Annotated in this window: 90 protein-coding genes, 1 tRNA gene and 1 other RNA gene; 52 read left to right on the forward strand and 40 right to left on the reverse strand. The window is 39.2% G+C overall.

Annotation, left to right across the window (positions count from 1 at the left end):
• Window positions 1-137: 137 nt before the first annotated feature.
• The gene (locus OQ267_RS20620) at window positions 138-1,436 is read right to left on the reverse strand and encodes a DEAD/DEAH box helicase (protein WP_265837842.1); all 1,299 of its coding nucleotides are present in this window, start codon (window positions 1,434-1,436) and stop codon (window positions 138-140) included.
• 337 nt (window positions 1,437-1,773) lie between these two features.
• Between OQ267_RS20620 and OQ267_RS20625 the strand changes: the two genes are divergently transcribed.
• From OQ267_RS20625 to OQ267_RS22605, 4 genes are all read left to right on the forward strand, one after another.
• Window positions 1,774-1,935, forward strand: coding sequence for a hypothetical protein (locus tag OQ267_RS20625; RefSeq protein ID WP_265837843.1), 162 nt, complete (start codon window positions 1,774-1,776; stop codon window positions 1,933-1,935).
• A gap of 7 nt (window positions 1,936-1,942) precedes the next feature.
• Window positions 1,943-2,014 (forward strand) — tRNA-Met (locus OQ267_RS20630).
• Between the two features lie 421 nt (window positions 2,015-2,435).
• A complete protein-coding gene (locus OQ267_RS20635) occupies window positions 2,436-3,458 on the forward strand; it encodes a S66 peptidase family protein (RefSeq protein ID WP_265837844.1) in 1,023 nt (340 codons plus the stop codon).
• Between the two features lie 36 nt (window positions 3,459-3,494).
• The gene (locus tag OQ267_RS22605) at window positions 3,495-3,650 is read left to right on the forward strand and encodes a DUF2683 family protein (RefSeq protein ID WP_416348675.1); all 156 of its coding nucleotides are present in this window, start codon (window positions 3,495-3,497) and stop codon (window positions 3,648-3,650) included.
• 143 nt (window positions 3,651-3,793) lie between these two features.
• On the opposite strand, the gene OQ267_RS20640 is transcribed toward OQ267_RS22605, so the two are convergent.
• Window positions 3,794-5,110, reverse strand: a complete 1,317-nt coding sequence (locus OQ267_RS20640) for a nicotinamide mononucleotide adenylyltransferase (protein ID WP_265837845.1) — start codon at window positions 5,108-5,110, stop codon at window positions 3,794-3,796.
• A gap of 176 nt (window positions 5,111-5,286) precedes the next feature.
• A complete protein-coding gene (locus OQ267_RS20645) occupies window positions 5,287-5,721 on the reverse strand; it encodes an Hsp20/alpha crystallin family protein (RefSeq protein WP_265837847.1) in 435 nt (144 codons plus the stop codon).
• Between the two features lie 67 nt (window positions 5,722-5,788).
• Here OQ267_RS20645 and OQ267_RS20650 point away from each other — a divergent pair, with 67 nt between their 5' ends.
• Window positions 5,789-6,274, forward strand: a complete 486-nt coding sequence (locus OQ267_RS20650; RefSeq protein ID WP_265837848.1) for an acyl-CoA thioesterase — start codon at window positions 5,789-5,791, stop codon at window positions 6,272-6,274.
• Between the two features lie 91 nt (window positions 6,275-6,365).
• Here OQ267_RS20650 and OQ267_RS20655 read toward each other — a convergent pair whose 3' ends face one another.
• On the reverse strand, window positions 6,366-7,769 hold the full coding sequence (locus OQ267_RS20655; protein ID WP_265837850.1) for an FAD-binding oxidoreductase: 1,404 nt from the start codon (window positions 7,767-7,769) through the stop codon (window positions 6,366-6,368).
• Window position 7,770: 1 nt separating this feature from the next.
• Entirely contained in the window at window positions 7,771-8,139 is a 369-nt protein-coding gene (folB, locus tag OQ267_RS20660) for a dihydroneopterin aldolase (protein ID WP_088302617.1), read from the reverse strand.
• Between the two features lie 112 nt (window positions 8,140-8,251).
• Here folB and OQ267_RS20665 point away from each other — a divergent pair, with 112 nt between their 5' ends.
• From OQ267_RS20665 to OQ267_RS20680, 4 genes are all read left to right on the forward strand, one after another.
• Window positions 8,252-9,442, forward strand: a complete 1,191-nt coding sequence (locus OQ267_RS20665) for an acyl-CoA dehydrogenase family protein (RefSeq protein ID WP_088302620.1) — start codon at window positions 8,252-8,254, stop codon at window positions 9,440-9,442.
• A 23-nt stretch (window positions 9,443-9,465) separates the two neighbouring features.
• Window positions 9,466-9,846 (forward strand): SRPBCC domain-containing protein, encoded by a 381-nt coding sequence (locus OQ267_RS20670; protein WP_088302622.1) that lies wholly within the window; start codon window positions 9,466-9,468, stop codon window positions 9,844-9,846.
• Between the two features lie 48 nt (window positions 9,847-9,894).
• The gene (locus OQ267_RS20675; protein ID WP_265817883.1) at window positions 9,895-10,110 is read left to right on the forward strand and encodes a hypothetical protein; all 216 of its coding nucleotides are present in this window, start codon (window positions 9,895-9,897) and stop codon (window positions 10,108-10,110) included.
• 226 nt (window positions 10,111-10,336) lie between these two features.
• Window positions 10,337-10,528: a pinensin family lanthipeptide gene (locus OQ267_RS20680; RefSeq protein WP_088302624.1), complete on the forward strand. Its 192-nt coding sequence runs from the start codon at window positions 10,337-10,339 to the stop codon at window positions 10,526-10,528.
• A 40-nt stretch (window positions 10,529-10,568) separates the two neighbouring features.
• Here the strand turns inward: OQ267_RS20680 and OQ267_RS20685 are convergent, their stop codons facing one another.
• The 4 genes from OQ267_RS20685 to OQ267_RS20700 are packed head-to-tail and all read right to left on the reverse strand — an operon-like array spanning window position 10,569 to window position 18,243.
• Window positions 10,569-12,464: a lanthionine synthetase LanC family protein gene (locus OQ267_RS20685; RefSeq protein WP_265837853.1), complete on the reverse strand. Its 1,896-nt coding sequence runs from the start codon at window positions 12,462-12,464 to the stop codon at window positions 10,569-10,571.
• 5 nt (window positions 12,465-12,469) lie between these two features.
• A complete protein-coding gene (locus OQ267_RS20690; protein WP_265837855.1) occupies window positions 12,470-13,351 on the reverse strand; it encodes a thiopeptide-type bacteriocin biosynthesis protein in 882 nt (293 codons plus the stop codon).
• Window positions 13,344-16,016 carry a lantibiotic dehydratase gene (locus OQ267_RS20695; protein WP_265837857.1) on the reverse strand — a complete coding sequence of 891 codons (2,673 nt, stop codon included), beginning with the start codon at window positions 16,014-16,016 and terminating at the stop codon, window positions 13,344-13,346. Before OQ267_RS20695 ends, OQ267_RS20690 begins: the two co-directional genes overlap by 8 nt.
• 25 nt (window positions 16,017-16,041) lie before the next feature.
• Entirely contained in the window at window positions 16,042-18,243 is a 2,202-nt protein-coding gene (locus OQ267_RS20700) for a peptidase domain-containing ABC transporter (RefSeq protein WP_265837859.1), read from the reverse strand.
• Between the two features lie 87 nt (window positions 18,244-18,330).
• Between OQ267_RS20700 and OQ267_RS20705 the strand changes: the two genes are divergently transcribed.
• The 3 genes from OQ267_RS20705 to OQ267_RS20715 are packed head-to-tail and all read left to right on the forward strand — an operon-like array spanning window position 18,331 to window position 23,472.
• Entirely contained in the window at window positions 18,331-19,776 is a 1,446-nt protein-coding gene (locus OQ267_RS20705; RefSeq protein ID WP_265837860.1) for an ABC transporter permease subunit, read from the forward strand.
• Entirely contained in the window at window positions 19,763-21,187 is a 1,425-nt protein-coding gene (locus OQ267_RS20710) for an ABC transporter permease (RefSeq protein WP_265837862.1), read from the forward strand. The genes OQ267_RS20705 and OQ267_RS20710 overlap by 14 nt, the downstream gene beginning before the upstream one ends.
• 32 nt (window positions 21,188-21,219) lie before the next feature.
• Window positions 21,220-23,472 carry a TonB-dependent siderophore receptor gene (locus OQ267_RS20715; protein ID WP_265837864.1) on the forward strand — a complete coding sequence of 751 codons (2,253 nt, stop codon included), beginning with the start codon at window positions 21,220-21,222 and terminating at the stop codon, window positions 23,470-23,472.
• A 70-nt stretch (window positions 23,473-23,542) separates the two neighbouring features.
• Here the strand turns inward: OQ267_RS20715 and lysA are convergent, their stop codons facing one another.
• Window positions 23,543-24,712 (reverse strand): diaminopimelate decarboxylase, encoded by a 1,170-nt coding sequence (lysA, locus tag OQ267_RS20720; protein ID WP_265817875.1) that lies wholly within the window; start codon window positions 24,710-24,712, stop codon window positions 23,543-23,545.
• A gap of 318 nt (window positions 24,713-25,030) precedes the next feature.
• Window positions 25,031-26,344: an aspartate kinase gene (locus OQ267_RS20725; RefSeq protein ID WP_265837866.1), complete on the reverse strand. Its 1,314-nt coding sequence runs from the start codon at window positions 26,342-26,344 to the stop codon at window positions 25,031-25,033.
• A 261-nt stretch (window positions 26,345-26,605) separates the two neighbouring features.
• On the opposite strand from OQ267_RS20725, the gene OQ267_RS20730 reads away from it, so the two are divergent.
• The 12 genes from OQ267_RS20730 to OQ267_RS20785 all read left to right on the forward strand — a co-directional run bounded on the left by OQ267_RS20730 (window position 26,606) and on the right by OQ267_RS20785 (window position 36,416).
• The gene (locus OQ267_RS20730) at window positions 26,606-28,342 is read left to right on the forward strand and encodes a phospho-sugar mutase (RefSeq protein WP_265837867.1); all 1,737 of its coding nucleotides are present in this window, start codon (window positions 26,606-26,608) and stop codon (window positions 28,340-28,342) included.
• A gap of 166 nt (window positions 28,343-28,508) precedes the next feature.
• Window positions 28,509-28,718 (forward strand): hypothetical protein, encoded by a 210-nt coding sequence (locus OQ267_RS20735; protein WP_088302638.1) that lies wholly within the window; start codon window positions 28,509-28,511, stop codon window positions 28,716-28,718.
• Window positions 28,718-29,092, forward strand: a complete 375-nt coding sequence (locus OQ267_RS20740) for a type II toxin-antitoxin system VapC family toxin (protein ID WP_265837868.1) — start codon at window positions 28,718-28,720, stop codon at window positions 29,090-29,092. Before OQ267_RS20735 ends, OQ267_RS20740 begins: the two co-directional genes overlap by 1 nt.
• A gap of 145 nt (window positions 29,093-29,237) precedes the next feature.
• Window positions 29,238-29,552 carry a hypothetical protein gene (locus OQ267_RS20745; RefSeq protein ID WP_265837870.1) on the forward strand — a complete coding sequence of 105 codons (315 nt, stop codon included), beginning with the start codon at window positions 29,238-29,240 and terminating at the stop codon, window positions 29,550-29,552.
• A gap of 152 nt (window positions 29,553-29,704) precedes the next feature.
• Window positions 29,705-30,475, forward strand: coding sequence for an MbnP family protein (locus tag OQ267_RS20750; RefSeq protein ID WP_265817870.1), 771 nt, complete (start codon window positions 29,705-29,707; stop codon window positions 30,473-30,475).
• Entirely contained in the window at window positions 30,475-31,512 is a 1,038-nt protein-coding gene (locus OQ267_RS20755; protein ID WP_265837872.1) for a cytochrome-c peroxidase, read from the forward strand. The genes OQ267_RS20750 and OQ267_RS20755 overlap by 1 nt, the downstream gene beginning before the upstream one ends.
• The gene (locus tag OQ267_RS20760) at window positions 31,475-32,452 is read left to right on the forward strand and encodes a transporter (RefSeq protein WP_265837874.1); all 978 of its coding nucleotides are present in this window, start codon (window positions 31,475-31,477) and stop codon (window positions 32,450-32,452) included. Before OQ267_RS20755 ends, OQ267_RS20760 begins: the two co-directional genes overlap by 38 nt.
• An 11-nt stretch (window positions 32,453-32,463) precedes the next feature.
• On the forward strand, window positions 32,464-32,919 hold the full coding sequence (locus tag OQ267_RS20765; RefSeq protein WP_088302647.1) for a hypothetical protein: 456 nt from the start codon (window positions 32,464-32,466) through the stop codon (window positions 32,917-32,919).
• Window positions 32,920-33,189: 270 nt separating this feature from the next.
• The gene (locus OQ267_RS20770) at window positions 33,190-33,840 is read left to right on the forward strand and encodes an SCO family protein (protein ID WP_265817866.1); all 651 of its coding nucleotides are present in this window, start codon (window positions 33,190-33,192) and stop codon (window positions 33,838-33,840) included.
• Between the two features lie 32 nt (window positions 33,841-33,872).
• Window positions 33,873-34,352, forward strand: coding sequence for a c-type cytochrome (locus OQ267_RS20775; protein ID WP_265837876.1), 480 nt, complete (start codon window positions 33,873-33,875; stop codon window positions 34,350-34,352).
• A gap of 48 nt (window positions 34,353-34,400) precedes the next feature.
• Window positions 34,401-34,779: RNase P RNA component class A (gene rnpB, locus OQ267_RS20780), an RNA gene on the forward strand.
• A gap of 224 nt (window positions 34,780-35,003) precedes the next feature.
• Window positions 35,004-36,416 carry a sigma-54-dependent transcriptional regulator gene (locus OQ267_RS20785; protein ID WP_088302651.1) on the forward strand — a complete coding sequence of 471 codons (1,413 nt, stop codon included), beginning with the start codon at window positions 35,004-35,006 and terminating at the stop codon, window positions 36,414-36,416.
• A gap of 91 nt (window positions 36,417-36,507) precedes the next feature.
• Here the strand turns inward: OQ267_RS20785 and OQ267_RS20790 are convergent, their stop codons facing one another.
• On the reverse strand, window positions 36,508-37,737 hold the full coding sequence (locus OQ267_RS20790) for an MFS transporter (RefSeq protein WP_088302653.1): 1,230 nt from the start codon (window positions 37,735-37,737) through the stop codon (window positions 36,508-36,510).
• A gap of 171 nt (window positions 37,738-37,908) precedes the next feature.
• Between OQ267_RS20790 and OQ267_RS20795 the strand changes: the two genes are divergently transcribed.
• The 11 genes from OQ267_RS20795 (at window position 37,909) to OQ267_RS20845 (ending at window position 57,854) form a co-directional block, all read left to right on the forward strand.
• Window positions 37,909-38,352, forward strand: a complete 444-nt coding sequence (locus OQ267_RS20795) for a MarR family winged helix-turn-helix transcriptional regulator (protein ID WP_088302655.1) — start codon at window positions 37,909-37,911, stop codon at window positions 38,350-38,352.
• Between the two features lie 44 nt (window positions 38,353-38,396).
• The gene (locus tag OQ267_RS20800; RefSeq protein ID WP_265837877.1) at window positions 38,397-39,227 is read left to right on the forward strand and encodes an MBL fold metallo-hydrolase; all 831 of its coding nucleotides are present in this window, start codon (window positions 38,397-38,399) and stop codon (window positions 39,225-39,227) included.
• Between the two features lie 845 nt (window positions 39,228-40,072).
• Complete coding sequence (locus tag OQ267_RS20805; protein ID WP_265837879.1) at window positions 40,073-47,104, forward strand: type I polyketide synthase; 7,032 nt, start codon at window positions 40,073-40,075, stop codon at window positions 47,102-47,104.
• 13 nt (window positions 47,105-47,117) lie between these two features.
• Complete coding sequence (locus OQ267_RS20810) at window positions 47,118-51,353, forward strand: beta-ketoacyl synthase N-terminal-like domain-containing protein (protein ID WP_265837880.1); 4,236 nt, start codon at window positions 47,118-47,120, stop codon at window positions 51,351-51,353.
• A gap of 38 nt (window positions 51,354-51,391) precedes the next feature.
• Window positions 51,392-51,640, forward strand: a complete 249-nt coding sequence (locus OQ267_RS20815) for a phosphopantetheine-binding protein (RefSeq protein WP_229676745.1) — start codon at window positions 51,392-51,394, stop codon at window positions 51,638-51,640.
• Window positions 51,628-52,392, forward strand: coding sequence for an alpha/beta fold hydrolase (locus OQ267_RS20820; protein ID WP_265837883.1), 765 nt, complete (start codon window positions 51,628-51,630; stop codon window positions 52,390-52,392). The genes OQ267_RS20815 and OQ267_RS20820 overlap by 13 nt, the downstream gene beginning before the upstream one ends.
• Window positions 52,393-52,408: 16 nt before the next feature.
• Window positions 52,409-53,614, forward strand: coding sequence for a glycosyltransferase (locus OQ267_RS20825; protein ID WP_265837885.1), 1,206 nt, complete (start codon window positions 52,409-52,411; stop codon window positions 53,612-53,614).
• A 6-nt stretch (window positions 53,615-53,620) separates the two neighbouring features.
• Complete coding sequence (locus tag OQ267_RS20830; RefSeq protein WP_265837886.1) at window positions 53,621-54,823, forward strand: glycosyltransferase; 1,203 nt, start codon at window positions 53,621-53,623, stop codon at window positions 54,821-54,823.
• Between the two features lie 8 nt (window positions 54,824-54,831).
• The gene (locus OQ267_RS20835) at window positions 54,832-56,094 is read left to right on the forward strand and encodes a condensation domain-containing protein (RefSeq protein WP_265837888.1); all 1,263 of its coding nucleotides are present in this window, start codon (window positions 54,832-54,834) and stop codon (window positions 56,092-56,094) included.
• Between the two features lie 10 nt (window positions 56,095-56,104).
• Complete coding sequence (locus OQ267_RS20840; protein ID WP_265837890.1) at window positions 56,105-57,367, forward strand: phthiocerol/phthiodiolone dimycocerosyl transferase family protein; 1,263 nt, start codon at window positions 56,105-56,107, stop codon at window positions 57,365-57,367.
• 37 nt (window positions 57,368-57,404) lie between these two features.
• Window positions 57,405-57,854 (forward strand): hypothetical protein, encoded by a 450-nt coding sequence (locus tag OQ267_RS20845; RefSeq protein WP_265837892.1) that lies wholly within the window; start codon window positions 57,405-57,407, stop codon window positions 57,852-57,854.
• Window positions 57,855-57,997: 143 nt separating this feature from the next.
• Here OQ267_RS20845 and OQ267_RS20850 read toward each other — a convergent pair whose 3' ends face one another.
• Window positions 57,998-58,513, reverse strand: coding sequence for a glutathione peroxidase (locus OQ267_RS20850; RefSeq protein ID WP_088302678.1), 516 nt, complete (start codon window positions 58,511-58,513; stop codon window positions 57,998-58,000).
• Between the two features lie 240 nt (window positions 58,514-58,753).
• Between OQ267_RS20850 and topA the strand changes: the two genes are divergently transcribed.
• The gene (gene topA / locus OQ267_RS20855) at window positions 58,754-61,318 is read left to right on the forward strand and encodes a type I DNA topoisomerase (RefSeq protein ID WP_265837895.1); all 2,565 of its coding nucleotides are present in this window, start codon (window positions 58,754-58,756) and stop codon (window positions 61,316-61,318) included.
• A gap of 80 nt (window positions 61,319-61,398) precedes the next feature.
• The gene (locus OQ267_RS20860; RefSeq protein ID WP_088302682.1) at window positions 61,399-61,803 is read left to right on the forward strand and encodes a hypothetical protein; all 405 of its coding nucleotides are present in this window, start codon (window positions 61,399-61,401) and stop codon (window positions 61,801-61,803) included.
• A gap of 190 nt (window positions 61,804-61,993) precedes the next feature.
• Here the strand turns inward: OQ267_RS20860 and OQ267_RS20865 are convergent, their stop codons facing one another.
• Window positions 61,994-62,428 (reverse strand): nuclear transport factor 2 family protein, encoded by a 435-nt coding sequence (locus tag OQ267_RS20865; protein ID WP_265837896.1) that lies wholly within the window; start codon window positions 62,426-62,428, stop codon window positions 61,994-61,996.
• 251 nt (window positions 62,429-62,679) lie between these two features.
• Here OQ267_RS20865 and OQ267_RS20870 point away from each other — a divergent pair, with 251 nt between their 5' ends.
• A complete protein-coding gene (locus OQ267_RS20870; RefSeq protein ID WP_265837897.1) occupies window positions 62,680-68,271 on the forward strand; it encodes an alpha-2-macroglobulin family protein in 5,592 nt (1,863 codons plus the stop codon).
• A 75-nt stretch (window positions 68,272-68,346) separates the two neighbouring features.
• A complete protein-coding gene (gene pbpC / locus OQ267_RS20875) occupies window positions 68,347-70,722 on the forward strand; it encodes a penicillin-binding protein 1C (RefSeq protein WP_265837899.1) in 2,376 nt (791 codons plus the stop codon).
• 234 nt (window positions 70,723-70,956) lie between these two features.
• Here pbpC and OQ267_RS20880 read toward each other — a convergent pair whose 3' ends face one another.
• The 4 genes from OQ267_RS20880 to OQ267_RS20895 form a co-directional block, all read right to left on the reverse strand.
• Window positions 70,957-71,649 (reverse strand): lysoplasmalogenase, encoded by a 693-nt coding sequence (locus OQ267_RS20880; RefSeq protein WP_265837901.1) that lies wholly within the window; start codon window positions 71,647-71,649, stop codon window positions 70,957-70,959.
• Between the two features lie 73 nt (window positions 71,650-71,722).
• Window positions 71,723-71,920: a hypothetical protein gene (locus tag OQ267_RS20885; RefSeq protein ID WP_088302692.1), complete on the reverse strand. Its 198-nt coding sequence runs from the start codon at window positions 71,918-71,920 to the stop codon at window positions 71,723-71,725.
• 299 nt (window positions 71,921-72,219) lie between these two features.
• On the reverse strand, window positions 72,220-73,644 hold the full coding sequence (locus OQ267_RS20890; protein ID WP_265837903.1) for a glycoside hydrolase family 125 protein: 1,425 nt from the start codon (window positions 73,642-73,644) through the stop codon (window positions 72,220-72,222).
• Window positions 73,645-73,655: 11 nt separating this feature from the next.
• Entirely contained in the window at window positions 73,656-74,732 is a 1,077-nt protein-coding gene (locus tag OQ267_RS20895; protein WP_265837904.1) for a glycoside hydrolase family 76 protein, read from the reverse strand.
• A gap of 377 nt (window positions 74,733-75,109) precedes the next feature.
• On the opposite strand from OQ267_RS20895, the gene OQ267_RS20900 reads away from it, so the two are divergent.
• Window positions 75,110-76,297, forward strand: a complete 1,188-nt coding sequence (locus OQ267_RS20900; protein WP_265837906.1) for a DUF1624 domain-containing protein — start codon at window positions 75,110-75,112, stop codon at window positions 76,295-76,297.
• A gap of 94 nt (window positions 76,298-76,391) precedes the next feature.
• Here OQ267_RS20900 and OQ267_RS20905 read toward each other — a convergent pair whose 3' ends face one another.
• Complete coding sequence (locus OQ267_RS20905; RefSeq protein ID WP_265837908.1) at window positions 76,392-78,677, reverse strand: GH92 family glycosyl hydrolase; 2,286 nt, start codon at window positions 78,675-78,677, stop codon at window positions 76,392-76,394.
• A gap of 270 nt (window positions 78,678-78,947) precedes the next feature.
• Between OQ267_RS20905 and mnmA the strand changes: the two genes are divergently transcribed.
• The gene (gene mnmA / locus OQ267_RS20910; RefSeq protein ID WP_088302700.1) at window positions 78,948-80,039 is read left to right on the forward strand and encodes a tRNA 2-thiouridine(34) synthase MnmA; all 1,092 of its coding nucleotides are present in this window, start codon (window positions 78,948-78,950) and stop codon (window positions 80,037-80,039) included.
• A gap of 144 nt (window positions 80,040-80,183) precedes the next feature.
• A complete protein-coding gene (locus OQ267_RS20915) occupies window positions 80,184-82,001 on the forward strand; it encodes a glycoside hydrolase family 15 protein (RefSeq protein ID WP_265837909.1) in 1,818 nt (605 codons plus the stop codon).
• An 11-nt stretch (window positions 82,002-82,012) separates the two neighbouring features.
• On the opposite strand, the gene OQ267_RS20920 is transcribed toward OQ267_RS20915, so the two are convergent.
• From OQ267_RS20920 to OQ267_RS20945, 6 genes are all read right to left on the reverse strand, one after another.
• Window positions 82,013-82,783, reverse strand: coding sequence for an SDR family NAD(P)-dependent oxidoreductase (locus tag OQ267_RS20920; RefSeq protein WP_265837912.1), 771 nt, complete (start codon window positions 82,781-82,783; stop codon window positions 82,013-82,015).
• A gap of 28 nt (window positions 82,784-82,811) precedes the next feature.
• Window positions 82,812-83,900, reverse strand: coding sequence for an AI-2E family transporter (locus tag OQ267_RS20925; protein WP_265817846.1), 1,089 nt, complete (start codon window positions 83,898-83,900; stop codon window positions 82,812-82,814).
• Window positions 83,901-83,956: 56 nt separating this feature from the next.
• On the reverse strand, window positions 83,957-84,172 hold the full coding sequence (locus tag OQ267_RS20930; protein WP_088302708.1) for a hypothetical protein: 216 nt from the start codon (window positions 84,170-84,172) through the stop codon (window positions 83,957-83,959).
• Window positions 84,173-84,310: 138 nt separating this feature from the next.
• Entirely contained in the window at window positions 84,311-84,961 is a 651-nt protein-coding gene (locus OQ267_RS20935) for a response regulator transcription factor (RefSeq protein ID WP_088302710.1), read from the reverse strand.
• A gap of 56 nt (window positions 84,962-85,017) precedes the next feature.
• Window positions 85,018-86,115 carry a PAS domain-containing sensor histidine kinase gene (locus OQ267_RS20940; protein ID WP_265837913.1) on the reverse strand — a complete coding sequence of 366 codons (1,098 nt, stop codon included), beginning with the start codon at window positions 86,113-86,115 and terminating at the stop codon, window positions 85,018-85,020.
• A gap of 67 nt (window positions 86,116-86,182) precedes the next feature.
• On the reverse strand, window positions 86,183-86,560 hold the full coding sequence (locus tag OQ267_RS20945) for a response regulator transcription factor (RefSeq protein WP_088302712.1): 378 nt from the start codon (window positions 86,558-86,560) through the stop codon (window positions 86,183-86,185).
• Window positions 86,561-86,902: 342 nt separating this feature from the next.
• On the opposite strand from OQ267_RS20945, the gene OQ267_RS20950 reads away from it, so the two are divergent.
• Together OQ267_RS20950 and OQ267_RS20955 are read left to right on the forward strand one after the other, a co-directional pair.
• A complete protein-coding gene (locus OQ267_RS20950; RefSeq protein ID WP_265837914.1) occupies window positions 86,903-87,250 on the forward strand; it encodes a hypothetical protein in 348 nt (115 codons plus the stop codon).
• Between the two features lie 166 nt (window positions 87,251-87,416).
• Complete coding sequence (locus OQ267_RS20955; protein ID WP_265817843.1) at window positions 87,417-87,587, forward strand: hypothetical protein; 171 nt, start codon at window positions 87,417-87,419, stop codon at window positions 87,585-87,587.
• Window positions 87,588-87,606: 19 nt separating this feature from the next.
• On the opposite strand, the gene OQ267_RS20960 is transcribed toward OQ267_RS20955, so the two are convergent.
• Window positions 87,607-88,122: a DinB family protein gene (locus OQ267_RS20960; RefSeq protein ID WP_265837916.1), complete on the reverse strand. Its 516-nt coding sequence runs from the start codon at window positions 88,120-88,122 to the stop codon at window positions 87,607-87,609.
• Between the two features lie 213 nt (window positions 88,123-88,335).
• Between OQ267_RS20960 and OQ267_RS20965 the strand changes: the two genes are divergently transcribed.
• Complete coding sequence (locus OQ267_RS20965) at window positions 88,336-89,154, forward strand: hypothetical protein (protein ID WP_265837918.1); 819 nt, start codon at window positions 88,336-88,338, stop codon at window positions 89,152-89,154.
• 66 nt (window positions 89,155-89,220) lie between these two features.
• Here the strand turns inward: OQ267_RS20965 and OQ267_RS20970 are convergent, their stop codons facing one another.
• The 3 genes from OQ267_RS20970 to OQ267_RS20980 form a co-directional block, all read right to left on the reverse strand.
• Entirely contained in the window at window positions 89,221-90,297 is a 1,077-nt protein-coding gene (locus OQ267_RS20970; protein WP_088302720.1) for a calcium:proton antiporter, read from the reverse strand.
• Between the two features lie 349 nt (window positions 90,298-90,646).
• Complete coding sequence (locus OQ267_RS20975; RefSeq protein WP_172406569.1) at window positions 90,647-91,348, reverse strand: DUF421 domain-containing protein; 702 nt, start codon at window positions 91,346-91,348, stop codon at window positions 90,647-90,649.
• 60 nt (window positions 91,349-91,408) lie between these two features.
• On the reverse strand, window positions 91,409-91,903 hold the full coding sequence (locus OQ267_RS20980; RefSeq protein WP_265837920.1) for a hypothetical protein: 495 nt from the start codon (window positions 91,901-91,903) through the stop codon (window positions 91,409-91,411).
• A 245-nt stretch (window positions 91,904-92,148) separates the two neighbouring features.
• On the opposite strand from OQ267_RS20980, the gene OQ267_RS20985 reads away from it, so the two are divergent.
• A complete protein-coding gene (locus OQ267_RS20985) occupies window positions 92,149-92,643 on the forward strand; it encodes a hypothetical protein (RefSeq protein WP_265837921.1) in 495 nt (164 codons plus the stop codon).
• Between the two features lie 164 nt (window positions 92,644-92,807).
• Here the strand turns inward: OQ267_RS20985 and OQ267_RS20990 are convergent, their stop codons facing one another.
• Together OQ267_RS20990 and OQ267_RS20995 are read right to left on the reverse strand one after the other, a co-directional pair.
• A complete protein-coding gene (locus OQ267_RS20990; RefSeq protein WP_036677030.1) occupies window positions 92,808-93,200 on the reverse strand; it encodes a response regulator transcription factor in 393 nt (130 codons plus the stop codon).
• 39 nt (window positions 93,201-93,239) lie between these two features.
• Window positions 93,240-94,004, reverse strand: coding sequence for a DeoR/GlpR family DNA-binding transcription regulator (locus tag OQ267_RS20995; protein WP_088302726.1), 765 nt, complete (start codon window positions 94,002-94,004; stop codon window positions 93,240-93,242).
• A 159-nt stretch (window positions 94,005-94,163) separates the two neighbouring features.
• Between OQ267_RS20995 and OQ267_RS21000 the strand changes: the two genes are divergently transcribed.
• The 5 genes from OQ267_RS21000 (at window position 94,164) to OQ267_RS21020 (ending at window position 100,281) form a co-directional block, all read left to right on the forward strand.
• Window positions 94,164-95,750 carry a glycerol-3-phosphate dehydrogenase/oxidase gene (locus OQ267_RS21000; RefSeq protein ID WP_265837922.1) on the forward strand — a complete coding sequence of 529 codons (1,587 nt, stop codon included), beginning with the start codon at window positions 94,164-94,166 and terminating at the stop codon, window positions 95,748-95,750.
• A gap of 25 nt (window positions 95,751-95,775) precedes the next feature.
• Entirely contained in the window at window positions 95,776-97,266 is a 1,491-nt protein-coding gene (glpK, locus tag OQ267_RS21005; protein ID WP_265837924.1) for a glycerol kinase GlpK, read from the forward strand.
• Window positions 97,267-97,300: 34 nt separating this feature from the next.
• The gene (locus tag OQ267_RS21010) at window positions 97,301-98,032 is read left to right on the forward strand and encodes an MIP/aquaporin family protein (protein ID WP_265817837.1); all 732 of its coding nucleotides are present in this window, start codon (window positions 97,301-97,303) and stop codon (window positions 98,030-98,032) included.
• A gap of 129 nt (window positions 98,033-98,161) precedes the next feature.
• A complete protein-coding gene (locus OQ267_RS21015) occupies window positions 98,162-98,845 on the forward strand; it encodes a 3'-5' exonuclease (RefSeq protein ID WP_265817836.1) in 684 nt (227 codons plus the stop codon).
• The gene (locus tag OQ267_RS21020; RefSeq protein ID WP_265837926.1) at window positions 98,830-100,281 is read left to right on the forward strand and encodes a DUF294 nucleotidyltransferase-like domain-containing protein; all 1,452 of its coding nucleotides are present in this window, start codon (window positions 98,830-98,832) and stop codon (window positions 100,279-100,281) included. Before OQ267_RS21015 ends, OQ267_RS21020 begins: the two co-directional genes overlap by 16 nt.
• Window positions 100,282-100,563: 282 nt before the next feature.
• Here OQ267_RS21020 and rplT read toward each other — a convergent pair whose 3' ends face one another.
• The 8 genes from rplT to OQ267_RS21060 all read right to left on the reverse strand — a co-directional run bounded on the left by rplT (window position 100,564) and on the right by OQ267_RS21060 (window position 109,428).
• The gene (gene rplT, locus OQ267_RS21025; RefSeq protein ID WP_029285460.1) at window positions 100,564-100,908 is read right to left on the reverse strand and encodes a 50S ribosomal protein L20; all 345 of its coding nucleotides are present in this window, start codon (window positions 100,906-100,908) and stop codon (window positions 100,564-100,566) included.
• Window positions 100,909-100,983: 75 nt separating this feature from the next.
• Window positions 100,984-101,184, reverse strand: a complete 201-nt coding sequence (gene rpmI / locus OQ267_RS21030) for a 50S ribosomal protein L35 (RefSeq protein WP_010600880.1) — start codon at window positions 101,182-101,184, stop codon at window positions 100,984-100,986.
• A 29-nt stretch (window positions 101,185-101,213) separates the two neighbouring features.
• Complete coding sequence (gene infC, locus OQ267_RS21035; protein WP_088302733.1) at window positions 101,214-101,783, reverse strand: translation initiation factor IF-3; 570 nt, start codon at window positions 101,781-101,783, stop codon at window positions 101,214-101,216.
• A gap of 18 nt (window positions 101,784-101,801) precedes the next feature.
• The gene (gene thrS, locus OQ267_RS21040) at window positions 101,802-103,727 is read right to left on the reverse strand and encodes a threonine--tRNA ligase (protein ID WP_088302734.1); all 1,926 of its coding nucleotides are present in this window, start codon (window positions 103,725-103,727) and stop codon (window positions 101,802-101,804) included.
• A gap of 451 nt (window positions 103,728-104,178) precedes the next feature.
• On the reverse strand, window positions 104,179-105,069 hold the full coding sequence (locus tag OQ267_RS21045; RefSeq protein ID WP_265817834.1) for a hypothetical protein: 891 nt from the start codon (window positions 105,067-105,069) through the stop codon (window positions 104,179-104,181).
• A gap of 255 nt (window positions 105,070-105,324) precedes the next feature.
• Window positions 105,325-106,062, reverse strand: coding sequence for a (Fe-S)-binding protein (locus OQ267_RS21050; protein WP_088302736.1), 738 nt, complete (start codon window positions 106,060-106,062; stop codon window positions 105,325-105,327).
• A gap of 17 nt (window positions 106,063-106,079) precedes the next feature.
• Window positions 106,080-107,387, reverse strand: a complete 1,308-nt coding sequence (locus tag OQ267_RS21055; protein ID WP_265837928.1) for an MFS transporter — start codon at window positions 107,385-107,387, stop codon at window positions 106,080-106,082.
• Window positions 107,388-107,529: 142 nt separating this feature from the next.
• On the reverse strand, window positions 107,530-109,428 hold the full coding sequence (locus tag OQ267_RS21060) for a RecQ family ATP-dependent DNA helicase (RefSeq protein WP_265837930.1): 1,899 nt from the start codon (window positions 109,426-109,428) through the stop codon (window positions 107,530-107,532).
• A gap of 169 nt (window positions 109,429-109,597) precedes the next feature.
• On the opposite strand from OQ267_RS21060, the gene OQ267_RS21065 reads away from it, so the two are divergent.
• Entirely contained in the window at window positions 109,598-112,825 is a 3,228-nt protein-coding gene (locus OQ267_RS21065; protein WP_265837931.1) for an amidohydrolase family protein, read from the forward strand.
• Window positions 112,826-112,892: 67 nt separating this feature from the next.
• Here OQ267_RS21065 and OQ267_RS21070 read toward each other — a convergent pair whose 3' ends face one another.
• Entirely contained in the window at window positions 112,893-115,088 is a 2,196-nt protein-coding gene (locus tag OQ267_RS21070; RefSeq protein ID WP_265837933.1) for a B12-binding domain-containing radical SAM protein, read from the reverse strand.
• Between the last annotated feature and the right edge of the window lie 255 nt (window positions 115,089-115,343).

Raw genomic sequence — 115,343 nt, forward strand, 5'->3', positions numbered from 1 at the left:
TGCGACTGGTCGTCAGGAAAACCGTCGTGTAGAATTTACATTATACTAGTCAACAGTAAAATGAAATAGAAAAGCCCCGATGAAAATCGGGGCTTTTTGTGTTTTAAACTTTTCGCCATCTCACTGGCCATGGCCAATTAAGATAATCCCTTTTTATTTTTGTAGGTCATTTTAGCTTTAGTACCTGCGCTATAGTTGTAGTTTTTTAGGTTACTCGCTTTCTTTTCGTGAAATGCAGCGCCTCGTTCAGACTGCTCTTCTTCATCATCCCCCTTCTTTTTCTTCGGTTTGGTGGTGGGATCAACTATTTTCAAATCTTCCGGTAATTCCATGACATCCATCCGCTGGCCAATGGCCTGCTCAATCTTTTTTACTTCACTCAGTTCAATATCTGTTGAGAAAGTAATGGCAACCACTTCTTCATCTTCATGCTTAATGATCCGCTGGATTAAGGTTTCCTTTTGCTCCGGTAATTCAAAATGAATAATAAAAGGAATACCTTGAATATCAATACTATCCAGATTTTCGTTAGCTACGATGAGTACTCTTGAATTTGGGTTGGACTTAAAATCTTCAATATCATCATAACCCTTATCATCAAAAAACAGTGACCGGTAAATCGCATATTCCTCATCATTGGCATGATTGAAGTTTTTGTAAACGGTTTGTGCTGTTAATCGCGTATTAACAAATACCACTACTTTATCAAAAAACTCAGTATCGTTCATTAACAGGGTTAACAAATTCAGTTTCGTTCTAAAATTAGGAACCTGATATAACATTTGCTGATACACCTCTGCCTGCTTTTCGCCGATCTCATCCACTTCAATCGTAGTGGTTGAATCTTTCATGAAAGGTGATATCATATGATTTAATTTTTCATGCATTACCTCTGTAAACACAACATGTTGAGATTTATAAGCACTGTTTGCCAATTCAACAACAGGTAATTGCAAGCCCTTTTTAACAATTAATTCGGCGTTATCAACGATAAATAACTGAATTTTGTTGGTATTAAGTGCAAGTTTGAGGTATAAGGCGCGTGCCCTGTCTGGAACAGCCACGATGATATCACAACCATCAGTGATCTCATTCATTTGTGCATCAACTGCTCCACGGCTATCGATGCCTAAAATTCTGAAAGTTTTATTTCTGTTTAATAAATTAAATTGTTCCAGCACATGATCTACATGTTCAGCATCAGGAACGAGGATTAAAGCTCTTGGTGCTTCTTCAAAAGCATATTTCAACTTCATTAAAGTAGCTAAAACATAAGTTGTTGTTTTCCCCGAACCCTCTGGTCCTACTGCAATAACATCCTGACCACCTAAAATTCTGGACATGGTTTTGACCTGGATTTCTTTTGGCGTTAAAAATCCTGCATCAGTCATGGCAGCAACCAGTGGTTTGCTAAGTTTTAATTTATCTAATGACACGCTTATTATTTTAATGTTTGAAATTGCAAATATCCTTAAAATAATTAGCTTTTCAGAAACTGAATTTAAAGACCCCGAAAGGTATACACTCAAATTATACGAAACTTTAATACTTAATCGCCTTCATTTCAAAGGCATATTGGAATGGCTATCATTAACTTGCCTATTAAATCTATCGAATATTGAAATAATTAAAATTTTATTTATCTGTAAATCAGTAAGTTAATTAAACACAACTACAAAAGACTATAAAATCTATAGATATTATATACTAATTTTTATATTTGCATATATAATCATTAACTAAACAAGTGTTAAACCATTAAAAACTCAAGTGATGTCTGTTTATTTTCAATATCCTGCCATAGCTGAATATCCAAACTTGATTGAGGTCATAACTTCTCAAGTGAAAGATCAGAAAAAAATAAAAGATGAAGATACTTTAAATGATGAACAGGTAAAAGAACTGAGTGATTTTTTAGCGCTTAAATCAGTTTAATAAATACGGCCAGTTGACCGATTGGAAGGTTGGGGTTTCATAAACCCATGTACAATGGTTCGAATCCATTACTAGGCCGCTAAGTGTATCTCAAGCACTTAAAACCTGATTATGCTCAAATCAGGCAAGATTTGGTTATCTTATATTTGTTTTGTTGTTAGCAAAGGCTATTCGCGATGGATAGCCTTAACTTTTTTAAAGAAATTCAGCTAGATGATGTAAATACCTTGACCTTAAGGTTTCATTTTGAATAAAAAGATTTCAGGATAGTTTTATTGAGAAGTAAATCCTTTATTTCTTCTGGTTGTAAAATCTAAAATATTTTTTTTAAGGCAAAACATTTTATTTTATTCATGGTTATCTATATAATTCACATTATACTAATCTATTACAGATTAATTTGTTTGGTTTAAAAAAGGGATTTATGGATATGAATCCCTTTTCTTTTGTGCAAATTTTTAAAGGCTTATATTCGTTGTACGAAATCAATTCCCATAATTGTGAACAGAAAACATTTTCTTTCTTCATTTATTGCTGCTGCAACGGTCATGCCTGCATTTAAAACATTAGCTAAAACAGTTGCAAATGAAGGTTCATCTTTTAAAATTCCACCGTATCTAAAACAAGGTGACATGATCGGTATCACCAGTCCTGCAGGTTATATCAATGCTGAACAAATTCAGCCATCAGTTCTGCTTATGCAAAGCTGGGGGTTCCAGATTAAAATTGGCGAAACTATTGGGAAACGTGATTTTACCTATGGCGGAACTGATAAAGAAAGGTTAGCTGATTTTCAAAAAATGCTCGATGATCCAGGTATTAAGGCCATTATGTGTGCCCGTGGAGGTTATGGTTTTATCCGGATTATTGATCAGCTTGATTTTTCATCATTTAAGAAATGGCCTAAATGGATTATCGGCTTTAGCGATATCACTGTGCTGCATTGCCATCTGACTAAGAATTATGGCATTGCCTCAATTCATGCGAAAATGTGCAACAGTTTCCCGGATAACTGGGCAAAGGCCGAACCCATTCAGATTGAAACCATTTTATCCATAAAAAGTGCATTAACGGGTGAGCAAATGGGTTATGCTGCCCCGGCTAATTCAAACAATCGGTTAGGAAAGGTTGATGGAATTTTAGTCGGCGGTAATTTAAGCATCATTGAAACATTGGCCGGAACTGATTCTGATTTAGATACCAAAGATAAAATGCTGTTTATTGAAGATACGGGCGAGTACCTTTACAGCATTGACCGGATGCTTTGGAATTTAAAAAGAAGTGGTAAACTGAAAAATTTAAAAGCGCTCATTATCGGTGGCTTTAAAGTTAAACCTGATGATGCAGACGAAGAGTTTGGTAAAACCATCTACGAAATTGTTCTTGAGAAAGTTACAGAATACAAATACCCTATTGCTTTTGATTTCCCTGTTGGTCACCAGCGAAATAATTATGCGCTAAAATGCGGTGTAAATCATGTGTTAGAAGTGAACGAGCTTGGCTCAGTATTAAGAACAGTTTAACTCAACTCTTGGCATCTGAATTTGTTAAGATATCAAATGAGCATATTTAAGATTGAATTTTGTTTAAATGTTCCTTTTCAAAAGAAAGATGAAAGCCCTTATAATCCCGAATTCGTAGCAAAAATAAAAGCAAGTATGAAAAGTGCTGAAAAAGGCAATGTTATCAGGATTAAAGATTCCAAAAATATATGAGGAATATTTTATAGCAGTTGAAAAACAAGCCAAAGAAAGATTTGGAAGTTCAATTTAAATCTGGCGACAAAGCACCTATTAAAAGAATACATCCTTACCGTTACTATTGTCTCTGGTCTAGGTCATTATGGCGATAAATAATGCTAAACCGTTTTCACTTCATCTTCTGCATAATCTTCAATGTCTGTGATATAATTGTTAATCAGCAGGAAATCAAATAAAGGCTTCGCTTCTGGAGTAACAGGCATATTGGAAGTAGTAACCACCTCATTTGTCTTTTTATCAAGATAAGGATAAGCAAATAACCGGACATTCGTATTAAACATATCATTCACGTAGCTTAAAAGCTGACCGGAATAATTCTCGCCTTTAAAATTAGTGGAGTTAAATACAAATTTCAGGTTGTTAATGTTTGTTGCTAAACCTACGCTTTTGGGTTTACACCGGGCCAGGTATTTGGCTAAACGATTGTGCCTGGTAAAGTTGGATACAATCACAATATTACCCGTATCGCACATTTCCTGCGCACGTTTAGCCACTGATTCCAGGTCAATATCATCAGGTGTTTCCTGTTCATCAGTTAAAACATTGGTTAATAAAACTTCAATCATCACCGCGAGATTCCCCTCCTCTACCTGATTGGTACGTTTAAACTGATCGGTGGCCTTATTAAACAGATTGAAGTTTGGCAATGATTTCTGGCCGTATTTGGTTCTCAAAATCATGATATCCTTCTTATATAATAAATCCTTAGCCTGGCGGGGATGTGCATCAGCATCAAAAATGGCTGCTGCTGAAAAATCTTTCATAATCATGTAAAGATTAAGCAAGATATTATCTACTTCAGGAAAGGCGGGGCCTTTAACGGAAATTAAATCTATTTCTACCGAGCCTATGGTAAGGTTATCCGCTAAAGATTCAACCATTAACTTCGGATCCTGATAATGATAAAAAGCAGCGTAAAGCAAATTCACCCCAATAATTCCCAGTACACGTTGCTGCATATTAACATCTGTATCCAGCAATCGGACGTGAAAGAATATTTCATTTGGCAAACCTCCGGGTTCATTCTGAAAGCGAATACCCACCCATCCGTGAGGTTCATTCGTACGTTTATAATTGAGCGTGGTTACCGTATCGGCAAAGGCAAAGAAGGTTCTGCTTTCATATTTCTCACCAGATAGCCGCTCATTCAATAAACCAAATTCATGATCAAGCATCTGAAGGAGCCTGTTCTGGGAAACATATCGTCCGTTTGATTCTGCACCATAAATGGCATCACTAAAAGTCATGTCATAAGCCGACATGGTTTTGGCTACTGTTCCGGATGCTGCACCGGCGTTAAAGAAGTTCCTGGAAACTTCCTGTCCGGCACCGATCTCGGCGAAGGTACCGTAAATTCTGGGATCGAGGTTTATTTTTAATGCTTTACGTTTAGTATCCAGGATTTCTCTTGCCATGGCGCAAAAATAATAAAAATCATTAGTTCATTGGTATTATTGGCCTATTTGTTTAATTACGGTTCATAATGAACTTTTCTATAATCTATATCCTAAAATAAAATAAGGTTAGCACCATCCGGTACTAACCTTATAAAACCTAAACTATGATGAATCCTTTTCAGGAATTCTAGATATTATGATACTACAATTTCCCTGTGTTTCAATTTAGCATCATCCTTTTTACTGATGTTGATGTTTAAAATTCCATCTTTATATTCAGCACTGATGTTATCACCATCTGCAGTATCTGGCAAATTAAATGAGCGTGCAAATGAGCTGTAGTCAAATTCTCTACGGGTAAAATCTTTGGCTACCTGGGTTTCGTCCTTTTTAACTTCTGCCCAAACAGAAAGTGTGTCTTTTTTCAGGTTGATCTGAAAATCTTCTTTTTTTAATCCCGGCGCAGCCAATTCAATTACATAAGCCATTTCATTTTCGTAAATATTGACGTTTGGTGACTGGCTGATCATTTTGTTTTTAGTTACAGCGTCGCTAAACAATGAATCAAAAACATTGTTAAAGTAAGGAGCTGTGTTGCGGGTTCTGTTGTTAAAATTTACAAGTGTCATATCTCTAATTGTTATTTTTTTAATTGATATTAACCCTTATTCAACTTATATACCAAACCAAAATTTTATGATTTTAAAGACATTATGGCAAAAATTTACAAACAACAAAGACAAATTGTCAGAAATAAGATCTTTTTCAGACAAATTCAACTATAAAACTAATATTCACTTGCGGTTTATAGACTTTGATATGATGGGCCATGTAAATAATTCTGTATACTTTACTTACCTGGAAATAGCCAGAACCAAGTATTGGGAAGAGATTGTAAAATGGGATTGGAAGAAAACAGGAATTGTAATCGCTCATGCTGAACTGGATTATATTTTACCAATTGTCATGCATGATAAAATTGCAGTTCATGTTAAAACTTCGAGGATTGGACTAACCAGTTTCGATTTGGAATATCAAATTGTAAAACTTAAGGGCACTGAAGAAATAATTTGCAGTAAAGGCAAAACGGTTTGTATTGCGGTTGACTATAATACCAAAAGACCGACAACCATACCTGAAGCTGAAAAACAAAAGATGCTGGGGTTTGAGCAGTTAACTTAAAAGTAAGTCGTTGTGCTGAATTTTGTTTCAGCATCTTAATGATGATAAAACATATTAAGCCCCTGAATCAAGTTCAGGGTGACGAACTACATTAATCTGGCATAATCTTTCCGGGATTTAAAATTCCATTCGGATCAAAAACACTTTTAATACCCCGCATCAGGTTTAAATGAATTTCAGAATATTTGATGGGCATAAATTCTTTTTGAACCAAGCCAATTCCATGTTCACCGGATAATGTTCCGCCTAAAGCTGTTGTCAATTCAAAAATTTCAGTAATACCAAATTTCAGTTTATCTTTCCAGTCTTCATCGCTCATCCCAGCTTTAATAATATTCACGTGCAGGTTTCCATCGCCGGCATGACCATAACAAACGCTTTCGAAGCCATATTTAGAACCAATTTCTTTAATTCCGCTGATTAATTTTGGTAATGCTGCACGAGGAACGACCGTATCTTCTTCTTTATAAACAGAATTGGCCTTAACCGATTCAGCCATTGTTCTGCGCATCCGCCACAATTCTTCCTTTTGAGCTGCAGTATCTGCAAATAATACTTCAGTACAATTGTGTTCTTCCAAAACGATGTTTGCTTTCTCACAATTCTTAAAAATATCATCCAAATCATCGCCATCAAACTCAATCATTAATAAGGCGGCCACTTCATCTTTCAAATCAAATTTGATATCGTCAAATTGAATTACCCACTCCACTCCTTTCCGTTCCATAAATTCCAGGGCCGATGGCGTAATTCCAGCTCTAAAAATGGCCGAAACCGCTGCACAGGCATCCTCATTGGTACTGAAAGATCCCATCATTAAAACAGACTGACCAGGTTTTGGTAAAAGCTTGGTCACGATTTTGGTTACCACCCCCAAAGTACCTTCTGATCCAATCATAAGTTGCGTCAGGTTATAGCCTGATGCATATTTTAACGTATTGGCACCTGTCCAGATGATGTCTCCATTAGGCAAAACCACTTCCAGGTTTAAAATGTATTCACGGATGGTTCCGTATTTTACTACCCTTGGTCCGCCAGAACCATGTGCCACATTTCCTCCAATAAAGCAAGAACCTTTACTACTCGGGTCTACCGGATAAAGCAATCCCTGTTCTGCTACTGCATTAATAAAATCTTCTGTAATCACACCAGGTTCAACTGTTGCCTGCAAGTTTTCAGTATCGATATTGATGATAGATTTAAACTTTTCCATGGATAAGGAAATACCACCAAAAATCGGCAGAGCAGCACCGCTTAAGCCCGTTCCCCCACCTCGTGGCGTTACCGGAACATGATGGTGGTTACAGATCTTGAGCAAAGCAGACACTTCTTCGGGAGAGGTTGGCTTTACCACCACCTCCGGTTGAAAATGTAAATCTTCCGTTTCATCATGACTGTATTGATTTAAACTTTCTGCATCAGTAAAAACCTTTTCATCACCCAGGGCTGATTTAATTTCAGCTAAAATTGCGGCATTTATTTTGGTAAAAATCATTTTATCGGGCTGAATTATAGGATAACTGTACAAAAGAATGCCCAATTTGTCCGGGCATTGGCGGGTTTAATTTTTTTACACTCACACTTACATGTTGCACAAAGGGATAAATATCGATCACTTTGGAAATAATATTTTTTAAAACCGTTTCCAGAAGCTTTTGCGTATTTTTCATTTCATTCAAAACAATAGTATTTAAATCTTCATAGTTAACGGTTTGAGCAAGTTCATCATCAAAGCCCTGAGGTGTAAATTCCGTTTCCAGATCGATTATAAAATGATTTCCGGTTAACTGTTCTTCCGGATAATAACCGTGCAGCGCAAAGCATTTGATATCTTTTAGGGCAACGGTTTGTTTGAATTGATTCATGTATGTTTTGTATGCTGCAAAATTAAATTTTTATTCATGAATATCACGCCCCTTACCGTAAATTGTTACCTTTGAAAGGAAAGCTATTTCTTAACCAGCGTATAAGAATGATATGAGCAAATCAGCAAAAAAAGACCTTTATGAGGCACCAGATTACTATTTATTGGATGAATTATTAACCGACGAACATAAATTAATTCGTTCTACCGCAAGGGAATGGGTAAAAAAGGAAGTCAGTCCGATCATAGAAGATTATGCGCAACGGGCAGAATTTCCTAAACATTTAATTAAAGGTTTAGCAGAAATCGGTGCATTCGGACCAACTATTCCGGTGGAATATGGCGGCGCAGGTTTGGATTATACCGCTTATGGAATCCTGATGCAGGAAATTGAACGTGGCGACTCCGGGATTCGCTCTACGGCCTCCGTTCAGGGTTCTTTGGTGATGTATCCGATTTATGCTTATGGAACTGAGGAACAGCGTAAAAAATATCTTCCAAAATTAGCCAGTGGTGAAATGATGGGCTGTTTTGGATTAACTGAACCCGATCATGGTTCAAACCCTGGCGGGATGGTAACGAATATTAAAGATGCCGGCACTCATTATATATTAAATGGTGCTAAAATGTGGATCAGTAATGCGCCCTTTGCGGATATTGCTGTGGTTTGGGCTAAAGATGAGGCTGGTAAAATTCGTGGGATGGTTGTAGAGCGAGGAATGGAGGGATTTTCTACACCCGAAACGCACAACAAATGGAGCTTACGTGCATCTGCAACAGGCGAACTTGTTTTCGATAATGTTCAGATTCCGAAAGAAAATGTTTTTCCGGAAATCAGTGGATTAAAAGGACCATTAGGTTGTTTAAATCAGGCGCGTTATGGCATTGCATGGGGCGCCTTAGGTGCAGCGATGGATTGTTATGATACTGCTTTACGTTACTCAAAGGAGCGTGTTCAGTTCGGAAAACCAATTGGCGGTTTTCAGCTTCAACAAAAGAAACTGGCCGAAATGGTGACTGAAATTACCAAAGGTCAGTTGTTGGTTTGGCGCCTGGGTACGCTAAAAAGCGAAAACCGCGCTACGGCTGAACAAATATCAATGGCTAAACGAAACAGTGTAGAGATTGCATTGGATATTGCCCGCAACGCCCGCCAGATGCTTGGCGGAATGGGCATCACCGGTGAATATTCGATAATGCGTCACATGATGAACCTCGAATCGGTGGTAACCTACGAAGGAACGCATGATATTCACCTACTGATTACAGGAATGGATGTGACCGGATTGAATGCGTTTAAATAACAAAAGATTTAAAAATTAAGTTAATGAAAGATTTTAAAAAATATACCTACATACCTGCAACACCTGAAGAAGTTTATTTAGCACTGACCAAAGATATCAGCATTAAGCTCTGGACTGGTGCTGAAGTAGAATTTGAGGAAAAACCAGACACCGAATTTTCTTTCTGGGATGGTGATATCGTTGGTAAAAACCTGGAATTTGAAACCAATAAAAGAATTGTGCAACAATGGTATTTCGGCGAAGATGCTGAACCTTCCATTGTAACCATCAAACTTCATGAAGACAAAAAAGGTACTTCTTTAGAGTTTAAGCAGACCAATATCCCAGATGCGGATTATAAAGACTTTACCGAAGGAATAGATGAATATTTTCTTGGCGGTCTGGTAGATTTCTTTGACGAATAAAACATAAAGTTAAGCGGGCTGTTTAGTTTTTAACCAATTTATAACGTCATGAACAGAACTGTTGGACTCATATTAATCATTGCTGGCATTGCCATGCTGATCTGGACCGGCTTCTCCTATACTAAAAAAGAAAAGATAGTGGATGCGGGTCCAATTCAAATTTCTGCAGACAGACAAAAGTCTGTGAACTGGCCTCCTTACGCAGGTGGTATTATTTTAGTGGCTGGTGTTATTGTATTCATCGCATCTGGAAAGCGAAAATAGCTTGCCTTTCTTCTTGATCTCTTCATTTTCTTCCTGTCTCCTATTAAGCAAATGCGTTACGTTTGTAACAAATCTGGTCGGCTTATATTTTATTGCAACAATGTAGCGATAAATAGATTTTTTATTTTGCAACATAGTTGCAATTGTATATCTTAGTGCTGTTGCAACCGGGGATAAGCCGAAACCCCGTAACCACCAGTAGGCATCATATTTAATCACTTATGTTATGAAAAATCAATCAGAAAAAATCACATTGAGCTTAGAAGACCTTCAGTTAGAAAGTTTTGTAACCAGTATTGACAGTGAAGTTGCGATGCGTTTATCAGGTGGTTTAGGTAATGTATCAGAACCTACGCACACAGAACAAACAGATGACCATCATACCCCACCGGTAAGATGCACCACGGTAATCTGCTAGTTAATTAATTCAATTTCAAGGCGCCAATTTGGCGCCTTGTTTATTCTTCAACACATAAAAAGCCACTCTTTATCAACAGGCGGATTTGCAACACAATTTTTTGATTGATTTGTTCCTTTTCAGTAGCCGGCTTAAAATATTCGCTGGTAATTTTATCAATTAATTTGCCTATTTTCATTTTACCATTGATCAAAGATTTAACGATGATGGCTGGAAAAATTCCGATTTTAATTTCTTCTACACCACTTTCATGGCTATATAAAAGAAGCTTATTGCCGTTTTCATCTTCTCCAAAATATTGTACATGATCATTCAGTTTTAAACTCAGCGCAATGAAATCGGAATCTGATTTTTGACTGGCACTTTCTGCATTTTTTTTGAGGTAAATGTTTCGTTGCTGATAACTAAAATAACCTTTATGAAGTTTCCATAGCTTCAACAGCTCTGATTCCAACCGGAATGATTGCATAATTGCTTCATGCGCTCCCTCTATCTGGCTGATTCTGACAGATAACACCTCACTAAACTCATCAATATTCTTTACTTCATACAGTGCACCAATGCTGACACCTAACAGATCAAGTTTTCCAATAGTTTTTTTGAAGTATGATGAAAAAATCTTCCGTTTAATATCAACCGTTGAGAACCTTCCTTCCAGATTGATTGTTTTTGCAGGTTTGGGTAAAGCTGGTTTTGCCACTGAATCGGATTGATCGCCAGCTATCAGCTGTAAAAGCATATAACCTACACCTGCTTTTCCGGAGAAAAGGCCATAATCATCGGCTCCGCATGATAGGTATTCGCTGTAGCTGTTTGTTTTTCGATATTGTTTAATGGCTCCGTCAATCGCATTACAAATATGATCAGCTATTCCGTCTCTGTCCTTATTGTACATCAAAAACGGAATCATTCCGGTATAGCCGCTTACCAAAGTGAAATCTGGCCGGGGTTTTTTTTGAAGATCTGATAAACATTTTTCAAGTGCCCGGTTACACTGCTTAGAATAGATGTTTTTTTGAGTGAGCGCATATGCAAGACTCCTTGATAAACCCACTCCTGCCGCGCCATGTGCCCAGGCATTTGCCCCTGCCATATCTGAAATAAAAGTTTCCAGTTGCCAGAGATGTGCGTCTGGTTTTGAAAGTTCATAATTACCCATCCGCAAATCAAGCCAGTTATTCGCCGGGGCATGATAATATTGCATTTCATAAGCCAACGCTTCTTCCGCCAGATACAACAAACCTGGTTCATCGAAATACATGCTCAATTGCATAAGACAATATGCAATACCTGATGCCCCGTGAGAAAACCCGGTCATGCTATCGTATGCCTTTTTCGATTGATGATAATCCCATTTCAAACCCATCTCTGATACCCGTGCTTCCTGAATCAACCGGTCTAAGAGCAAACGGATCAATTGTAAAACTTGTTCATTTTGGCTGTGGTGATAAAGTAGAGTGAATACCAGCAAATTACCTGTATAGCCACTTAATAAATCGGCTTTCAGTAATTTCGTACTGAATTGGTTCTGGTTGGACAATGTTAAAAGCAATGCATTATCCAGGTATTTCTGAATTCCTGTTACCTCATAAATTTTTAAATTTGTATAAATCACTCCACCAAGGCCAGTGTAGAATGCAAAAAAACTGGGTTTGAGAATGGCCTCAGATTTCATCATTCTGCTCATCATTTTATCAATTAAACTGATGTGCGTTTCGCTTTGATCAAAGCGATAAAGTTCAAGAAAGAATAAGGCAATGCCGCAATTGCCATTAAAAATATCATAGCTTTCCTGGAAGGCATATTCATCTGGATTGATGTAATAAGGCGTTGGCCACCAGGCTTCATCTGCTGTTTCTTTTTTATTTAAGCGCAAATCATTTTTTATTTCATGAAGATGATTGATGAAAACTTCAATCTGAGCAGTTGTAAACATAGATTTTAATTTGAATGATACACTTGGAAAATATATTCGATGCAGGTTTTGATCACATACATCAGGTAAGCTTCTTCCTGATTGGCAATGCCCAGTCGATTATTGGTCATGTGTATCAGGCTTGAAACAATTTCCTTGAACTTAAATTCATCAAATTCTGCTGTTTGGTACTGATCCATAACTTTCTGGCTGCAAGTCATGTATTTTGCTAAACCATTATGGAGATTGTTTGTAGCCAGTTCTTCCCAGAAAGAAGCAGCTGCCAGGCAAACAATTTCTTTTTTTGATAAAAATGCCTGCTCAAATTGGTGAAGCCAAAATGCCTTTTCATGGTCATTAGAAAAATCTGAACGGTAAAGTTTTGGTAACCATCCATTTATAAAAAAATCACATAACCTGATGATTTTGTCAGGCTTTAATCCGGCACAGAATAATAGAACCAGGTGAAGCTTTACCGCCTGTAAAGTAACCTGACTGCTTTTTTCCCTCATCAGTAACCAGTTTAAAACATAGGTAGATGAAGCGGCAAAATGCTGTTCTGCCCAGGCGATACTTTCCCCGTTCCCATAACGGCTGATTTCCTGCTCGTATTCAACGGACAGAACTTTTTCCACCCTGAAAGATGCGCTTTGAAAATGACAAAGATCTTTACATAAAACACTGGTCATCTGTTCATGGTAAAACGGGTTGGCATGAAGCCTCAACCGAATATGACTTCCTCCTTCCCAATAGCGGATAAAGAACCAGGGCGACTCAGTAAAAAAACAAGATTTCCATTGACTGATGAACGGGGCAATGGCCTGTTTCAGAAGCTCATCAGCATTTCCGGTATAATAAATATGCAGACTAAGCCAGGTATAACTGATGGGGTTGATTGTGCTATTCATTATACCACTGCATTAAATACTCTTTAACTCCACTTTCCAGAGGTGCCGGAAGTACCTCTTCTATGGTGATGTTATTTCCGGCTCTTGCTAAAAGTCGTTTAAACATAGACACAAACAGTGGCTTATCTAAAGCTAAATATTGTGGTTTATAGTCATCATGCAAGCCCTCTTTTTTGTTGATTTCGCCATCTACAGCCTTGTTTTGATAAGCACGTTTTCTTAGAAATAAAAAGAATTTTATTGGTATTTTGTGCAATTCGAACCAGTTATGTAAGCGAATAAAATAATCAAAATCCTCCTCCGTTGTTTGCTGAACAGGGATTACAGTAGTTTTTATTCTCCATGTTTTTCTCCTGATAATTACTGTTTCTTCAAATGTGATTCTCGGCAGCAGGTAAACGTCAGGCACTGAATTTGCAAATCTGCCTAGATCATACTGATCTATCAGCTGGATAAAAGGCTGTAATGAAATCCTCGCATCAGGATTAAAGTGGGCCAATAACTGGTATAAGTTGGAACGGTTATAAAAAGATTCCAAACTCAAATCATAACTGTAGAGTTCATGATCATTTAGCCATAGTTTAAGGTTGTTCGTTTCCGAATCAAGGCAAACCCTTAAATCACCAACATTAATTTGCTGATCTGCCGGATAGATATTATTTCCAGAGGGAAGCGTCAGCTCGCGACTGAGCAAAGGAGGGTGAATGTTTGCGTTAAAGGTTGAGGCATCATTTAGTTCAGCTTTAATTACTTCTAGATTTAATGACGCATTCTGAGTAATAAAATCTTCCTGTATTTTTGAATCAAACAAAGACAGAAATCTTCCGCTTACCTTTCCCATCCCAGGTAAAAGCGAATTGATTACCCCATAAAGCTGGTCTTTTTTTTTGCAGGCATAAAATTGTACAAAAGCACCTGCTGATAATATTTTCCCAAGATCCGGTGGAACAGGTAAATCTGCAAAAAAATCAGCACTCAGGTTTAATGTATCATTTAAAATCGTTTGCTGCTCCAGTTTGGCCAGAATAGCTGTTTTCCATGGCATTAGATCTGCAAATGCCTGATCATTCTGATTTATCTGCTCCTTTTCGGGCTTTTTAACATAAAAATAGTAATCCCGGTAAAACTCGGTGATTTTTATCTTTTCATATTTGGGATAGTGCTTGATATAAAAATTGCGCATTTTGATACGCTCTTTTCGCATCACATCCAGCGGCAGCAGAAATTTGGCAAGCGCGTTGGTTTTAGAAGCAAACTCAGCTATCCCTTTTTCGGACAATACTTCAGTTTCACTTGTAAAACAATCTTCAAAAAAAATATTACGTGCCGAGAAATAGTAAGGAATAAAGTTGTTTGTTAAAAAGGCCTCTTGATGTTGAAATTCTTTTTCTCTGATGATTTTTTTCTCCTCAGCACTCGTATAGTATGGTAAGTTTGCTTCCTTTTGTAATGGAAGAAAAGTGCTGTTCACTGCTCTTTCTGCCTGTTGTAAAAGAACATAGCGTTCATCAGTTCCTGCTGCTGAATAACTTTCACGGTGGACTTGCAATATTTCGAAAAGGCTGATTAAGGGCTTTACCAAGTGGTTTTTCTCTGGTACAGATTTAAAAAACGCCAATAGTTTTACGTCCCAGTTTTCATCCATCCCTGTAAAGCCAAAGCCTGTCTCGAACAAGCCGGTGTTGATCAATTTTATAACATAAGCTTTAATGCTTTCGTGGACGGCATTTTCTACGTGTTCTGACAGATATTTGATTAATTCTGCTAAAGTAACTGATTGGTGGTTTTGATGAAAATAATTGACAATCAACAGCTGCAGGCCATTTGCAGGCAATTGTTGAAAGGATTCAATGTTGTTGAAATTAGTCAGGAATTGTATTTTATCACCTTTGATTTCTGCTGTGATATTAATTTTAAGCAATAAATATTCATTCAATACCGGATGCTGCCTCAGTATGGATCGTAAGTATTCGAAGAGAATATTGTTCAGCTTCAGCTTACTCTGAACTTTAGGATTTTTATTTGGATGGTTTACCGGGTGAGTACTGGTAGTCATCACGCCAGTAAAGGTAAAACTGCTAAATGGCGACGTTTTGAAAGCCATCCGGCTGAGATACCGCAATACACTAAATTCCATTCGCAGCTCTTTTTGCTTAAAATTTTCCGGGTCTTTTGTGACAAAGTTTTTCAGTTGGGTATAAAGCACCGGGCTGGATAACATTAAGCCATTTTGCAACGCAGGGTTTAGTGCCATTTGCTGAACAATTTTTTGATGTAATACTAATTCGTGGTTAAATAGCTTCTTGTTTACCTCAGAAAAACTGTTAATCAGGGTTTCGTTTAAGAGGTAAGCTTCAAAAGATTCAGATAATGACTTAGAATTCAATCCTTTAATAAGAGTCGATTGTTCTGCATCTACCCGCTTGTCATTAAATATTTTTCTTTTAAGATTAATTAACTGTTGCCTCAATTGATCATCGGTTTGTTCACTGATGATCGGAAATAAGGCATCACATAGAGTATTTTTTAATTCTTCCCTTTTTTTGAGGTGGTCACGGTGTGTTTCTATCAACTTTTCGCCCTGATGAAATGTAAGCTGATTGAATACATTGTGGTTAAGATTCGCATATCGAACTAAGGAATAAGGGAAAATTCTGACTGACATAAGATGGTTATAGGTTAATGGAAGATCATTGGCCGAGTTCAAGCTGATTTTTGATCAGGTGGTAATAGTGTCCTTTGATTTGAAGTAGTTGCTGATGTGTACCAACTTCTCTAATTTCACCTTGCTGAAGCACCACAATTTGGTCTGCATTTTTTACCGTACTAAGCCTGTGGGCGACAATCAGCACCGTTTTACCCTGAAAAAAAGTGTTGAGATTATTTACGATGGAAAGTTCATTCTGTGCATCTAATGAATTAGTGGCCTCGTCAAGAAAAATGTAATCCGGATTACGGTAAATCATTCTGGCGATTAATAAGCGTTGTTTCTGGCCTTCACTTAAGCCAAATCCATCTCTACCCACAACGGTTTCATAGCCGAAGGGCATTTTCAGAAAAAAAGCATGCATGTTGGCCATTTTAGCTGCCTCATGAAGACGATTAAAATCTTTAACCTCGGCACCAGCAAAAATATTATTGGCGATGGTATCCATAAACACATATCCATCCTGCATCACTACACCGCAATGTTTTCGCCATGATCTGGCATTAATGGCTTCGATTTTTTGCGTGCCAACTTCAATGCTGCCTGCGGAAGAAGCATAAAATTTAAGTAAAAGCTTAATTAATGTTGTCTTCCCGCTGCCACTGGTCCCTACAATAGCTGTTACTTTTCCGGCTGGAATGTTCAAACTGACATTTTTTAATACCTGTGCACTGTGTTTACCCCCGTATTGGAACGATACCTGATTCAGCACAATATCTACCGGCCCATCCCCATTCAATTCCTCATCCACACCAAAATCTTCTTCAGTTTCTTGTTGCACTTCATCTATACGCAATAAACTGAATGCTGCATTTTGCGAAACCCTCGAAAATTCCACCAACTGATTTACTGGAGCATTTAACTGTCCACAGATATAGGTGATGGCCAGCATGCCGCCCAATGTTACCTGGTCATGGATCACCAGCATGGCTGCAGCATAAGTGATCAGCACGTTCTTAACCTCATTAATAAAAGCACCAACTCCCTGCATCCGTTGATCAAGTTGCAATGCTTCAAGTTTGAGATCGAAAGATTGATCTTGTAATCCTTCCCAAAGCTGTTTTTTTTCATCTTCACTCCCCGTTAATTTGATTTCCTGCATGGCATAGAAAATTTCCAGGAGCAGTTGCTGGTTGGCAGAAAGTACCTTAAACTTTTTCTGATCAATCATTTTTCGCTTCTGTTGAAAAGAGTTAGACCAGATTACGCTGATGCCAGCACCGACAATAAACAGCAGAAAAATCTGCCAGTTGTAATGAAGCAAAACGCCACCAAGTACAATTAAGGTAATTGCCGATAAAATAAAATTGATGAGTGAATTGGTCAGGAACTCCTCTATGCGCTGATTATCATTCACACGCTGCATATTATCTCCCGCCTGCCGGTTATCAAAAAATGAAAAGGGCAATTTCATCAGCTTCGCCAGAAAATCTTTCAGCATGGTGATGCTCGTTCGGGCACCAATTCTAAATAACAATCTTCCCCGTACAAAATCCATCAGCATCCGGCCAGAAAAAAGCATGAGCTGTCCTAAACAAATCAGCAATAACAAATTGGTGTTTTTTCCTTGAATGCCCTTGTCTACGATCATTTGGGTTAGCAAAGGAATCACGAGTGAGAAACCACTAGCCAACGCCAAACTCACCGCTATCGGGAACCAGCCTTTCCGGTGTAATTTCAGGTAAGGAACCAGGTTCCACAATGAAGTTTTATGCTCAGGCTTGCTATCCATTTCATGAAATGAACGGGTTGTCTCTAATAACAATACCCGGCCAATCTGTGTATCATCATTAATATTCCAGCCCGATAAAAATGCAGCTGTATCTAATTTTATTTTACTGTTAAGCGCCGGATCTGCAAGATAGACTGATTCATCATTTACTTCATAAACCACCACATAATGTTCTTTTTGCCAGTGCACTATGCAAGGCATGGGCAATCTATTCAGTTTATTAAATTCCAATTCTGCAGCCATGGTTTTGAAGCCAATGTTTTCTGCGGCATCAGTTAAATCAAGCATCGTAGTGCCTTGCTTCCCGATTTTGCAGAGCTTTCTTAAATGCTGCATGGAAAAATTCTTACCATGATAGCCGGCAACCATTTTAAGGCAAACCGGACCACAATCCATGGCATCTGGCTGCTTATAAAAAGGATACTTTCTCCTGCGGATAAAATCTTTAAGCATGATTAATTTCAAAAATTGTAAATGCAATGCAGTTGCAAATATGTAAAATATAATGCAACTTTGGTGCATTATTAAATTAATCTTTGAATGAAAAAAACCAACATTGCCATTTGGCAAATGCTGATAAAAAAAGAGTTATTGGTGATTTACCGGAACAAGACAATGCTCATCTCCACAGTAATGATCTGGACACTTTTTATGGCGGCTGCCATTTGTACATACTTAGATTATCAATCAGCGCACAAACAAAGAATTGAAGCCAACACAATTTTCAGGCAGCAATGGGCGCATCAACAACGCAATCCACATGATGCGGCACACTTTGGCACCTACCTTTTTAAATCGATCAATCTGTTAAATGTATTTGATACCGGATTAGATGATTATGCCGGGAATACCTATCGTATTGAAGCCCATGTGCAACACGAACCTGATGCAGCAAATGCGGAAGGAAATGACAGCTCCATGCGTTTCGGCAGGCTCACACTTGCTTTGATTTTGCAATTGCTCATTCCGCTGCTCATCCTCTTTACCACAGCAACCAGCATAACCATAGAAAAAGAACAGGGTACATTGAAAATGCTGCTGGCTCAGGGATTAAGCACTTCAAGGTTAATATGGGTTAAGGCTATTTCAAGTTATCTTTTCATCATAACAGTGGTTTTGCCAATCTTTTTACTGATGATCATGATGCTATTGATCTCTCCCGGATCTGACGTACTGCTCACCAGATTACTTTGGATGATATTGGCATTTCTATTGTATTTTTTATTCATTGCCTTGCTGGGCATACTGATTTCAGCCTGGAGTGGTAATTCAGGAAAGGCACTTTTAACCGCGTTGAGCTGCTGGATATTAATGAGCATTATTTCGCCGAAATTACTCACCGGAATTGCCGATCGCAGCTATCCGCCAATGTCTCGCGCCGCTTTTACGGACCTTGTTGAACAAGGATACAGAATGGGACTTAACGGCCATGATCCCTATGCAGAACGTGGGGAACGTTTCGTTCATCATATTCTTAAAAATTACCATGCAGACTCCGTTAGCGAGCTTCCTTTTAATATTGAGGGTTTAACTTTTCAATACCATGAGGATTATCGTAATATGGTGTTTAACCATTATCTGGCACAGGTAGCACAACAGTTTGATAAACAACAAAACTTTTTAACGATAGCGGGAGTCTTTAATCCGTTTCTTTCTATCAAACGGATTTCGATGGCCCTCTCTGGTACCGACTATTATCATCATCAGTACTTTTTTAAACAGGCGCAAACTTACCGCAATCATTTAATTAAAAAGCTGAATCTGCAGCTCGCCATGCACAGTAAAGATGTAAAGGGAGAGTATATCCTAGGTCCTAAGTATTTTGCAGGGCTTCAAAACTTTGATGATCAGCTTCCACCTGTCCATAAGGTGATCCAGTTAAACCAGATTGGACTATATGCTATCGCCGGATGGATTCTGCTGCTCGCTGCATTGATCCAGTTTATTGCTTCACGTTCTTTAGCCCGCCATTATGAACCTGCTTAAAATCGTATTTACATTTGAACTGCGCATGCTTCTCAGACAGCGATTGGTATTGTGCTTAATTTCTTTCTTCTTTCTAACCGGTCTTTACAGCATTTATGATGGTTACCATTTAACCACAAAACAACTTACGGCTATAGATAGTCTGGAACAAAATTACGATCAGAAATTTAAGGAACTGGCTAAAAATTTCACCGCAGATACCACTACATCAGCAGGAAAAACCAGCTATGCACAGGCAGGAATTCCAGCTGTGATTGAATACCGGAATCCGCTGAATGCGGTACACAGACCAGCAACACTAACCTCACTATCTGTAGGTCAAAGGGATCTGTTGCCTTATTATGAGGTGATTACCAGAAAACGAAATGTAGTAAATGCACCAAATGCTGAAATTGCAAACCCGGAAATGCTGGCAGCCGGAAACTTTGATCTCGCCTATGTGATCATTTACCTTTTTCCACTATTGGCTATCGCATTGTCATATAATACCTGGTCGAAAGAGAAAGAACAACAAACTGATCGCCTATTGGCTGTTCAGGGAAAGCATCTTGAACACATCATTATTTATAAACTTGGCTTCCGTTTTACCGTGGTGACTTTATTGGCCTGGTTGCTGAGTGCTATCGGAATCATAAGTGATTCGCAGCTCAGCTCTTTTAACCTGACAACTTCCTTATTATGGTTTTTTACCGTTACAGCCTATTTGGCGTTCTGGTTTTCAATCTGTTTAATCCTGATCAAAATCGGTAAAAGTTCTGCTGCGAATGCACTTTACCTACTGGCTGCATGGTGCTTCTTTCTCCTGGTATTGCCTGCCATTACCAATGCCTTCATTCGCCAGGTATATCCTATTCCATTAAAAACGGATGAAGCCGTTGCTTTACGTGAAAACAGTGAAGCCATATGGGCAATGCCAAAACAAGCCCTTATTGATACTTTTTACGCTAATCATCCAAAGTATAATTCCTTAAAAAGCGCTGCGGATACCAGCGAGAATAGCACCGTTCGTTTCAGTGCCTATTATGATCTTCTGGGCAGAAAAATGACTTCGGCGATAGCACAGTACAATCAATATCCGCGAAAGCAAAATTTAATTTCAGCCAAATTAAGCTGGATTAATCCTGCTACGAAAACACAATACCTACTGAATTCAATCGCTGAAAGTGGCCTGACGGATTATTTATCTTATCAAAACCAGGTCAATTGCTTTCAAAAAACATGGGTCGATTTCATGACAGGTTATATTATTCATAATAGAAATTTAAGCCTTGCTGAATTACATCATCTTCCTGAATTTAAAATGAAACCAGCTCCTGGAAAGAACACAAATATCTTAACAGACATCCTTGGTCTGCTGATTATATCTTTCTCTATCCTATTCTTAAGTACAAAAATCAAATTACCATTATAACACAATTTCCATCCATTTAACAAATCACAGAAATGAAGAAAAAACTTTACTTGTTATTAGTCATCCTTATTTACATTCCCCGGCTATTTGCACAACAGCAAGGCAAAACAAAATCAACCTTAGATTCTAACAGAACGCAGCAGTTGAGCGAAATTAGTATTGCCGGAAAAAAAGCAGTAAAATTGCGAAAAGACACTTTATCTGCAGCCTTAAGAATGCAGATTCCGCTGCTTCAGATGCCTCAAAACATAATTAGTATTTCCGCTGCATTGATACAGCAGCAAGGAAGTTTTCAATTAAAAGACATGGCGAGGAATGCCAGTGGAATCTATTTCGGATACAACAGTTCGCCTTTTGACAATTCTGCTTCCATTAAAATCAGAGGATTTAATGCCGCTACAACCATTAACGGGATGCCCAGCCGACTGGTACTTGGTGCAACACTTGATGATGAAGCTTTAATTGAAAATCTGGAATTTATTAAAGGTCCGGCAGGATTTATCAGTGCCGTAGGCGAACCCGGCGGAACCTTAAACATTTCTACCAAAACACCGAAAGAAAAGCTACTGAATGTGCAGCTTACGGGAGGTAATTACAACCTTTTCAGATCTACCGTTGATGTTGGCAGTAAAGTTTTAGATAAAGGTTTCTCTTATCGTTTCAACGCAGCATATCAGCGGCAAAATTCTTATCTGAGCCATATGAAAACGGAGAAATATGTAATTGCTCCGGTAGTTCAGTATAATTTCAGTCCGCGGACTTATGTCATTGCCGAATATAATTACATTCGCGGTGAAGTAAAAAACGGTTCATCAATTAATAAACTTCGCCAGGATAAGGATGTGTTGCAAGATCCGATTGGCGTAAATTACAGCGCAGGTATTGGCCTTCCGTTGAGTGTTGCACAAACACATACGGGCAGATTTGTAGCCGTCCATAAATTCAATTCAAACTGGCAGTTGACTTCCCAGTCTAATTATGTGAAGGCCCCTTCTACGCAATGGTATATGGTTTCATCAAATAACAGAACTTCCATCAGCTTTGATGATGCGGGTAAAACCAAACGGATATCCAGTAATTCTAATTTGTTAGGTGAAACCTATAACACCAACTTATTTCTGAATGGTAAATTTAACACCGGGCAGTTTAAACATACAATCCTGGTTGGTGGCGATTATACTAAAGGAAAAGATTCGCTTTCAACCTATTATGGAACCAATTCCATCGCGTTCGATCGAAATAATCCAAATTATGATGTCGATCCAAATACGGTAGCTGTAACCAAAAGATCCATCAGGCAGGAAAACAAAATTCATTACACGGCGGCGTACGTTTATGATAACATTGCCTTTGATAAATTTCTACTGACTGTTGGAGCGCGGTATACGGAATATAGAAATCAAAATATTTTAACAACCACAAGAGGCCCACGTACGCCTGATCAATACAAGCAACACGCTTTTTCACCCCGTTTAGCCCTGACTTTTACGCCGGATTCTACTTCTTCCATCTACTTTTTGTATGACCAATCTTTTGTTCCGCAAACGGGTCAGGTAGTCACTGAAACCACAGCCAGTGCAACAGCAGGACAGCGGACAGTTACCGGAACGAAACCTATAGACCCTCAATTCGGAAATAGCTTTGATCTTGGTTTTAAGAAAAAATGGTTTAATGGGAAACTGCTGACCACCATAAATGGTTTTCACTCGGCAAAACAAAATGTATCTGCAAGGGATTTCCGAAGTTACACAGCTGCCGCGGGCGCTGTAGCTTATTACCTGCAATTGGGTGAAGTAGTGAGTAACGGGGTTGAAGTTGATGTGATTGGAAACATCACCGATCGGCTTTCATTAGTAGCGAATTACACCTATGTAGATGCAAAAATTACCAAAGACAATAACCTTGATCCTACGCCGGACAATCCTTCAATTGTAGGACAAAAAATGCCCGATGTACCTCAACAAATTTTTAATACCTGGATTCAGTACAGCATTCCATTAAAGGGTTATAATAAAATTGCTCTGAGTGCAGGCCAAACCAGTATTGCAAAGCTCTCTGCAATTAGTCAGCGGGATGTTTTCTTACCTAATTATACCAAGTTTGATGCTGGGGTGAGCTTTACAAATCCGAGGTATTGGGTTAGGGTAATTGCAGATAACCTGGCGAATAAACGTTATATTTCTTCCGGAGATATTACAACTGATTTCCCCTATACCGGAAATAACTATTTCTTTGTGGAAGGAGAACCCTTTAACATCAGGTTTTCTGTTGGCCTTAAATTTTAAAACCAGATAGCCTAAATAAAAAGATCGCCGATACGTTTGCAGCATTTGCTCCACGTATCGGCGATTAATATCAGATTTCGTTACTATAAACCGATCTTATGGCATCCCGAAGGTTATACTTGGAAGCCATTACCTCTCCGTAAGCACCTGCGCTGCGGATGGCAAAAATATCACCCCTGAACGAAATTGGCTGTTCTACCTCTTTACCAAAGCAATCTGTACTTTCGCAGATTGGTCCAACGATATCGTATTTAACGACTTCGGACTTCGGACTCCCGACTCCGGACTGACTAAGATTTTCGATTTTATGATAGGCCTGATATAAAGCCGGACGCATCAATTCTGTCATGCCGGCATCTAAAACCACGAAGTTTTTTTTCTTCCCGTTTTTGATATATAAAGCTCTTGTAATGAGTGATCCAGTTTGTCCGACAAGCGCTCTACCTAACTCAAAATGAACTTCCTGTCCTGTTTTGATCTCCAAAAATTCATCAAATATTTTGAAATAAGATGCAAAGTCAGGTATTTGATGGTCAGGGTTATAATAGTCGATACCTAAACCTCCGCCAACATTTAAAACTTTTAAAATAAAGCCTCTATCTTCAAACCAGGTAGCAAACTCATTCACCCGAACACAAAGATTTTTATATACATCCAGGTTGGTAATCTGAGAACCAATATGGAAGTGAATGCCAATAAATTTCAGGTTTGCAGATGCTTTTAAAGTCTCCGCACATTCTGGCAAATCCCACGAATTAATGCCAAATTTATTTTCATCTAAACCCGTGGTGATGTTGTGGTGCGTATGGGCATCAACATTTGGATTGATGCGAATAGCCACCTGCGCCACTTTTCCTTTTGCAGCAGCCAGTTCATTTAGCACTTCCAGTTCCTGGATAGATTCTACATTGAAACAGAAAATATCCAGATCCAGGGCTTCATTAATTTCTTTATCGGATTTACCTACGCCTGCAAAAACGATTTTCTGATGATCGAAACCTACTTCAACCGCTCTTCTCACCTCTCCGGCACTCACACAATCTGCACCGAAACCAATGCCCTTAATCTCTTCAAGCAAAACAGCATTGAAGTTGGCTTTTAATGCATAATGGATATGAAAATGATACGGAGCTGCCGCTGCGGCACAGTTGCGAAGCGTCTTTTGCAACAAATCGGTATCATAATAGTAAAAAGGGGTTTCTATATTGTTAAACTTTGATATATCTTTATCGGCGAACATGTTCAAATTCCTTATTATAATTTTAATTTTATTCTTTGGGCTGGTTTACTTCGGTAATTACCTCGATTTAAAGAATGGAAGAATTACCCAAAAACAATACAATGGAAAAATCCGGTTTTCTATCGTTTTGCTCCTGATTGTACTGTTTATATTATTTATTAAAAAATGAAGATTGTAGCCGCTATATTTATTGTATTCATCATTTCCCTGGGATTATTCAATTCATATAAAAAATACAAAAATGATTTGCTTCCAAAAGGCTTTTTAGCTTTGCACATCTTACTTGGCCTTCTGGTCATCACCGGTGCATTCTATCTCCTATTCGAATAACCTGTTGTGTAAGCTTCTTAAAGCCTCGGTTTTATATTCGCTTAAAATAAGTAAGGACACATTGTAATTGCTTCCTCCGTAAGAAATCATCCGGATTGGAATATGCTTTAAACCTTCCAGAACCCTGCTGGCGAAACCATGTTTCTCTGAGCCGAAATCACCCACCACACAAACAATACTATGGTTGGTGTCTACTTCAACGGTTCCGAAACTTTCCAGCTCTTCAATGATCTTTGGAAGATTTCCAATTTCATCAATGGTTAAAGAAACGGCAACCTCAGAAGTCGTGATCATATCGATAGGCGTTTTATAGCGTTCAAATACCTCGAAAACGCGACGAAGGAAACCATAAGCCAGTAACATCCTGCTTGATTGAATCCGAATGGCAGTAATGCCATCTTTTGCAGCGATAGATTTTATTTTTCCTTTTTCACTGTTATGGGTAATCAGTGTTCCGGCTGCTGAGGGTTCCATCGTGTTTAGCAAACGAACTGGTATTTTATATTTCTGAGCAGGAAAAACCGACTGCGGATGCAAAATTTTCGCACCGAAATAAGCCAGCTCAGCCGCTTCATCAAAAGACAATTGTGCAATGGGCTTTGTACCTTTTACAATTCGCGGATCATTGTTATGCATTCCATCAATATCTGTCCAGATCTGAACTTCTTCCGCTAAAATCGCAGCGCCTAATAATGATGCAGTATAATCACTTCCTCCACGGCGTAAATTATCTACCTCTCCAAAACTGTTGCGGCAAATAAACCCTTGCGTAATGAACAATTTATTGCCTTTGTGCTGCGCTAAAAGCGGGGTTAAATGTTTCGTGGTAAATGGAATATCCGGTTCGTTATCCTCATCGGTTTTCATGAAATCAAGGGCAGGCAACAACACAGACCCGATTCCAATCGATTTTAAATAAATATGGTATAAAGTGGTAGACAACAATTCACCCTGCGCCAAAACCACTTTCTCTTCAACAGGAGTAAAAATATCGTTGGTTAAAACCGCTAAAAAGCTGAAATGATAATCAATTACTTCATTCCCCATCTCCTGAAAATCAGCATCAGGCAAAAGTTCAATCACAAAATCTTTATATTTCTGGTACAAATTTTCTACTGCGCTGCTCCCCTTCTGCTTATCTCCGGACAAAAAATAATTAGAAATTTCAACTAAACTATTTGTAGTACCAGAAACGGCTGATAACACTACAATCTGCTCTTCATTTGGATTAATGATATCCAATAACTTCGTCATGCGCTCGGGACTACCAACAGACGTACCCCCAAATTTTAATATTTTCATCTACTTAAATTATATGAACTGTGATAAAAACTGCCAAAACTTTACATAATTCCTTTCGGACTGTGAAAAAGTTTAGATGGTTTTATTTTAATACCGGAATTTCTTTATTATTGTATCGGGGCGTGAAAATAAGCAAAACAAGCTTAAAAGCAACATCCTCAACAAAATAAAATTTGGATAAATAGAAATAAAATTCAATTCAGCCAAACTTCATTCATGAAATTTTGTTCAACACGAGATATTTAATTAAAAAACAGCTCAATGCAAGCAATTGACCAATCTACACAAGCCACCATTAACCAATGGCTAGGCGGTAATTACGACGAGAAAACAAAGGCAGAGATACAAGCCTTAGTTGATCAAAATGCAACAACAGAACTTATTGATTCATTTTATAAAAGTTTAGAGTTCGGAACAGGTGGCTTACGCGGAATTATGGGTGCGGGATCTAACCGCATTAATAAGTATACTATCGGTACAGCTACCCAAGGTTTAGCCAATTATCTGAATAATAAATATCCTGGTGAAAAAATCAGTGTAGCCATTGCGCATGATAGCCGCAACAATTCTGATTATTTCGCCAAAATTACAGCTGATGTTTTCTCAGCCAACGGCATTTATGTTTACTTTTTTGAAGCATTAAGACCTACACCGGAACTTTCTTTTGCGGTACGTCATTTCGGTTGTAAAAGTGGTGTGATGTTAACGGCTTCTCATAATCCAAAAGAGTATAACGGTTATAAAGCTTACGGTGAAGATGGCGGTCAGTTTACTTCTCCTGATGATAAATTGGTGATTGATGAGGTAAACAAAATCAGCAGTATTGATGAAGTTAAATTTGATCGGGTTGAAGGCAATATCGAATTAATCGGGGAAGCAGTAGATAAATTATATTTAGATGGTATCACCGCGCTTTCCATTTCTCCTGAAGCCATAAAGAGACAGCAAAACTTAAAAATTGTTTACTCACCTATCCACGGAACCGGAATTACACTGGTACCGAAAGCTTTGGAACAATTTGGCTTTACCAATGTAACCATTGTGGAAGAGCAAAGCAAACCAGATGGTAATTTCCCGACAGTTGTTTATCCAAATCCAGAAGAAAAGGACGCTTTAACTTTAGCGATAAATAAGGCGAAGGAAATTGATGCTGATTTAGTTTTGGCAACAGATCCTGATGCAGATCGTGTGGGTATTGCAGTGAAAGACAATGATGGCGAATGGGTTCTGTTAAATGGTAACCAAACTGGAAGTTTACTGATCAATTACCTGCTAACAGCATGGCAGGAAGCAGGTAAGTTAGATGGTAATCAGTTTATTGTAAAAACAATTGTAACCTCAAACCTGATTGAAGAAATTGCCAAGAAGAAAGATGTGACTTATTATAATACGCTAACCGGATTTAAATACATTGGTCAGGTGATGACTGAGCTGGAAGGAAAAAAATACTTTATTGGTGGTGGCGAAGAAAGTTATGGTTACTTAATCGGCGATTTGGTTCGCGATAAAGATGCGGTGGTTTCTGCTGCCTTCATTTCTGAAATGACGGCTTACTATAAAGATAAAGGGGCCAGCTTATATAATGCCTTGCTTGATATGTATGTAGAATATGGCTTGTACAAAGAAGACCTGGTATCACTGACTAAAAAAGGAAAAACAGGCGCAGAAGAAATCAAAGCCATGATGGTGAAATTCAGAGAGAATCCACCAGCTACATTGGGTGGTTCGAAAGTTTCGGTATTGAAGGACTACGAATTGGGTCAGGAAACAGATTTGGCAACAGGTAAAGTGACCAAACTGGATTATCCAACTTCTGATGTTTTACAGTTTATTACAGAAGATGGAAGCATTGTGTCTGCCCGTCCGAGTGGTACAGAGCCAAAAATTAAGTTCTATTGCAGTGTGAATGCACCTTTAGCGGACCGAGCTGATTTCGCTAAAGTAAACGAAGCATTAGGTGATAAAATCAAGGTGGTAATGGCAGATTTACAGGCTTAAGAAAAAGTTGCCTATATCGAAGATAAGAACCACAGGTAATGTTTTCATCTGTGGTTTTTTTATTTGAATAATGTAATTTTATTTGTAAACTATTGTAGTTCTTTAGAAATGAAAAGTTATAATTCAGAATTGTAATTCTTATATTTACACCACAATATCAATTATTATGACAGAAATCATTTTGAAAGACGATGTAGAACAAAGTAAAATTGATGCTTTGCTGTTCTTCCTTAAATCATCGAATATCGATGCCGAAGTGAAGATTACTGATGTAAAAAAAATCCAAAAATCAAGTGCTTTTTCTCTTGCTAAAGGAATATGGAGTGATTACAATGTTGATGCAAATGAACTTAGAGATAAGGCCTGGAAAAGATAATGGTATTATGTGATACAAATATCTTTATTGAAATTTATAAAGGAAATTTATTTGTAATAGATACTTTTACAAAAATTGGCCAATCTAATGTTGCTATTTCCGATGTTACCTGTGCAGAATTATTATATGGAGCAAGAAATAAAATTGAGCTTGAATTGATTAAACGAGATATTAACAAGCTATTTATTTTACCTATCTCTTCTGCAATTTCATCTCATGCCATAAACTTAATTGAACAATATACACTATCCCATAACTTAAACCTTCCTGATTCCCTTATTGCATCCACAGCTATTATCCATAATATTAAATTATACACACTCAATCTGAAAGATTTCAGGTTTTTAGAGGAAATCGCTCTATTCAAAGTTTAAAATTTTTGTTTACTAATATCTGATTGCAGCGTTTCTAATTTTTATTTGCTAACCTCAATTTCGTTTGTACATTTGCAGCTGAAATACAATGTTTAAAAAAGCCCTTATATTTTTTCTGATGATCTGTACCCTATCTAATTGCTATATGCAATTGATTGTATATTCAGGTTATCAAATAAATAAGGAATACATTACCTCTGTATTTTGTATTAATAAAGCACATCCCGAATTGCATTGCGATGGCCAGTGTTTCCTAGCCAAAAAATTGAAAGATTTAGATGGAAAAAATAAGCAAATCCAGGAAACGCTGAAAAGAATTGTAGAGACTGACCCCGAGTTCCGGGTTTTGGCACTCAATCACCATCTTCCCTACTTCATTATTAAATCCGAAAGCCTTTATCTGGAAAAACCCATCAGAGACCTTTCTATTTCTATTTTTCATCCACCGAAAACGGTTTAAGTAATTTTTTTTTCGCGATCGTTACCCTGAATTTTTTTAAGGGTCTATCATGTATTTTTAAGATGTTGAACTCAATCCGATAGCTATCGGATCAGCAGGACGATCGTATTAGAATTTCTTTAAATACTTTTTACTTATTCAATTTTCAAAAAATGAAATTATCTCAATACTTACTGGCATTGTTATGTCCTATTATACTCCTGTCATCATGTAAAAAAGATGCAGATGAAACCACTCCAGATTCCAAATCCAGTTTCACTTTAGAATTCGAGCACCAGGTAAATGGAGCTGCCCTGAATTTAAACACCACCACCTATAAAAATGCAAAAGGTGAAGATTTTAAAATTAATGTATTCAAATATTACGTGAGCAATGTTAAATTAAGCAAAGCAGATGGAACAAGTTACCTCATTCCGGAGAGTTATTTCTTAATTGATGAATCTAAACCGGCAACAAAATTGATTACGGTAAGCGACGTGCCAACAGGCGATTACACCAAAATTGAATATACCATTGGTGTAGATTATGCCCGCAATTTCGCAGGTGCACAAACCGGAGCATTGGACCCGGTAAATGGCATGTTCTGGACCTGGAACAGTGGTTACATTTTTGTTAAGCTGGAAGGTACATCGCCGCAATCTACCGCAGCAAATCAATCTTTAACGTTTCATATTGGTGGAGTGGTAGATCCTAATAATACCATCAGAACCTATTCTACTGAGATTAATACTGCTAATCCATTAAGAATCAGAACAGATTCAAAACCAGACATGCACTTTATTGTTAATGCTGCCTCATTATTTACTGGCACAACTGATGTTAGTTTCGCAACCTTAAACTTCACAATGGGCGGAGCCAATTCTGTCGTCATTGCTAATAATTATGCAAAAGGTTTATTCCGTTTAGATCACATTCATAATTAATGGTTAGGCAAGTAGTCGTCTTCGCAGTGCTTATGTTGAGCATAGCGTTGATGTATGCCTGTAGTAAAAATGAAGATAAAATTAATCCGGACGAAAAGCCGGTAACATTTTCTATTCCTTCAAATTTTCCTGCTCCGGCATACCATTTCGAACAAAACAAGATCAGCAATGCCGGCTTTGCTTTAGGTAAAAAGCTATTTTATGACGCCAGGTTATCTGCCGATAAAAGTGTTTCCTGCGGTAGCTGCCATCAGCAGTTCGCTGCTTTTGCAAACCTTGATCATAAAGTAAGTCACGGTGTAAAAAACTGTCAGGGGAAACGCAATGCTCCGCCCCTTTTTAACCTGGCCTGGCAAAAAGCTTTCTTTTGGGATGGCGGTGTTAAAAATATAGAAACATCCCCATTAAATGCCATTACAGATGCCTGTGAAATGGGTACTGATATCCAAACCATCATTACTTTTTTGAAAAGCACCGCTCCTTATCCGGAGATGTTTAAACAGGCTTTTGGCACGAATGAGATCAGTTCTCAATTGCTATTAAAATCACTCACTCAGTTTACCGGAGTATTGGTTTCGGGAAATTCAAAGTACGACCAGGTTATCCGGAAGGAAGCTGGCGTGTCATTTACCGCCGAAGAACAGTCTGGTTATATGCTTTTTAAAAAGAAATGCAGCTCCTGCCATGCAGAACCCTTTTTTACAGATTTTTCTTATCGCAATAACGGACTTGATTTAGTTAGTTCGGATGAGGGGCGTTCTCACATCACAGGTGTGCTAGCAGACTTTGGAACATTTCGTATACCTAGCTTACGCAACATTGAATATACGGGTCCATATATGCATGACGGTCGTTTTTACAGTCTGGATGAAGTGCTCGAACATTATAATTCGGGGATTAAAGCGGCAGAAAACTTAGATCCATCACTCAAAAATGGCATTCAGCTAAATGGTACAGATAAAGCACAAATTAAAGCATTTTTAAAAACCTTAACTGACAATGAGTTTATCAAGAACAAATTATACAGCGAATCGTAAGTTGCTGTTTGTGATACTATTGCTTTTCACCAGCAATGCTTTTGCCTGCGACATCTGCGGTTGTTTTATGGGCATCACACCCTATTATAACCGAAACAGCATCAGTGTATTATATCGTTACAGATCATTTAGCGGTTATGAAGGTCAGTCACATTCATTGTTTCCTAACGGAGGAAAATTTTTCATTCCGGCAAGAAGTCAGGATTCACCCATCACCGGTCATGACGGGAATCCCAACGATTATGAATTGTATCGTTCGATGGAAATACGTGGCAAATATTTTATTAACAGCAAACTGGAAGTTAACGCCATACTTCCATATGTGTCAAACAGCGAACGCTACAATGGATATACTGCTACTATTGGAGGTATAGGCGATGTTAATCTATATGCAGGCTATCATTTGATTCAAAAGTTTGATGAGAACTTCAAACAACAACTCATTGCTGGCGCCGGGATCAAGTTACCTACCGGTAAAAACGATTTCAAAAATACAGCCGGAATCCGTTACTCCTCTTTAATGCAAGGCGGTACAGGCAGTACAGATGGGTTTGTATACCTGAATTATCTGATTGGCTTAGGAAAGTTTGGAGCGAGTTTAAATACCTCCTACAAAATAAATGGAAAGAACAAACGTGAAGAAAGTATTGCAAATAGCACTGCGAGTTTCCTGAATATTTTTTATACCCAAAGCATCGGGAAAGACATGCAGGTAATGCCATCCGTTCAGTTTTTCTATGAATATTCTGGCGGAGAAAAGTATAATGGTGTTAAAACCGGGGAACATGTCATGAATAATTTAATGGGAGGCATTGGAGCTGACATCTTCTACAAGAATATGGCGCTAAATGCCGGTATACAAAAAAACATCTGGGAAGCGGAAACCGACCATCCCATGAGTGCAGGTAAAGTTTATGTCGGAATTACTTATAATTTTTAATTACAAATCATATGAAAAATACAATCACACTAGGATTTTGCTTAATCGTTTTTCTTTTTAACGCTTGCAAAACAGAACCGGACGCCAAAGCAATAAAAAAAGAAGTACTTAACCTGCATGATAAACTGATGATTGATGGCGGAAAAGTAATGTCAAATAAAATGCGATTAGATTCCGTTTTGAAATCCGGTAAAATGAAATCTCCCCAGGATTCCTTAAATATAGCTGATCTGATTACAAATCTAAATCAAGCTGATGAACGTATGATGGATTGGATGCATGGTTTCAAAGATGACTTTAAAGGCAAAAATGAACAGGAAGATTTGGACTACTACAAATCTGAAATGGTGAAGGTTAGACAAGTTGAAGACGATTATATCAAAGTAACCAAAGCATCCGATTCAGTCTTAAAGGAGTATAATATTGAGCCGGCAGTTAAAATGAATATGGAACACCATAAACACTAAATTTCTCCCGCTGATTTTATAGATTTTCGCAGAGTCTAGAAAAAATCTGCGTTTATCCTTTTAAATCAGCGGGAAACTATTTAAACATAATAAGAAAATATAAAAATGAAACACTATAAACACTAAACTTCTCCCGCTGATTACACGGATTTTCGCAGAGCTTTAAAAACACTATCTGCGTTTATCTTTTAAATCCGCAGGAAACTATTTAAGCAATTAATTCCCTCCTGAAATACAGAGGTTGTATATTTACACTTTTAATAAAACAACATGAATAAAATTATTTCTTCGATAGCCATTTGCTTGCTATCTATTTCCATACTTTCATCCTGTAAACAGGATAAAAAACTTCCGTTTTATGGTGAACGCCATGCCGAAACGGTTAGGGACGCGAATGGTACAGAAAAGATAGATACCGTTTATCAAACCATTCCCAATTGGGCATTCTTAAATCAGGACAGTGTGCTTACGACAAATAAAGCTACAGATGGAAAAGTTTATATAGCAGACTTCTTTTTTACTTCTTGCAGCACCATTTGTCCGACAATGCACAGGAATCTTATGACAGTTTACAATGAATATAAAACAAACCCTGATGTGATGTTTGTGTCGCACACCATTGACTTTAAATATGATAAGCCATCCGTATTGAAAAAATATGCTCAAAAACTTGGTGTGGATGGCTCAAAATGGCAATTCCTTTATGGAAGCAAAGACAGTGTTTATACATTGGCGGAAAAGAACTATCTGGTAGCAGTTGGTGAAGATAGTACTTCAAAGGATGGTTATATCCATCAGGGTTATCTGGTTTTGATCGACAAGGACAGACGCATTCGCGGTGCTTACGATGGTACAAAAGAAGACCAGGTAGAGCAATTAAAAAAAGATATTCCGGTTCTTTTGGCTGAATATAAAAAATAGAATTTAGCCACGGAAATATAGATTTGTATGGAATGAAAATTAATTTTATCCGTGCTTTCTTTGTTTTCGTGGCAATTAACAAAACATCAATGCGCAAGTACATCATTAATGCTATTTTTCTGCTTTCAGTTACTGCCTCTGTTTTTTCCTGCCAGAGCCAGGGAACCATTGATTTACAGAATTATATGTCGAATGGGAAGGATATTTATAAAGCGAAATGTCAGAATTGCCATGGCGAAAATGGCGAAGGTTTAGGTAACCTCGCCCCACCTTTAACGGATTCGGTTTTCTTAAAAAACAACAAAACTCGTTTGGCTTGTATCATTAAAAATGGAACAAACGAAAAAATCACAATAAATGGTAAAGTATATCAGGAAAAAATGCCCTCATTTCCTGAATTGGCTGATATTGATGTTGCCCAGGTAATGGTTTACATTACCAACTCATTTGGAAACAAACAGGGATTTGTGCCATACAGCAAGGTTTCGCTCCAATTACAAAAATGTAAATAATCAAAGTTTTTGGTGCCTTTTTCATTTAAAACAGGCATCTTTGTCCAAAATGCAGGTTGTTCTATCGCTGTTCCGATTGATCGGAAGAGAGGAAAGTCCGGGCAACGCAGGGCATCCCGCTTTCTAACGGAAAGGGATTGAGGAATGAAAACCTGAATCACGGATTAGTGCAACAGAAAATATACCTCCTGATGTAAAGTTGGGGAAGGGTGAAAACGTGCGGTAAGAGCGCACGAGCATTGCAGGCGACTGCAGTGGTTTGTAAACCCCGGGAGTTGAAAGACCAAATAGGCTAACGCATGTAGGGCTGCCCGTCCGATGTTAGTGGGTAGGTCGTTAGAGATAAACGGCAACGTTTATACTGGATTAATGATAGAAGTTCTGAGTAATCAGAAAACAGAACCCGGCTTACAGACCTGCATTTTTATTTTCTTGTCTTATCATTACTAAAATTTATAACAGCTTAGATTCTGCGGTAAATTCCAACAAATTAATATCTTTCCATATCAAATTCGCTCCTCAAATATTATTTAACATTATTAAAACTTTTTAGTTAATTGACCGTTTATAGCCTAAATTATTGTACAAAAAACTATACATTAATTTAAAAATAATATATTCGCACTAGAACTAGAATAAACAAATAACCAAATGGCCAAACTATTAATTATTGATGATGAAAGGGCAATAAGAAGTACTTTACGCGAAATCCTGGAATATGAAAATTACGATGTTGAAGATATTGATAACGGTATCGACGGCCTTGAAATGATCAGGAAGACCAATTTCGATCTGGTACTCTGCGATATCAAGATGAATAAAATGGACGGTATGGAAGTGCTGGAGCAGGCACAACTGATTAAACCTGATCTGCCTTTTATTATGATTTCCGGACACGGAACGGTTGAAACTGCCATTGAAGCCAGTAAAAAAGGAGCCTTTGATTTTATCTCCAAACCACCTGATTTAAATCGTTTATTGATTACGGTACGCAATGGTTTAGATCGTGGAAACCTGGTTACCGAAACAAAGGTTTTAAAACGCAAAGTCAGCAAAACCCGCGAAATTTTAGGCAAATCAGAAAGCATATCCAAAATAAAAGAAACGATTGAACGTGTCGCTCCTACTGAGGCTCGAGTGTTAATTACCGGTGCCAATGGTAGTGGTAAAGAACTCGTGGCTCGCTGGTTACACGAAAAGTCGAATCGTGCTGATAGTCCGTTAATTGAAGTAAACTGTGCCGCAATACCTTCAGAACTGATTGAAAGTGAATTGTTCGGACATGAAAAAGGTTCATTTACTTCAGCGGTGAAGCAACGTATCGGTAAATTTGAGCTGGCCAACGGCGGAACACTGTTTTTGGATGAGATTGGCGATATGAGCCTTTCTGCCCAGGCAAAAGTTTTACGTGCCCTGCAAGAGCATAAAATATCACGCGTAGGTGGAGAAAAAGAAATTGAAGTGAATGTTCGTGTGCTGGCCGCAACAAATAAAGATTTACTTAAAGAAATAGAAGATGGTAATTTTAGGATGGACTTATACCACCGCCTCAATGTGATTAACATTCATGTTCCGCATTTAACGGAACGAACCGATGATATTCCGGTGATTGCGCAGAACTTTCTGGAAAGTATTTGTGGCGACTATGGCATGCCGGTGAAGAAAATTAATGATGGTGGAATGGCCGCCCTTCAGGCTTTACCATGGACAGGTAATGTGCGGGAGTTGCATAATATGATCGAACGTTTAATTATTTTAAGTGATAAGGTAATTACGGAAAATGATGTGCGTGCCTTTGCCAATCCTGGCGGCGGTACCAATATTGGGTCGGCTACAAGTACACAGATTGCAGGTTCGGTCAATGGTGCTTCCGGTATGTCATCATCATTTGATAGTTTTAACAATTTCCAGGATTATAAAGACCACGCTGAAAAGGAATTTATTAAATTTAAGCTGGAAAAAAACAACTGGAATGTGTCAAAAACGGCTGATGAAATAGATATTCAAAGAAGCCATTTATATAGCAAAATTGAAAAGTTTGGTCTGAAGAGAGATATGGTTTAGCCATACAATACTTTCAACAGCAATTATTTAGGCTTTAAAAGCTGGAAGGTAAACTAAACTTCCAGCTTTTTTTATGGTGATCAGCATATACCTATCCAAAGAATGACAATTTGTTCTCCAGCTGATTCCGGTGTTTTTCATGGTAAAGAAAAGCCCCGACAATAAGCAGGCCTGCTATTCCCTCAAAAGCCACAATAACCTGCGTACCATACTCATGCGCCAGAAAGCCCATCAACAGACTGCCAACAGGCAATACGCCCTGATAAGCCATGATGTAATAACTTAATGTCCTGCCCCGCATCAAATCGTCGGCATGGGTTTGCAGATAGGTATTGATGGAAGAAGTTTGTGCCATTAATCCAAGTGCTGCCAGTCCGGTACAAACGAGTGCCAGTATCAGCGTTGGTGCAATTGATAAGGCAATTACTGCCAGGGCAAGCAATCCACCCGATACAATTACAATCTTCTGTAAATTCTGTCCAGCCTTTCTTGTCGCCATATAGATGGCTCCGAAAAAGGCACCAAAGCCAGCAGCACTTTCAAACCAGCCAAAGGTAGTGGCATCTCCGTTAAAAATATCTTTCGCAAAAACAGGAAGCAAGGTGGTGAACGGAATGACCAGTAAACTGGAGGCGGCCATCATGAGGATCATTGAAGATAGATCAGGTGAGGTTTTGAGGTATTCATATCCCTTTTTTAAATCTATCCAGATGTTTTCTTTAGATTTTACCTGTGCAGTAAGTTTTAATTTCATCATCGCCAGACAACCAATCACCGCGATGAAACTGACAAAATTAATCAGAAAACAGATATCCTCTCCCAATGTACTTAATATAACGCCAGCCAATGCCGGACCAATTAAACGGGCTGCATTAAACATGGATGAGTTTAAGGCAATGGCATTCGGTAAATCTTCCTTATCATCTATCAGGTTAACCATTAGAGATTGGCGTGCGGTTACATCAAAGGCATTTATCAATCCCTGAACCAGAGACAAAGCCGCAATCCAGAACATATCGTAAACTTTAAACCAGATCATTACGGCCAGGGCGCCAGCCTGTAACATCAAAATAATTTGCGTGATCACCAAAATCTTAAATTTATTGTGCCTGTCTACATAACTTCCTGCATAAGGGGCCAATATTAAAGATGGAATTAAACTCAGGAAGGTAATTAAGCCCAGTAAAAAAGCTGAGCCCGTAAGGCGGTAAACCAGCCAGCTGATGGCTACCCTTTGCATCCATGTACCAATAAGCGATATGGCTTGTCCTGTAAAAAATAATCTGTAGTTATAATGTCTTAATGAACGAAAAATACTCATAATTGAAATAGTAAAGTAACTTTACAAAAGTATAAAATTACACTAAATAAGTAAAGTTACTTTATTATTTTTTTTATCATACTAAGATCATAATTTTAGACCAAAACCAAAATAACATCTTTAATACCTTATAAATTAACATTACCTTTGTCAAGTTAATTTACCAAAGGCATGTCAAAACAAACACAGGAAATTGCAGCAAAGCTGAGAAGTACAGTTACCCGACTCACCAGGCAGCTAAGAAAACAGAATGTCAGCTCTGAGTTCAGCAATGCAGAATTATTAACCATGTCTTTACTGGAACAACACGGTAAATTATTATCAACAGAACTTGCCGAAATGGAGCGGGTTTCAAAGCAGGCCATTTCACAAATTATTAACCGCCTGTTTGATGCACATTGTGTAGAGCGATTCCCTAGTGATGATGATAAGCGTAAAATACACATTGGCTTAACAAAACTTGGTGAAAAGCATATCATCGCCAGTCGGAAAATAAAAGAAGAATGGCTGGTTAAAACCATGGAACAAATATTTTCAGAGGAAGAAATTAATCTTATTCAGGCTTTTCTCCCACTATTAACCCGGCTTGTAGAACACAATGGTACAAAGGTATAGTTTTACTTTCCCGTTATGTTAATTAGACTTAACTTGCGAATCCAATGGCATTATACTTTACATCCATAAATTCAGGCAGTAATGGCAATTGTTACTATGTTGGCAACGAAAACGAAGCCATTCTGGTTGACGTGGGCCTTACCTGTAAAGAGGTAGAAAAGAGAATGCTGCGATTAGGCCTTGTTATCGAAAAAGTAAAGGCTATTTTTATTTCTCATGAGCATAGTGATCATATTAAAGGCCTGTCAGTGTTCGCAAGGAAATATAAAATCCCAGTTTATATCAGTGTGGGAACACTCAAAAACAGTAAGTTAACCCTCGACGAGCAAAATACCTTCGGATTAAGCCATACCCAAAATATTCAAATCGGTAAACTGAAGATAACGGCGTTCTCAAAATTTCATGATGCTGCAGATCCTTATTCTTTTACCATAGAGTGTAATGCGGTGAGGGTTGGTGTTTTTACAGATATTGGTTCAGTATGCGATCGCTTGATCTCACAGTTTAAACATTGTCATGCGGCATTTCTGGAAGCCAATTACTGCGCTAATATTTTAGCCAACGGACAATACCCTTATTTTTTAAAAAGAAGAATTACTGGTGGACGGGGTCATTTGAGCAACGCACAGGCGCTTGATTTATTTATGAATCACCGTCCGGATTACATGACGCATCTCTTGCTCAGTCATTTATCCAAAGACAATAATGATCCGGCCCTGGTAGCGCAAATGTTTGCACCTGTTGCCGGCAATACCTTGATTAAGGTTGCATCCAGAGATCAGGAAAGTGAAATTTACTATGTATCCAATAAGGACAAAGAAAATTATCATTTTGATCCTAAACAGTATCAGCCTGATCAACTGAATTTATTTTAATTTTCTAAATTCATTCTGCAGCTTATCATTTAATATTTGAAGGCTTTTCGCTTCTGTTTTCTTTAATCATAAAGAATATATGCCCTGGCCGGACTTAAATGATCAGTTTCATCTACCACAAAAACAAATTTTTATTGCCTGCAATTCATTTTGTTCAGGCCGAAATGCCAGTCTTTTCATGCTTTCATCTCAGTCCTTTTGATCATTTATCTGGGTTGTAGTGTAACTGTTTTGATTTAACTTTTTTGAGCAAGAAAAATCAACATATGAAAACGATAAGAAATAAAATGTAAGTATATCTCTTCGAATAACACATTCAAAAAATATAATTTTAAATACAATACATTAATATTAATAATACAAATATAATCAATCGAAACTAATAATAAAAAAGCTGAAATCACACAAAAAGCATCATTAAACTGACTTAAAATAAAAATTTATGTTTTTATTAAATCTTCCATAAAAGCTACTTTTTTATAAGAAAAAGCCTGATATTTTATATTAATTAACATTATTATAATAAAAAATTAATGATCATATCTGTATTTTTTCTAAAAATTAGGATTATGTTTGTATTAAAATTACACAAACTATGTAATTTTATATCTTAATTGATATCAATATTTTGTCTTTGTATCAATTGTATTCATTTTATCCATTGCCAGATTTTATTATATTTTTATTATTTTTAATATATACATTAGACTTATTAATAATACACATAAATAATCTACTATTTTCTGCCTTTATGACATAAACTATACGAACTAATACATTCTATTTTTTATTCGGCATGCCGTTAAATCCTGCTGAATGGATGAACAGAATAAAATGATCAAACTATGAACAGACATACGCTTATTGGCTTAACGCCTTTTGAAATTCCGGATACTACATTAGTAACCAGTTTAGCGAAAACTTCTTGTTTTCCCGTGCTCAGTCTTGGGCACGATCAGATTAAAGCCGTGCAGGCATTAAAAATCCTGAGCGAACAAACCATGACAGATTATGGTATCTGTTTCAATTCTGAAGCATTGCTGCAGATCGAAATCCCTACTGGGGTGAGTTTGATTATTGCTCCATTCGGCTTTGCTTTTGTCAAACCACCTGCTGCAAAAGTCATTTACCAGGTTTTTGATCTCGAATCAGCTAAAAATGCCAAAGCAGCCGGGGCACACGGCATTATCATTAAAGGAAACGAAGGTGCAGGAAAAGTTGCCCGTGAATCCTCTTTCGTACTTTTTCAGCGGGTGATGAAAGCAGCTTTAGGCATTCCGGTTTGGGTACAGGGTGGAGTGGGCATTCATACTGCTGCCTCATTAATTGCTCAGGGCGCGGCCGGAGTCATATTAGACAGTCAGTTGGCACTTTTTAAGGAATGTGCTGCGCCGGTAGAATTAAAAGCCATTTGTGGTAAATTAAACGGAACGGAAACCAGGCTTATTGATCACCACCGGGTATTGGTTCGTCCTCATTCTCCAGTATTACCTGAAGATAGTCAAAACTACTCCACACTTAAAACCTACTTTAAGGGCTATGATCTCCATACGAGTTATCTTCCAATGGGTCAAGATATCAGTTTATCAATAGATTTATTTGAGAAATATAAAAAGCTTGATAAGCTGGTATTTGGTTTTAAAACTTCCATTTTTGGTCATTTAAAACAAGCAAAGGCTTTAAATACCATTAGTGCCCACAATGCACTTGCTACAGATCTAAACATCAAATATCCCATTGCACAAGGTCCTATGACCCGGGTGAGTGATGTGCCACTTTTTGCTGATGCAGTTTCGACAGCCGGGGCTTTATCATTTGTAGCCTTATCTCTTTTAAAAGGAAATGCAGCGAAAAACCTGATCGATCAAACCAAAGCATTAGCGGGTGCCAAAACCTGGGGCGTTGGTATACTGGGTTTTGCACCGCAGGAACTTCGCGATGAACAGCAGCAATATATTTTAGCAGCAAAACCACCCGTGTTGCTGATTGCCGGTGGAAGACCTTCACAGGCTAAACCCTTTGAAAAGGCCGGTATTAAAACATTTTTACATGTACCCTCTACCGCCTTATTAGATATGTACCTGAAAGAAGGTGCCAGAAGGTTTGTCTTCGAAGGCCGAGAATGCGGAGGCCATGTTGGCCCTTTATCCAGTATGGTTTTATGGGAAAAACAAATAGAACGACTTTTAAAGGAAGAGAAACCGGAAGAGATCAGTATATTTTTTGCAGGAGGCATTCATGATGCCTTTTCAGCTGCATTTATTTCCATCATGGCCGCTCCCCTCGCCGCAAAAGGAATGAAAATCGGTGTGTTGATGGGTACAGCTTATTTATATACACAGGAAGCTGTAAGCACGGGTGCTATCCTGAATAAGTTTCAGCAGGAAGCCATGCAGGCTCAGGATACCATTTTACTGGAAACCGCTCCAGGACATGAAACCAGGTGTCTGAACTCTTCATTTGCCGGTTTTTTCAATCAGGAAAAATCAAGGCTTCAAGCAGAAGGAACAGACAAAAAGCTGATTTGGGAAAAACTGGAAAGCCTGAATGTGGGCCGGCTGAGAATTGCGGCCAAAGGAATTGAAAGGCAGGGCGATCAGCTGGTTGAAATCAGTGAGCAAGAACAAACTGAATTGGGCATGTATATGATTGGCCAGATTGCCCCTATGCACCAGGAAGTAATTTCCTTGGCGGATTTACATGAAGAGGTGGCGACTAAAAATTTCAGTTATATTGATCAGGCTATTTTACCTGCTCCGCCAAAAAGCGAAACCAAATCATTAGATGTAGCCATTGTTGGAATGGCCTGTATTTTCCCAGGTGCCAAAAATCTGGATGAATACTGGCGAAACATTGTATTAGGGAAAGACTCAGTTACGGAAGTTCCGGATGAAAGATGGAATAAGGATGTTTATTATGACCCCGAATCTACGGCCGGCGACATGTCGCATTCTAAATGGGGTGGTTTTATTCCACAGATCGATTTCGACCCGCTTGAATTTGGTATTCCCCCGCAATCTCTGGCGGCCATTGAACCTACCCAACTCCTCACCTTACTGGTGGCTAAACAGGCCATGCAGCATGCCGGCTATGGTGATCAGGGCGTTGACAAGGAAAACGTATCTGTAATTATTGGGGCTGAAGGTGGAAATGACCTTGCCAACAGTTACAGTTTCAGGTGTTTTTATAAACAGGTGTTTGGAGAAATGCCGGCAGAAGTGGATGCCGCTCTTCCTAAAATGACAGAAGATTCTTTTCCCGGCATTCTGGCCAATGTAATATCTGGCAGAATTACCAACCGGTTAAATTTAGGTGGACGAAATTTTACCGTTGATGCAGCCTGTGCCTCATCCCTTGCCGCTATTGACCTGGCTTGCCAGGAGCTTTTCCTCGAAAAGTCGGATATGGTTCTGGCTGGTGGCGCCGATCTTCACAACGGCATCAATGATTACCTGATGTTCTCCAGTACACACGCCCTCTCGAAAAAAGGAAGATGTGCCACTTTCGATTCGGAGGCAGATGGAATAGCTCTGGGCGAAGGCATTGCCATGGTAGTTTTGAAAAGACATGAGGATGCTTTAAGGGATGGCGACACGATTTACACTGTGATAAAAGGTGTTGGCGGTTCCAGCGATGGTAAAAGCCTCGGCCTTACTGCACCGCGTAAAAACGGACAAATCAATGCTTTGGAAAGGGCCTACAGCCAGGCCGGAATTATGCCTTCGAGTGTGGGCCTGATTGAGGCGCATGGTACGGGTACCGTTGTTGGCGACAAAACAGAGATCAGTGCTTTAACCGACATGCTGAACGAAACTGGTGCAACGGCCGGGCAAACACATCTGGGTTCAGTCAAAACACAGATCGGCCACACCAAATGTGCCGCCGGTATTGCCGGCTTAATTAAGGCCTCACTTGCCGTTTACCATGGTATTAAACCACCAACCATTCATTTAAAAACACCGAATAGTTTTTACAATGCAAAAACAAGTCCTTTTGCCTTCCATACTGAGGCTGGTTTATGGATGGATCGAAAACGTTATGCCGGAGTGAGTGCCTTTGGCTTTGGCGGAACCAATTTCCATGCCGTGCTGGAAAGTGGCAAAAATGTAGAAAATGAACATCCCATACTGAAATCGTGGCCATCAGAATTATTTGTGTTCAGAGGTGATACTTACGATGAAGCAAAAACGAGTCTTAACAACATCAAAAATTTACTGGAAATTAATGCTCAGATCGCGCTGAAAGATTTAGCCTTCAGCCTGGCAACAGGTAGCGAGAAGACCGTTCAAATGAGCATTGTAGCCAATAATGCTGAAGATCTGGTGATGAAAATTGACCTGGTTTTATCTGGTATAGAAAGTAAAGACACCTATAAAACGAATATAAAAGAAGGCAAAGTAGCCTTGCTGTTCCCAGGACAAGGCAGCCAGCGGATTAACATGGCCAGAGATCTTTTTGTGATTTTTCCTGAAATGAGGAAGTTGTTAAAGGACTATCCTGATTATGAAAAAATATTGTTCCCGAACGCAGTATTTGATCCTGAATCTGTCAAAAAACAAAAAGAAAACATCAAAGATACACGGATGGCCCAGCCACTACTTGGCGTTGTTGACCTGGCCATTGCAAAATTACTACAGTCTTTTGGTATTCAGCCTGATATGATTGCCGGCCACAGTTACGGCGAATTACCGGCGCTTTGTTTTGCAGGCGCTTTTGAAGATGACCAGCTCGTTAAATTAAGTGCTGAAAGGGCACAGTCAATTCTGGATGCGGTTACGGATGGAGATCCCGGAAGTATGCTGGCGGTAAGCGTAAAACGTGAAGATTTAAACAGCCTGCTTTCTGGCGTAGACCATGTTTATCCCGTAAACTTTAATGCGCCAACGCAGTGCGTCATAGCAGGTTCAACACCTGGCATTCAACATTTGGCGGCTAAACTCAAAGCGGCAAAAGTGTCTTACCGGCAGCTGGAAGTAGCCTGTGCTTTTCATAGCCCGGTGGTAGCCAAATCTAAAGAACTTTATCGCGATGTACTGACAAAAGTTTCATTTAACAATATTGAACTACCTGTTTGGTCGAACACTACGGCCAATGAATATCCTACAAATGCAGCAGCCATCAAGGAACGTTTAACGGAACACCTGGTTCAGCCGGTACTTTTTGTTGATCAGCTGAATAATATGTATCAAGCTGGCGCGAGAATTTTTATCGAAGTAGGCCCAGGTAAAGTACTAAGCGGATTAACAAAAGCCTGTATCGGTAAAGATGAAACTATATTTCATACCGAAGATCAGGGACAGAATAAACTGAGTAACCTGCTTGGAACTTTAGCCAGCTATATTTCAACCGGAAGAAGCATCAATCTGGAGAAATTATTTGAGGGAAGATCAGCAACTATGATCCAGGTTGATCAACCATTATTATACAAAAAAAGTCCAGCCATTTGGCATGTAAATGGTCAGCATGCCATCCCATCCAACGGAAAGCTTCCTGAAAACGGTGCTGCTCCGATTACCAAACCCATCATCCTCATGAAAGAAACACAAAGCCAAAGTATCAATCAACAGGTTACCACATCAGCAACAGACATGATGATGCAGGAATACCTGCATAGCATGAAAACTTTAATTCAGGCACAACGTGATGTGATGCTGTCTTTTCTGGGGCAAAACCCATCGGTTCAGATACCCGCTTATCCGCAGCCACAGAATGATTATCCAAACCAGGTTCCTATCAAAATTGAAAATCAGTTAATGGGTCAGGTGGAAATTTCTCCTGTGATGGAAGTGAAATCTGCAGTACTGGTGCAGAAAGATATTAAACAAATTCTCCTGCAAATTGTGAGTGATAAAACAGGCTATCCTCAGGAAATGCTGGGCATGGAAATGGATCTGGAAGCCGACCTGAGTATCGATTCCATTAAGCGGGTGGAAATTATCGGCGCATTACGTACTGAACTGGGTGGTTTTTCTGAACTGAATCTTCCGGAAGATAAGATCATGGAGCAGCTGGCAGGTTTAAAAACACTGAGCAGCTTAGTGAACTGGATTACAGAAAACACACAACAGCAGGCACCTGAAATCCAGGTGGTGATTTCCACACAAATTGCAACGCCGCAAAAATTGTCTGTCGATCAGTTAAAACTGGCTATACTGGAAGTAGTAAGTGAAAAAACAGGCTATCCGAAAGAAATGCTGGGCATGGATTTAGACCTCGAAGCCGATTTAAGTATTGATTCGATTAAGCGCATGGAAATTATTGCCTCACTTAAAGAGAAAGTTGGTTTCGGTGCTCAAGGCGAGCAAACGGATGATTTAATGGAAAAGTTAGCCGCCATAAAAACCTTGAAAAGCCTGGTGAACTGGATCGCGGATATTGAAACCGAAACCACCGAAATACTGATTGAAGCGAAAAAAATAATAGAAGACAGTATTGACGACCAAACGGTTAAAGAGAAACTTTCGCGTTTACGTTTCGAACTCACTCCTGCGGCACTAACCATTACAGAGGCGGCGATATTAAAAGATCAACGTTTTGCACTTATGAATGATGGTGGCGGACAAGCTTTAAAAATTAAAGCGATGCTTGAAAAACATGGTGCCATTGCAGATATTGTAAACTTTGACGATGCACTTGAAAGCTATCAGGGCTTAATTATCCTGAACATGTTTGAAGCACAAAAAAAGGCAGGTATCCTGGATCATTTCTCTACCATTAAAAAACTCAACTTCGATAAGGTGAAATGGGTTTATCTGATCGCCGATACAAAAAGGTATTTCAATGCAGAATCAGATATTTCTTTTCTGAGAAATTACCAGGGCTATTCGGGTTTCTTTAAAAGCCTGGATCGGGAATACGAACACACCAAATGTCGCTTTATCAGCCTGGAGACTAAAATGTCGGCAGATGAAATTGCCAACGTAACCTTAAATGAAATCCTAAATCCGGATAAGCCTTCTGAAGTGATTTACAATGACCATAAAAGGCATATCATGGAGCTGATCCCCACACAGCTGAGTATGGAAACTGATGAGGAACATATCAAACTGGATAAGGAAGCCGTAGTGTTGGTTCTGGGTGGCGCACAAGGCATTACGGCAGAATTGATGATACATTTCGCAAAAGATTATCCATGCCGCTACATTTTAGTAGGCCGCTCAGCCAACCCGCAGTTAAGCCTTCAGGAAGCGACTTCAAAATTAGAAACTAAAGACGACATCAGGCACTACGTCATTCAACAGGGGCAATTTCCCACACCTGCAGAAATTGAAAAGGAAACCAGCCGGATTTACAAAAACAACCAGATCCTGCGATGCATTTCCATGCTGGAAGAAGGTGGCTCTACCGTGGTTTATGAATCATTAGACTTAAGGGATGAAGATGGCCTGACCAGATTGATCAAACAGGTTTATCAGGACTTCGGAAGGATTGACGGCGTGGTACATGGTGCCGGGCTACTGGAAGATAAATTGTTCAGCAGTAAAACTTCCGAATCTTTTGGAAGAGTTTTCGATACCAAGGTGACGCCTTTACGGGTACTTGCAGAGCAACTCCGGCCAGAAACCCAGTTCGTCATTCTCTTCTCCAGCATTGCATCGGTATATGGTAACCGCGGGCAAACAGATTATGCGGCGGCAAACAGCGTAATGGATAAATATGCCTGGGCTTTGAAACAAAAAATAAAGGGAAAAGTAATGGCCATTAACTGGGGACCCTGGAAAGGCGCCGGAATGGTTTCACCAACGCTTGAAAAAGAATACCAGCGCCGGGGCATTGCACTGATTCCCTTGCAGGATGGAATGGAAACTTTCTTGAACGAACTGAAGTATGGCAAAGAAAGCCAGGTGTTAATTATGGCTGGTAATACCTGGACTTAACCCATTTACAACTATGACGAAGAAAAGTGATGTTGCAATTATAGGGATGTCTTGTACATTTCCCGGGGCGAAGAATGTCCAAATCTTCTGGGAAAATATATTAAATGGCGTAGATTCTACCCAAACCGTTCCTGCTGATCGGATCGACCCGGTTCATTTTGATCAATCGGCGACAGGCGTAGATCGTTTTTACTGCAACAAAGGTGGTTTTATTCCAGAGTATAGCTTTGATCCGCAACGCTTTGGGATTTTACCCTTAGCTGTTGAAGGTACGGAGCCAGATCATTTGATTGCGCTGGATTTGGTGCACAGTGCCCTGGAAGATGCGGCTATTTTCGAAAGAAATTACAGTCTTGATAAAACCGGAATTGTCATCGGCAAAGGTAATTACACTGGTCCCGGAGCAACCAGGGCCATTGAAATCGTGAGAACAGGAGAACAGATTTCCAGCATACTCAAAAACCTTATTCCTCATTTATCTGATGCAGACCTGGAAAAAGTAAAACAGGAGTTTCAGTTAAAAAAAGGCCGTTTTAGTGCAGATACCGCCATGGGATTAATCCCGAATCTGGTCGCATCACTGGTGGCTAACCGGTTTAACCTGGGTGGTTTGGCCTTTACACTTGATGCCGCCTGCGCAAGTTCACTTCTAGCTGTTGATCACGCCATACAGGAGCTAAACAGCGGACGCTGCGACATGATGATTGCAGGTGGTGTTCACTTGGGGCAAAACGCGGCTTTCTGGAGCATCTTTTCGCAACTCGGTGCCTTATCAAAACAAGAAAAAATAAAGCCTTTTGATCAGCATGCCGATGGATTAATCATTGGTGAGGGTTGTGGCTTTGTCGTACTTAAAAAACTGGAAAATGCAATTCAGGATCAGGATAAAATTTATGCGGTAATTAAAGGCGTTGGGGTAAGTAGTGATGGTAGTGGCACGAGCGTGATGAGTCCATCCGTTAAAGGTCAGCTGAAAGCTGTTACACAGGCCTGGCAAAATGCAGCACTTGAACCACAGCACATCGGATACCTGGAGGCGCATGGAACAGGAACACCATTAGGGGATAAAACGGAAGTTGAAACACTGAAACAGTTTTTTGGCCAGGAAGAAACGCTGCCCAAAGCCGGAATCGGTTCGGTGAAATCAAATATCGGGCATGCCATGCCTGCCGCCGGTATTGCAGGATTGATTAAAACTGCTTTAGCCCTGTACCATGGCGTAATCCCTCCTACTTTACACTGCGACGATCCATTGGCGCAATTGCAGGAAACCAGATTTTCTGCTGTTCAACAAACAACAGACTGGGAAAATTCGGGTTTACCAAAGCTGGCCGCCGTAAATGCTTTTGGCTTTGGCGGCATTAATGCGCATGTGGTTCTGGCTGGTTTTGATCAACCCAAAAAAGACGAAGTGATTGTACTTGCCCGTCAAACGCAGGAGGAATTATTGGAAGCCCTTAAAACGGAAGATTACCGTAAAGGATCGGGAAATTTCCGGATCGCCATCTTTAATCCAACTGTCGACAGGATCAATAAAGCCCTTAAAATTGTAACCAAAAATATGCCCTGGAAAAACAAGCAGGACATCTGGTACAGCAATCATCCCCTGCTTGAGGAAGGTGCTAAAATAGCTTTTGTTTTTCCAGGCCTGGATGGCTTATCCGGCGGAGAAGTAAATAGCGTAAGTAAATATTTCAACATCGAAACAAACGAACAGGAAACCAGCGATGGCCTGCTCAGTGATGCGCTTCAAACTTTAAATAAAAGCAGTGTTCTGGATCAGGCACTAAAAAAATTAGGCCTGCGGTCTGACATGAATGCGGGCCACAGTTTAGGCGAATGGCTGGCTGCAAGATCTTCAGAACTGGCAGAAGAAAGTTCGGTAATGAATTTACTGAAGGTTTTAACACCCGAAACATTTGAACTAAAAGACTCACGCTTTATCGCCATCGGCTGTGGTGTAGAAAGCCTTGAACCCATAATCAAAAATATTCCAGACCTATACATTTCAAACGATAACTGCCCGCAACAGGCTATTCTATGCGGCAGCAAAAATGCGTTGGAAGAACTGGTTCCTGTTTTAAAAAGGAAGCAGATCTTTCACCAGGTTTTACCTTTCCAATCAGGTTTCCACTCCCCTTTTGTAGCCGATAAACTGGAATTCATCCTGGCAGGAATGAAAGACATGACATTCAGAAAAACCACTACGCCATTGTGGTCGGCCACGACACTGGAAACTTACCCGGAAGGTTTCGAGGCCATCAGACAGTTAAGTGCAGAACATTTAATTAAACCAGTTCGTTTCCGGGAGCTGACAGAAAAGCTTTATCAGGAGGGCGCAAGAGTATTTATTCAGGTGGGTTCAGGTGGTTTAACCGGTTTTATTGATGATACCCTGAAAGGAAAAGAAATCAGTACAATCAGCGCCAATGTGCCTATCCGGTCTGGCATCGCACAATTACAAAGAGTTATAGCCGCCTTGTTTGTGGAGGGACGGGAAATTGGACTTGATTTTCTTGCACACAAAATATCCAGTCCGCTTAAGCCAAATAAGGGGATCAGGCTTGCACTGGGCTCACCCATCATCCGAGACCTTGAGCACTTAAAAAGCCTGGCTATTAAAAATCAGCCGAAGGCGAAACCGGTATTGGCCGATTCTTTACACCCGGTGCTGAATGCTTTTAATGAAAACGTTCTAGAACTGATCAGCATGCAGGAAGAAATGATCGGGCATTTTGAAAATAACAATTTCAATGTCCGGCACCAGGCAAACATCGCATACCAGCATCCTCTAAAACCCATCCGCCAAGCTTTCAGCCAAATGCTGGATGTCAGCCTGGATAATTGTCCGTATTTAATCGATCATTCCTTGTTGCGGCAGCCAAAGGGATGGCCAACGATTGAAGATATGGACCCGGTAATCCCGATGACGATGATTTTTGAACTGTTTGCAGAAATTGCCCAGGCACAATCACCAGCAGATAAGATTCATAAAATCAGCAACATGCGTGTTTTCCAATGGATGAACGTGGTTAAACCCTTTCAGGAAACGGTTATGGGAGCATGGAAAGATGAGGAGACCGTTTACCTCAATTTAGAACGCTTTGCCAATGCGGAGGTAAAACTCTCACCTTTTTTAAACACAGCGCCAGACCGTAGTTTTGATATTGGCAAAAAGCTAAATATAGACCGGACAACGGAACAAATTTATGATGCCCATATGTTTCATGGTCCGGCCTACCAGGGCATTAAAAAAATTGTAGCTGTTGGCCAAAAAGGCATTACCGGAATTATTGAAGCAGCAGAAGGTAAGGGCTCACTACTGGATAATGCCGGACAGCTTTTTGGCTTATGGTTACAGCTCACGCTGGAAAAAGACCGTATCGCCTTTCCTGTTAAAATACAGGAAATAGAATTTTTTGGCGAAATGGCCGATCAGGAAGGCACTTTTGAATGCACTTGTGTGCTGACAGATCTGAACAATGAGTTTGCCACGGCCGATATCGTCATGAAAAGGGCCGGCAAAACCTGGCTGATTATTTCGGGCTGGCAAAACCGGCGACTGGAAATAGACGAACCGCTTTGGAATGTATCCATGTCGCCGCTACGCAACCGCTTATCTGAAGAAATTGCACCTGGGGTTTTCCTTTTCGGAAATGCCTATTCGAGAGTGGTATCATGGGATTTTATCCTGAAAAGATATTTCAACCAAACCGAGAAAAAATACCATAACAACCTTTTACCCAATAAAAGAAAAACATGGATGATCAGCAGGGTGGCAGCAAAAGATGCAGTTAGAAATTTGTTAAATACGGAAAAGCAACAGGCCTGCTACCCCATTACTTTTGAGGTTTTTTCTGATGAGTTTCGCAAACCCTATGTAAAAGGCGGTTTAACTGAAGGAATACAGATTTCTATTGCCCATAAGGGAACAGATGCCGTTGGTATTGCCCGGTTTGATCAGGCCGTAGGAATAGACATAGAGACCATCGAAGAAAGAAGTCCTGCCTTTTTCGACCTGGTTTTTAATGACCACGAACTCGAACTTTTAGCACAAAAAGATAAAAAGGAATGGGCAACCCGCTTCTGGGTAGCCAAAGAAGCATATGGCAAATTTTTAGGGAAAGGCTTACAGGGAAACCCCAAAGCTTATACCATAGAAAAAATTAATGGTGATGAACTCATCATTAATAACATCACAATCAAAACAATTCAACATCAAAACTATATCATCGGATGGACACTATAACGACTACAAAATTAAGCAGCGAAGAGATTTTCAATCTCATGAAAAAATTTATAACTGAAGTAATCGGAGAAGAATTTGTGGAGGAAATGGATATCACACCAGAAAGTTCCTTTACCAAAGATTTAGAAATGGACAGCATTGAGATTGTGTCCTTTTCAGAAAAAATCAAAGCACATTTTGGCGATCAGATTGATTTTACGGGCTGGCTGTCATCAATGGATCTGGATCAATTGATCAATCTCAACCTGGGCATGATCATTTCTTACATCGAAGAATGCCAGTCTTAAGGATTAATAACAAATCGGTACATATTCAGGAGCTGAATCAAAACGCACCTGAAACCGTTGTGCTGGTGCATGGCATGTTCAGTAATTTATCGGTTTACTATTTCAACATCGCTCCTATTCTGGCTACGCATTTTCATGTAGTGCTGTATGATTTAAAAAGTCATGGCATGAGCGAGAAAACCCTGTCAGGTTATGATCTTGAAAGCATGACGAATGATTTAAAGTGCTTAATAGATGCACTGGAATTAAAACAGGTTTATTTAGGTGGCTATAGTTTCGGTGGATTAATTGCATTGAAAATGGCCATCCGATTTCCAAACCTGGTTAAAAAACTGGCGGTGATTGAAGCACCCGATCCCAGCGATGAAAAAGCCCGTGGCATCATTGAAGAATATAGCCGTGAGTTTCTGGAACATTATGTGGAAAATTTCACAGATACCACCAAAGTTAAAATGGGAAAACGACAAATGGAAAAGAATCACCGTATGTATGAATACCTTTTTCATCAAACCTCCATTAAAGAAGATATGATTCTGGAGAAGGATTTTTTTGAGGATGGTGCCATTAATCAACTTGATCAGGATGTGCTATTACTTTACGGCTTGACATCAAATTGCCTTGATGCCGGTAAAAACTTAAATCAAAAAATTAAAAATTCATCGATTCAAATCGTTGATGGAGACCATAATATTCCAATACAGGAGCCACAACTCATCGGAGAGGCGCTATTAAATTTCTTTCAACAAAAATAAAAAAGCATTGACGCGTATGGCAAAATTTGTATTCATTGTACCTCCATTAACCGGTCACATTAACCCGACATTAAGCCTGGGTACTGTCTTGCTGGAACGCGGGCATGATGTTGGCTGGATTACTTTAGATCAATCATTGGGTGAAAAACTCCCTCCTGGTGGTGAGTTACTGCTCATCCAATACCACGAAAACGACCAGCAGAAAAAGGAAGCCGAAAAATATCTGGATCTCATTACCCAAAAAGTGGTTTACGGAATTGACAGTGTTAAGTTTCTGTATGAAGAGGTATTGATTCCCCTGAACCGACACAGTTACGAAGGTATTGCTGCCTTACTGGATGAATTTGAACCAGATCTTGTCATCACAGATCATCAGATGTTTGCAGGCGCCATGGCTGCTTTCCATAAAAACCTACCTTACGCCACTTCCGTTACTGCGCCAGCGGCGATAAAAGTAATGGATGAATTGCCAAAAGTTCATGAATGGGAAGTGAATCAAATTACAGCTTTGCAACAGGAATTTGGTATTGAGCATTCAAAAAATCTCGCTACATCTGACCTCCTGACACTGATTTTTACGTCAAAAGAATTTTTCGGTGAAATGGAATTACCTGAACAATTTAAATTTGTGGGACCTGTTTTTAACCGTCGGCAAGTGGAAATCCCATTTAACTGGGAAGCTTTTCACGCCATTCGCCAACGCAGCATCCTGGTTAGTATTGGTACAACATTCGATCATGAACACAAGAAAAGCTTTTTTAGTAAAGTTGTCGAAGCATTTTCATCCCTGGATATTCATGTTATTGTTGTTTCTGATCCGGGTTTATTTGAGGCATGGCCGAAAAACTTTACCGTTCAAAAACAAGTTCCGCAGGTTAAATTATTGCCTTATGTAGCTGCAGTAGTTTGCCATGGCGGCCACAATACCGTTTGCGAAAGTTTAATGCATGGTCTCCCATTGGTGGTTATTCCGATTGCTTATGATCAAAGTCATGTTGCAGGACGCGTCGTTAGAATGGGTGCAGGTGAACGCCTGAATTTTAATCGCTTTAAAGCGAAACATCTTTTAGAAGCAGTAAATCTTGTACTTGAAAATCCATCATACAAAGATGCTGCCATGCAGATTAAACAATCTTTCATTCATGCCGGTGGAAACGAAACTGCAGCCGATTTATTGGAAAATGCACTTTTCAAAACAACTAAAACACTCATCATAACCTAAATCCATATGCCTAAATTTCTATTTGTCGTTCCGCCTTTCTTTGGTCACATTAGTCCAACGCTAAGCATTGGTGCAAGCCTACTGTCCCGGGGGCATGAAGTAAAATGGTTCGGAATCACTCCGCTGGCTCAAACTCATCTTCCGGAAGGTGGTGAATTTATCTATCCTGAAACAGATCTGCTCCCCTATGCTGATGAAATCAAACAGATCTTAAAACGTCAGGATGATGGCCCCGCCTGTTCCGGCCCGGAAGTGATGAAACTTGCCCTCGAAGAAACTTATGTTCCCTTTGCCCGGATCATGATGAAGGGCCTGAATAAATTTGTAGATGAATGGAAACCCGATGTTATCATTAACGACTGCATTACCTTTGCCGGTGCATTAAGTGCTCATTTGAAAGGCATTCCTTCAGTAACCACCACGCCGGTACCGCCCGATGTGATGGGTGATGCGGCAAAAAATACACCTAAAATATTTGAATGGCAGCAAAACCTGATTTTAGGTCTGCAGAAAGATATGGGCATTTATAGTGATCAAATCCATATCCATTCTCATCGGCTGAATTTAGTTTTCACTTCCCAGGCTTTTGCAGGTTTCGAGGAAAAACCACCACATATGCACTTTGTGGGCCCGGTAAAGGGTCGTCCAAACTCAGCCGAATTTGACTGGGATCGATTGGCCAAATCCACCACGCCAAAGGTTTTTGTGTCTTTAGGCACTTTACTGGTGGATATCCGCGCAGCATTTTTCCAGAAACTCATCGATGCTTTTGCTCATGAGCCCATTACCATCATTGCCGCAACCAATCCTGATATTTTCGAAGAATGGCCGGATAATTTTATTGTTAATGGCTTCGTTCCCCAGTCTGAACTCATGCCTTATATGGATGCTGTCATCTGCCACGGCGGCTTCAATACGGTAAACGATACCTTCACAAACGGGTTACCCATGCTGATTACACCCATAGCCTACGACCATTTTCATACAGCAAAATTAATTGAGCAGGCTGGTTGTGGCATCAGCATCCGGTACAAACGGCTTCGAATTTCTGATTTAAGAAATACCGTTTTTGAACTATTGGAAAACCCCAAATATCGCGTGGCTGCTCAAAAAATAAGGGAAACATTTATCGAAGCCGGAGGAAACGATAAAGCAGTTGAACTACTGGAAGATTTTGCGAAAAACAACAGCGTTTTAGAACCAGCCTGATGCATCAGATGAAAAGGAAATTACTCTTCGGCGAAAGGATGCTCTATGGTGATGGAAAGCATCCGTTTAATATGGTAATTGCGTTTAAAGTGAGCGGATCAATTAAGGAAATCAATGTTAATTTAGCACTTATCAAAGTGCAGCAAAAGCATCCATGGCTAAGGGCATCAATAACAATTGACAAAGATAAAAGACCATGGTTTACCACACATTCAGCTTCTTCATTTAAAGTAGAGGTACTTGTGGTCAATCGCATTAGTGATGACGATTGGAAAAGGCAGTCTGAAACGGAATGGGCTAAACCCTTTGATGCGTCAAGATCGCCATTGTTCAGATTAACCTGGATAAAAGGTGAAGCGTTTTCGGAATTTTTACTCGTTTTTCACCATTGCCTTTGTGATGGTGCTGCAGGCCTTTCCATTCTGAGGGAGTTTCTTATATTACTCGATAATCCCGAAGCCGCAATCGGTGAGGAAATTGCGATTCAAAGCATGAATGATATTATTCCGCCAAAGGTGCTGAAAAGCTATCGAATGCGCACTAAAAATACCTTAATTGGTAAAATGTCAACACTGGCCTTATGGATGATTCCGATAAAAAAAGTTGCAGTAGACCGGAAGCGTGATTTTTTGATCCACTGGAAACTTGATGAGCAATTTACTACAGCCATTTTATTGTTCTGCAAAACACATGGTTTTACTGTGAATACGCTCTTAAGTGCAGTTGTGCTGAAGGCTTTTAAGGCAGTACTGGCAGATAAGTCTTTTAATAAAATTTCCCTTCCTGTCGATATCCGGAACCTAAATCCATTAATCAAAAAAGACCATGTTTTTGCTTTTGGTTTGATGATCGTGCTCTCTGCCAGTAATGCCGATAGTTTTATTGAGGGCGTGAAACAACTTCAGAAGGATGTAAACCGTAAGCTGGCGAAACTCGATCCTTATACGCTAATGATGATGATGGAGGCCTGTCACCCTGCCTTAGCTAACTTTAGTAACCTCTTAAAATATGGCAAAACGAGTAATGATTGCATGTTTTCCAATTTAGGAAAGCTCGATATTCCGCATGAGTATGAAAACTTTCGATTGGAAACCATTTACAGTCCTTCTGTAATAGGTCCGTTAGGCAATACAACTACCATTCTGACATCAACATTTAGAGAACAGATGGACTTTTCATTTGTGGCAAGCGAAGGATATGTTTCCTTTAATAATGCCAAACGAATTAAGGAGAAAATGATTTCTCTTCTCAAAGAAAACATTGGATTATAGGATGATCAATATGAATAGAAAATTAATACTCGGTGAAAGAATCATGTATGTTGACCCGGCAACGCCACTAAACTGTGTGTTCACGGCGAAAATACTGGGTGAGTTTGAGGAACCAAATCTCAGGATAGCGCTCGACAAGATTCAGCGAAAGCATCCCTTGTTGAGGATGAATATCGAGCAGATAAATAAAACGCCACACTTCGTGCTTAATGAAAACATTGATAAAATCCCAATACGCGAAGTTGATTTTCATTCCGATCAGGATTGGCTCAGAGAATCGAAAACGGAGTGGTATAAATTATTTAACCAGCATCATAAACCACTGGCCAGACTGGTTTGGATTAAAGGTCACCAGGAATCAAACCTGATATTGGTATTACCGCATTGTATTTGCGATGGCAGTACGATTGTTAACCTGATGCAGGAATTATTGACACTCATTGACAACCCAAGTCACGAACTTTATCCCTATCCGTCGTTTTCTTCCGTTAATGAATTACTACCAGATCATTACGTACCTGACCATTATCTAAAACGCAAAACTTTTGCTGCACTCGGCAGATTATTTTTTCTCTTCAAGCAAACCTCTGAAAAAAGATTGAACCAGAATAATTATGCAATTAACTGGAAGTTAGATAAAGAAGAAACCATTTTTTTTATCAAAAAATGTAAAGCTGAAAACACAAGTGTGCATGCTGCCATCTGTGCCACTTTTATAGCTGTATTTAAGGTACTGAAGAATGATAAGGCACATGGGAAAGTAATTTGCCCCGTAGATATCAGGCGTTTTATTCCCGAAATTAAAGCCGATACCATGTTTGCATTTGCCCCAATTGCAGAGCTGAAGGTTCGGAAAAATGATGGTGATGTTTGGGAAAATGCCAGAATGTTAAAAGCAGATCTCGACAAAAAAGTCAGCGAAATGAATGTACCGCATCTGCTGCATGTGAGTGAATCTTTCCATCCGCTTGCAAATAAAATGATTGGTTTTCTACGCTCTACAAATGGATCCCATGATATTACGCTAAGCAATATGGGTTTGTTAAATATTAAACAAGATTACAAAAATTTTAGTGTGGAAACCATCTACAGTCCTACAGTTGCCTTCCCCTGGAAGAATGCAAACACACTGGTTGTCAGCACCTTCAATAATCAACTTGACTTTTCTTTAATGTCTGATGAAAATTTCCTGACCGAATCTGATGCGATGTGGATTAAGAAAAAAGTACTCGAAATGATGACTACTCACCATAATTCCCTTGCCAGTGCCTGATTTTGCAACAAATCATAAATTACGCTGGCGAAAATTCGTGAGGAAAACGTTATTGATCTATTTAATTCCGAATGTTACATTGAATACCGTGATTCCATATTTTGCGCTTAGCACGCAATCGTCAGTACATTTATTTACCGGTGAGCAAAACCTTGCCCGCTTTATATTGCCGATGTCTTTACTTCTTCCTTTTCTGATAACGGTGGATGTTTTTAAAAAGATAAAAGCATTACAGCATACTGAAGGTTTGCATTTTGAATGCAATAAGATACTAGAGGGAAAGATGAAGATGTTTAAGTTAGCAGGACTACATAGCCTATACACTATTTTGGCCATTCTATCTGCCCTGATGTTCATCCACTTTAGCTTTCCTGCAAATTTCGATTTCGGGATCATGACATCGGCTTTATCAGCTGGTATATTGGCCGGATTTTACTCCATCACCTTTTTTTATTTATCCGTTAAGAAAATCCGGGAAGTGCCTTAATGTGAAAAGCATTCTGAACGATCATTAAACAACTAACTACCTGTAAAACAAAAAGCTTTAAGGAAGATGAGTCAGATCATTCTTTCTTAAAGCTTTTCTTGAAATTCTTTTTCAGCTGATTTTTTTTGAGTCAGCCGCCAGAATTATAAATTTTTCACAATTGCTTCATCTAATGGTTTGGTTTTAGAACGGAAACGGTGTACCAGTTCTCCTTTTTCATTAATCAGGAATTTTTCAAAGTTCCATTTGATATCGCCCTGCTCCTCTGTATTGGTTTGGGAAGTCAGGTATTTAAATAACGGACTGATATCATCACCCTTTACACTTGTCTTTTCTGCCATTAAAAAGGATACATTGTACTTACCTGTACAGAATTCTTTAATTTCGGCATTGGTAGAAAATTCCTGCCCGCCGAAATTACCAGCCGGGAAGCCAATTAACACCACTTTTTTACCATACTGTTTCTGAAGTTTTTCAAGGTCTTCATATTGAGGAGTAAAGCCACATTTTGAAGCCGTATTCACTATCATAATTTTTTTACCTTTAAATTTAGATAGTTTTACTTCCTTGCCATCAATGGTTTTAAAGCTGAAATCATAAACATTTTTTGGAGGGTTCGGAACCAAAAAGTTCAATAGGATTAAGATTGTGCTGATCATCGTTTTTTATTTTTATATACGAATATAGGCACAAAAAGTTTGCTTACACGTAATGTTCCTGTAATAATGTAAATGATCATTTTTCTTTCACCCTTGCAAGAAAGCAAAACGAATAGCTTTCTGCTTTCTGAAAATAATGATTAGCCTCACTTCTTAAATTTCAAAAAAAATCGTATAAAATTCCCTGCATGTTTTGATTTATGCTTTAATTATAGCTTTATTTGCACAAAATCGTATTTCATGGCTAAAAACTTATTAATCGTCGAGTCACCCGCAAAAGCTAAAACCATAGAGGGCTATTTAGGAAAAGATTTCCTTGTGAAATCAAGCTACGGCCATATCCGGGATTTGGTTAAAGGCGACATGGCCATTGATATTAAAAACAATTTTGCCCAGACCTACGAGGTACCAGCTGATAAGAAAAGCATGGTGGCCGAACTTAAAAAATTAGCAAAGGAAGCCGAAATGGTCTGGCTAGCATCCGATGAGGACCGCGAGGGAGAAGCCATTTCCTGGCACCTGTTTGAGACTTTAGGCCTGAAAGAAGAGAAAACCAAAAGGATCGTATTTCATGAAATTACTAAACCTGCCATTTTAAAAGCCATAGATAGTCCGAGAAGTATTGATTACAACTTAGTTAATGCGCAACAGGCTCGTCGTGTTTTAGACCGGTTGGTAGGTTTTGAACTGTCACCGGTATTATGGAAAAAAGTAAAACCTTCTCTTTCAGCAGGTCGGGTTCAATCCGTAGCGGTGCGTTTAATTGTTGATAGAGAAAGAGAAGTTCAAAACTTTAATGCTTCAGCAGCCTTTAAAATTACCGCACAGTTTTCTACGGGCAAGGGCAAAGAAATAGTTAAAGCTGAACTGCCACAACGTTTCGATAGCGAGGCGGAAGCAGAAAAGTTTTTACAGGATTGTGCAACAGCAAAATTTGACATTACCAGCCTGGAAACCAGACCAGCGAAACGTAACCCTGCCGCCCCATTTACCACTTCAACCTTACAACAGGAAGCATCCAGAAAATTGGGTTTTTCGGTAGCCAGAACCATGCAGGTGGCGCAGAGATTGTACGAAGCCGGTAAGATTACGTATATGAGAACGGATTCGGTAAACTTATCTGATACCGCCTTATCTGCTGCTGAACAAGAAATAAAATCGGCCTATGGTAACCAATACCACCAGCCAAGAAAATATAAAACGAAATCTGCAGGTGCTCAGGAGGCTCACGAAGCCATCCGCCCAACTTATTTCGACAGACACACTGTTGACGGTGATATTTCTGAGAAACGTTTGTACGATTTGATCTGGAAACGTTCTATTGCTTCACAAATGAGCGAGGCATTATTTGAAAAAACCACTGCACAAATCACCGCATCTACCAGAAAAGAACATTTGGTTGCCGAAGGTGAAGTATTAAAATTTGATGGTTTCCTGAAAGTTTACCTGGAATCTACCGATGATGATGAGGGTGAAGAAAAAGAAGGTGGCACCATCCTCCCTCCGTTAGCAAAGGGCCAGGAGTTATTTTTAAATGAAATGCAGGCTACGGAACGTTATTCCCGTCCGCCGGCAAGATATACAGAGGCCAGTTTAGTTAAGAAATTAGAAGAACTGGGCATTGGCCGTCCATCTACTTATGCACCAACTATTTCTACCGTTCAGAACCGCGGTTATGTGGTTAAGGAAGACAGAGATGGCAAACCACGTAAGTTTACCGCAATTGTTTTAAATAACGGAACGGTTAAAAAGGAAATTAAATCTGAAATTTCAGGTGCTGAAAAATCAAAACTTTTCCCAACTGATATTGGCGAAGTTGTAAATGATTTCCTGGTTGAACACTTTAAAGGTATTGTCGATTTCAATTTTACAGCAAATGTAGAAAAGGAATTTGATGAGATTGCGCAGGGTTTACAGGAATGGACTAAAATGCTCCACTCCTTCTACAATCCATTCCACTTAGAAGTTGAAAACACTTTAGAAACCGCGGAACGTGCCACTGGTGAACGTTTATTGGGTACAGATCCGGCTACGGGCAAAAATGTATATACTAAGGTTGGTAAATTCGGTCCGCTGGTTCAGATTGGCGAACAGGATGACGAAGAAAAACCACGTTATGCCAGTTTAATGCGTAATCAGTCTGTCGCCACCATCCAGCTGGAAGATGCCCTTGAATTGTTTAAACTTCCGTTTTCGCTTCCTGACTTCGAAGGTAAAGAAGTGATGATCGGCGTAGGTCGTTTCGGCCCCTATGTAAAATGGGGAGAGAGCTTTATTTCATTGCCTAAAAATGAAGACCCCCTATCTGTTACCTACGACAGGGCAGTGGAAATTATTCGCGAGAAGATGGATGCGGATGCACCAATTGCGCATTATCAAGGCTTAGGTGTTACGAAGGGAAAAGGCCGTTTCGGACCATTTATCAAATGGAATGATTTATTCATCAATATTCCTGCGAAGGGCTATGATTTTGATAATTTATCTCAGGAAGATATTGAAACCCTGATTAATAAAAAGGTGGAGAAAGAAGCAAACCGCTTTATCAAAACCTGGGATGCGGAAAAAATTTCGATTGAAAATGGCCGTTGGGGACCATTTATCCGCTTCGGTAAGTTAATGCTTAAACTGAGAAACAACGAGGCTACCAAACAAAAATATACGCCTGAAGAATTAGCAGATATTGATTTGGAAGTGGTTAAAAAAATGATTGTTGAGCAGGTGCCTAACGCATTTGAAAACAAGAAAAAAGCACCGGCAAAAAAGAAAGCACCAGCTACGAAAAAAGCCGTTGCGAAGAAAAAATAGATAAGGATTAAATTTACATGCTATTATTCTATCATTCAAAATTTCAATTATTCCATCATTAAACATTCAATCATTAAAAATTGAAAGCAGATTTACCAGAAAATATAGTTGAAGATATCGCAATGGCCGTTGTACTGATGAGCGAAACGCCGGAAGTTAAAAACTGGACTGTCTATTTGGTTAACTTAAAAAATGAGCCGATTACCAATGTGTTAATCAGCTCTAAAGGTTATGGCGAAAAAGATGGCAAGCAGGTTAAAACTTCTGTTTTGCGACATTTCATCGGCGATATGGCTGCACAGGACTTTAAAGGTGTAGAAGCCATTGATCCGGAAGTTTTTGGCTTAACCAACGAATACTGGCTGAGTTATTATATAGGTTCTACCATCTATGATAAGAAGTTCATCTTTCTTCCGGAAAGCATTATCGATACCAATTTGATCAAAATCCCATTGGTGAACAGACCAGGTGTGATGATTAAGTAAAAAGTAAAAGAATGAGGGTGTAGGAGGTTATCGATTAATGGAAAATAGCCAGGTATCAGGACTTTAGACGCTAACGTTAATTAAAGCACCTAAAACTCTAAACTAAAGGACTCAAGACTCCGAACTCTAGACTCAAGACTAATTAAGGCACCCAGGACTCAAGACCCCAAACTCCAAACTCAAGACTAAACTAAGGCACTTTAATCGCTTGCCTGCCCAGCAACTTCCACCCTGCCTTTTCTTTAGACCAGATGAGCAGGATATAAAGATTTACACTGCCCTTAATGCCCTTATCATTTGTTTGCGCCATCAATTTATGACGAACCAGTGCTGTATTACCTTGGACGATGGTTTTAGGATCAGCTATTATGATATCATCTAAAAAATCTGATTCACCAGAAAGTAATGAATGCATAAACTCCTGCTTATTTTGAATTTTTCCGCTAGAATGGCCGTAACTCAGATTGTTTAAAAGCAGCTGATCCAATTTAGTGCTATCTGGTGTAACCATTAATGCTAATAATTTGCTTACCGCCTGATCAACCTCTTTTTCAGCATTTTTTTGTTGCGCAAAAGAGCTAACAGCGACAAACATCAGGCATCCGAAAATCAATATTCTTTTCATTATATCTGGTTTAGGAGATTTAAGATGTAAACATATCTAAATCATCCTATATCAACAAATAGAAAAAGGAATAAACATTTTATGTGTTAAGTATTGATTAGCATTTAATGATTACATTCATTGATGATAAAACTGAAACAATCAAGACTATTAAAAGCTACAGAATCATTCTAATTGCGTCTTACTTTTCAACATCATTCTTTTTCAGCTGAATTTTATTTAATTTCCTCCACCTAAAACATTATTCCAAAATGGAGCAACCATCTACCTACCAATCATCATCCAAAAAGAAATTCATTTTTATAGGTCTCTTAGCAGTTTCTATTGCGGCAATCATCTTTATTTATTTCCGCCACAAGAAAAAATCAAATGACGACAATCAGGCCTATGCCAAATACATCGAGGCATATACCTCCGGTACAATATCTAAAAAAAGTTTCATCCGTATTCACCTGGCGAATGCAGCAACGGGCATGCAGGATTTGGGAAAGGCAGACTCCCGGGAGTTGTTCGATTTCTCGCCATCTATTTCTGGGAAAACTTATTGGATTGACCCACAAACGGTTGAATTCAGGCCGGATGAAAATCTGAAACCAGGCAAGGAATACGAAGCAAGCTTCAAATTATCAGAAGTTTCTGCAACGGAAAAAGGACTGGAAGATTTTGATTTTGAATTTAAGGTGATTACACCTGGCATCATGCTTACGCAGAATGGCCTGGTGTCTCAAAACAATACTTCGCTGGAGTATATGAAACTGACAGGCGAAGTGGCGACAGCAGATGCAGAGGAAACCGCGAAGATTGAAAAAGTCATTACCCTTGATTTTGACCAGAAATTAAAAATAAAATGGCAGCACGATCCTGCAAAAAACATATCAAAATTTACGGTCGACAGCATCAAGAAAAAAGCAACAGATCAAACCCTTAAATTAGATTGGGACGGTGATGAATTGGATGCAGAACAGAAAGGTAAAGAAGAAATCCGCATACCTGCCTTAAATAAGTTTGAAATTCTGGATATGAAAGCCATTCAGGGCGAAGAAGACTATGCCCTGGTACAATTTTCTGAGCCCATTGGTGTAGGTCAGGATTTAACCGGAATGATTGCCCTTGGAAATTTAAGTGACTTAAGGTTTACGATAGATGCCAGCCAGGTAAAGGTGTATGCTGCAGAAGAACTCAAAGGAAATTACACGTTAAATGTGAACAACGGCGTAGAGAATATCAATGGCAAAACATTAATGGGTGGCAAAACTGCCAATTTAGTTTTCGAAGATAAATTACCGGCCGTAACCATTGCAGGTGCTGGCACAATTCTGCCAAATTCAAGCAAACTTGTACTGCCTTTTGAAGCCATTAACCTTAAGGCTGTAGATGTGACTGTCATTAAAATTTATGAAAACAATATTCCGCAATTCTTCCAAAGCAATAGTTACCGGGATGGAAACGAGCTCAGAAGGGTAGCTAAACCTATTCTGCAGAAAACCATACGCCTGGATGAAGACAAATCTTTAAACCTGCATAAAAAGAATCGGTTTACGCTTGACTTAGATAAGATGATCCGTACGGAACCTGGTGCCATGTACCGGGTAACCATCGCGTTCAGAAGGGAATACAATGCGTATAACTGTAAAGCCAATGATGAAAAAGAGGAAAGCGATGGTGAGGATAGCTATTATGGTGAAAACGAAGGATATGGTGAAAAAATTGATGAGGATGACGATTTCTGGCAACGCTATAATAACTATTATCCTACCAATTACCGCTGGAATGATAAGGATAATCCTTGTACGCCATCTTTTTATACCAATCAGCGTTGGGTAAGCAGAAACTTACTGGCTTCTAATATCGGCTTGGTTGCAAAAAGAGGAAATGATAACAGCATGCTGATTGTGGCAACAGATTTGTTAACTGCCAAGCCATTAAGTGGTGTCGATTTGGAGTTGATGGATTACCAGAAGCAGGTCATTTTTACAACGAAGACAGATGGTGATGGCTTTGCCCGTTTTGACTTAAAACGCCAGCCTTTTTTGTTGATTGCCAAAAATGGTTCTGAACGTGGATATCTAAAACTGGATGACGGCAGTTCGCTTCCGTTAAGTCGTTTTGATGTGAGTGGTGATGTAGTGCAAAGTGGTTTAAAAGGATTTATTTATGGAGAACGCGGTGTCTGGCGACCTGGAGATAGTTTGTTTGTCTCTTTCGTACTGGAAGATAAACTCAAAAAACTACCGGCCAATTATCCGGTTACCATGGAATTTTATAATCCAAAAGGGCAATTGTATAAACGTCTGATTAATGGCAAACCGTTAAATGGTTTTTACACTTTCAAAACGGCAACCGAAAATACAGCACCAACCGGGAACTGGATGGCGAAAGTGAAGGCTGGCAGTGCAACTTTTACCAAAACTATCAAAATTGAAACGGTTATGCCAAACCGGTTAAAGATTGATTTCAATGTAGGCAACAGGCCTTACCTTACCACCGGAACTTCTGCTGCTACCCTATCGGCTAAATGGCTGTTCGGAGCAGTTGCTCAGAATTTAAAGGCCAAAGTGGATGTTAACCTGAATACCACAGAAACTAAATTCAAAGGTTTTGAAGGCTTTGGCTTCGATAACCCTACGGTTAACTTTGAATCGCAGGTGAAAACCATTTTTGAAGGCACACTAAATGCTGCAGGAAGCGCACAGGTGAATACCAATTTAAATGAAAACAACACCGCCCCTGGTGTTTTGAGGGCTAATTTTACCACAAAGGTTTTTGAACCGGGTGGGAATTTCAGTATTGATAATTTTAGTATTCCTTATCACGTATATAAGAGCTATTTGGGTATTCGTCCGGAAAAAGGAGATAAACTCAGTGGCATGCTGGTTACCGGCAAAGACCATAAAATTGAAATTGTAAATGTGAATACAGATGGAAAATTGCTTTCTGGCAGTAAAACCGTTCAGGTAGAACTGTATAAAACACAATGGCGCTGGTGGTGGGAACAGGATGATCAGTATACCTACGCCAACTTTACGCAAAATCAATACAACAAGCTGGTAGAAACACACCAGGTAAACCTCTCAAATGGAAAAGGCAGCTGGAATTTAAGAATTAATGAACCGGAATGGGGTCGGTATTTAATTTTAGTTCGGGATGCAAATGGTGGTCATGTGACCGGAAAATCTGTGTACGTGGATTGGCCGGGATGGGCACAGCGCGAACAGGGTTCAAATCCAACAGAGGCCTCTATGTTATCTTTCACCGCAAATAAAGAGAAATTTACGGTTGGTGAAGACATCACCTTAACCATTCCTACTGCCGAAAATGGCAGGGCATTGGTATCTATTGAAAATGGAAGCCGGGTTTTAAAAACCTTCTGGATTGATACCAAAGCCGGACAAACGCAATATAAATTTAAGGCAGAGAAGGAAATGGCACCCAATGTTTTCGCAAACATTACATTGTTACAACCTCATGCACAAACGGTTAATGATTTACCGATCCGGATGTATGGTGCGATTCCAATTTTGGTGGAAGATCCACAAACCATTTTGAAGCCTACTATTAAAATGCAGGATAAGATTAAACCTGAAACGGAAAACACCATTACCGTTGGAGAACAGAATGGAAAGGCCATGACCTATACCATTGCACTGGTTGACGAAGGCTTACTGGATTTAACACGTTTCAAAACGCCGGATCCACATGGTGCATTCTATGCCCGTGAAGGATTAGGTGTTAAAACCTGGGATTTATTTGATTATGTTTTAGGTGCATGGGGTGGAAACCTGGAAAGAATTTTAAGTATTGGTGGAGATGGCAGTATCAATAAAAACCTAAATCCGGCAAAGGCTAACCGATTTAAAGCCGTGGTTAAATATATGGGGCCATTTACGATCGGTAAAGGTGAAAGCAAAACCCATAAATTCAAATTGCCACAATATATTGGTGCCGTAAGAGCAATGATTGTAGCCGGACAGGATGCAGCTTATGGCTTTGCAGAAAAATCAGTTCAGGTGAAAAAGCCTTTAATGGTTTTAGCAACATTGCCACGGGTAATTGGTCCGGGTGAAACCTTTACCTTACCGGTTACCGTTTTTGCGACAGAAAAAAATCTGAAAAATGTTTCTGTTCAGCTTCAGGCAAGTAACCTGATTGTTCAGGGGACCAATAAACAACAGCTTTTCTACAAGCAAACTGGAGAGCAAATGGCTTATTTTGAAGTAAAAGCTCCGAATACAATTGGCATTGCTAAAGTAAAAGTTATTGCACAAAGTGGTGGTGAGCGAACTGACTATGATGTGGAAATGGATATTCGAAATCCAAACCCTTATGTAACCAATGTGGTATCTGCAACCGTTCAACCTGGTCAGAAATGGGCGGTAAATTATGCCCCTATCGGGATGACCGGAACAAATTCAGGTGCACTTGAGGTATCTTCTATCCCATCCATTAACCTGAAGAAACGCCTGAGCTATCTCATTCAATATCCACATGGATGCATTGAGCAAACTACGTCAGGTATTTTTCCGCAGTTGTATTTAGATCGGTTAAGTCCGTTGAATGAGCTACAGAAAGCGATGACGGAGAAAAACATTAAAGCCGGAATTAACAGAATAAAAGGATTCCAAACCACTGATGGTGGGTTATCTTACTGGCCTGGCGAAGGAAATGCAGATGAATGGGGCAGTAATTATGGTGGCCACTTTTTGGTTGAAGCACAAAATGCAGGCTACACCTTACCTGTCGGATTGCTGGAAGATCTGCTGCGTTATCAAAAAACAAAAGCAGCTAACTGGGCACCTAACAGCAATAATTTTTATGGTGGAGATTTATCTCAGGCTTATCGCTTGTATATGCTCGCACTTGCAAAAAAACCAGAAATGGCTGCGATGAACAGGTTAAAAGCATTCGAATACTTATCCGTTTCAGCAAAATGGCGCCTGGCTGCTGCTTATAAATTGGCCGGACAAAATGATATTGCCCAAAGCATGATTCGCGGATTAGACACTTCCATCCAGCCATACAAACAGTTAGGAGGAACTTATGGCTCCGATGTTCGTGACGAGGCAATGATCCTGGAGACGCTAACGCTGCTTGGTCAAAAAGCCAGGGCAGCAAGCTTGTTGCAACCCTTAGCAGCAAAATTAGGCGAAAACTCCTGGTATAGCACGCAAACCACTGCATACAGTTTACTGGCTATTGCCAAATTCTGTGGTACCAATCAATCATCGAATAAATTACAATATCAATATGTTTTAGACGGAAAAACCGCAGCAGTTAATTCTGGTCAGTATTTAACCAGCACGGCAGTAAACTTTAAAGGAAATACGGCCTCTGTTACTAATAATGGTAAAAACGTAGTATTTGTACGTTTGGTTTTGGAAGGACAACCTGTTGCAGGTCAGAATAATTTCTTACCAAACCGACCTGAGGTATTGGACATGAACGTAATTTACAAGCGTTTAAACGGAAAGGTTTTAGATCCAACAACATTGAAACAAGGAACCGATTTTTATGCTGAAGTAACGGTTAAGAATCCGGGAAGAATGGGATATTATGAGCAAATGGCTTTAACGCAGATTTTCCCATCCGGATGGGAGATTATCAACACCAGGGTCAATGATAATCAAAGCATCCTGGCCTCCTCTCCTTTCACTTATCAGGATATTCGGGATGACCGCGTTTTCACTTACTTTAACATTCGTGAAAATGAAAGTGTAGTCTATAAGGTATTGCTTAATGCTTCTTATTTAGGGAAATATTATTTATCAGCCGTTCAGTGCGAGGCCATGTATAATAATGATATTTCAGCAACGCAAGATGGTAAATGGGTGCAGGTAGTGAAATAGCCTATTTCATTTATTGCTATCTTCAAACCTCACAGGTTTTTAAAACCTGTGAGGTTTCTAATTTTATAAAATAGTATGTATAAAACACCAAAAGCATTTCTTATCACAGATATCATTTGTATCATCTTGCTGTTGGTGTTTTTATTGCTTTTACCTTCAAAACTTTTTAAATCTCCAACCTCTTTTGTGGTAGAGGCCAGTAATGGAAATCTACTGAGTGCAGCCATTGCCAGCGATGGCCAGTGGCGTTTTCCAGTGGCTGATTCTGTGCCTGCAAAATTCAAGGATTGTATTATTGCATTTGAAGATAAACGATTTTACAATCATTTTGGTGTTGATTTCCTGGCCGTGAGCAGAGCTATGCGGCAAAACTTTCGGGCAAAAAGTGTAGTGAGTGGTGGCAGTACCTTAACCATGCAAGTGATCAGATTATCAAGAAAAGAAGATAGAACCATATGGCAGAAGATTTATGAAATGCTCCTCGCCTTCAGGCTGGAACTCAAATATTCCAAACAGGAAATTATTGGTTTATATGCTGCCAACGCACCTTTTGGCAGCAATGTAGTTGGATTGGAAGCTGCAAGCTGGCGTTATTATGGCCGTAATGCAAAAACTCTCTCCTGGGGTGAAATGGCTACCTTAGCTGTTTTACCCAATAGTCCGTCATTGGTTCACCCCGGAAAAAATTCAAACCGGTTAATCAAAAAGCGAAATGATTTATTAGATAGGTTAGCAAAGCTTAAGTATATAGATCAGGGAACGGCAAACCTGTCAAAGCTGGAACCTATTCCTGGAAAGCCCATGCCCCTGCCACAAAATGCACCGCATTTGCTAAATCGATTCAAGGCAGAAAGAGCGAGTTTGGAAATTAATTCTACCCGAATTACCACAACGCTGAATGAGGATATACAACTTAAAGTGAACGCCATTCTAAAACGCTATAATAATCGTTATCGTTCAAATGACATCAATAATATTTCTGCATTAATTCTTGATGCCAAAACCGGTACGGTGGTCAGCTATGTAGGTAACATTTATCAGCCTGAAAATACAGAACTGCTTAGTCATGTAGATATGATCAAAGCACCAAGAAGCCCGGGAAGCACCTTAAAGCCATTGCTCTACGCCAGTATGTTAAACGATGGCTTTATTCTGCCGCACACCCTTATTCCGGATGTGCCCACGCAAATTGCTGGTTATTCACCTCAAAATTATGATTTGGGTTATGATGGTGCCATTGCTGCTGATAAGGCTTTAAGCCGCTCATTAAATATACCAGCAGTGAAAATGCTGCAGCAATATAAGTATGAAAGGTTTTACGATAAGCTAAAAAAACTTGGGATCGGAACATTAAATCAACCGGCAGATCACTATGGTTTATCTCTTATTTTAGGCGGCAGCGAAGTAACCATGTGGGATCTGGCAAATACTTACATGGGGATGGTGAGAACTTTGAACCATTTTAATGCCTATAAGGGATTATACGACCCTAATGATTATAAGCAAGCAACCTATTATCATCCTAAGAAAGATCCTGACAAAGATGATCAACGTAACTCTTTTTTAGATCATGGAGCTATTTGGGCAACATTTAATGCTATGGAAGAAGTCATGCGTCCGGGCGATGAAGGCTTATGGGAACAATTTTCTTCATCGCAAAGAGTAGCCTGGAAAACAGGTACAAGCTTTGGCTTTCGCGATGCCTGGGCATTAGGCTTAACGCCCGGTTATGTTGTTTGTGTGTGGGTGGGCAATGCAGATGGAGAAGGCAGGCCAGGTTTGGTAGGCATAGAAGCTGCCGCTCCGGTTTTATTTGATCTGTTTAGGTTATTACCTAATGGAAAATGGTTTGAAACACCTAAAACAAAACTTAAAAAAATCAAAGTGTGTAAGCAAAGTGGTTACAAGGCCGGAGAGTATTGTCCCGATGTGATAGAAGATTGGGTACCAGTTGCCGGAGAAAAAACCGTTGTTTGTCCCTTTCATAAAATTATTCATTTAGACAAGACCGGAACTTATCGTGTTACTGATCAGTGTGAAAGTGTAACCAACATGCAGCATAAAAGCTGGTTCATTCTTCCCCCGGCTATGGAGTATTATTACCGGATTAAAAACAGTGACTATAAAAATTTGCCACCTTACCTTCCTGGTTGTGATCTATCCGGTGGAAATAATGTGATGGAGCTCATCTATCCAAAAAATGGCGCTTCAGTTTATATTCCGCTTGAATTAAATGGAACACGGGGAAAAATCGTTCTAAATGCGGCACATCGAAATCAAGGTTCTAAAATTTACTGGCACATTGATCATGAATATATCGCTACCACCACCAATTATCACCAATTGGCTGTTAGTCCGCCGCCAGGAAAACATACACTGACTTTGGTAGATGAAAATGGAGAAAGACTGGTGCAGGTTTTTACAGTGATGGATAAGGATAAAAAGAAATAGCGAGGTTATATCTTGGGAAGTTTTAACTGCAAAAAAAAGAAGATTTCCGCAAAGAATAAAAAATTAGGCGAGTTATTTTTTCACCACAGAGGGTAAAGAGATTTACACAGCGCACACCAAGAACTTGTAAAAGAAATAAAATTTGAGCTTGATACGCGCTGTGCCTTATGATTTGTACCTTCTGTGATAACTATTTCACTGAAGTACTCCTTCAGGGGTAAAAAACAAATATATCTATATCTCCGTTTGCTTCACCACCAATTCCCGCACCACTGTTCCATAAACGATCAGGTATTGCGCTAACATATAGCTGGCCATGGTTAGCATGCCTGCCTGCGGAATAGGCCTGCTAAACTTATTAACTGCCAATACACTATCTGATAAAAGAAAGAGTAATGCGCCCATCAACACCAACTTAAAACTACTTAAATTCACTTTCCCATAACGGTTAAGTGCCATAATCGCCATGAATGTAATAATGATGGCATACATTAAAATAGCAAACTGCCAGGCACCGAGATGAGGTTGTAAGTAAAAAAATAAGCCCATACAGAAGATAATTAATGCACCTGCACCCCACAAAAAAAACGGACTTCTAAACTCTGGATTAGATTTATGATCAAGTGTAAAAGCCCTGATATAGAAGATGTGACAAAGCAGAAATGCAAACAGTCCATAATTAAAAAAGCTTCCATTCCCTGATGGTAACATTAAAAAAATATCACCAGCCAAACTGAAAATTAAACCTGTAAATATTCTTTTATGGAAACGGCCTTTAAGATGAGTAGCTACATACAACCAAATCAATAATATCATTATGATGAATGGTTTAGAAACTTGGCTCAGCAAAGTATGTCCTGCTGTTTCTGCATACAACTGAACAAGATATACCAATGAAAAAATGAAGGCAAAAAGTTTAGTTTTCATTAAAATTTACGAATTGAAGAACAAATTTAATGTTAATACTTAATGCCAGGAAATGGTAATGAAGGTATTCTGGTTAGCAAACCTGGCGAAGTTTTTTTGCCTTAATCTCGCCGCCCTCCTGAAGTCCAAAAATTAACATTAAAAATTCATCAGTTTCCTGAATGGCAATATTAACCACCACACCTGATAATCCACTTTCATCACTTATAGTATCACCCACCTTAATTTCCAGTAGTGTTGATGTTGGAATGTTATCATTTAAAACAGTCATGATATTGATATATTTATATAAATTAATTTGTCGGTAAAACAAGCTTAATGAGCTACATTTTAAATTTCACAAGAAAATAAAATATTCTTTAGGCCAGCTTCCCCTAAACGCTGGCAAAATTGAACATATTTTTAATAAGGCAAAGCATTAATCGTAAAGAAATTTGGTTTTCTTGACAAGCCAGTGAGACGGCTTTTGAGAAAAATGCACCAATACCGTTTTACAGCGAGATCGAAAACGAAATGTATTTTAAGCTAAAGGCCTTCACAAAAATGAATGGCCTTTAGCAAAATATTGTATTAAACGGTTAAAAGTGAGGGCTTCTCATGGTAGGTTCTCCATAGCAGTTCACCAAATAAGGTGTTCGACCAAGCAAACCAGTCACGGGTAAATTTAGCCGGATTGTCTTTATGAAAAGATTCGTGCATAAAACCTTTGCCGGCATGAGTTTTTTGTAAAGTACTGATACAATATTTGATTTCTGCATCATCTTTTGATGTTAATGCCCTCATCGTAATGCTCATTGGCCAGATCATATCCTGACCAACATGTGGTCCGCCTATTCCTTCAGCAGCAGTACCCTTAAAAAAGTATGGATTATCTTTAGACAACACAAATTTCCTTGTGTTTTGATAAATCGGATCATCGGCACTCATCGCACCAAGATAAGGCAAACTTAACAAGCTGGGTACATTAGCATCGTCCATCAAATAATTACTTCCAAAACCATCGGTTTCAAAAGCGTAGATTTTGCCATATTTTGGATGCGCCACAATTGCGTGCTTTTGCAAAGCCTTATTTACCTCATCCGCCAGATTAAGCAAATTGCTTTCCAAAGTTTGATCACTTTGAAGTGCCTTAATCATTTCAGCTGCTTGCTTCAGACTGGATACGGCAAAGAAATTTGAAGGTATTAAAAATGGAAAAATGGTTGCATCATCACTTGGGCGAAAGGCCGAACAAATCAATCCGACCGGATTTACAGGAAAACCATATCCAGCCATTGGTAGTGAATCTGTTGGTTTGTTGGTTTCACGTTGAAAATGATACGGGCCGTGATCCGTTTTACGTTGCTGCTCTTTGAAGGTTTTTAGAATGGTTTCTATACCTTTCTTCCAATTGGCATCAAATGGTGCTTTATCACTTGTTTTTTTCCAATAATGATAAGCTAAACGAATGGGATAACATAACGAATCGATTTCCCACTTACGCTCATGTACACCTGCCTGCATAGCGGTATCATCTGTTTTCCATTCACCAACTTTATTGGCATCGCCATAAAAAGCATTGGCATAAGGATCTTTCAGCACACATTTCGTTTGATGATTGATCACTCCAGCAATTAATTTCTTAAGGGCTTCATCTTCATTTACGAACTGTAAATATGGCCAAACCTGAGCCGAGCTGTCCCTTAACCACATGGCATCTATGTCTCCGGTGATCACATAAGTATCCGGACGACCATTTTTTTCTGAATAATAAACGGTGGTATCTAATGTATTCGGAAAGCAATTTTCAAATAGCCAGGCCAGCTCAGGATTTTTAACCTTCGACTGGAAAGTTTTTATAGCATCATCTACAGCTTTACTTTGAAAATGCCTTTTTCCTGCCGGAACGCGAACTACCGGAAACGCCGGAGCAAAGTCTGCGGCAAACGAAAACTTGGACGCCACTACTCCTGCTCCAAGCAAGCCTGTATTTTGAATAAATGTTCTTCTTTTCATTAATTATATTTTTACGATTTGGTTAAATTTAAGGTCGCCAGCCGGGCATATATTTCCAGTATTCCGGCTTGCTGCAACAAATTTTTATCAGTTTCCTTTCCTAAAAGATTTCTTTCATCACGTTCCGTTTTCCAAACACGTTCTGCATCATTAATGAAGAGTGCCAGACGTGATGCATTTTTTTCAACGGAATACAGCGCGAGGTAACCTCTAAGTAAAACAGCATTAAACCAGTAATGATCCGGCAGTTTTCCATTTTTATAAAATCGTTTTTCGGCAGCAGTGGCAATAAATTTTGCTTCTTTGAGGTATTTTTCATTCTTTGTGATTTTATATAGCAGCACATTCGATTCCAGCATCGTACCCGTATTGTAAGTGTAGGTAGCAGAATCTATTTTTAATGATGAAACCTTTATGGCATCAAAATAAATACCATCAGGCCCCCTCAAGGTTTTATTTGTCCAGTTATAGACCATTAACGCTGTATCCAGATACTTCTTTTCCTCGGTAGCCTGATATAATCCGAGCGAAACTAAGATATTAGGCCCATTAGAACAAGTGTTTTTGGAGGTTTTCTCATCTTCCTTCCAGTATAAACCCCCACCGGTTTTTTCATCATATCCCGTTAAAAGCCAGGTATAAATTTCTTTTGCCCGGTTAAAGTAAACTTTGTTTTTGGTACGGCTGTAAGCATCGAGGTAAGCAATGGCAATCCATTGATTATCATCATAAAACCGACTGCTTTTTTCAATGTAGGATTGATAGGCTGGTGCAGGAGATGTTTTGGTATAATACTGATCAATCGCTTTCATCACTGGCTGCATCCCGTGATCATTTTTTAATACCTCTGTTTCATTTCTAGCCTGAATCAATGCACAAAGTGGCCATAAATAAGAATATGGTTTTTCGGTTTTTCCAATATTTTCCAGGTATAGTCCCTTATCCTTCAGGTAAAAATAACGATCTATATTACCTTCGATAATCTTAATACGTTGTAAATATTCAAATCTACTAACTTGTGCAGGTGAATTGATCCAGCAGGAAATCAGCAGTAAAAAGCCGGTTAATACTTTAATGATGTGTTGCATTTAAAATTATCAAATGTTAATCCCGCTTTATACCGATCATGGTTAGCCCTTAAGAAGATTCAGGTAATCGGCATTTGGTCAGAACTTAACAAATATTAGAATATTTTTTAAAAGATCAAAATTAAAAACATACATTTTGACATTCCTAAATCGATTTTATGAATCATTATGGGTAATTGATCTGAAATAGCAATATATCATCAATCAATATAAATAAAGCTGCATTTATCGGTTAAATCACCGCCACAGAAATATAAAAAGAGCAACAAGATCACCAGATAAAAAGAAACATGCATTGCTTAAATCAATGCTTCATTTAAGCGGAATCATTCAGCATGCTTTTTTATCTGGATTTTATATCTTTAAATTATATAAATATGAATACAGATCATTCCCTGCCTTCAAACCGCATCTTATCTATTGATATCCTGAGAGGAATAGTAATGATTGTTATGGCGCTTGACCATACACGTGATTTTTTTCACATAGCGGCCGTAACAGGTAATCCGCTCGACCCGGCCACCACAACCGGGGCGTTGTTTTTCACCAGGTGGATTACCCATTTCTGTGCACCAATATTTGTCTTTCTTTCAGGTTTATCAGCTTATTTATCTGCTCAAAATAAAACTCCGGCAATAGCAGGTAAATTTCTGATTAAGCGTGGGCTCTGGCTTATCGCAGTTGAAATTGTGATTGTGTCATTAGGGTTAACCTTTAATCCATTTTATCATTTTATTATTCTGCAGGTCATTTGGGCCATTGGCTGGAGCATGATTCTGCTGGGGCTGATAAGCAGATTATCATATAAAACGGTATTAATTATTGGGTTAATCCTGGTATTTGGGCATAATATCTTAAATCTGTTGCCAGTACCTCAAAATCCTACCTGGGCAATGATATTAAAAGCAGTATTTACCGCATTTGGAACGGTGCTCCCCATATCTGACCATCATTTAATCGGGGTATTTTATGCCATTCTACCCTGGACAGGCATCATGTTTATCGGTTATGCCATAGGCAGCTGGTACAAAAAAGGATATGATGGCGCGCGGCGCAAAAGAAATTTAATCCTCACAGGTTGTTTAACCACCCTACTATTTTTGGCTTTAAGATGGATTAACTTTTATGGCGATCCCGCCCCTAGAAAAGAATATCTTGATCTTTTCCGTAACATGCTTTCTTTTTTAAATGTAAGTAAGTACCCACCTTCCCTGCAGTATACCTGCATGACTTTAGGTCCCGCGATGCTGTTTTTGGCTTTCTCAGAACGTTTAAAAAATATCGGAAGCCGGATTTTTGCTATTTATGGTTCAGTCCCCTTCTTCTATTATATATTGCACTTTTACCTGTTGCATACTTTTCTGGTTATCGCTTTTTTTGCAACAGGCTTCACAGGGAAAGATATTGTTCAGATTCCGTTTTATTTCAGACCGGTTAATTTCGGCTTTAATTTAATGGTGGTTTATCTGATCTGGTTTTCAGTTGCAGCGTTACTCTATCTTCCCTGCAAATGGTTTAAAAGATATAAACAAACGCACAGGCAATGGTGGCTGAAGTACATTTAAGTTGATGCCCCAACATGTAATCAACAAATTGAAGAACAAAAAAAACCGCTGGCAAAACCAGCGGTTTCATATCAAAAACCTAAACAGTTAAATATTATTTTTTAGGTTTGGCACTCATATAAAAAGTCAGCTTTCCGCCAGCTGTAATATCAGTATGTTTAATGCTATGATTCGTAATCTCTTTACCATTCAGCATCACTTTTTGAACATATACATTTTTATCGTTTTGGCTTAAAGCCTCTACCGTAAATGTTTTATTATTTTCTAATTCAATTACTGCTTTGTTCACCAGCGGACTACCCAGCGCATACACATCTGATCCCGGAGCTACAGGGTAAAAACCCATAGCCGAAAACATATACCAGGCACTCATTTGTCCGCAATCATCATTTCCACCTAAGCCATCGGCAGTAGGTTTGTATTGCATGTTTAAGATGTGGCGGATTTGTGCTTGGCCTTTATAGGCCTCATCCGTCCAGTTGTACAGATAAGCTACATGGTGAGCGGGTTCATTTCCATGTACATAACCGCCGATGATACCTTCACGGGTAATGTCTTCAGTGTGGGCAAAAAATTCGTCCGGCAGGTGCATGCTGAAAAGAGAATCCAGGCGTGCGGCAAATTTCTTTTTACCCCCCATAACCTCAATCAGGGAAGTGGGATTATGAGGCACAAAAAAACTGTAATTCCAGCTGTTACCTTCAATAAAACCTTGCCCCTCGGTATCCTTTGGATCAAATTTTTGCTTAAATGTTCCGTCAGCCAATTTAGGGCGCATAAAGCCAGATGCCTGATCATAATTGTTTCTCCAGTTTTCTGAACGCTTAATAAACTCATTATAAACATCCGTACGATTTAATTTTTTAGCCAATTGTGCTATCGCCCAATCATCGTAGGCATATTCTAAAGTATTGGAAACAGATACACCACTTTTTTCAGCCGGGATATAGCCCTTATCCATATAATAACCTATTCCTTCGTAATCCCGGTGTTTTGCGGTTACTACACAAGCATCAAGTGCCTGATTTGGATCTCCGTTGTAAGTGCCTTTAATAATAGCATCCGCAATTACTGAAACACTATGATATCCGCTCATACACCAGTTATCATTGGCGTAGTGTGACCAGATGGGCAACATGTGTAAACTGCTCTGATCATAATGGGCCAGCATCGATTTGACCATGTCATTGCTGCGACTGGGCTGCACCAGGTTGAAAAAGGGATGCAATGCCCGGTAAGTATCCCATAATGAAAATGTAGTGTAATTGGTAAAGCCTTCAGCTTTATGAACACCCTGATCCAAACCCTTATATTCGCCGTTTACATCAGTATAGGTAGTTGGATTTATGAAGGCATGATATAAAGCCGTATAAAAGTTAATTTTATTGGCGTTTGAAGTGGTTACCTGAATTTTATTCAGCTCTTTATTCCAGATGGCTTGTGCTAGTGATTTTACCTTTTCAAAATCCCACCCTGAAATTTCAGTTCGCATATTTTGCAAGGCATTTTCCTGACTTACCGGAGATAGCGCAAACTTAATTTTCACCTGCTCTCCTTCTTTTGTATCAAAATCAAAGTACATTTTAATTTTTTTACCCGCTATTTCAGGAAAATTCTGCTCCTGGTTAAATTTACCCCAGAAACCCCGGTAGGCCTGTTTAGCATCATAGCTCTTTCTTCCGTAACTTTTAAAGGGTTTAGAGAAACTCATGGCAAAATAAACTGTCCGGGTACGTGCCCAGCCATTTGTTTGGCGATAACCTGTAATCAGGGTATCATTAACTACCCGAACGTAAGTCCAGACTGTTTTATCTTCGTAATTATAGATGCCCGCCATAAGATCCAGAATAATATGCGATTGATCTGATTTTGGGAAGGTATACCGATGCATGCCTACCCGGTTGGTTGCCGTTAATTCTGCAGTAATGTGATGATCATCCAGCTTTACCTTATAATAACCGGCTTCAGCAGTTTCATTGGCATGAGCATAGGCAGAACGATAACCACTTTTGGGTCGATCTGCCGTACCCGGATTTAACTGCAGTTTACCTTGCGTAGGCATAATTAAGAAATCACCCAGATCAGAATGCCCCGTGCCACTAAAATGCGTATGACTAAAACCCACTATGGTTTTATCCTCATACTTATAACCTGCACAATACTTGTATACATCACCATTATACTTTCCATTCACTTCATAAGATAAAGTATCGGTTTCAGGGCTTAACTGTACCGCTCCAAAGGGTACTGTTGCCCCCGGATAAGTATGTCCCATTTTAGAGGCACCAATAATGGGGTTCACATATTGCACTAAATTCTGTTGTGCGGTGGCTAAAAATGCCGATAAAAGCAAACAAGGGAGGATAATTTTTTTGATCATGGATGTATTAAATTGAACAATTTCAACGAAAATTCTAAGGTATAAATTAAAATTGGAATCTACTTAAACATAAAACTAAAACGTTTAACTTAATTTTATATCTCTAGATTTCATCCATCTAAACCTATATTCACAAAATCTATTTGATGTTTGATGTAGCATACACCTTACGCTGGCCTGCTTCTCCTTCAGCGGCTTTTTACAACGAACTGACTTGCTTTAAAAAATTTCAGGTAAATAAACCTTATTTTTGCAGGCAATAATTTAGAAATGAGTAAACACGGTAGAATTCTGGTGGCCATGAGTGGCGGGGTTGATAGTTCGGTAGCAGCGGTAATGTTGCATGAGCAGGGTTATGAGGTAATCGGACTGACCATGAAGACCTGGGATTATGCCAGTTCAGGGGGCAGCAGTAAGGAAACCGGATGTTGTTCACTGGACAGTATAAATGATGCCAGAACGCTTGCGGTTAACTATGGTTTTCCGCATTATATTCTGGATATTCGCGATGAGTTTGGCGATTATGTAATCGATAATTTCGTAGATGAATACCTTGCCGGAAGAACGCCTAACCCTTGTGTGTTATGCAATACCCACATTAAATGGGAAGCATTATTAAAACGTGCCAATAAACTGGATTGCGAATTTATCGCCACCGGGCACTATGCTAATATTCGTCAGCAAGACAGCGGAAGATATGTAATTTCTAAAGGTAAAGACGAAAATAAAGACCAGTCTTATGTGCTTTGGGGTGTATCGCAGGAAAACCTCTCACGCACCAAGTTTCCTTTAGGAAGTTTTGCCAAATCAGAAATCAGGCAAATGGCATTGGATATGGGGCAGGAAGAACTGGCTAAAAAATCAGAAAGCTATGAAATTTGTTTCGTTCCTGATAATGACTACCGTGCGTTTTTAAAACACAAGGTAGAAGATCTGGAAGATCGTGTAGCTGGAGGAAATTTCATTTTAAGCAACGGAATGGTGGTTGGACAACATAAAGGTTATCCGTTTTATACCATTGGCCAACGTAAAGGTTTGGGCGTAGCATTTGGTGAACCTATGTTTGTAACACAGATATTACCAGAAAGTAATACTGTAGTTTTAGGCCGGGCTGACGAACTGGAACGTAAGGAGGCCATGGTGCGCAATCTTAACCTGATTAAATATGCCAGCATAGAAGAGCCCATGGATAATGTTATCACCAAAATCCGTTATAAGGATGCGGGTATGCTAAGTACTATTGTTCAGGAGAAGGATAAAATGCGTGTTGTCTTTGATCATAACGTTTCGGCCATTGCACCAGGCCAGTCTGCCGTATTTTATGAAGGAAATGATTTGCTAGGCGGTGGTTTTTTAATTTAATTTTTACCTATCAAGATACGGATCCCGGCTGGCCACAGTCGGGATTTTTTTTTGTATTAAATCTTAATTCCAATTTACAACCAAACAAAAAGTAGGTAATTCGCTTTGTTAAGGTAAACTTTATTAAATCATACTACCTTAAGCATGAATCACATCAAAAGACCATTTCAGCCGATAGAAAACTATGGCATTATCGGAAATTTAAAAACGGTGGCACTGGTTTCACTAAATGGTTCAATTGATTTCATGTGTGCGCCAAAATTTGATTCGCCTTCTGTATTTGCAACCATGCTCGACAGGCAGAAAGGTGGCTATTGTGCCATAGAACCTGAACTGGAAAATTTCACAACCAAACAGCTTTACTTTCCTGGTACGGCCATTTTACTCACCAGGTTTTTTTCGGATACCGGAATTGCAGAACTGACTGATTTCATGCCCATATCAGAAGGTAAACACTTATCAACAAGTGCCATTGTCAGAAAAATTAAAACCATCAGGGGCTGTATTAATTTTAAGTTCAGTTGCGTACCCCGGTTTGGTTATGCACAAAGCGAGTATAAGGCTGATAGTCATGAAAATCACCTCATTTTTGATTGCCCTGATGAAGAATTAAAAATTAAAGTTTCTGCAGATGTACCGCTGATACTGAGAAAGGCAAATGGCTATGCCGAGTTTACACTCCAGGAGTCTGAAACGGCGACGATTGTACTCGAATTTTTAAAACCGGAAGAGGCAGGTGAGCAACTCGCCTACTATGCTGATCACGCTTACCATGAAACCAAAGATTTTTGGGTAAAGTGGATTAGCAAAACGAGTTATAAAGGGCATTATGGTGAATTGATTAAACGATCTGCCATTACACTGAAATTGCTCACTTCTGCAGAATTCGGTTCTGTGGTGGCCGCACCAACCTTTGGACTGCCAGAAACACTGGGAGGTGATAGAAACTGGGATTACCGCTTCACCTGGATCCGTGATGCAGCCTTTACCATGTATGCTTTTCTGGCCCTTGGTTTTAATGAAGAAGCCACTGCATTTATGGACTGGATTTTTAACCTTTGCCAGAAAATTGACCTGCAACTCATCTATCAGATAGACGGCAACCCAAAAATCGAAGAAAAAGAACTGGAACATTTTGAAGGTTACCGTAAATCAAAACCGGTACGCATTGGCAATGCTGCAGCAAACCAGGTTCAGATTGACATTTATGGTGAACTGATTGACACCATTTATATCTATAATAAGTCATACAAACCGATTACCTATCAATTCTGGATGCTCATTGAGAAACAGATTGAACAGGTAATCAAAAACTGGAAAAAGCCAGATCATGGTATCTGGGAAATCAGGACCGCAGAAAAAGAATTTTTACATACCCGCCTGATGTGCTGGGTAGCCATGGACCGTGCCATTAAAATTGCGGAGCATCGTTCTTTTCCTTATCCCGAAGCAGAATGGCATAAAATCAGAAGTGAAATCTACCAGGATATTTACCATAATTTCTGGAATGAAAAACTGGGTTCATGGGTTCAATATAAAGGCGCAGAGCAGGTTGATGCCAGTGTATTGTTAATGCCGCTGACTCATTTTATTTCGCCAATAGAACCTAGGTGGCTTTCGACCATGAAAGTGATTGAAAAGGAATTGCTTTTAGATGTACTGGTTTACCGGTACAAAAATGGTGAAGATAATTTTGATGGCCTGGAAGGCGAAGAAGGCACATTTAACATGTGTTCTTTCTGGTTTATCGAATCTCTTGCAAAAAGTGGCGAACTGGATAAAGCCGTGGAATATTTCGAGAAGATGATCAGCTATTCTAATCACCTTCTCTTATTTAGTGAAGAACTGGGTAAAAAGGGCGAACACTTAGGTAATTTCCCTCAGGCCTTTACGCATCTGGCCCTTATCAGTGCCGCTATTGAATTGAACAAACAGCTGAACAGAGAAAGCGGAAAAGACTAAGGTTCACATATTTATTGTTCCTCATAATGATAAGTTAAACCACCGTCTACATAATAGGTTGATCCTGTTACGTAGGCGGCCTCGTCTGATGCCAGAAAAGCCACAACCGCTGCCACATCATCTACTGTACCCATCCTTTTCATTGGAATATTTCCGATTACTTTTTCCAACTGCTCCTTATTATTTAAAAGATCCTGATTAATGGGGGTAGATATGGCACCTGGCGCCACATTGTTCACCCTGATATTAAATGGAGCCAGTTCAGTCGCCAGATTGCGGCTTAGCATCTTTAATCCGCCTTTACTGGCACAGTAAGCTGCAAAATGCGGGAAAACTATTTCTTCGTGCACCGAACTCATATTAACAATAGTACCAGGTCTTTTTTCTTTCCTGCAATAATTAACAAAAGCCTGCATGCCAAAAAATACCCCTTTTAAATTGGTATCCATCACCAGGTCATAATCTTCTTCCGTTACGTCCCAAAAATCTGCTTTTGTTTCTAAACCTGCATTATTCACCAGAATATCCAGTGCACCAAAAACATCAATGGCATCATGAACAAGCTTAATTACATTTTTAGTATTGCTCACATCAGCAGCTAAAAATTCTGCTCTTCCGCCCATTGCTTTAATCTCGGCAATTAGCTCCTCTCCACGTTCGTCGAATTTTCTACCATTTAAAATGATGTCGGCTCCTTCTTTGGCTAAACGCAATGCACAGGCTTCACCTATCCCCTGACTACTACCGGTAATTAATGCGATTTTATTTTTAAAACGTTTCATGAAAAGTATTTTTTTAATGATATGTAAACTACTTGTGGTAAACTATTTCATCGATTCGATGGTCCATTTTATGATCTTCAGGCAGGTTTTTCAGGTAAAACTCTTCATAATAAGCTTTAACAATAGCCGCCATGGGCGTAGCCAGAAGTGCTCCGGTTAAACCAAAAGCCGCACCCATGGCTAATAACATAACCAGTGATGATACCGGGTGGATGTTCATGGTTGATGAACGCAGCTTAGGCATCAAAAAATCGGATACCAGCTCATTGAGTAAAAGAAAAAACAAAAGGCACCAGAATGCCGTTAACGGACTAATAGAAAGCGCAACCAATGTTGGCGGGATGGCCATAATATAAAATCCCAGTTTGGGAATCAATTCAGAAAAGAAAGCCAGCGCAGCCCAAACCAATGCACCCGGCACACTTACAATGCTGAGAAACGCATATACCAAAACAGATTGTATGGCACCTCCGATTAAATTAGATTTCATCCAGCCCACCAGCATGGTAGTGGTATGTTGCAGGGCATTTCTCGCGCTGTCTCTTTTACGTGGCTGAAAGAGCGACAAATACAATTCAACAATTGGTTTAGGATGACTTACATAAAAGACGACTAAACAAACAAATACGATAAACAAAAATACACCACCGATGATGCCGAAAGAAAAATTACCCAGACCAACAATGGTCTTTCCTACCGACGGGATGGCTGAACCGATGGAAACACCGCTATCCTGGATTTCACGGTTGAACTCCGGATAATTCTTCAATACCGATGCGATATGATGGGATGCAGAAGTATAATAACCGGGTAAATTGCTGATTAAAACATCGAGCTGATTGGTAATATGCGGGACAATTAACCAGCCTAGCCCAATACTTACCCCGAAAATAACCACAAAAATAATCAGGCTGGCCAGCCATCTTTTCATTCCTTTTTTTTCAAATTTACTCACCGGTGCACTGATGATAATTCCCAGTACCAGCGCAAAAATGACCAGCAATACAATAGAAATAATCTTAAAGGTAAAGAATAGCAGTAAAGTTAATCCAGTAATGTATAAGATGGTTGATTTTATTGTTTGGAAGAGGTTATGATTATGATTAGATACATTCATCTGGCTGGTATTTTTTTAATTATTTGCAGTTATTCAAGATCGCAATTGAAATGGCATTAAACCAAAACAATTTTTTCTATCGTATGATCATCCTCACAGCGGATAAAAAGAACCCTGGGTTGATTTAAATTTCTGAAGCGACTTTTCAGCTTGGCAATAAAGCTTTTTGAGTTAGTTTCCTTCACCAAAGTAATGGCAATCGCATCAGAATTACCTCTTACCGCTATAATTTCTGTGGAATAAATCTCTTTAAGCTCACGAGTAAAATCCATACAAAAGAAACCAACATTTTAAATTAAAGTTTGATTCAGGGTATTAATTTTATAAAAGCAAAAAAAATCCTGAAAAAATGACAGGATTTTTCAGGAGAATTATACTTGTAAAGTATGGTGAATAGTTGCTAACCTAAATTAACTTACATAACCATTTAATACCGCATAGCGGATTAATGCAGCTGAATTTTTAGCCCCTGTTCGGTCAATTAAAGCCTGCCTGATGCCTTCAACCGTTCTTCTGCTTAAAAATACTTGTTCAGCGATTTCCTGATTCGTCATTCCATTGGCAATTAAAGCTAAAACCAATTGCTCCCGCTCCGACAGTGCAAGTCTGGGCATACCTTTTTCAGGCATATTGGTGAGTTGGTGATTGAAACGTTCCAGTACACCAATACTTAGTTCGGAGGATAAATAACGTTTTCCATTCATCACCTGGCGTAAAGCAAATAGCAATTCTGTTTCATCCACATCTTTGGAGAGGTAGGCTCGGGCACCTGCGACAAAAGATTTCGCCGCATATTTTTCATCTTCAAGGATAGAAAGCATTACTACCTGAATCTGTGTATTGATGAGATAAATTTCTGAGATCATTTGAATCCCATCCATATCCGGCATTGATACGTCTGTCAGTACGATATCAGCCTTTGTTCCATTTTTTAAAAGTTCTAAAAGTGCATGTGCGCCATCTACTGCAGCCACAACCTCTAAATCAGTATGTTGCTTTAACAACGCCTGTAAAGATCTGCGAACAATCTGATGGTCTTCTACTAAGATAATTCTGATCATATAATTTATTTAAAATAGCCTGGTCATTTACCAGACCGATAACATTTACCTAAATGTTATTTTGGAAGCATGATATAAAAGGTTGTTCCTTTATTTATTTCGGTATCAAACCAGATTTTCCCACCATGTAAATCAACAATAGCTTTAATGATTCCCATACCTAGTCCGTGCGATTCTTCTCCACTTAAACCACGTTTAAGGCCCTGTTCTCCCCTGTCAAAAAGCGTTGACCTCAGCTCAACAGGAATACCACATCCATTATCCGCAACAGATATCAGTACGGTCTCCTCCATTTCCTGTGCGGTAAGGGTAATTTCGCCCTGATCTGCCGTAAACTTAATGGCATTGGAAATCAGGTTATTTAACACCTGAAGAAATTTCATGCTGTCCATGCGGATGTAAATGCGGTCGGCCTTACAGTTAAATGAAAAGTTCTTTTTTTCTTTCAATCTTGATCGTCTGTAAAAACGAATCAGATCCCGGAATTCCCATACCAGGTCAGTCCGTTCTTTTTTAATTTCTACCTCTGATGATTTCAGGAATTCTTTATTGATCAGGCTTCTGACCATCTTCATATTCCTTTCACACATTTCAATAATAAAAGATAAGCCCTCCGATAAATATGTTTCATCTTTATCTTCAATGCCATTAACCATTGAAGAAGCGGCAAGTTTCATCATCCCAAAGGGCTCCTTCAGGTCATGAGAAAGCACTTCAAGCGCAATATTTTTCCGGTTATTGATCATTTCAATAAGGATTTTATTTTGTCTGTCGACAGTGATATCTTCCACTATGCCGCATAAGGTTGTATGTTGAACACCGCTTATTTGGCTAATGCTCATTTTTAAGTACTTTACATCTTCATTTTCCAGCATCAGCCGGAATTCATACTTTCTGAAAATAGATTCCGCCGAAATTTCCTGAAAACAATAGCCAACCAGAACCTGATCATCGGGATGTACCCGATCAAATAAGACAGTTGGTGATTTTGATATATCTTCAGGCTTTAAACCCCATATGGATGCCAGTGCTGTGTTGAAGTATAAAAATTTACAATCAATAATATCATAAACAAAATATCCATCAGTGGATTTTTCTCCCAGTTGATAAAAAAGATCTTGTTGCATTACATTACTATTTTGTTGATAAATCATAAGCTATTGATTAAGTAGACAGGCATAACCCAAACAATAGGTTTGACAAAATGTTTACCAAAGCAGGTCAGATATCCAGGCTTTTCTGTAATAATTTTTCAACCATGCTTTCCAGGTAGGAAATATCAAAAGGTTTTGTGATCAGAAGATCATGTCCGCAGTCCAGACTTTCTTCATTTATAATTGCTGCTGACAGCAGGATTATGGGGACGTTAGACAGTGCCGGCATTTGCTTAAGTTTCCGGCAGATCACTCTCCCATCCTCAGCTCCCAGCATAATGTCGAGCATGATGAGGTCTGGTTTGAACTTCTCAAGTAAATTTTCGATATCGCTGATATCAGCAATGGTTTCAATTTTATAATTTTCCTGATCAAAAATAAATGGAATCATCTCACGGATGTTTTCATCATCATCAATAAGCAATAATTGTTTCCAGAGTCGCATAATTTAAAAGCTCAAATCTATATATAAATCAGAATTGGCGTACAAGTATATCTACGTGAATTTACCGCAACTATCATCATTACATTTCATTAGGGGCAGTTGTTAAACAGAAATTTAGATTCAATATGTAGATACCAGGTCCGTATATGAAATTTTATTGCTTCAATTCTATAAAACAGTGCCTTTAAATACTTGGTCAGGATTAAGCACAAATAATGATTTGGGCCAAATAAAGCTGCAAGTTTTTGATTTTCAGACAATAGCCAATATCAGTAAAATCATTTTGAAAATGTTCAAAAATAAAATTCAATTATATAAGATAAGCCCACTACATTTGCCGGAATGTTGTCACAATACCAAATCTTATATTTTTTTGAAGGCGAAGGATTAGTTATCATGGAACTTAAACGACTGGATATGCATGAGGGTGCAGATTTAGCTGAAATTTTCCATTGGCTTTATCTCGAAAAACAATCTCAGTCGTTAATTAAGTTATGGTTCAGGTCTATGGATTCATCAGCAGACATTGAGGAAAGATTTTTTGAGCAGGGCTATCTGAAATTCAATGCCAGGGAAGCTACCTTTATTGAAAAATATAATTCAGCGCAGCATAAATTGATCAATAACCCAGTTGACTCGGTAAGAGAAGAAATTCACATTATTATCAAAAATTACCTGAAGCAACCTTAATATTCTCTTTTTTTTCTTCTGGAGTCCGCTTATTAAGTCAAACCAGCCCTTTACCCATTTCTTCCGCCAATATCAAACAAATAACAACTTTATTTCCAGACATTTTTGGTTTTTAAGTGATAATTTCTTATATTGACGACATTAATCACCCTTAAATCAGATTGTTATGAAAAATATAGCCATTTTCATTCTTGCTTGTCTGATATCTACAGGCTCAGTCTTTTTTTCTAAAACAATAGCTGCGCCCGAGTTGGGAATATCTACTATATTACTGGTATGGGGTATGGCGAGCTGGTATTTTATCAACCGCCAAAATTCAACTATTGAAGATGAATAATACGTTGAAATTAATCCACTCAAACTCCGTTATTTCTCACCACTGCCACGGTAACCATTAACTGTCCTAAATGGCGCATGGTATGTTCAGCGGCATGAAAGAGCAATCCAATAACGGTAGAAGGTAAACCGGCTCTACCAACTCCCCTATATGCGGTTAAAGTTGATTCCGATGTTTCTGTCAATTGTTTCAATGCCTGATTCACCTGAAGATTAAAACGCTCCACCAACATCAGCGTAGAAAGTTTCCCTGTGCTGTCATGCCCTTCTGCATTTAAATGCCGGAACTGTTCATCAGAAAGACCTTCTGCCCTGGCATAGGTAAATACCCGATCCAGCACGCCGCTTAAGTGTTGCAAATGAAATCCGGCTGAAGCCATTCCCGCAGGACGAACCCAGAGAAGCTCATCCGGAAATTGATTCAGATATTCGTTTAGTTCTTCCCTGGCCTGCAGCAAAGCATGGGCTACAGGCTGTAGTAACGGAGGAATTTCTGGTATTGGTCCTCTTTGCCAAACTTCTGTTTTCTGTGTCATATTAATGCTTTTGCATTTAAAGTTAAGCTTAATTTATAATTCAGGTTAAAAGCTGTAGAATAATCTTAAAACTTTAATGGTTTTCAGCCGTTTAATGGTGCAGATATTCATTGGCAACTAAAAACTTTTGCAGCACAAGTCTTTTTGCACAGAAGAATGACCATTGTGTTGATATAATTTTTATAATTTTAAAGCCTAATACCATAAAGCCGCATGTCCGTCCGTTCACTTTCAGTCAATCACTTTTCTCAATATCAGGAAACACTTTCAGCACTACCTGATGCAAAGGAACGCTATTCTTTCATTAAAGAACTTTATCAGCGTTTAACCATAAATGAAGAAGAGTTGGAAGCACTGCAATTTGAGGCCGCACTTACCGAAATTCAGGAGCAACATGATCTTCAGAAAGATGCTTTTAGAAATGACCACCAGGTATTGAAAAGCATTAGGAAAGCTATTGACGACCGGATTTTAGCCGTAGAACAAAAGCTCTATCTTGGCCTGCCGGATGACCTGGCTGAAATGGATCGTTTAATAGCAGAGCAGGAAGCTATTGTTGCAGACCAGGAACAGCTCAATGAAAATGAACTTGCACTTTTAGAAAAGATGAGTCAGAGCGATATCAGCTATGGAAAAAAACTGGCCGCTCTTGATCAGTCCAAAACCAATCGCGAAGTGCCCTTAAAATCAAAACTCGAAAGGCAACTTGCACAGGTAGCAGAAGCGGAGAAACAAACTGCATTTCGTACCGGTATAATTTCAATGGTAATAATTTTGCTGATTCCGATTATCCTTGATTACTTTGCCTATCTGCTTGGATTAAACGGAAAAACCGATACCAGACTCATCTTTACGCACTATGTCTTCCTCATTTCTTTAATCCTTATTGAATTCTTTTATGCACAACGCATTAAGATCCTGGTTGCTGCGTTTCTTGCTAAAAAACAAGGTGATTTATTTTTAAATGAGATTTCAGCTTCGCTGGAAAGTATTGAAAAGAGCAAACGAAAACTGACTATTAACCGCAATTAAATCACAACCGGCAATCATTCATGAATATGCCTTCTGGTCTGAAGCGAAAACAAAACCTCAACTGCTCTAAGGCACTACGGTATAAAACAGATAGGAAGCAAATATTACAAGCAATACCACTCCCTGCTGTACGTTTGTTTTACCGGTAGCCAACGAGAACATAATGGTAATCATAGATAGCAGCAGCAATACAGTAGAACTCATATCAATACCTAAAGTAATCGGCATCCCAAAAGCAATAGACACTGCTGCAACTGCCGGAATGGTTAAACCGATGCTGGCCAAAGCAGATCCAAGTGCAAGGTTCAGGCTGGTTTGAAGCCTGTCTGCTTTTACAGCCCGGTAAGCGGCCAGGCCTTCAGGCAGTAAAACAATAGCCGCAATAATTACGCCTACAACAGACTGTGGTGCACCCAAGGCCAATACCATCACTTCAATATCATTAGAAAGAAACTTGGCCAACAGCACTACCGTTACCAAACTGATAATTAATAAGGCTAGACTGCTAAAGGTGGTTGCAATATTGGGTGAATGTTCATGTTCTTCTTCAGAAGCCGGATCTTTTGGTAAAAAGTAATCTCTGTGGCGTACCGTTTGCATAAAAATAAAACCACCGTATAAAACCAGTGATACTATAGAAACAAATATTAACTGACTGGTGGTATATTCTCCAAGCGCACCGCTAATGGTATAATTTGGTAAAATAAGGGTAAGTACCAGGATGGATGCCAGCGTAATCAATGCTGCATTTACACCCTGTAGTTTATAGATCTGTTCTTTAAACTTAATTCCTCCGCGCAGCAAACAGATACCAACAATAGCGGTTAAAATAATCATGACGGCTGCAAAAACAGTATCCCTTGCCAGTGCTCGGGTGGCATCACCTCCGGCAAGCATTAAGGAAACGATCAGTCCAACTTCAATGGTAGTAATGGCCAGGGCAAGGATAATGGTTCCAAAAGGTTCACCAACCCGGTGTGCAATTACTTCCGCATGATGTACCGAAGCCAGAATACTTCCCACCAGCAAACCTGCCAGGATAATCCTGAACCAGCCACCTAGTTCAACTCCAGTTAAAAAATAAGATAAAATACCTAGTATAGGTATAATGATAGTCCACTTGGGTAGATTTATATATTTCATAATTAAAATTGAGTTGCTTAACTAACAAAAAACTATATGTAGAGTTTTAATAAATCCGAATCAATAGGCATCAGCCGGCCCTGAAAACAATTGCATTTATCAGAAAACACTGGTATATTTATCAGATCAATCGAAATAATAAATTCAGAATATCACAAAAACTAATTTTTAAATTATGCTATTTTATGCGGTTCCTTTATATTTTCTGGTTTTCATTGGCTGGCTGATTTACGCCGGGTTGATCAAAAGAAACCTGAAGCAAAATTTACCTTTGGTATATTTTGGGGGTGTTTTCAGTGTAATCTGGGTGGTGATTACAATTATATCCTTTACATAATCAGTTCGGGCATTATGTATATCGCACAGTATTAATTGCAGGTACCCATTCCTTTTTACCACAACGTTCGCAAATATGTGCTGTTGCTATTTTTACCACTTTGGCGCAATGTGTACAGGCATAATGGCCATCCTTAAAAATATTTTCAGTTTTTTGATGATAGGGTTTTGGGAAGATAGGCAAGCCGTAATCAATCTGTTCATCGGGATAAAACAAGAAGCTCACCTGCCCGTTGGTTTCCAGTACCGCTGCCCTGACCTGGCCAAGATGCTCAATATTCTGAACCCTCATTTCTGCAAAAAATTCATCCTTGGCAAAGTTGGCATCACCGTCTTTTTTCATGGTAAATAAGCCATCTTCCACAATATACATCGGGTCTCCTTCCAGGATCATTTCAATTTTCTGGCTTTTAGCCGTGAGATAAGTAATCAGCCTGTACAGCAGCAGAATAACGATAAAAACCAGCAAAGATGGTAAAATAGCAGATTCCGAACTAACCATAGGGTCGCCTGCAGCAGAACCCAGCGCAATAATGATGGCAACTTCAAAAATACTAAGCTGGCGAACGCCCTTTTTTCCTGATGACCTCAGAAACACCAATACAAAAGTAAACATGATTAATGTACGGATCCCAATTTCCAGTGCCAATGAAAAATCAAGGTCCCTTAACCAAAAATTCTTCCAATCAATTTCGAGCAAAATATTTATTCCCATTGGAATACAACAGCTTTTAGCAGGATTTGTTGCTGCTCTTCCTGAATGATGGGCAATATATCAGCCAAGTTGCTGATCCCAGCCAGTCTTGTTTTTTTGCCTGACCGTTGGTTTTGCCTGTACGGTAAAATCGTCTGAGAAATCATGGTTAAAGACCTGAAAAGTCACAGACCACTCATCTTTTAATAGTCCGGATACAAACTTTGAAAATATCCCTTCAAAGCTTCTAAAGCTGATATCTGCCTTACAAACCACCAAATATTCCCGGTCAGATTTGATAATTACTTTATGAATCAGATTTCCCCATCTGGAGGTTAAAGCCAAAGGCAGGTGATTGAAATTTTGCTGATCAATAAAAGCAGCTAATTCCCTTAAAAATGAAGGTGAAAAATCTGTTCCACTCACCTGATGCCATGTTCCTTCTGATTTTTCCATGCTGCCCAGCAACTCCCCTTCCAGCAATAAACGCCATGGATCTTCAGGAGAAAACTGAATCATCTGATAAATGAGTAGTTCATCATTGGCCTTTCTTGAAAAAAACTCCAGTTCAATCATAATTTAAATATCAATCCCAATAGTTTTCAAATATAACAATAAATACTAAAAATAATAGCAATCAGTTTCTGCAATTATAAGCTAAACAAAAGCAGGCGATACGTTTTGATAGATAAGTTGTCCATATAATCTTTTAATTTTAGCTAATTTGCTTTAAGGAGCTATTCTCATATATCTGTTACAATCATAATCTTGGCACAGCATTTGAAATTTAATTAAAACACACAAATTAAATTTAGATTATTATGAAAAAGCTATTCATCATCTCCGCGATTGCAGGAATTGTTGCTTTAACATCCGGTCAATCTAATGCTCAGGTAAGTTTAAATGTAAATATTGGCACACAACCTGCATGGGTTCCTGCTGGTTACCAAAATGTAAACTATTATTATTTACCGGAAGTAAACTCCTATTATTATGTACCACAACGGCAGTTTGTATACCTGAATGGAAACAGGTGGACCAGATCAAGAAGCTTGCCTGCCAGATACAGGGGTTATGATTTGCGCCAGGGAAGAAAGGTTGTGGTATATGGAAATCAGCCTTACCGAAGCTATTATACACACCGGGTGAAGTATGCAAACGGACCAAGAGTTTACCGATCAGCCTACGGAGGCGGTCCACGTTTAGGTCATGCCGGACCAGGAAGAGGTCGACACCATTTTTTTAAGGGAGATAGAAGACACCATAATGGTCACGGACCTCACGGCGGACCAAGAGGGCGACATGGAAGACATTAATTAATTCATTAAGGAAATAATTGGCCGGAAGAGATTATCTTTCGGCTTTTTGATATACAGTAAAGTTTTTCATCTTCAATTCAGAATAGCAATCAATAATAAAGGCTGGAATTTCTTCCAGCCTTTATATTTTGCAAATGTTATTAATTAACCTACTAAAGTAATTAAGCTTTTGCAGGGCTATTTTCTTTACTGATTTTTAACTGTGCGTTAATGCGGTCTAAAACATCATAAATATCAAAAGGCTTACTGATGTAATCATTGGCAAAGGCTGCAATTGCTTTTTGTTCGCTGTTATTTTGTGCAGACATTACAATAATGGGAATGTGTTTGGTAAACATATCTGTTTTTAAATCTTCACATATCTCTGCACCATTTCCATCAGGCAACATCACATCCAGCAAAAACAAGTCTGGCATAGCATCCTGAATATTTTTTTTCAATTCTGCGAAAGAAGATGATAACTGCAATTCAAAGCCCTCTTCTTTTAAAAGAATTTCTATTACATTTCTGATTTCCTGATCGTCTTCTAAAATGTGTATTCGTTTAGTTTCCATATTCAAATTATATTGTTTTGGTTCTTGTATAAAATAAATTTATACGATAGTTACAGTAACACCTAAGCCTTCTAAATGTTTTACAATTTGTTCAGAAATTCCTTTATCGGTAATGATATGATCAATTTCTTCCAGCCCGCATATTTTCCCAAAGCCTCTTTTTCCAAATTTGGTAGAATCAGCAAGTACGATTGTTTTTTGAGCGGCATTAATCATTTTTCTATTCAGGTGGGCTTCCATCGCATTGGTAGTGGTTAAACCGAAATCCAGGTCAATTCCGTCAACCCCTAAAAAAAGTTTGTTAAAATAAAAATCCTGCAGCACCTGTTCTGCGTAGGCACCCATTACCGAAGAAGAACTTTTTCTTAAAATTCCGCCAAGCTGGATCACTTCTATATTGGGTTCGCGCATTAATTCCAAAGCAACATTAAGTGCTGATGTTACCACGGTTAAATGGGTTGATGGTGTAATGTTTTTAGCAAAATAATAAACCGTGGTGCCTGAAGCGATGACAATAGAATCATTTTCATTCAACAATGCAGCGGCGGCCATACCGATTTTATTTTTTTCTGTAGATTGGATTTTCTCTTTCTCATTTACCGGCCGATCAATGGTATAAGGATTATTAACAGTGGCACCACCATGGGTTCTGAAAAGTAAGCTCTTATCTTCCAGGAGTTTTAAGTCCTTTCTTATCGTCACAGAAGACACTTTCAACTCCTTACATAAATCCACAACATTGATATATTGATCCTTTTGTAAGCGACTTAAAATAAACTGGTGCCTCTCCGCCAAATTCATCATAAACTTTTTTAGTTAAGTATTTCGCAAAATAGCAAATAAAAATCTCTATAAAATTGATTTGTGGAAATATTTAATATTTTTTTAATACAATTCGTATATGATTTCGAATTTGATTATCTATACTTGCGTATTGTTTCGTTTTAAAATTAGTGAAACCAAATGAAAACAGCATCGGATTATATTTTACCAGCCCATTCCGAATGGGACATCATCATCATAGGTGGTGGTGCCACTGGCTTGGGTACCGCACTGGATGCTGTTACCCGTGGCTTAAAAACATTGCTGGTAGAACAATCAGATTTTGCTAAAGGTACTTCGAGCCGTAGCACCAAACTGGTTCATGGAGGTGTTCGATACCTGGCACAAGGTGACATTGGTTTAGTGAAACGCGCATTAAAAGAACGTGGTTTATTACGGCAGAATGCCAATCACCTGGTGCATCATGAAGAATTTATTATTCCCTGCTACAGTTGGTTTTCGGTAATTAAATACTTGACGGGCTTAACCCTTTATGATTGGCTGGCTGGCAAATTTTCTTTTGGTAAATCCAGGTTCTTTTCAACAAAAGAAACCCTGCAACGAATGCCTGGGATTAAATCTAAAGGATTGAAAGGCAGTATCAGCTATTATGATGGCAAGTTTGATGATGCCCGTCTGGCGATTAACATTGCTCAAACTGCTGTAGAACAAGGTGCCACACTTTGTAATTATACCAAAGTAACCAACCTTATTAAAAATGAAAGTGGTGCAGTAACAGGTATTGAAATGCTGCACATACTTAATGGCAACACCGCAAAAGCAAAAGGAAAAGTAGTGATTAATGCCACAGGAGTATTTGTAGATGATATTCTGGCGATGAATGACCCAACCTCTAAAAAATTGGTCAGGCCGAGTCAGGGTGTGCATATCGTGCTGCACAAAGCATTTCTCCAAAGCCATGCGGCCTTAATGATTCCAAAAACGTCAGACGGCAGGGTACTTTTTGCTGTGCCCTGGCATGACCACCTTTTGGTAGGCACAACCGATACACCTTTAAATGAACACGCTTTAGAACCCAGGGCTTTAAAAGAAGAAGTTGATTTTATTTTAAATACCGCCGGTGATTATTTCCAAAAAGTGCCAAATGAACAGGACATTTTAAGTGTGTTTTCAGGTTTACGTCCATTGGCCGCACCAGCCAGTGGCGATGAAAACAATACAAAAGAAATCAGCAGAGACCATAAACTTATTGTATCAGCCAAAGGCCTGATTACCATTACGGGCGGTAAATGGACAACTTATAGAAGCATGGCAGAGGAAACCGTTGATCTAGCCATCAGTCATGCACAACTCAAAGCAACTACCTGCAAAACCCAAAACCTGAATATTCATGGTTGCAGTGCATTTAATGGAAACCATTATCTTGATCTTTATGGATCAGACCGTGAAAAGATTGAAAAGCTTGCTGCTGAACTTCCTGAATTTAACCAAAAGCTTCACCCTGATTTTCCGGACAGCGAAATTCAGGTAATCTGGGCAGCCAGGTATGAAATGGCCAAAACAGTTGAAGATGTGCTGAGCAGAAGATTGCGCATCTTATTTATTGATGCCAGGGCAGCAAAAATGATGGCACCGAAAGTAGCAGCCATTCTTGCCGCTGAGTTCAGTCAGGATGAATCCTGGCAAATTGAACAGGTTAAAGACTTTAACCTGCTGGCCGATGGCTATATTTATGGGCATCAAAACAGTGAACAACTTCCAAATTAAGTTAAACGTATCTAACCAAAACATAATGAGCAAGTATATCTTATCCCTTGATCAGGGAACCACAAGTTCAAGAGCGATTGTTTTTAACCACAATGGAGAAATCGTAGCCATTGCGCAGAAGGAATTTACACAGGTTTATCCGCAGGCTGGCTGGGTAGAGCACGATCCCTTGGAAATCTGGTCTACACAATTAACTGTTGCTACTGAAGCCATTATAAAGGCTGGATTATCAGTTTCAGATATTAATGCTATAGGTATTACCAATCAAAGAGAAACTACTGTGGTATGGGATAAGGAAACAGGACAGCCCGTGTACAATGCTATTGTTTGGCAAGACAGGCGAACTTCAGCATATTGTGATGAAATTAAGGAGCAGGAATTCTCCGGTAAAATACAACAGAAGACAGGTTTAGTGATTGATGCTTACTTTTCTGCTACCAAAGCCAAATGGATTCTGGATCATGTGGAGGGTGCGAGGGAAAAAGCAGATGCAGGTAAACTGGCCTTCGGAACTGTGGACACCTGGCTGATCTGGAAACTTACTGCCGGAAAAACCTTTGTTACTGATGTTACCAATGCTTCACGCACCATGTTGTATAACATTCATACGCTGAACTGGGATGATGAGCTTACGGATTTTTTTGGCATCCCGAAGAGTATGTTGCCTGAAGTCAAATCATCAAGTGAGGTATATGGCGAAACTGCCGGCAAAATCCTGGCGGCTAAAATACCAATTGCCGGAATTGCCGGAGATCAGCAATCTGCTCTTTTCGGGCAGATGTGTACGGAAGTCGGAATGGTTAAGAACACCTATGGTACGGGCTGTTTCATGTTAATGAACATTGGTGATACACCTAAAATATCTGCCAATAATTTACTAACTACTATCGCCTGGAAAATAAATGGCCAGGTAAATTATGCCTTGGAAGGAAGTATTTTTATAGGAGGTGCGGTGGTACAATGGTTAAGAGATGAGCTTGGACTGATTTCCAAATCAGCAGATATAGAAACGCTGGCCAAACAGGAAAAAGACACCAATGGGGTGTATATTGTTCCTGCTTTTGCCGGTTTAGGTGCACCACATTGGGATCAGCATGCCCGGGGAACCATTACCGGTTTAACAAGAGGTACCAACAAAGCACATATTGCCAGGGCGGCACTTGAAAGTATTGCTTACCAAACCATGGATGTGTTAAAAGCCATGGAGGCCGACGCCGGTATAGAAATCACTGAACTTCGCGTTGATGGCGGTGCAACCAGTAACGACCTGCTGATGCAGTTTCAGGCCGATTTATTAAAAAGTACAGTGGTCAGGCCTGAAATCACTGAAGTGACTGCCCTGGGGGCTGCCTACCTGGCCGGACTGGCAACAGGTTACTGGGATAGCATTGAACAAATCAGGTCGCAATGGAAGATCGATAAAACATTTAAGGCACAAGAAGGAATAGATAATACATCACGAATTAAAGGCTGGAACAGAGCCATAAAAGCTGCGAGGATCGGTACCGCAGATTAAATCAACATATAAAATAAGATCAATCAATCAGCTTATGACAGAATTTGTCGCAGAATTAATTGGAACAGCCCTGCTTATTCTTTTAGGAAACGGCGTAGTGGCAAACGTAGTGCTTAATGGTACAAAAGGCCATAACAGTGGCTGGATGGTGATCACCACCGCATGGGCCCTGGCTGTTTTTGTAGGTGTGGTAATTGCTGCACCCTACAGTGGTGCTCACCTGAATCCTGCAGTGACTATTGCCCTGGCCATTGCCCAGAAATTTGATTGGATTAAAGTTCCTTATTATATCCTGGCTCAATTGTGCGGGGCGATGATCGGCTCATTCCTGGTGTGGATTATGTATAAAGATCATTTTGATGCGACTGCAGATCAAAGTTTAAAAGCAGCCCCATTCGCTACCTCACCAGCGATTAGAAATCTTACATCCAATCTCTTATCTGAAATTATTGGCACTTTTGTACTCATTTTTGTAATTTTCTATTTTACTAATGCTGAAATGGGAATTGACAAAACGCCTATCGGTTTAGGCTCATTAGGTGCTATACCAGTAGCCTTTTTAGTTTGGGTAATTGGTTTAGGACTTGGTGGCACAACTGGCTATGCCATTAATCCGGTGAGGGATCTGGGTCCCAGAATTATTCATGCACTCATTCCAATGAAGGGAAAAGGAAGCAGTGACTGGTCTTACGCCTGGGTGCCGATTCTTGGTCCGGTAATAGGTGCAACACTCGCTGCCTTGCTTTACATGGCCTTATTGAAGTAAGAGCGTTATTAAAGTGTTTATTGGCTGATCAAATTAATTAGGTTATCGATCAGCATAATCAAATTTTATTACCTTTGGTACAAGATGCAGTTTTCATTGAATTGCTTCGACTAACCTAAATATCACCAGTTGCACAATTATTTCCTTTTTATAGATACAGAAACATCCGGCCTGCCCAAAAACTGGCGGGCTCCCTATTCCAAGGAGAATAACTGGCCGCACATTCTGCAAATGGCATGGATTATTTTTGATCAGCATTTCGTTGAAATCAAACGTGCAAACCATTATATCGAAAACTCGGGCTTTATCATTGATAAATCCGCACAAAAAATTCATCACATAACAAATGATTTTTTAAAACTTCATGGCGAGCCGATTCAACCCATAATGCAATCTTTCTGTGCGGATATGAAAAAATTTAATCCTTTAGTTATCGGGCATTTCGTCGAACTGGATTTTCATATGGTTAATGTTGAACTCAATCGTTTAGGTATAGAAAGTATTTTTAGTCTGTCAACGTTCTATTGCACCATGAAAACAAGTGCTGATTATGTGACCAATACCGTGATCAGCCACCTTAAACTTGATAAATTCTATACCATTCTGTTTAATGAAGAGCCTGATGAAACACATAATGCGCTTACTGATGCTTTAAATACTTCAAAAATTTTCTTTCATTTACTGAGAGATCAAAAAATAAGCATATCTTCCATTTACAATCAGGAACAAACCTTTATAAAAGTGTCGGAGGAAGAAGAACGCTCATTGTTTAGACGTATTTTACAAAAAATATTTCCATGGATAATAAGTTAGCAGATAAAATCTATACTTCAAGAATTGGTGATATTACGTTTAAGAAAATCGTGAGCTGTTCTCCGGATACGCCGGTTTTTGAAGCGGCGATTAAAATGGCTGAACACAAAACCAGTTGCCTGTTTATTGAGGATGATTCAGGCCAGTTTAAAGGCTTTGTAACGGACATCATTCTTCGTGATGAAGTTATTGCCAAACGTATTGACCCCCAAATAGCCATCAGTAAAGTGATGGATCCAGATATAGTAACCATTACACCTCAGGCATTTGTATATGAAGCAATCCTGATGATGTTTGGGAAAAAATCAAGGTATCTATTGGTGAATGACAATGGCAATTATGTTGGTTTCCTGAGTCGTAACAGGCTTTTGAGCGAGCAGGCAGAATCGCCGCTGGTATTTATCCAATCAGTTAAATCAGCTGTAAATACTGCTGATTTAAAATCTAAATGGCAAAAAGTACCACATATTGTGGCGCAGCTTTTAGATAGAGGTGTTCATGCAAAAATCGTGAATGAAGTGGTTACCACCATTGCCGATACGATCTCGCTTAAAATAATAGAAGAGGTAATTGATAAACTCGGACAGCCCCCGGCAAAATTTGTGTTTATGGTTCTGGGCAGCGAGGGCCGAAAGGAACTGAGTTTAAAAACTGATCAGGACAATGCCATTTTGTACGAAGATACGCCAGAAGATCAAAGACCGGCAGTTCGCTCCTACTTTCTTGATTTTGCCACACAGGTGTCAGACAAATTGAACCATGTGGGCTTTGTTTACTGTGATGGCGATTATATGGCCACCAATCCAAACTGGACACATTCACTGGAACACTGGAAATACAATTACAAAAACTGGATTGAAGAAGCCCTTCCTGAAACCGCCGTTAAGTTTGCCGCTTTTTTTGACTGCAGGGCCATTTATGGTGATTTATCTTTAATGACCAGTCTGCGGTCTTTTGTAGATGAGGAACTTCAGAAACCTATAGAAAAATTTTATGTATATCTGGCCAAAAATGCATTATTATATGAGCCGCCGCTCACTTACTTTAGAAACATCCGGACACAAAAAATTGCCAAGCGTGAAGTTTTTGATATTAAAACCGCAATGACGCCAATTGTGGATCTGGCAAGGGTATATGCTTTACAAAACAGAATTTTTCAGAAAGAGAATACTGGCGAGCGTTTAAAAGCATTAAGAGAATTAACTGTTTTTAGTGAAAAGCAATACAGTGAGCTTTCGCATGCTTATTATTATTTAATGGCACTGCGCCTAAAACATCAGGCCAGTCTCATCATTAATGATCAGGCTATCCCAAATAATTTTATTGATATTGATTCACTGACAAAAATTGAAAAGGTAACTTTAATTGAAATCTTTAAAATTATTCAGGATTTCCAAAGCGGGATCAGAATGAAGTTTACGAATAGCTTAAGCTAAAGAGATTGGTTAATTGATCATTGATTGAGTGGTGCACGTATATTTCAAAGCTCAATTGAATCGAGGCCTATTCTATAAATAATTATCTTCAGGTAATTTGATTTGATGCAAGGCGTTAACTGCAGATCAACATGATTTCGCAGGTTATTGCTACTTGCTTCCTTGTGAATCTCCAAAATCTGCGGGATAATATTTTGATAGTTAAGGATTCGTATAAAACAAAAATGTTCCGATTTTCACCGGAACATTTTTAAAATATGATTGTCGCCTAAGCGAGAATTTCTATTTTACTGCATCAATTACAGCTTTGAAAGCTTCTGGGTGATTCATTGCTAAATCAGCCAATACTTTACGGTTTAAACCGATTTCTTTTGAAGCCAGTTTACCAATTAATTGAGAGTAAGAAATACCGTGCTGACGAGCACCTGCATTAATACGTTGGATCCATAATCCGCGGAATTCTCTTTTCTTAACTTTACGGTCACGGTATGCATATTGCAAACCTTTTTCTACCGTGTTTTTAGCAACTGTAAAAACTTTACTTCTTGCGCCCCAATAGCCTTTGGCCATATTAAGGACTTTTTTCCGTCTTCTTCTCGAAGCTACTGCGTTTACCGAACGTGGCATGTTGTTGTTGTTTTTTGGTAAGCGGCGTTCCTTTTTCTCGGAAACTTAAGGCCTGATACCTGGTGAATTAATAAATTACTTTCCGATGCAAAGCATACGTTTAACATTACCTGAATCTGCATCTGTTACAATTCCTGCATTTCCAAGCGCACGTTTACGTTTAGTACTCATCTTGGTTAAGATGTGACTTTTGTATGCTTTGTTTCTTTTGATTTTACCTGTTCCAGTAAGCGAAAAACGCTTTTTAGCACTGGAATTGGTTTTCATTTTTGGCATAACCTGTTTTTTAATTTATAAACCTATTTTTATTTTTTTGCTACTTTAGGCGCAACGGTCAAGAACATTCTCTTACCTTCCAATTTAGGCAATAATTCTACTTTACCCACATCTTCCAAAGCCTGGGCAAATTTTAAAAGTAAAATTTCACCCTGCTCCTTGTACACAATTGCCCTACCTTTAAAATGCACATAAGCCCGAACTTTTTCACCGTTCTCTAAAAAGCTTATTGCATGTTTCAATTTAAACTGGAAATCGTGATCATTTGTATTCGGACCAAAACGAATTTCCTTAATTACAGTTTGTTTAGCATTGGATTTAATTTCTTTCTGCTTTTTCTTTTGTTCGTAAACAAACTTACTGTAATCAATAATTCTACAAACTGGTGGTACAGCATTTGGAGAAATTTCTACCAAATCCAATTCCAGATCATCAGCAAGCGCCAAAGCTTTTGCCAAAGGATAAATCCCAGGTTCAACATTATCGCCAGCCAAACGCACTTCAGGCGATTTAATGTACTGATTAATGTTATGCTCTGCTTCTTTTTTCTTAAAAGGCGGACGTGGTCCCCTGTTAAATCCTGGTCTTCCTAATGCCAAACGTGTAACTATTTTAATTTAAACTGTTATTTCTTTTTTTAATAAAGTGTTGAACTCCTCCAACGTCATTTCCCCTAAATCTCCTTCACCATGTTTACGTACTGAAACTTTTCCATCAGCCATTTCTTTATCGCCAATAATAAGCATATAAGGGATCTTTTTAACTTCGGCATCACGGATTTTACGTCCGATTTTCTCATCTCGAAAGTCAATCAGCCCGCGAATATCGGAATTATTTAATTCATCTAAAACTTTTTTTGCATATTCTTCATATTTTTCTGAAATCGGAAGAATAATAAATTGCTCCGGACTTAGCCAAAGAGGGAAATTTCCGGCACAATGCTCAATCAAAACTGCGATGAATCTTTCCAATGAACCAAATGGCGCACGGTGAATCATTACCGGTCTGTGTTTTTGGTTATCGCTACCGGTATATTCCAGTTCAAAACGCTCTGGTAAATTATAATCTACCTGAATAGTCCCTAACTGCCATTTCCTACCCAAAGCATCTTTCACCATGAAATCCAGCTTAGGTCCGTAAAAGGCCGCTTCGCCATATTCCACCACAGTATTCAAACCTTTCTCGGCAGCAGCCTCGATAATGGATTCCTCTGCAAGTTTCCAATTCTCATCATTACCAATATACTTCGATCTATTATCCGGATCACGAAGAGATACCTGGGCAATATAATTATCAAAACCCAGCGATTTAAATACATAAAGTACTAAATCGATCACTTTTTTAAATTCTTCTTTTACCTGATCAGGGCGGCAAAATAAATGCGCGTCATCCTGAGTAAAACCTCTTACACGGGTTAAGCCATGTAACTCACCACTTTGTTCGTAACGATATACCGTACCAAATTCTGCAAAACGAACAGGTAGATCCTTGTATGATCTTGGCTTAAATTTGTACATTTCACAGTGGTGCGGACAATTCATCGGCTTTAATAAAAACTCCTCTCCTTCTTGCGGCGTTTTTATTGGCTGAAAACTATCCTTACCATATTTCTCGTAATGTCCGGAAGTGATATATAAATTCTTATTCCCTATATGTGGTGTAACTACTTGCTCATAACCGTGTTTTGCCTGCGCTTTTGTTAAAAACTGTACCAAGCGTTCTCTTAATGCAGTTCCTTTTGGCAACCACATTGGTAAGCCCATCCCTACCTTTTCTGAAAACATAAAGAGTTCTAACTCTTTTCCCAGTTTACGATGATCACGTTTTTTAGCTTCTTCAATCATGGCTAAATATTCGGTCAGCTCGCTTGCTTTAGGAAAAGTTACACCATAAATACGGGTTAACTGTTTTTTAGTTTCATCACCGCGCCAGTAAGCACCGGCGACGTTCATCAGTTTTACGGCTTTAACGAAACCGGTATTGGGAATATGCGGACCACGGCATAAATCAGTAAACTGGCCCTGAGAATAGAAAGTAATTTTTCCATCTTCCAAACCCTCAATCAAATCCAGTTTATATTCGTCGCCTTTTTCGGTAAAATATTTGATTGCATCTGCTTTGCTTACACTTTCACGGGTGAAAGTTTCCTTTTGCTTAGCCAGTTCGATCATTTTAGTTTCGATGGCCTTGAAATCATCAGAAGAAAACTCCTTGTCGCCGAAATCTACATCGTAATAAAAACCAGTTTCAATGGCCGGACCAATACCGAATTTTGTTCCCGGATAAATTGCTTCTAAAGCCTCAGCCATTAAGTGGGCTGATGAATGCCAGAAAGTCGATTTACCGGCAGTATCATTCCAGGTTAGCAATTTTACTGAAGAATCAGCTTCAATTGGGCGTGTGGCATCCCAAACTTCGCCATTAACCTCGGCAGCTAAAACATTACGGGCTAAACCCTCAGAAATGGATAGTGCAATTTGATGGGCAGATGTGCCCTGTTCATACTGACGAACGGAGCCGTCAGGTAAAGTAATATTAATCATCTACAACTATGATTTGTTCCTTATTCAGTATTAAAATTTCGGAACGGTTTAAAAATATGGTGAATTCTAAATCACATACAAAGTGATTTTTATTGCTGCGAAGATAAGAAAATTTATCTCACCGTTATTTGAGACGGCGAAATATTTTGAGAAATTTGAGGGTGGTTGATTACGGTAGACATATCCTGAATCAAGTTCAGGAAGATGCTCGTGGACTACGCTGAAGTGCAGGAATGATTCGGCAGGAAACATGCCGGGAAAATTGCGCTTCATGCCTTAATATTTCAAATAAAATCCAGATTTGAATCGAGTTTAGGAGGACGCCCAAGGGAGGAGTACATGAGAACGGACGAAATAATTACTTCTAAAACTTCTTAGAAATTAACCCTTTTTAAAGATAAAAGCCTTTCAAAATAAATCTGAAAGGCCTCTATAATACATTTTTCCAATTTTAATTCCCTGGAACAACAATTCGCTGAACACCACCACGTGGCCTGTTTTGCCTGAAACGCTTCATCATATTGTCCATTTTAACTTTATATTCCGCTTCAGTAATTAACCTTGCTTTCTTTGGAGGTGTAACATCTTTAGTGCTTACGCCCCTATATTCAATACTTTTGGCAATGGTTGAACTACCTCTTCCTTCAATAGCCAAAACTGTACCTTCTGTCCACATTTTAGGATTTGGAGAAAAATTAAATCCAAGATCATTCGTATACCAGAGATGTGTTTCTTCAGTTACGTCTTTATCCATATCCAGAATTTTAACTGATCTGGTTGATTTGACAATGACCTCTTTACAATCAAACCCAATGATTTTTTTTGTAGCACCCGTTTTTAAAACTTCTATTTTTGGAGCTGCAACCGGTTTAGGTTTTGAAGTATCACCAGGTGCTCCGCCCATTCTAAATGAGCTAATCGAACCAGAAGCAGACAGTTCCAATTTACTTGGCATATAATAGGTGGTATCATTTAAATCAAAAACTTCAGTAAGCTTTTGATCTGCAAAATTATAATAGTATTCCCGGTTGCCGCCACCTCCACCGAAACGCATCATCATTCTGCCCATTCCGCCGCCGCCACCCGCACCATTGCTATCTTCCATATCTTCAACAGCCATGTAACTTGCCTGGGTGGCCGTAAACAACAATTCGAAATTGCTCTTACTGGCCGAAGGCATTCTAGCTTTCATCTGATCCGGAATCTGCATGCCACTTGCTGCTGCCATAGCTGCCGGATCAATGGTGGTTTCAAACTGAATGGCACCCGAAGTTTTCTTTTGTGCATCTGCAACGGATAAAAGGCAAGTAATCCCTATCAGTGCTAAAAATATTTTTTTCATTTTTTGAATGTGTTTTTTTAATCATTAAGAGGCAAATAAATCTGATTTTTTCAGGCTTATAATTGCTGCTTCTTAATTACTTTTGGATACAACCGGATCAAAAAGGTTTAATGACCTTTGTTTTGTTTGGCGTTTGGCGTTTGGCGTTTGGCGTTTGGCGTTTGGCGTTTGGCGTTTGGCGTTTAAGGAAAATTTTAATTAATGCGAGTGGTTTGTATTAAACGCTACTTTACGGAAACATTTATGCTGACGAAATTAATATTCAGTACTTTCCAGCCAGCCATTACACAAAACATCAGCAAGGTGCATGGTTTTGATGGGCAGGTTATTTTTTTCAATGTAGCCTTGTAAATGCAATAAGCAGGATAAATCTGTTGAAATAATGTAATCAGCATGTTGTGCCATGGCGTGATTTACTTTTTGTTCGGCCATTGCAGAAGAAATCGCATCGAATTTAACCGCAAAGGTACCTCCAAAACCACAGCACATATCTGTATCCTCCATTTCCAGCATTTCCAAACCATGAACTTTTGAAAGCAACTGACGGGGTTCGTCTTTAATTTTACATTCACGTAAAGCACTGCACGAATCGTGGTAAACGGCCTTACCTTCCAGCTCTGCGCCGAAATAATCTTTTTTCGCTACGTTGATCAAAAAGTCTGAAAGTTCCCAGATATTAGATTGTAAATTCCTGCATTTGTTGTGCACGATCGTATTGGTAAACAAATCATTATAGCCACCCTTTACCATGCCTACACAGGAGGCAGAAGGTGCCACTACATAAGTATTTTCTGAAAAATCATTTAAAAATTTAGTACCTACTTCTTTTGCTTCATCCCAGTAACCGGCATTATAGGCTGGCTGCCCGCAACACGTTTGTTTGGAATTATAGCTAACCTCACAGCCTGATTTTTCTAATAACCTTAACGTATTAAAGGCGGTTTCGGGATAGAGCTGATCTACAAAACAAGGCACAAATAATTCTACTTTCATCATATTTCAGGGCAAACTTACGGTTTTACTATTTCTTTGCTTTCGTTTTTTCTTAAGATCAGCAAAAAGATTAAACCAATGATGAAAAATGATGCCAAAGCAATAATGGAATAGCGAATATTACCTGTTAAATCTTCAATATAGGCAAAACTAAATAACCCGATTACAATAGCCAGTTTCTCCGTAACATCATAAAAACTAAAAAATGAGGTGGTATCTGGTGTATTTAAGGGCAAATATTTAGAATAGGTAGAACGGGATAGCGACTGAATTCCACCCATAATCAGTCCCACAATCGCGGCCATAGCATAAAACTGGTATTCGTTGGTAATGTTGTAGCCATATACGCAACAGCCGATCCAAACCAGCACCACCATGATTAAAACATTCACATTACCCACCTTTTTAGCCAGAAACGACATCAGTAATGCTCCCGGAATAGCAACGAGTTGAATAATTAAGATCACCGCAATTAACTTTGCTGTTCCTAACTTTAATGTTTTTTCGGCAAAACCTGCAGCAGCCAGCATGATGGTCTGAACACCCATTGAATAAAAGAAAAAAGAAAATAGAAAACCTTTTAGTCTTTTAATTTGCTTCAGCTGTTTCCAAACCTTCGATAATTCACTAAAGCCATCTTTAATGATATTGGTTTTGATTTTAGTTACCTGTGGAGTTCCGTTTGGCAGCACATGAAACGGAATTTGGGAAAATGCGATCCACCACACCCCTACCAGTAAGAATGACAATCTCGGCGGAAAGGAGGCATCTGTAATACCAAACCACTCTGGCTTTAATACAAATAAAAAACAAATCAGCTGAAGCAAAACAGAGCCGATATATCCATAAGAAAAGCCCTGTGCACTTACCCGGTCCTGGTGTTCTTCTGTCGCGATTTCAGGGAGGTATGCATTACTAAACAACACCCCACCAATATAGCCCATTGCAGCCAGTACAAAAAATATGATACTCATTTCAAGGGTATCCAGCTTAAAGAAATATAAGGCCATGCAAGCCAGGCCACCCATGTATGTGAAAAATTTCATGAATGATTTTTTATTTCCCCTCCTGTCGGCAATAGAAGAAAGTATGGGCAGGGCCAAAGCCATAATCAGATATGCAAATGATAGCGCATAGTTAGAAAGCGATGTATTAACAAAATGTCTTCCAAAAAAGGTAACCTGATCACCATGTTCTTTAGTTGTGGTGATAATGGTATAGTAAGCCGGAAAAATTGTGGACGTAATTACGAGATTGTAGGCCGAATTTGCCCAGTCGAAGAAAGCCCATGAACGGATGGTTTTCTTATTGTTTTTTTCTATCATTTATATTTTCGCTTCGCGGAAGATTACACAGATTGATATGATTAATACAAAACTAATATTTTACCGATAATTATGGTTAACAGTTCTCAATTTACAATTAATAGTTTTCAAATCTCAAATCTGGCATCTCAAATCTATCTTTTTACGCCTCCAGATAATATTTCTTTCCATCCGTTTTAATTTTACCTGCGTCTAATAATTCCCGAATGGCATCGATCCGTTCATTTTCAGTACCTTTCTTAATGGCGGTTACCAAATCATCCAGCGTAAAGGCCTGTTGCTGCAATAAAGAAATGATTTCGAAGTCAATTTCATCATTGATCAGCTGGTCGTTTTCAGCTTTTTTTTCAGCCAGGCAAACATCGCAAACGCCACATTTTGAAGCATGATGTTCATCAAAATAAGCCAGTAACTGAATGCTGCGGCAAATATTTGTTGAAGCATAGCTGATTACTGCATTTATCTGCTTCAGTAGAATTTCTTTACGCAATTCGAGATACTTTACATCTAAATCAAAATGATCCATATCCACACGTGGCCTGACATATTGCAACTGTGGCTGGTCGGTTTGCTGAATATAAGTAAGCAGTTCCAGCGATTGTAATTTATGAAGTAGGGCAATGATATCCTTATAAGACAAACCTGTTTTTTTGGCCAGATCTGCTTCATTGATGCTGATAAAGCCATCAAAAGCACCTCCATGTGATCTTAAAATGGTTTTAATAATACCATCGTAAGCCTTGTTTTCGATCTGAAACCTGTAAATATCTTCATGACTGGCGATAAACATCATTCTGGAGGATAGAAAAACACTTTCTGACAGGGTAAGGTAGCCATCATGTTCCAGAAACTTGAGGGCAGATATTGTTTTTAATACACTGATGTTAAAACGTTTGCAAAAATCAGCTATATCAAAAGTAAAAGTAAGGCCTTCGCCCGCACCAAAAGCCAGCTGAAAGTAGTTGCCCAGATAATGGTAGGTTTTTCGGATATCATCAGGAGCAGGAAAACTATCAATATAGCGTGATTCCAGGTTCAAGATATCAGATTGATTGGCCAATAAAACGGCGTAACTTCTTTTCTCATCCCTTCCGGCCCTCCCCGCTTCCTGATAATAGGCTTCCAGGCTTTCGGGTAAATCCAGGTGTACCACAGTACGCACGTCAGCCTTGTCAATCCCCATTCCAAAAGCATTTGTGGCCACCATAATACGGGTCTTATTTAGTTTCCAGTCTTCCTGCTTTTTAAATCTGACATCCCTTTCTAAACCAGCATGGTAAAAATCAGCCTTGACCTGATTGCGGTTTAAAAAATTGGAAACTTCAGCCGTTTCACGCCTGTTGCGCACATATACCAAACCTGTGCCCTTCACATTTGTACAAATGTCCAGTAGTTTTTTATACTTATCTTCTTTATTAAAAACAACATAGCTCAGGTTATCGCGAGCAAAACTTTTCACAAAAACCTGCGGATCAGTCATCTCCAGCTTATCCATGATATCTTGCCTTACAAAAGCCGTTGCCGTAGCAGTGAGTGCCAATACCGGTACTTCGGGATGAATTTCCCTGAGCCTGGCAATTTGCTGGTATGGCGGGCGAAAATCATATCCCCATTGGGAGATACAATGCGCTTCATCAACCGCAATAAGATTGACATTCATATATGAAATCCGCACACGAACCAATTCAGCTAATAGTCTTTCAGGAGACAGGTAAAGAAACTTGATCTTACCGTAGATACAGTTATCCAGTAAAATATCAATTTCGCGCTTTCCCATCCCTGCATAAATGGCTATGGCTTCAATTCCCCTTGATTTCAGGTTTTCCACCTGATCTTTCATCAGGGCGATTAAGGGCGAAACGACAATACAAATGCCTTCTTTTACCAATGCGGGAACCTGAAAACAAACCGATTTACCTCCTCCGGTGGGTAGAAGTGCTAAACTGTCTTTTCCTTCCAGAACAGAATTGATAATATCCTGCTGGAGCGGTCGGAAGGCTGGATAACCCCAGTATTTTTGTAAAATCTCTATGGCTGTCATAAATCGGCGGTATCAAAACTATAAAATTTATATGTAAAGCAATAGCATATTTACAATTGGATCAAAACCATCTTGCAAAAGATTATTAACTTTGTTCAATACGTCAATAAATGCTGGAAAATCAGTTCACTGAAATTATTTACTTGATTAAAAATGTCCTTAATATAAAATGAAAAACCTTTACTTTTTTTCTGCGCTCTCTCTTTTATTTTTCACTTCAAATGCCCAGGAAAAAAAATGGGATGTAGAAAAATATCAGGGTACAACCAAGAATTTTACGCTAAATACGGATGAAGGTACCTGGATGAACCTGGATGTGAGTCCGGATGGCCAGGAAATCGTTTTTGATTTATTGGGTGATATCTACACCATGCCCATTTCCGGTGGGCAGGCCAAATTAATCAGCGGTGGCATTGCTTACGATGTTCAGCCAAGGTTTAGTCCGAATGGCAAATATATTTCTTACACCAGCGATAAAAGTGGTGGTGATAACATCTGGATTATGAGCCGCGATGGCTCTGATAAAAAGCAGGTAACAAAGGAAAACTTCAGGCTTTTAAATAACGCTACCTGGATGCCAAACAGTGAATACCTGATCGCCCGTAAGCATTTTACCGCCAGTCGCTCATTAGGTGCCGGTGAAATGTGGATGTACAATATAAACGGCGGTGAAGGTGTTCAGCTTACCAAACGGAAAAATGACCAGCAGGATGCCGGTGAACCCAACGTTTCACCCGATGGAAGATATGTCTACTTCAGTGAAGATGTAAGTCCCGGACCAGATTTTGAATACAGTAAAGACCCGAATGGCACCATTTATGCCATCCGCCAGCTGGATTTAACCACCGGAAAATTAACCACATTTATTAATGAGCAAGGGGGCGCCTGCCGTCCTCAGGTTTCACCGGATGGAAATCTGATCGCTTTTGTGAAAAGGGTCCGTTTGAAATCTACACTATATGTACAAAATATTAAAACAGGTGAAGAATGGCCTGTAAACGAAGATTTATCTCACGATCAGCAGGAAACCTGGGCTATTTTTGGTGTTTACCCGAACTTCGCCTGGACACCTGACAGCAAAAGCCTTGTGTTTTATGCTAAAGGAAAAATCAGGAAGACAGAAATTGGAACGCTGATCAATTCAACCATTCCGTTTCAGGCAAACACTGTTCAAACCATACAGCAGGCTTTACATTTTGAGCAGCAGGTATTTAGCAAAGATTTTTCAGCAAAAATGCTCAGGCAGTTAAGTACATCACCAGATGGCAAAACCATTATTTTTAACGCAGCCGGATATCTTTATAAACAAGAATTGCCCAATGGAACACCCGAACGTTTAACCAATGGATTGGATTTTGAATTTGAGCCGGCATTTAGTCCGGATGGCAGGTTTGTAGTATACACCACCTGGAGCGACGAACTCCGCGGAGCCATTAAAAGAACCGATTTAAAATCTGGAAAAACCATTAGCTTAAGCGACGAAAAAGGTTTTTATTATTCGCCTCAATATTCTACCAAAGGTGATAAAATTGTGTTCAGAAAAGGTAGTGGAAATGATGTGCTGGGCTATAATTATGGTCGTGGAACCGGAATTTTCATCATGCCGGCAAACGGTGGGGCTAAAACGCTTGTTTCTGATAATGGCATCCGTCCGCAGTTTAACAATACCGATACGCGGATTTATTTTCAAAGTTATGCTGAAGGAAAGAAAGCCCTGAAAAGCATTGATCTAAATGGCGGAAATGAAAGAACACATTTCACATCCCAATATGCCAATCAGTTTGTCATCAGTCCGGATAATAAATGGCTGGCTTTTAACGAGCTCTTCAATGTGTATATTACCCCAATGATCAATATTGGAACCGCCCAGGATGCATCAGCAGGAAACAAAGCCATTCCGGTGGCCAAAATCACCACAGATGGCGGAACATACATCCAATGGAGTGCCAACAGTAAAAACCTGCACTGGACTCTAGGACCTAAATATTTTACGGTAGATGTAAACCGTTCCTTTAATTTTGATGGCAGTTCGCCAAAAATCCAGGCCACTTCAGTTGATATTAACCTGGTTCTAAAATCAGATGTACCTACTGGTATGGTGGCATTTAAAGGTGCCAGAATTATCTCCATGAAAGGCGACGAAGTAATTGAAAACGGAACCATATTAACTGATGGTAATAAAATTACGGCCATTGGTAAAACTGATGCGGTTACAATTCCGGCCAATGCAAAAGTGATTGATGTGAATGGAAAAACCATTATGCCCGGTATAATTGATGTACATGCGCATCTACGCACAAGTCCTGACGGTATTTCACCACAAAGCGACTGGAGTTACCTGGCCAACCTGGCCTTTGGGGTTACAACATCACATGATCCATCCAGCAATACGGAAATGGTATTCAGCCAGAGTGAAATGCTGAAAGCGGGCAGGATGATTGGTCCGAGGGTTTATTCAACCGGTTCGATTTTATATGGTGCAGATGGAGATTTCAAAGTAGTGATTAATAGTTTAGATGATGCCTTGGCCAATCTTAAGCGTTTAAAGGCCGTGGGTGCATTTTCCGTAAAATCATATAATCAACCCCGCAGAGAGCAGCGCCAGCAAATTCTGGAAGCAGCAAGACAGTTAAAAATGGAAGTGGTGCCTGAGGGTGGTTCCACATTTTTTCATAATATGAATATGATTGTGGACGGACATACGGGCATTGAGCATAGTATACCGGTTTTACCTGTTTATAAAGATGTCACTACGCTATGGAACAATACAGATGTGGCCTATACCCCTACTTTAATTGTGGCCTATGGAGGCCAGTGGGGCGAAAATTACTGGTATGATCGAACCAATGTATGGGAAAACGAAAAGTTAATGACTTATACGCCGCGTTCCATTATTGATGCCAGGGCCAGGCGCCGAACAACTTCTGAATACAGTGACTACAACCATATTGATATTGCCAAGGCTGCCAAACAAATTGCCAATGGAGGTACTAAGGTAAACCTGGGCGCACATGGCCAAATCCAGGGTTTGGGCGCACACTGGGAATTGTGGATGTTTGTACAAGGTGGATTTACACCGCTGCAGGCAATTAGAAATGCCACTTTAAATGGTGCAGCTTATTTAGGGATGAATAAAGAACTTGGCTCTTTGGAAGTTGGAAAACTAGCCGATATGGTGATTATGGATGCCAATCCCCTGGATGATATCCGTAATTCAGAAAAAATCAAATACGTGATGATTAATGGCCGGCTGTATGATAGTGCAACCATGAATGAGGTTGGCACCAGGGAAAAGCTCCGCAGTAAATTATGGTTCGAAAATGCCAGGGGAAATGGATACATCGTGCCAAATGGTGAATCTGAAACCTGGACTTTTACGGTTCCGCATTGTGACTAAATTTTATCCCGCAGATTAATAAGATTTATGCAGGTGTTTGTAATCTGCGGGGAAACTTATAAAAAAATTAAAGCACCAACAAACCAAATTCCCTCAAATTGTTGACTGGTTTTGAATACCAGAACAATTCGAAGTTTTCCATCCCTGTTTCAAAATCAGCTTTAACATCGGCGAAAGTATAAACCTTTTCTCTTTCAATTGAAATTTTTTGAAGAATAGCACTCAACCATTCGCCTTCATTTCTATTGGTTTGAATGGTAAATGTTTGCTTTTTATCATGAAAAGTAAGTGTTGTCATTTCCCACGAATTTCCTTTTTTAGTTTTAGTAAAATAATCTATTTCAGGATTATTACCTAACCAAACTACTTTTGCTGTAGGCTTCGTATTAAATTGTTGATCTTCGTTTAAGGCAATTTCAATAAAGTCTTTCGGGATTTTTGTCCTGGGAATCTTAAAATCAAACCAGTCCTGAAGTTCATAATCGAAGCAGATGCCGTGCATGAAGTTGAACAATGACTTTTTTAATCCAAAGCTGAATTTATTATGATCGATTCCTGTTCTATCAGTATAATTAATGTCGTTATTGGCAAAGGTTCCGATGATTTCTGAATCTTTTATTACGCCAAATTTTTCGGGATATAATCCCACCGGACTATGTGCCGTCATGGCGAACTGATGCCAGAAACCGGATTGCAGGATACCTGCTTCAAATAACTGCCTGACCATTTCAAGGCTATCTACCGTTTCCTGGATGGTTTGTGTAGGATAACCGTACATTAAATAAGCATGTACCATAATACCTGCTTCGGTAAAGTTCCTGGTTACCCGGGCTACCTGTTCAACCGTTACGCCTTTTTCAATCAGTTTAAGTAAGCGATCGGAGGCAACTTCTAATCCACCTGAAACAGCAATACAACCCGATGCCTTTAAAAGCAAACATAAATCTGCGGTAAAACTTTTCTCGAACCGGATATTGGTCCACCAGGTAACAGCCAGTTTACGCCGGAGAATTTCCAGGGCCACCTCACGCATCAGGGCTGGTGGTGCGGCTTCGTCCACAAAATGGAATCCGTTTTGTCCGGTTTTAATGGATAATTCCTCAATCCGGTCTACAATCTGCTTTGCCTGAACTGGTTCATAAACTTTAATATAATCCAGTGAAATGTCACAGAAAGTGCACTTACCCCAATAACAGCCATGGGCCATGGTTAACTTATTCCACCTGCCATCGCTCCACATGCGGTGCATTGGGTTCACGATTTCAATCACTGAGATGTATTGATCCAGCAATAGACCTGAATAATCCGGTGTACCAACATCAGCCTGTTTATAATCTTTGCGGAAGGAATCATTTCTGTAAACTACTTTTCCGTTTTCCAGCAGAAAAGTACGTTTATAGAGCTGCATCTCTTTTGGAACTCTTCCACTGATGTTCTCAATAAGCAATTCTATCGGCAACTCACCATCATCCAGGGTGATGAAATCAAAAAATTCAAAAACCCGCGTATCCGAAAGGGAGCGCAACTCTGTATTTGGAAAACCGCCACCCATGGAAATTTTAATTTGGGGATGATGTTTTTTAACCCACTGTGCAGCGCGGAATGCACTATACAAATTCCCGGGAAAGGGAACTGAAATCAGAAATAGCTCCGGCTGAACTTTTTCGATATGTTCTTTTAAAATGGAAATCAGGAGCTGATCAATATAACTGGGAGCCTGCGCCAGTGTAGTATACAATTCGTCAAAGGAATTAGCACTTCTGCCCAGTCGTTCTGCATACCGGCTGAAACCAAAATTCTCATCCACACATTCTACAATATAATCTGAAAGATCTTCGAGATAGAGTGTAGCCAGATGCTTGGCTTTATCTTGTGTACCCATGGCACCAAAGGCCCAGTCAAGCTCTTCCAGCTGTGAAAACCGTGATGCCTCCGGCAGAAAATCACTGCTGCAAATCTGTAAGGCTAAAGTTGGATTTTTACCCTGGAGAAAATGAATAACCGTATCAATGGTTTTCAGGTACTCATTTTTTAAAGCGAGTATTCGCTTTGAATTGGCACTTAGCGGTTTTGTTACAGGCGTAGCAAATAATGAGGTTAAGCCGTTCTTAGAAAACATTTTGAGGATCACCTCAATACCTAGATCAGCCTGGGTAGCACTGATATTTTTAGTATTCAGAAAGCCTTTTATATACGCCGATGCCGGATAGGGTGTATTCAGTTGGGTAAAAGGTGGCGTGATGATAAAAAGTTCTGTCTTCAAAGGAAATATTTAAAACACAAAAGTACGGGATTTTGTAGATTTTAAATCATTGATGATGTTTTCTTAAATCTTTTGAATTAAATATGAGTAAATAATGAATGAAAGTATTCTATCATCGTTTATATTTTCTACAATTAAAGATATGCCAATTTATAATGTAAATACCTTTAAAACATAAAAGCACCCAAATAGTATGCCTTATACTTTCTAATGTGCATTATATAGTTATTTAATTCATCATAACTGTCAGATTAA

Origin of the sequence: Pedobacter sp. MR22-3 (assembly GCF_026240075.1) — a bacterium.
Lineage (GTDB): Bacteria > Bacteroidota > Bacteroidia > Sphingobacteriales > Sphingobacteriaceae > Pedobacter.

Excerpts from the sequence above, each read along its gene's own strand:
- OQ267_RS20985 (WP_265837921.1), top strand. The coding sequence starts at position 92,149 with ATGAAAAAGCTATTCATCATCTCCGCGATTGCAGGAATTGTTGCTTTA.
- OQ267_RS20980 (WP_265837920.1), bottom strand. The coding sequence starts at position 91,903 with ATGATTGAACTGGAGTTTTTTTCAAGAAAGGCCAATGATGAACTACTC.
- OQ267_RS20715 (WP_265837864.1), top strand. The coding sequence starts at position 21,220 with ATGAAGAAAAAACTTTACTTGTTATTAGTCATCCTTATTTACATTCCC.
- OQ267_RS20750 (WP_265817870.1), top strand. The coding sequence starts at position 29,705 with ATGAAATTATCTCAATACTTACTGGCATTGTTATGTCCTATTATACTC.
- OQ267_RS20675 (WP_265817883.1), top strand. The coding sequence starts at position 9,895 with ATGAACAGAACTGTTGGACTCATATTAATCATTGCTGGCATTGCCATG.
- rpmI (WP_010600880.1), bottom strand. The coding sequence starts at position 101,184 with ATGCCAAAAATGAAAACCAATTCCAGTGCTAAAAAGCGTTTTTCGCTT.
- OQ267_RS20700 (WP_265837859.1), bottom strand. The coding sequence starts at position 18,243 with ATGCTTAAAGATTTTATCCGCAGGAGAAAGTATCCTTTTTATAAGCAG.
- OQ267_RS20885 (WP_088302692.1), bottom strand. The coding sequence starts at position 71,920 with ATGACTGTTTTAAATGATAACATTCCAACATCAACACTACTGGAAATT.
- OQ267_RS20945 (WP_088302712.1), bottom strand. The coding sequence starts at position 86,560 with ATGCGACTCTGGAAACAATTATTGCTTATTGATGATGATGAAAACATC.
- OQ267_RS20935 (WP_088302710.1), bottom strand. The coding sequence starts at position 84,961 with ATGATCAGAATTATCTTAGTAGAAGACCATCAGATTGTTCGCAGATCT.
- OQ267_RS21010 (WP_265817837.1), top strand. The coding sequence starts at position 97,301 with ATGACAGAATTTGTCGCAGAATTAATTGGAACAGCCCTGCTTATTCTT.
- OQ267_RS20865 (WP_265837896.1), bottom strand. The coding sequence starts at position 62,428 with ATGAAAAGAATATTGATTTTCGGATGCCTGATGTTTGTCGCTGTTAGC.
- OQ267_RS20850 (WP_088302678.1), bottom strand. The coding sequence starts at position 58,513 with ATGATCAGCACAATCTTAATCCTATTGAACTTTTTGGTTCCGAACCCT.
- OQ267_RS20880 (WP_265837901.1), bottom strand. The coding sequence starts at position 71,649 with ATGAAAACTAAACTTTTTGCCTTCATTTTTTCATTGGTATATCTTGTT.
- OQ267_RS20800 (WP_265837877.1), top strand. The coding sequence starts at position 38,397 with ATGGCATTATACTTTACATCCATAAATTCAGGCAGTAATGGCAATTGT.
- OQ267_RS20725 (WP_265837866.1), bottom strand. The coding sequence starts at position 26,344 with ATGAAAATATTAAAATTTGGGGGTACGTCTGTTGGTAGTCCCGAGCGC.
- OQ267_RS20760 (WP_265837874.1), top strand. The coding sequence starts at position 31,475 with ATGAGTTTATCAAGAACAAATTATACAGCGAATCGTAAGTTGCTGTTT.
- OQ267_RS20835 (WP_265837888.1), top strand. The coding sequence starts at position 54,832 with ATGAAAAGGAAATTACTCTTCGGCGAAAGGATGCTCTATGGTGATGGA.
- OQ267_RS20870 (WP_265837897.1), top strand. The coding sequence starts at position 62,680 with ATGGAGCAACCATCTACCTACCAATCATCATCCAAAAAGAAATTCATT.
- OQ267_RS20670 (WP_088302622.1), top strand. The coding sequence starts at position 9,466 with ATGAAAGATTTTAAAAAATATACCTACATACCTGCAACACCTGAAGAA.
- OQ267_RS20795 (WP_088302655.1), top strand. The coding sequence starts at position 37,909 with ATGTCAAAACAAACACAGGAAATTGCAGCAAAGCTGAGAAGTACAGTT.
- OQ267_RS20785 (WP_088302651.1), top strand. The coding sequence starts at position 35,004 with ATGGCCAAACTATTAATTATTGATGATGAAAGGGCAATAAGAAGTACT.
- OQ267_RS21000 (WP_265837922.1), top strand. The coding sequence starts at position 94,164 with ATGAAAACAGCATCGGATTATATTTTACCAGCCCATTCCGAATGGGAC.
- OQ267_RS20645 (WP_265837847.1), bottom strand. The coding sequence starts at position 5,721 with ATGACACTTGTAAATTTTAACAACAGAACCCGCAACACAGCTCCTTAC.
- OQ267_RS20805 (WP_265837879.1), top strand. The coding sequence starts at position 40,073 with ATGAACAGACATACGCTTATTGGCTTAACGCCTTTTGAAATTCCGGAT.
- OQ267_RS20625 (WP_265837843.1), top strand. The coding sequence starts at position 1,774 with ATGTCTGTTTATTTTCAATATCCTGCCATAGCTGAATATCCAAACTTG.
- OQ267_RS20650 (WP_265837848.1), top strand. The coding sequence starts at position 5,789 with ATGATTTTAAAGACATTATGGCAAAAATTTACAAACAACAAAGACAAA.
- OQ267_RS21060 (WP_265837930.1), bottom strand. The coding sequence starts at position 109,428 with ATGACAGCCATAGAGATTTTACAAAAATACTGGGGTTATCCAGCCTTC.
- OQ267_RS20890 (WP_265837903.1), bottom strand. The coding sequence starts at position 73,644 with ATGAAAAGAAGAACATTTATTCAAAATACAGGCTTGCTTGGAGCAGGA.
- OQ267_RS20745 (WP_265837870.1), top strand. The coding sequence starts at position 29,238 with ATGCAATTGATTGTATATTCAGGTTATCAAATAAATAAGGAATACATT.
- thrS (WP_088302734.1), bottom strand. The coding sequence starts at position 103,727 with ATGATTAATATTACTTTACCTGACGGCTCCGTTCGTCAGTATGAACAG.
- OQ267_RS20965 (WP_265837918.1), top strand. The coding sequence starts at position 88,336 with ATGTCCGTCCGTTCACTTTCAGTCAATCACTTTTCTCAATATCAGGAA.
- OQ267_RS20695 (WP_265837857.1), bottom strand. The coding sequence starts at position 16,016 with ATGTCAGTCAGAATTTTCCCTTATTCCTTAGTTCGATATGCGAATCTT.
- OQ267_RS20820 (WP_265837883.1), top strand. The coding sequence starts at position 51,628 with ATGCCAGTCTTAAGGATTAATAACAAATCGGTACATATTCAGGAGCTG.
- OQ267_RS20950 (WP_265837914.1), top strand. The coding sequence starts at position 86,903 with ATGTTGTCACAATACCAAATCTTATATTTTTTTGAAGGCGAAGGATTA.
- OQ267_RS20990 (WP_036677030.1), bottom strand. The coding sequence starts at position 93,200 with ATGGAAACTAAACGAATACACATTTTAGAAGACGATCAGGAAATCAGA.
- OQ267_RS20810 (WP_265837880.1), top strand. The coding sequence starts at position 47,118 with ATGACGAAGAAAAGTGATGTTGCAATTATAGGGATGTCTTGTACATTT.
- OQ267_RS20665 (WP_088302620.1), top strand. The coding sequence starts at position 8,252 with ATGAGCAAATCAGCAAAAAAAGACCTTTATGAGGCACCAGATTACTAT.
- OQ267_RS20705 (WP_265837860.1), top strand. The coding sequence starts at position 18,331 with ATGAAAAAAACCAACATTGCCATTTGGCAAATGCTGATAAAAAAAGAG.
- OQ267_RS20955 (WP_265817843.1), top strand. The coding sequence starts at position 87,417 with ATGAAAAATATAGCCATTTTCATTCTTGCTTGTCTGATATCTACAGGC.
- mnmA (WP_088302700.1), top strand. The coding sequence starts at position 78,948 with ATGAGTAAACACGGTAGAATTCTGGTGGCCATGAGTGGCGGGGTTGAT.
- OQ267_RS20970 (WP_088302720.1), bottom strand. The coding sequence starts at position 90,297 with ATGAAATATATAAATCTACCCAAGTGGACTATCATTATACCTATACTA.
- OQ267_RS20830 (WP_265837886.1), top strand. The coding sequence starts at position 53,621 with ATGCCTAAATTTCTATTTGTCGTTCCGCCTTTCTTTGGTCACATTAGT.
- OQ267_RS20920 (WP_265837912.1), bottom strand. The coding sequence starts at position 82,783 with ATGAAACGTTTTAAAAATAAAATCGCATTAATTACCGGTAGTAGTCAG.
- OQ267_RS21065 (WP_265837931.1), top strand. The coding sequence starts at position 109,598 with ATGAAAAACCTTTACTTTTTTTCTGCGCTCTCTCTTTTATTTTTCACT.
- OQ267_RS20915 (WP_265837909.1), top strand. The coding sequence starts at position 80,184 with ATGAATCACATCAAAAGACCATTTCAGCCGATAGAAAACTATGGCATT.
- OQ267_RS20925 (WP_265817846.1), bottom strand. The coding sequence starts at position 83,900 with ATGAATGTATCTAATCATAATCATAACCTCTTCCAAACAATAAAATCA.
- topA (WP_265837895.1), top strand. The coding sequence starts at position 58,754 with ATGGCTAAAAACTTATTAATCGTCGAGTCACCCGCAAAAGCTAAAACC.
- rplT (WP_029285460.1), bottom strand. The coding sequence starts at position 100,908 with ATGCCACGTTCGGTAAACGCAGTAGCTTCGAGAAGAAGACGGAAAAAA.
- OQ267_RS20680 (WP_088302624.1), top strand. The coding sequence starts at position 10,337 with ATGAAAAATCAATCAGAAAAAATCACATTGAGCTTAGAAGACCTTCAG.
- OQ267_RS20770 (WP_265817866.1), top strand. The coding sequence starts at position 33,190 with ATGAATAAAATTATTTCTTCGATAGCCATTTGCTTGCTATCTATTTCC.
- glpK (WP_265837924.1), top strand. The coding sequence starts at position 95,776 with ATGAGCAAGTATATCTTATCCCTTGATCAGGGAACCACAAGTTCAAGA.
- OQ267_RS21050 (WP_088302736.1), bottom strand. The coding sequence starts at position 106,062 with ATGAAAGTAGAATTATTTGTGCCTTGTTTTGTAGATCAGCTCTATCCC.
- OQ267_RS20765 (WP_088302647.1), top strand. The coding sequence starts at position 32,464 with ATGAAAAATACAATCACACTAGGATTTTGCTTAATCGTTTTTCTTTTT.
- OQ267_RS20975 (WP_172406569.1), bottom strand. The coding sequence starts at position 91,348 with ATGGGAATAAATATTTTGCTCGAAATTGATTGGAAGAATTTTTGGTTA.
- OQ267_RS20730 (WP_265837867.1), top strand. The coding sequence starts at position 26,606 with ATGCAAGCAATTGACCAATCTACACAAGCCACCATTAACCAATGGCTA.
- OQ267_RS20895 (WP_265837904.1), bottom strand. The coding sequence starts at position 74,732 with ATGCAACACATCATTAAAGTATTAACCGGCTTTTTACTGCTGATTTCC.
- OQ267_RS20930 (WP_088302708.1), bottom strand. The coding sequence starts at position 84,172 with ATGGATTTTACTCGTGAGCTTAAAGAGATTTATTCCACAGAAATTATA.
- OQ267_RS20685 (WP_265837853.1), bottom strand. The coding sequence starts at position 12,464 with ATGTTTACAACTGCTCAGATTGAAGTTTTCATCAATCATCTTCATGAA.
- OQ267_RS20940 (WP_265837913.1), bottom strand. The coding sequence starts at position 86,115 with ATGATTTATCAACAAAATAGTAATGTAATGCAACAAGATCTTTTTTAT.
- OQ267_RS20740 (WP_265837868.1), top strand. The coding sequence starts at position 28,718 with ATGGTATTATGTGATACAAATATCTTTATTGAAATTTATAAAGGAAAT.
- OQ267_RS21020 (WP_265837926.1), top strand. The coding sequence starts at position 98,830 with ATGGATAATAAGTTAGCAGATAAAATCTATACTTCAAGAATTGGTGAT.
- OQ267_RS20640 (WP_265837845.1), bottom strand. The coding sequence starts at position 5,110 with ATGGCAAGAGAAATCCTGGATACTAAACGTAAAGCATTAAAAATAAAC.
- OQ267_RS20690 (WP_265837855.1), bottom strand. The coding sequence starts at position 13,351 with ATGAATAGCACAATCAACCCCATCAGTTATACCTGGCTTAGTCTGCAT.
- lysA (WP_265817875.1), bottom strand. The coding sequence starts at position 24,712 with ATGTTCGCCGATAAAGATATATCAAAGTTTAACAATATAGAAACCCCT.
- OQ267_RS20825 (WP_265837885.1), top strand. The coding sequence starts at position 52,409 with ATGGCAAAATTTGTATTCATTGTACCTCCATTAACCGGTCACATTAAC.
- OQ267_RS20960 (WP_265837916.1), bottom strand. The coding sequence starts at position 88,122 with ATGACACAGAAAACAGAAGTTTGGCAAAGAGGACCAATACCAGAAATT.
- OQ267_RS20905 (WP_265837908.1), bottom strand. The coding sequence starts at position 78,677 with ATGATCAAAAAAATTATCCTCCCTTGTTTGCTTTTATCGGCATTTTTA.
- OQ267_RS20840 (WP_265837890.1), top strand. The coding sequence starts at position 56,105 with ATGAATAGAAAATTAATACTCGGTGAAAGAATCATGTATGTTGACCCG.
- OQ267_RS20995 (WP_088302726.1), bottom strand. The coding sequence starts at position 94,004 with ATGATGAATTTGGCGGAGAGGCACCAGTTTATTTTAAGTCGCTTACAA.
- OQ267_RS20755 (WP_265837872.1), top strand. The coding sequence starts at position 30,475 with ATGGTTAGGCAAGTAGTCGTCTTCGCAGTGCTTATGTTGAGCATAGCG.
- folB (WP_088302617.1), bottom strand. The coding sequence starts at position 8,139 with ATGAATCAATTCAAACAAACCGTTGCCCTAAAAGATATCAAATGCTTT.
- OQ267_RS21055 (WP_265837928.1), bottom strand. The coding sequence starts at position 107,387 with ATGATAGAAAAAAACAATAAGAAAACCATCCGTTCATGGGCTTTCTTC.
- OQ267_RS20735 (WP_088302638.1), top strand. The coding sequence starts at position 28,509 with ATGACAGAAATCATTTTGAAAGACGATGTAGAACAAAGTAAAATTGAT.
- OQ267_RS20775 (WP_265837876.1), top strand. The coding sequence starts at position 33,873 with ATGAAAATTAATTTTATCCGTGCTTTCTTTGTTTTCGTGGCAATTAAC.
- OQ267_RS20710 (WP_265837862.1), top strand. The coding sequence starts at position 19,763 with ATGAACCTGCTTAAAATCGTATTTACATTTGAACTGCGCATGCTTCTC.
- pbpC (WP_265837899.1), top strand. The coding sequence starts at position 68,347 with ATGTATAAAACACCAAAAGCATTTCTTATCACAGATATCATTTGTATC.
- OQ267_RS20655 (WP_265837850.1), bottom strand. The coding sequence starts at position 7,769 with ATGATTTTTACCAAAATAAATGCCGCAATTTTAGCTGAAATTAAATCA.
- OQ267_RS21045 (WP_265817834.1), bottom strand. The coding sequence starts at position 105,069 with ATGAAAAAAATATTTTTAGCACTGATAGGGATTACTTGCCTTTTATCC.
- OQ267_RS20815 (WP_229676745.1), top strand. The coding sequence starts at position 51,392 with ATGAAAAAATTTATAACTGAAGTAATCGGAGAAGAATTTGTGGAGGAA.
- OQ267_RS20900 (WP_265837906.1), top strand. The coding sequence starts at position 75,110 with ATGAATACAGATCATTCCCTGCCTTCAAACCGCATCTTATCTATTGAT.
- OQ267_RS22605 (WP_416348675.1), top strand. The coding sequence starts at position 3,495 with ATGAGCATATTTAAGATTGAATTTTGTTTAAATGTTCCTTTTCAAAAG.
- OQ267_RS20790 (WP_088302653.1), bottom strand. The coding sequence starts at position 37,737 with ATGAGTATTTTTCGTTCATTAAGACATTATAACTACAGATTATTTTTT.